Raw genomic sequence first — 110,436 nt, 5'->3', positions numbered from 1 at the left:
GCCTCGGACGCGGCCACGGCGTCATCGAAGAACATCTCGTAGAAATCGCCCATCCGGTAGAACAGCAGCGCGCCGGGATTCTGGGCCTTGATCTCAAGGTATTGCGCCATCATCGGCGTCACGGCGTCTTCGGTCATGCGTCCCCCCTTGGGTCTGTCGAACCTACAAAAGCGGGGCTGCGGCGAAAAGGCTTCATTCGCACCTTTTCAGGTTGATCCGCCGGGTCTATGACCCACGAATTCGCACACAGGATGGCCCCCTGATGACCCGTTCCAAGACCACGCCCGAAGAGGCGCTGCTGTATCATTTCGAACCGACCCCCGGAAAATACGAAATCGTCGCGTCAAAGCCGATGGCAACGCAGCGCGACCTGAGCCTGGCCTACAGCCCGGGCGTGGCGGTGCCGGTGCTGGCCATCGCCGAGCGGCCCGAGACGGCCTATGACTATACGGTCAAGGGCAACATGGTGGCGGTGGTGTCGAACGGAACCGCCATTCTGGGGCTGGGCAATCTGGGCGCGCTGGCAGGCAAGCCGGTGATGGAAGGCAAGGCGGTGCTGTTCAAGCGGTTCGCCGATGTGAACGCCATCGACATCGAGCTGAACACCGAAGACCCGGACGAAATCATCAAGGCCGTCCACCTGATGAGCTGCACCTTCGGCGGCATCAATCTTGAAGACATCAAGGCGCCCGAGTGCTTCATCATCGAAAGCCGGCTCAAGGAAATCTGCGACATTCCGGTGTTTCACGATGATCAGCACGGCACCGCGGTGATCTGCGCGGCCGGCATGATCAACGCGCTGGAGATCACCGGCAAGAAGATCGAGGATTGCCGGATCGTGCTGAACGGCGCGGGGGCGGCGGGCATTGCCTGCCTGGAACTTCTGAAATCCATGGGCGCGCGGCATGAAAACTGCATCATGTGCGATACCAAGGGCGTCATCTGGCAGGGCCGCACCGATGGCATGAACCAGTGGAAATCGGCCCATGCGGTGAAAACCGACCTGCGCACGCTGGAAGAGGCGATGGTTGGCGCCGATGTGTTCCTGGGCGTCAGCGCCAAGGGGGCCGTGACGCCCGAAATGGTGCGCAGCATGGCGGAAAACCCGGTGATCTTTGCCATGGCGAACCCCGACCCGGAAATCACCCCGGAAGAGGCTCATGCCGTGCGGGCCGATGCCATCGTGGCAACCGGGCGCAGCGATTACCCCAACCAGGTGAACAACGTTCTGGGCTTTCCCTACCTGTTCCGTGGGGCGCTGGACATTCACGCCCGTGCCATCAACGACGAGATGAAGATCGCCTGCGCCCGCGCGCTGGCCGCCCTGGCGCGGCAGGACGTGCCGGATGAGGTGGCCATGGCCTATGGCCGCAAGCTGAGCTTTGGCCGGGATTACATCATTCCCACGCCGTTCGATCCGCGGCTGATCTACACCATTCCGCCCGCCGTGGCGAAGGCGGGCATGGATACCGGCGTGGCCCGCCGCCCGATCATCGACATGAAGGCCTATGAAGCCGGGCTGAAGGCCCGGATGGACCCGACCGCGACGCTGTTGCAGGGCATCCATGCCCGCGCGCGGCAGGCGCAGGCCCGGATGATCTTTGCCGAAGGCGACGATCCGCGCGTGCTGCGGGCGGCCGTGGCCTGGCAGCGCAGCGGTCTGGGCAAGGCGCTGGTGGTGGGCCGCGATCAGGATGTGAAGGACAAACTTGAATCGGTCGGCCTGGGCGATGCCGTGCGCGAGCTTGAGATCGTCAACGCCGGCAATTCCCGCCACCTCGATGCCTACAAGGACTTTCTCTATCAGCGCCTGCAACGGCAGGGCCATGACCGGGAAGACATTCACCGGCTGGCGGCGCGTGACCGGCATGTCTTCGCCTCGCTCATGCTGGCGCATGGGCACGGGGACGGGCTGGTGACGGGCGCCACGCGCAAGTCGGCCCATGTGCTGAACCTGATCAACACCGTTTTCGACGCGTCGGCCACGGCCGGGGCGGTGGGGGTGACGGCCTTGCTGCACAAGGGGCGGATCGTGCTGATCGCCGACACGCTGGTGCATGAATGGCCGGATGAGGAAGATCTGGCGACCATCGCCACCAAGGCCGCCGGCGTGGCCCAGAACCTTGGGCTGGAACCGCGGGTGGCCTTTGTCAGCTTCTCGACCTTCGGCTATCCGGTCAGCGAACGCGCCACCAAGATGCACCGCGCCTGTTCCGTGCTGGAAAAGCGCGGCGTCAGCTTTGAATTCGATGGCGAGATGACGGTGGACGTGGCGCTGAACATGCAGCGAATGGCGGCCTATCCGTTCTGCCGGCTGACGGGCCCCGCGAACATTCTTGTGGTACCGGCGCGGCACTCGGCCTCGATCTCGGTCAAGCTGATGCAGGAAATGGCGGGGGCCACCGTGATCGGGCCAATCCTTACCGGCGTGACCAAGCCGATCCAGATCTGTTCGACCGGGGCCACGGTGAACGACATCCTGAACATGGCCGTGATGGCCGCCTGCAAGGTGGGGTAGGCGGCCGTTTCGTCAGGCTAGAAGCGATAGTTCAGGCCAACCTTCACGCTGGTGTGGCTGGGGGTTGCCTCTGTGGTGACGGGGCCGAAGGTGCGGGTTTCCTTGCCCAGGCTGATGTATTCCAGCTCGCCCGTCAGCGACCAGTCGGTATTGATCGCCTTCTCGACGCCAAGCCCGGCGATATAGCCGGTCGTCTTGTAGTCGGCGGCCTGACCGTTCAGCCGGTAATCGATGCTGGCGCGTGCAACGCCAAGGGTTCCAAAGATCAGCAGGTCATTTTCGGTGACAAAGCCGGTCTTGAAGCGAAGGGCCAGAAGGTCCGTTACCGTGGATTCGCCGGTATAGGCCACCCCATCGACCACGCCGCTTGCGCTGTCGGAAATGTCTGCGGCGGTGAAGCCCAGTTCCGGGCCGAACACCAGCCCGCCGCGCTGCCAGCGATAGCCGATCCGAAGCCCGGCCTCTGCGCCCGAAACCGAGATGTCACCGGCATCTCCCAGCAGGGTGCCGCTGATCGCATCGCGGATGCCAAGCCGGTCATCGCCATTGAAGCCATAGCCAAGTGTGGCGCCGGCATAGAGCCCGGCCCAGTCTTCTGCGGGCGCGGCCACGGGGGCGGCGGGTTCGGGTGCGGTGGCAAGACCGCCTGCAAAGGCAGGCGTCAGACCGCAGGCGATCACGACAAGAGGCTGGGCAATCTGTTTCAGGAAAAGCATGGCCATGTCCTCTTCCGGTTGCATCGCGGAATGGTAACACGACTTTATCTTGTGGAGAACCAACAAAAAAGCGCGCACATCCCGCGATGTGCGCGCCTTGATTTCAGCCGCCGAAACGCGGCGCGGGCCGATCAGAACCGATAGTTCAGACCAACCTTGACGTTGGTGTAGGACGGAGTCGCCTGAGTCGAGATATCCTCGAAAATGCGCTCTTCCTTGCCAAGGCCGACATATTCCAGTTCGCCGGTCAGCGACCAGTCGGTGCTCAGCATCTTTTCAACGCCCAGACCCAGGATGTAGCCCGTGGTCTTGTAGTCGCCGACAAGGCCATTCAGCCGATAGTCAACATCCGCACGGCCGACGCCAAGGGTGCCGAAAACCATCAGGTCGGGCTGGGCGACATAGCCGGTCTTCAGGCGCAGGGCGAGCAGGCTGTTGACCTGGGATTCGCCGGTGTATTCGACATTCGCGACGGTCGCCGTCACGGTGTCCGAAATATCGCCGCCTTCGTAGCCCAGTTCCGGCCCGATTACCCAATTGCCGGTCTGCCAACGATAGCCGATCCGCAGGCCGGCATTCGCGCCGGAAACCTTCAGGTTGTCGGCATCGCCAAGGAATTCGCCGCTGGCCACATCGCGGATGCCAAGACGGTCATCGCCGTTGAAGGCATAACCAAGCGTGGCACCGACGTAGAGGCCCGACCAGGCTTCAACTTCGGCGGGGGTTTCCGGCACCGGGGTGATCACCGGCTCCATCACAGGCTCAGCCATACCGCCGGCCATCACAGGGGCAGCGGCCGAGACCAGAAGAGCAGCGGTGAGGGGGAGGAGGGAGATGGAACGTTTCATCTTGTCGCACTCACTAAACAGAAATTCATACGCGCTGAGGTAGAGGGTCATCCCCAAGAAAACAAGACCGCAGGCCAACGCCTGCGGATTCCGGCCCATCAAAGGTGACACATATGCAACGGTTGCCGGGCCACCAAGCGGGGCCCGGCTGCAAGCGCAAGGTTCAGCCGAACCGTGCGTTGCGCGTTGCGATCAGCTTCAGACGCAGGGCGTTCAGGCGGATGAACCCTTCGGCATCCTTCTGGTCATAGGCGCCGGCGTCTTCTTCAAACGTGACGTGCTTTTCGCTGTAAAGCGAATGGTCCGACCAGCGGGCCACGGTGCGGGCGCTGCCCTTGTACAGCTTCACCCGGACCGTGCCGGTCACATGTTCCTGCGTCTTGTCGATCAGGGCTTGCAGCGCCTCACGCTCGGGGCTGAACCAGAAGCCGTTGTAGATCAGCTCGGCATAGCGCGGCATGATACTGTCTTTCAGGTGGCCCGCGCCGCTGTCCAGCGTGATCTGTTCAATCCCGCGATGCGCCTCAAGAAGGATGGTGCCGCCGGGGGTTTCGTAAACGCCGCGCGACTTCATCCCGACGAAGCGGTTTTCCACCAGGTCCAGAATCCCCACGCCATGCTTGCCGCCCAGTTCGTTCAGCCGGGTCAGAATGGTGGCGGGCGACAAGCGTTCGCCGTTGATCGCCACGGCATCGCCCTTTTCGAAGGTGATTTCCACCATCTCGGCCTGATCGGGGGCCTGTTCCGGCGGCACCACGCGCTGCAGAACGTAATCGGGGAATTCCTCGGCCGGATTCTCCAGCACGCGCCCTTCCGACGAGGTGTGCAGCAGGTTCGCATCCACGCTGAACGGCGCTTCGCCGCGCTTGTCCTTGGCGATCGGAATCTGGTTCGCCTCGGCAAATTCCAGCAGCCGGGTGCGGCTGGTCAGATCCCACAGCCGCCAGGGCGCGATGACCTTGATCGCGGGGTCCAGCGCGGCGGCGGACAGTTCGAAGCGAACCTGATCGTTGCCCTTGCCGGTGGCGCCATGGGCCACGGCATCGGCGCCGGTTTCATGGGCAATGCGCACCAGATGCTGGCTGATCAGCGGGCGCGCGATCGAGGTGCCCAGCAGATACAGCCCTTCATACAGCGCATTGGCGCGGAACATCGGGAACACGAAGTCGCGGACAAATTCTTCGCGCACATCGACGATGTGAATGTTCTCGGGCTTGATGCCCATAAGCTCGGCCTTCTTGCGGGCTGGCTCCAGCTCTTCGCCCTGGCCCAGATCGGCGGTGAAGGTCACCACTTCACAGCCATATTCGGTCTGCAGCCATTTCAGGATGATCGAGGTATCGAGGCCGCCCGAATAGGCGAGGACGACTTTCTTCGGCTTCAGCATCTGCCGCTCCTGCACTGAATTCTTGCCTGCGCGTCTATTGGGTTTCGGCCCGGCAAACAAGACCAGTTGGCCCCGCCGGCGGGGCGCTGTAGGGTCGCCCGCATGACCGATTTTCCCAGCCTTGCCCGCGCCGCCACCGAAGCCATCCGTGACCTGTTCCCGGAAACCCCGTTGCAACGCAACGAACACCTGTCCGCGCGCTATCAGGCCGATATCTGGCTGAAGCGCGAGGATCTGACGCCGGTGCGCAGCTACAAGCTGCGTGGTGCCTTCAACGCCATGCGCAAGGTGCGGGCGAAAAACCCGGGGCAGGGGCAGTTCGTTTGCGCCAGTGCGGGCAACCACGCGCAGGGCGTGGCCTTTGCCTGCCGGCATTTCGGCGTGCAGGGCACGATCTTCATGCCGGTGACAACCCCGCAGCAGAAAATCGACAAGACCCGTATCTTCGGCGGGCCGAATGTCACGGTGGAACTGACAGGCGACTATTTCGACCAGACGCTGGCCGCCGCGCAAAGCTGGTGCCATGAGCGGGGCGCGCATTTCCTGGCCCCGTTCGACGACCCCGACGTGATCGAAGGGCAGGCCAGCGTGGCGGTGGAAATGCTGCAACAGCTTGGCCGCGCCCCCGATGTGGTGGTGCTGCCGGTGGGCGGTGGCGGTCTGGCCTCGGGCGTGACGGGATACTTGCGCGATGTGGCGCCCGACACGCGGTTCCAGTTCGTCGAACCGCTGGGCGGGGCCAGCCTGATGGCGGCGCTGGAACACGGCGGCCCGGTCAAGCTGCCACGTGTGAACAGCTTTGTCGATGGCGCGGCCGTGGCCCGGCTGGGCGATCTGACCTGGCGCCGGCTGGATTGGGTGCGTCCCGAACAGGTGCATCTGGCGCCGGAAGACCGGGTCTGTGTGACCATGCTTGAAATGCTGAACGTCGAAGGCATCGTGCTGGAACCGGCAGGTGCGCTGTCGGTGAACATCTTGCCCGAGATTGCGTCGCAGATCCGGGGCAAGACGGTGGTCTGCGTCACCTCGGGCGGCAACTTCGATTTTGAGCGGTTGCCGGAAGTGAAGGAACGCGCACAGCGCTACGCCGGGCTGAAGAAATACTTCATCCTGCGAATGCCGCAGCGGCCGGGCGCATTGCGCGAATTCCTGTCGATGCTGGGCCCGGAAGACGACATCGCCCGCTTTGAATACCTGAAGAAATCGGCGCGGAACTTCGGCTCGGTCCTGATCGGGATCGAAACCAAGAGGGCCGAGAACTTTGCCCATTTCACCGGCCGGATGGACGCCGCAGATTTCAGCTATCGCGACATCACCAATGACGAAGCGCTGGCCGAATTCCTGATCTAGGCGGCACTGCCCTGGGCCAGTGCGCCCAGAAAGCGGCGTTTCGAAGCCTCATACAGGCTGGCGACGCGGGGCAGGTTGACCTGATTTCCCCGGCCCGCAGCGGCCAGCTTTTCGCCCGACTGGCACAGCATGGCCAGATCGGAAAGGCCAAGGTTCAGCGCGCTGCCCTTCAGGAAATGCAGATCAGCCTCAAGCCCGGCGGATTGGCCGGCGGCAATGCGGCGGACAACATCATCCGCCTCTTCCAGAAACACGGTGACAACCTCGGCCAGATCGTCATCGCCGATCTCGCCGCGCAATTCGTTCAGTCTGTCCCAGTCGATCATGGCATCCCCTGCCCGCACACCCCGCGCCAAGGCTTCCATCTGTCGATTAACAAGCGGTAAGCCCGCGCAGGCCGGACGCGGGCAATTTTACGCTTCACCGCCGCTTAACCTGCCGCCGCCACTGTCGGCCGTGAAACAGCAGCGGACAGCAGATGGCGCAGGATCAGAACCCAAGGCGGCAGGGCCACCTGGCCAGCGAAACCCCCGGTCTGCCGGCGCGGGTGCTGGTGGTGGATGACAGCCGCGCGCAGCGGCAGCTTCTGGCCATGTACCTGCGCCGCTGGGGGTATGAGGTGATGCAATCCGCCTCGGCCGAAGAGGCGCTGGCGCTGTGTTCAGCGGTTGCCGTTGATGTTGTGATCAGCGACTGGATGATGCCCGGCATGACCGGCGTGGAGTTCTGCAAACGATTCCGGGCGCTTCCGCGCGACGGATACGGGTATTTCATCCTGCTCACCTCAAAATCCGAAACATCGGAAATCGCCGATGGTCTGGAAGCCGGGGCCGATGATTTCGTTCCCAAGCCCGTGAGCAGCGAGGAGTTGCGGGCCCGGCTGCGGGCCGGGATGCGGATCATCTCGATGCAGGCGGAACTGGTGGAAAAGAACCGTGTGGTCGCCCAGACCCTGGAAGAATTGCAGCGGCTGTATGATTCGCTGGACCGTGATCTGATCGAGGCGCGGAAGCTGCAACAGACGCTGGTGCGCGACAGGTTCCGCGATTTCGGCCGGGCCACGGTCAGCCTGATGATCCGGTCCGCGGGCCGGGTGGGGGGTGATCTGGTCGGCTGCTTCGCGCTGGATGATCGGCGGATCGCCGTCTATTCGGTTGATGTCTCGGGGCATGGCGTGGCCTCGGCCATGATGACGGCGCGGCTGGCGGGCTATCTGTCCGGCGCGTCGCCCGACCAGAACCTTGCCTTTCAGGCGCTGCCAGATGGCGGGCGGGCGGTGCGGTCGCCGGCGCGGCTGATGGCTGAATTCAACCGCCTGATGCTGGAAGAGCTGCAGGTCGAACAGTACTTCACCATGGCCTATGCCGAGCTGGATCTGGAAACCGGGGTGGCGCGGCTGGCGCAGGCGGGGCATCCGCATCCGGTGCTGTTGCGCGCCGATGGCGGGGTTGAGCGTGTCGGTGCCGGCGGCCTGCCGGTGGGGCTGATTTCCGGCGCGGGGTATGAGGATACCCAAGTGACCCTGCGGCCGGGCGACCGGCTGTTCCTGATGTCGGACGGCATCACCGAATGTCCCGGCAAGGGCGGTGCCGAACTGGGGGAAGACGGGCTTGCACAGATGCTGGCGCGTCTGGCCGATCTGGACGGTCCGGCGCTGCTGGAATCGCTGGTCTGGGATCTGGCCCGCCACGCGGGCACCGACCGGCTGCCGGATGATGTGTCAGGCCTGATCCTGCTGTTTCGCGATCAGCCCAGCAGTCCCGCCAGCATGGCCCGATCACCGGGGGTGGACAGCACGCCCACCGCCTGATGCGCCGGCAGCCAGACGGCGGTATGCCCGGCCTCGGTCGGCGGGCCCCGGCGCAGCACGGGATGCGCCAGGTAGATCGTGCATACCTTTTCTGCCCACAGGTCATACTCTGGCATGTACGTAAAGCGTCGGTAGGTGCCCAGGCGGCGATCAATGCGGATCGACCAGCCGGTTTCCTCAAACACCTCGCGGTGCAGGGCGGCGATGGGGTGTTCGCCCTTGTCGATGCCGCCGCCGGGAAGCTGGTATTCTGGAATCGGCTCTGCCTGATGGGTGGCCAGCAACTGATCGCCGTCCAGCAGGATGGCATAGACACCGGGGCGGCGGCGGTATCTTTGCCCCGGACGAACCGGCTCACCATAACGACGGATCATAGGGGGCCTCTTGGTGCGGAAGGTCGGTGCCTCTATATAGCCACGGATTGCCAGACATGGCCGTGCAAGGAAACCCCCCGATGACGCTTGGCGCACAACTCGCCTGGGACGATACCGTCCTGCCGTTCCAGCTTGACCAGTCCGGTATTCGCGGACGGGTGGCCCGCCTTGACGGGGTGCTGGAGCAGGTTCTGAAACAGCATGACTACCCGCCGCTGATCGAGGCGCTGGTGGCCGAGGCGGCGCTGCTGACCGCGCTGATCGGTCAGGCGATCAAGCTGCGCTGGAAACTGAGCCTGCAGATTCGCGGTAACGGCCCGGCCCGGCTGATTGCGACCGATTACTATGGCCCGCAGGCCGATGGTGAACCGGCCCGCATCCGCGCCTATGCCAGCTATGACGCCGAGGCGCTGGATCTGACCGCCCAGCCGTTCAGCCAGATCGGGGCCGGCTATCTGGCGGTGATGCTGGATCAGGGCGAAGGCATGGTGCCCTATCAGGGCTTTACCCCCATTGCCGGGGGCAGCCTTTCTGCCTGTGCAGAGACGTATTTTGCCCAGTCCGAGCAGATTCCGACCCGGTTTTCGCTGAGCTTCGGCCAAAGCACCGAACCCGGCCGCGTCTCGCACTGGCGGGGCGGTGGGGTGATGCTGCAGCACATGCCGCAGACGGGGGGCGTTGCCGCGGAAGGCGGTTCGGGCGAGGGCGGGCTGCTGACACATGCCGACATCCTGTCGGGCGCGGCGTCGGAAGACTGGAACCGCGCCAACCTGCTGCTGGATACGGTTGAAGAGATGGAGCTGATCGGCCCGACGGTGGCGCCGACCGAACTGCTGGTGCGGCTGTTCCATGAAGAAGGGCCGCGCGTGTTCGATGCGCAGCCGGTCCGGTTTGGCTGTTCCTGTTCGGAAGACAAGGTGCGTAACACCATGTCGATCTACAGCCAGAAGGACATTGCCAAGATGACGGCGGCGCATGGCATGGTGACGGCCGATTGCCAGTTCTGCGGCGCGCATTACGAGCTGGACCCCAAGACGCTGGGCTTTGAGGGCAAGAATGGATGACGAAGCCCGCCTGCGCCGTGCCTTGGCACGCCCCGCGGGCGAATCGTCCGACTTTGACCTGAACCCCGCCATCCGCCTGCCTGAAGGCCGCAAGTTGCGGCCCGCGGCGGTGCTGGTGGCGGTGCAGCCCGTTCCGCAGGGCGCGCGGCTGATCCTGACCAAGCGCGCGTCGCATCTGAAGCACCACCCGGGGCAGATTTCCCTGCCCGGCGGCAAGCAGGACCAGACCGACGCCAGCCTTGAAGCCACTGCCCTGCGGGAAGCCCGGGAAGAGGTGGCGCTGCCCCCCGACGCGGTTGAAATCCTTGGCGCCCTGCCGGCGCATGAAACGGTGACCGGCTTCAGGGTAACGCCGATCCTTGCGCTGGTGCGGCAGCCCTTCACCCCGGCGCCTGAGCCGGGTGAAGTTGAAGAGGTGTTCTCGGTTCCGCTGGCGCATGTGCTGGACCGCAGCCGCTATGCCATCGAAGGGCGGCGTTGGCAGGGGCAGGTGCGGCGCTACTATGCGGTGCCCTGGGGGCCGTATTACATCTGGGGCGCCACGGCGCGCATCCTGCGCGGGCTGGCAGAGCGGGCGGCGGAATGAAGGTAGCGGGCGACTGGCTGGCGCATGAGGGGACGCAGGCGCTGTGCACGGCGCTGGAAACCGTTGGTCACCGGGCGCTGTTCGTTGGCGGCTGCGTGCGCAATGCGCTGCTGGGCGTGCCGGTGGCCGATGTGGACATTGCCACCGATGCGCGGCCTGAAACAGTGTCTGTTATTGCGGAAAAGGCCGGATTTCGGGTTGTGCCGACCGGCATTGACCACGGCACGGTGACGATCATCGCCAAGGGCGTGCCGCATGAGGTAACGACCTTCCGCCGCGATGTGGAAACCGACGGGCGGCGCGCGGTGGTGGCCTTTTCGACCCGGATCGAGGAAGACGCCGCCCGGCGCGATTTCACCATGAACGCGCTTTATGCTGATCGCAGCGGGGCGGTGATTGATCCGCTTGGTGGCTTGCCTGACCTGCGGGCGCGGCTGGTCCGGTTTGTCGGCGACGCCGAAGCGCGGATCAGGGAAGACTATCTGCGCATCCTGCGGTTCTTCCGGTTTCACGCGCAATATGGCGACCCCGATCAGGGCCTGGATGCCGAGGGGCTGGCGGCCTGTGCGGCCCTTTCCGCAGGAATAGAGACGCTTTCGCGCGAACGGATCGGGGCAGAGATGCGCAAGCTGCTGGCCGCGCCCGACCCGGCGCCTTCGGTTGCGGCGATGGCGGCGGCGGGCGTGCTGGCGCAGGTTCTGCCGGGGGCCGACCCGCGGATGCTGGCGCCGCTGGTGCATCTGGAGGGGTCAGAGCCGATCCGCTGGCTGCGGCGGCTGGCGGTGCTGGGGGGCGAGGATGTGACCGAGGCGCTGCGTCTGTCGCGGGCCGAGGCGCGCGATCTGGCGGCCTTGCGCGCGGCGCTTAGCGGCACGGACGGACCGGCGGCGCTGGGCTGGCGTCTGGGGGCGGATGGCGGGGCCGATGCCGTGCTGGCGCGGGCGGCAAGCCTTGGGGTGCCGCCGCCGGACGGATGGCAGGCCGAGGTGGCGCGCGGGGCAATCGCGCGGTTTCCGGTCAGCGCCGCCGATCTGGCACCACTGGCGGGCGCGGCTTTGGGGCGCCGGCTGAAAGAGCTGGAAAGCCAATGGCTTGCGGGTGGTCTGCGCGCTGGAAAGAACGATCTGCTGCGCTGACCCTGCCGGTGCGCGCCGCTTTCGGCGTGACAAGCCGGAAAATCCGCGCTACGACTTCAGCGAGCAAACAGAAGGAAAGCGACATGGAGAACGGGAATAACCGAAACCTGACCTGACAGGTTCGAAACCCGTTCGGGCGGCCTGTCTTTCGCCGCCAAGCCATTCCATGTTTGCTGAAGTTCTGGAGCTTCCCCCATGTTTTCCTTCTTTGAAAACCTCGTGGACCCTTATGGTCCTTACGAGCAGACCGATACCCCGCCACGCAAGCTGTGGCCCTTTCTGGCCGAATACATGCGCCCGTTCCGCAAGGTTTTTGCGGTTACGGCTGTGCTGTCGGTTGTGGCGGCCTTCGCCGATGTGGCGCTGCTGTGGTATCTGGGCCGGCTGATCGACCTGATGGCGGCCACCGGGCCGGCGGCGTTTCTGGCCGACCACGGGGTCGAGGTGGGGCTGGTCGCGCTGGCGGTGCTGGTGCTGCGGCCGATGATCCTGGTTGGCAACGTGGCGCTGCTGCACAACACCATTCTGCCGAACTTCGGCACGATGATCCGCTGGCGGTCGCACCGCCATGTGATCCGTCAGCCCGTTGGCTGGTTCGAGGGTGATTTCGCCGGGCGGATTGCCAACCGGATCATGCAGACGCCGCCCGCGGCGGGCGATGCGGTGTTCCAGACCTTTGATGCCATGGCCTTTGCAAGCGTCACGGTGATTGGCGCCGGCATCATGCTTGCCGATGCCGACCCCCGGCTTCTGCTGCCGCTGGTGATCTGGTTCCTGCTCTATGGCGCATTGGTGCGCTGGACGGTGCGGCGCGCCGGTCCGGCGTCGAAGGCCAGCTCGGATGCGCGGTCGGCGGTGACGGGGCGGGTGGTGGATGCCTATTCCAACATCCATTCGGTCAAGCTCTTCGCGCATCACGATCAGGAACTGGCCTATGCGAAAGAGGCCATCGAACATGCCCGCAGCACCTTTGCGCAGGAAATGCGGATCGTCACCAAGATGGATCTGGCGCTGACGCTGCTGAACGGCTTTCTGATCGTTTCGGTCACCGGCTGGGCGGTGGCGCTTTGGGTGCAGGGATCGGCCACGGCGGGCACGGTGGCGGCGGCGACGGCGCTGGTGCTGCGGCTGAACAACATGACCTACTGGATCATGTGGGCGTTTACCTCGCTGGTGCAGGCGCTGGGTGTTGTGCAGGAAGGGATGGAAACCATCGCCCAGCCGGTGACGCTGGTCGATGCCCCGCAGGCGAAACGGCTGGATTTCCAGAAGGGCAAGGTCGAGATTCAGGGCGTCAGCCACCATTATGGCCGTGGGTCCGGCGGGTTGCAGGACGTGTCGCTGACCGTGCGGCCGGGCGAGAAGATCGGGCTGATCGGCCGGTCGGGGGCGGGCAAGTCGACCTTGGTCAAGCTGATGCTGCGGTTCTACGACTGCGAAAGCGGCCGCATCCTGATTGACGGGCAGGACATCGCGCACGTCACGCAGGAAAGCCTGCGCTTGCAGATCGGCATGGTGCAGCAGGATTCGTCGCTGATGCACCGTTCCGTGCGCGAGAACATCCTGTATGGCCGCCCCGATGCCGGCGAAGAGGCGATGATTGCGGCGGCGAAGCAGGCCGAAGCGCATGATTTCATTCTGACGCTGGAAGATCCCGAAGGACGCAAGGGCTATGACGCGCATGTGGGCGAACGCGGGGTCAAGCTGTCTGGCGGGCAGCGGCAGCGGGTGGCACTGGCGCGGGTAATCCTGAAGGACGCACCGATCCTGATTCTGGACGAGGCGACTTCGGCCCTGGACAGCGAAGCCGAGGCGGCCATCCAGGAGGCGCTTTACGGCGTGATGGAGGGCAAGACGGTGATCGCGATCGCGCACCGGCTTTCGACCATCGCGGCGATGGACCGGATTGTCGTGCTGGATGGCGGCCATATTGCCGAGGAAGGCAAGCACGCCGAGCTTCTGGCGAAGAACGGGCTTTACGCGCGGTTCTGGGCGCGGCAGTCGGGTGGTTTCCTGGGCGAAGACGCCGAAGAGGCCGCGGAGTGAGACGGACAGAATGAGATTGGGACCAAGCATCGCCCCCTTTGCCCGGGCCACGGAAAACCCGCCCGGGCAGATGGGGCCCTTCTTCCGTTGGGCCCTGCGCGGGGCCTGGCCCGGCATCCTGTGGGCGACGTTCTGGTCGGCAATGGCCGGGTCGCTGGAGGCGGTGTCGGCCACGCTGCTGGGCATGGTGATCGACGCGGCGAATTCCGCTGAACCCGCGCAGGTGTTCGGCCTGCATGGCACGCTGTTCATCGGGTTTGCGCTGTTCTACCTGATCGCGCGGCCGCTGGTGTTCGGGCTGAACACCAGCGCCACCTCGATCACCATCGAGCCGAACCTGTTTCCGCTGATCCTGTCGCGGCTGCACCGCTGGACCATTGGGCAGGCGGTGACGTTCTTCGACAACGATTTTGCCGGCCGCATCGCGCAAAAGCAGATGCAGACGGCGCGGGCGGCGACCGACGTGGTTTCGGGCTGCGTGGAAACGGTGGCCTTCGGCCTGGCCTCGGTGCTGGGATCGGTGGCGCTGATGGCGGCGATTTCGGGCTGGGCCACGGCGGGGCTGGTGATCTGGGTGATCGCCTATATCGCCTTCATCCGCGGCTTTCTGCGCAAGGTGCGCAAGGCCAGCGGGGCGCGGGCGGCGGCGCGGGCCATGGTGGCGGGGCAGATCGTGGATACCGTCACCAACATGAAGACGGTGAAGCTGTTTGCCTCATCCGGGCATGAGGACCGGGTGGCGCTGGAGGCGATGGAGGGCTTTCGCGACAGCGCGATCAGCTATGGCATCGTGTCTTCATGGTTCCGGTTCTGGCTGATGCTGCTGGCGGGCACGCTGCCAGTGGCGCTGGTGGGCACCACGGTCTGGCTGTATTCGCATGGCCAGGCCAGCGCGGGCGGAATTGCCGCGGCGGGGGCAATCTCGTTCCGGCTGGCGCAGATGACCGGCTGGGTGTCGTTCAGCCTGATGTCGATCTTCGGCAATCTGGGCGAGGTCGAGGATGGCATCCGCACACTGACCGCGCCCTATACGCTGGCCGATGCGCCGGATGCGACCGAGTTGCCGCGCGTGCGGGGCGAAATCCGCATGGAAGGCGTCAGTTTTGCCTATGGCCGCAAGACCGGCGACGGGCATGGCGGCGTGGACGGCCTGACGCTGACCGTTCAGCCGGGCGAAAAGATCGGCATCGTCGGTGCTTCGGGGGCGGGGAAATCGACGCTCGTCTCGCTGTTGCTGCGGCTTTACGATCCTGAAAAGGGCCGGGTGCTGATTGATGGCATTGATGTGCGCGGCGTCACGCAGGAAAGCCTGCGGCGGCAGATCGGGATGGTCACGCAGGAAACCGCGATGTTCAACCGATCAGCCCGCGAGAACATTCTTTATGGCCGCCCCGATGCCACCGAGGCCGAGCTGTTTGCCGCCGCCGAAGCGGCCGAGGCGCATGAATTCATCTTGCGGATGCGCGATCATCAGGGGCGCAGCGGATATGAGGCGCATCTGGGCGAGCGCGGGGTGAAACTGTCTGGCGGGCAACGGCAGCGCATCGCGCTGGCGCGGGCCTTCCTGAAGGATGCGCCGATTCTGGTGCTGGATGAGGCGACATCGGCCCTGGACAGCGAGGTTGAGGCCAGCATCCAGACCGCCTTGCAGCGGGTGATGCAGGGCAAGACGGTGCTGGCGATTGCGCACCGGCTGTCGACCATTGCGGAGATGGACCGGATCGTCGTGCTGGATGCGGGCCGGATCGTGGAACAGGGCAGCCATGCCGAATTGCTGGCGCAGGGCGGGCTTTATGCGCGCTACTGGCAGCGGCAGTCGGGGGGCTTCATCGGCACCGATGACGAGGCGGAGGCGGCTGAGTGAGGATTACCGTCGAACGGTTGGGCCATCTGGGCGATGGGGTTGCGCCGGGGCCTGATGGCCCGATCTTCGCGGCGGGCCTGTTGCCCGGCGAGGTGGCCGAAGGCGAATTGCGCGGTGACCGGCTTGAGGAGGTGCGGATCGTCACCCCCAGTCCCGACCGCGTGCGCCCGCCCTGCGCTCATGCCCGCAGTTGCGGTGGCTGCCAGTTGCAGCATGTCTCGGACAGTTTTCTGGCCGGGTGGAAACAGGGCGTTGTGGCGCAGGCGCTGGCCCAGCAGGGGCTGGCGGCGCCGTTTCGCGGGCCGGTGCTGACATCGCCCCCGGCGTCGCGGCGGCGGGCCACGCTGTCGGGGCGGCGCACCAAGGGCGGCGTGTTGATGGGGTTCCATGCCCGGGGTCGCGATCTGGTGATTCCGGTGCCGCAGTGCCGGTTGCTGCACCCTGACCTGATGGCCGGTCTTCCCGCGCTTGAGGCGCTGGTGTCCCTTGGCGGATCGCGCAGCGCCGAGGTGCAACTGACGGTGACGCGCAGCCTGGGCGGGCTGGATGTGGCCGTCAGCGGCGGCAAGCCGGCCGATGCCGCGCTGCGGATGGACCTTGCGCGGCTGGCCGAACAATTCGCGCTGGCCCGGCTGACCTGGGAAGGCGAGACGGTTGCCCTGCGGGCCGAGCCGATGGTGCAGGTGGGGGCCGCGCGGGTTGCGCTGCCGCCGGGCGCGTTCCTGCAGGCGACCGAGGCCGGGGAATCGGCGCTGGTCGCCGCGGTGCAAGAGGCGGTGGGTCCGGCCCGGCGGGTGGCCGATCTGTTCTGCGGCCTGGGCACCTTTTCCCTGCCGCTGGCCGCCCGGGCCGAGGTTCACGCGGTGGAAGGCGACGCTGGCCTGACGGCCGCGCTGGACCGCGCCGCCCGCCTGACGCCGGGGCTGAAACGGATCACCGTCGAAACGCGCGACCTGTTCCGCCGCCCGCTGGAAGCGGATGAGATGAAGGGGCTGGACGCGGTGGTGATCGACCCGCCGCGGGCCGGGGCCGAGGCGCAGGCGGCGCGGCTGGCGGCCAGCACCGTGCCGGTGATTGCCATGGTGTCCTGCAACCCGGCCACCTTTGCCCGCGATGCGCGAACGCTGACCGAAGCCGGCTACCGTCTGGACTGGGTGCAGGTGGTGGACCAGTTCCGCTGGTCGGTGCATGTCGAGCTGGCCGCACGCTTTTCCCGCCAATAACACATCCGTGAGTCGCCCTTGTTTCTGATCGCTGGATCGGACCCGGGTTTTCGGTTAAGACCGGAAAAAAGAGCAGGCGGAAACGAGTATGCGGGCGTTCAAGATCATTGTGGTCCTGCTGGTCCTTGTCGGACTGGCGGGCTGTGGAAGTTCGAAGTTCAAGCGGTACAACGGCCCCGAGGTGACCTCGGTCCAAGTGCACAAGGGAGAGCGCAAGATGTATCTCCTGCACAATGACAAGGTGCTGAAAAGCTATGACATCGGGCTGGGTTTTGCGCCGGTCGGGCACAAGCAGTTCGAAGGCGACGGCAAGACGCCGGAAGGCACCTATTACATCAGCCACAAGAACCCGAACTCGGAATATCACCTGTCGCTGCGGGTATCATATCCGAACGAGGCCGACCGGGCCTATGCCAAGAGCATGAACAAGTTGCCGGGCGGCGACATCTTCATTCATGGCGGGCCGAAACGGAAAGTTGACCGGCGCGACTGGACGGCGGGCTGTGTGGCCGTGACCGACAAGCAGATCGAGGTCATCTATTCGATGATCAAGCCGGGAACGCCGATCCACATCCTGCCCTGATCGCGGGCGCAGGCCCTTGACGGCAGCCCCGCCGGCCATACGATCCGGCGGGAAATCCGGGTGTCGTGGAGCACGAGTTATGGATGACGAGACCCGGTTCCCCCGGGTGGACGGCCCCTCTTACCTGGCCTTTCTGGATGCCGTTCACCGGGTCATGGCCTTTGGCTGTTATCTGGAAATCGGATGCCGGACAGGGCGCACCATCGCGCCCGTCCGCGGCCCGACGATCGCTGTCGATCCGTTCTTCAAGGTTGAAAGCAATGTGATCGGCCCGAAGCCCAGCCTGTTGTTGTTCCAGCAGAAAAGCGATGATTTCTTCGCCTCGCGCGTGCTTGAGAAGCTGGGAATTCGCGTATCCTTCGCGTTCCTCGACGGGCTGCACCTGTTCGAATACCTGCTGCGCGATTTCATCAATACCGAGGCGCACAGCCGCCCCGAAGGCGTGATCGCCCTGCATGACTGCGTGCCCTTCGGCGAAGGGATGCTGACCCGCGATCTGGAAAACCTGCCGCGCGGCGCCTGGACGGGGGATGTCTGGAAGCTGATCCCGATCCTGCAACACTACCGGCCCGATCTGAAGATCACGGTGCTGAACTGCCAGCCCACCGGGCTTGTGCTGATTTCCGGGCTGGACCCGGTGAACACGGTGCTGCGGCAGGCCTATGACCGCATCATTGCCGACTGGACGGATGTGGATCTTGTGCCCTACGGGCTTGACCGGTTCTTCGGCAGCTTCGCCCTGACCGACGCCCGGTCTTATGCCAAGGCGGGCTTTCCCGATTTCAGGCGCGTTGCACGGCGACCGGACACGTTGAAAACCCCCGTGCCGGTCAGCCCCTGATCTTGCGGCGGCGGATCAGCCGCCGGTGACCATCGTCCACCAGATCTTGCCGTTGCTTTCCTGGAACCAGGCAAAGCCCAGATCGCGGGCGGCGGGGTCCAGAATCACGGCGCGGGTGTCGGCCTGGGCCATCCAGGCGGACAGGGTTTCCAGTTCGGTCTGGTAGGTTTCCGAAATCAGCTCGCCCATCAGGCGGCCGGTGTAGCCCACCCGCTGCACCCGCACGAGCGGCGAAGAGCCATCGGAACCGAAGTGCCAGGGGCGGTTCTGCACCGACATGTCGCGCGAATGGGTTTCGGCGGCGGCGTTGAGCTGGGGGTTCAGCGCCATCGCCTGCAGGCCCTTGGCCGACCGCAGCGCGTTCACGCCATCCAGCAGGCGATAGGGGATTTCGGCCGCGACCGCGGGGGTGATCTGATAGACGCGGGGCAGCGGCTTGCCGTCCGCGCCCAGTTGCGCGCCGCCTCCGCCCGACACACAGCCGGCAACCAGCAGGGCGGGAGCCATCAGGACAAGGGCGCGTCTGTTCATGTCATTTCACCAGCTATTGGGGGCCCCGGACGGGCAAATTGCGCCCTCCCTTTAGCGAAAGCCCCGGCAACAGGCAAACCCAAGTCTGCGTGAACTTGCGGGTTGACGGGTCTTTGATTTGCGACTTTCTGCCGGAAGGAGTAACTTCCCGCCAAATCCGATGTGTCAGGAGTGTATGATGACTGCCGAAAGGCTTCCGCGCAGAGCGTTTCTTGGGGCCGCCGCTGCCCTTGGGACTGGTCTGCTGACCGTTCCGGCCCGCGCCCAGGACGGCACCACCGAATTCGCGCCGCCCGCGTCCAGCACGATCCGCAACAATATCTCAAGTTTCCGGATGCTGGACTGGAAGCAGTACTTCGACAACACCAAGAAGGGCGCGATTCTGGTGGATATCACCTCGCGCGCGCTGCATTTCTGGTCGGAAGATCAGTCGGTTTACCGGCTGTATCCCACCTCGGTGCCGCTGTCGGAAGACCTGACGCGCCGTGGCCGGACCGAGGTGGTGCAGAAGGTGGTGAACCCGCCGTGGCGCCCGACGCCTTCGATGAAGGAACGCAATCCCGAATGGCCCGATGTGGTTGAAGGCGGTGCGCCGGATAACCCGCTTGGCACTCGCGCGATGTATCTGAGCTGGACCTATTACCGAATCCACGGAACGCACGATACCCGCAAGATCGGCCGGAAATCATCGAACGGTTGTATCGGCCTGTACAATGAACACGTCGAAGAACTGTACGACATGGTGAAGATCGGGACGCAAGTGTTGCTAATTTGACAATACCTTCGCCGGCGAAGCTGCAACGAAACAAGCCGGATTGCAAAATTTCGTTGCGGCTGCTTAGAGGGCGTTACGAGGAAAAAATTGGGTGCATACCGTCGCCTCTGCAATCTCGATGGTGTGCCGTAACTGGAGGCTAACATGAAGAAACTCGCGCTCGCCGCTGTGCTCTCGGCCGCTGCTACGTCGTCGTTCGCTGGCGGCATGGTTGAGCCGGTGATGGAACCGGAAGTCGTCAAGGCTCAGACCTCGTCGTCGGCCGGCGGCATCATCATCCCGCTGCTGCTGCTCGTTCTGGTGGCTGCTGCTGCTTCGAACTGATTTCGGTCTGACCGAAGAAAAGGCGGCAGCCTAGCTGCCGCCTTTGTCATTTCTGCAGGGTCGATTCAGCGTCGGTTCTGACCTGGGCCGCGCGGGGCCTGCTTCAGCGGCGCAGCCAGCCGGACAGGTTGTCCTCGATCACGGCGACCAGGGCCGAGATATGGGCGGCATCGTCGTTCAGGCAGGGAATGTATGTGAATTCCTTGCCGCCCGCGTGTTCAAAACTTTCGCGGATCTCGCCGTTGATCTCTTCCAGCGTTTCGATGCAGTCGGCCGAGAAGGCCGGTGCGATCACGGCAATGTGCTGTTTGCCCTGACGGGCCAGCTCGGCCACATGATCCACCGTATAGGGTTTCAGCCATTCTTCCGGGCCGAACACCGACTGGAAGGTGGTGTTGATCATTTCGGGCGCCCAACCCAGCCGTTCGCGCAACAGCCGCGTGGTCTTGGCGCATTGGCAATGGTAGGGGTCACCCTCCATCAGATAGCGCTTCGGCATCCCGTGGTAGCTGGCCACCAGAACATCGGGCTTGCGTTCAAGGCTGTTCCAAGCGCGTTCAACCGACTGGGCCAGCGCGTCGATGTAAAGCGGATGGTCGAAGTATTCCGGCACGGTCCGCACCGCCGGCTGCCGTTTTTCCTGCATCAGCGCACGGAAGAACTGGTCATTCGCGGTGGCCGAGGTCGCGCCGGCGTAATGCGGATACAGCGGGAAGAACACGATCTTCTCGCAGCCCGCATCAACCATCGCGCGCACCTTTGATTCGGTGGACGGGTTGCCGTAGCGCATACAGAAATCGACCATCACATCGGCCCCGTGCCGCGCGGCCATCGCTTCGGCAATCCGGGCGGTCTGCGCCTTGGTGATGGTCATCAACGGGCTTTCGTTCAGCTCGTGATTCCAGATTTCCTGGTAGTTGTGCCCCGAGGAGAACGGCCGCTTGGACAGGATCACCAGTTGCAGCAGCGGCTGCCACTTCCAGCTTGGGTAGTCGATGACCCGCTTGTCCGAGAGAAACTCGTTCAGGTAGCGCCGCATCGACCAGTAGTCATAGCCATCGGGCGTGCCCAGGTTGGCCAGCAAGACCCCGATCCGTGGCCGCCGCACCGGCGGGTGGTCTGCGGGGGCGTGGGCCAGCCGCCCCTGACCCGCCGCGAGGAAGCCGTCGCCGTTCCCGTTCGGGGGCAGGGCGTCCTTGGCTTCGCGGGAATCCGGCATGATGTCGCTTTCTTAGGGGGCGCAGTCCTAGCGGAGATAAAGGGTTATGCGCCGGGGTCAACCGTCCTGAGACGATGTGGGCAACGGACGCTCGGTCACATTCAGGGCATCGGCCAAGCGTTGGGCAGCCGATCCGGGGCGCAAGGGTTGTTGCTGGCTTTCGTGCGGGGCCCACCCGGTAAGGCAGACGATTTCGAAGGTGGCGGTAATGCGGCCACCTTCGGCCGGGAAGCTGCGCGCCAGGATTTCCGCCGCCCGAAGAAAGACGGCGCGGCGTGTCGGGCGGCGCAGGCGGGCGGCAAGGGCGTTGGTTTCCCCCATGGCGCGCAGGTCGGCGGCCAGATGGAACAGGTCACGATACTGCACGATGCGGGTAAAGCTGTCGGCCACCGGCAGGGCCAGACCTGCCCGCTGCACCAGCGCCCCCAGATCGCGGATGTCGCCCATGGGCACCACGCGCGGCGATAGGCCGCCCGACACCTCGGCCTCGGCCTCGGCCAGCGCGCTGCGCAGTTCGTGCAGGGTGCGGCCGCCGAACATCAGCCCGATGAACAGGCCATCGGGGCGCAGGGCGCGGCGGCACTGGATGATCTGGCCCAGCGGATCATCCGCCCAGTGCAGCGCCAGCGCATGAACCACCAGATCTTGCGTCGCGGGGGCCAGATCCAGCACCTCGGCATCTTCGACCACGCGCGCCTGCGGCAGGGCCGTCTGCCACAGGGCCGGAAAACCCGTCACCACGCTGGCGGACGTAAAGGTCCTGTTAACCAGTTCCAGCCTTTCCTGAACCTCGGCAACCGCCTCGTCCTGCAGGAACAGGGCCGGTTCAGGCGACCGCAGCGCACGGGTGCGGGCGCGCAGCAGGGCCGGTCGGTCGGTCAGCGGGGGGTGGGCCATGGGTGTGATCTTTGGGGGCAGACCGGCATGATGCAAGCCTTGATCCATGCGCTTTACCCGCCGCAGTGCATGACCTGCAAGGCGCTGGTGGCCACAGACTTCGGCCTTTGCGGCGATTGCTGGCGCACAACGCCCTTCATCACCGGGCTTGCCTGCCGGAAATGCGGCGCGCCCCTGCCCGGCGACCCGGAGGACACCGCGCTTTGCGACGATTGTCTGCAGATCGCCCGCCCGTGGGAGGCAGGGCGCGCCGCCATGCTGTATCAGGACAATGCGCGCAAGATTGTGCTGGCCTTGAAACATGGCGACCAGATGGAAATGGCGCGTCCCGCCGGCGATTGGCTGGCGCGGGCGGCGCAACCCTTGCTGCGGCCCGGGATGGTGCCGGTGCCGCTGCACTGGCTGCGGATGCTGCGGCGCAAATACAACCAGTCGGCCCTGTTGTCGGCGGCGCTGGCCCGTGCAACCGGGCTCGAGCATTGCCCGGACGCTCTGATCCGACAGCGCAACACCGGCAGTCAGGAAGGCCGCAGCCGGGATGCCCGCTTTGCCAGCCTGCAAGGCGCCTTTGCCGTTCACCCGCGCCGGGCGGCCCGGATTGCCGGGCACCCTGTCCTGCTGGTCGATGATGTGATGACCTCGGGCGCGACTTTCGCCGCTGCGACCGAAGGGTTGATGGCCGGCGGCGCGGCCTCTGTTTCGGTTGTGTCACTGGCACGCGTTGCGAAGCAGGCCTAAATCCCTATAGTCCGTGCCGGACAAGGGATTAGGCCATGAAACCCGTCGAGATCTATACAACCCCGACCTGCCCCTATTGCCTGGCGGCCAAGCGGCTGCTGAACCGCAAGGGCGTGCCCTTCGTCGAAACGGATGTCAGCCGCGATCCGGCGCAGCGCCGGGTGATGATGGACAGGTCTGGTGGCTATACCGTGCCGCAGATCTTCATTGGCGGACAGCCCGTCGGTGGTAGCGATGACCTGCACGCGCTGGAGCACAGGGGGCAGCTTGACGCGCTGCTGGCTGACTGATGCGCGCCGCCCTGATCCAGTTGAATGTCAGCGACGACCCGCAGGCGAACCTTGTGCAGACGCTGGACTGGTGCCGTCAGGCGGTGGCCGGCGGGGCCGGCTTCCTGCTGACGCCCGAAATGACGAACGGGCTGTCGTCAAGCCGTGACCATCAGCGCAGCGTCTTCCGGCATGAAGAGGACGATGAGACGCTGGCCGCGCTGCGGGCGTTCGCGGCGCAGGCCGGGGTCTGGCTGCTGATCGGGTCGCTGGGTCTGCTGACCCATGATGCGGACGGGCGGTTTGCCAACCGTTCCTTCCTGATCGGGCCAGAGGGCGACATCCGGGCCCGGTATGACAAGATTCACATGTTCGACGTGAACGTGTCGGAAACCGAGGTTTACCGCGAAAGCGCCAGTTATCGCCCCGGGGGCCGGGCGGTGGTGACCGAGGTGCCCTTTGGCCCTGTGGGCATGGCGGTCTGTTATGACCTGCGTTTCCCGCACCTGTTCCGCCGGCTGGCGCAGGGCGGCGCGCGGGTGCTGACCATTCCGGCGGCCTTCAACCACATCACGGGCGCGGCGCATTGGGAAACGCTGGTCCGGGCGCGGGCGATCGAGACCGGGTGCTTTGTTCTGGCGCCAGCGCAAACCGGGTTTCATGCCGAATCGCAGGGCAAGGGCCGCCGCACCCATGGCCATTCGCTGGCCGTCGCCCCCTGGGGCGAGGTTCTGGCCGATGCCGGCACCGAACCGGGCGTGACTTTTGTCGATCTTGATCTCTCACAGGTCGATCAGGCGCGGGGTCGCGTGCCCTCGCTGCACCATGACCGCGGGTTCGACGGGCCATGAGCACCGAGCGCAACGACGACATCGCGGTGGCGCTGTTTGGTGAGCTGTTCATGGCTGACCAACTGGCGCGCAACCGCGTGTCGAAGGCGCTGCCGCGCGGAATGGAACTGTCGCATTTTTCGGTTCTGAACCATCTGGCGCGGGTGGGCGATGAACGCACCCCGGCCCAACTGGCGCGGGCGTTTCATGTGACGCGCGGCGCGATGACCAATACGCTGACCCGGCTGGAATGGGCCGGGCATGTTCATATTCGCCCCGACTGGGATGATGCCCGGCAGAAGTTCGTGTCGATCAGCCCCTCGGGCCGGGCTGCGCGCGATGCTGCGGTGCAGGCGGTGGCACCGATGATTGCCGATGTGGTGGCGGCGCTGGGCGCGGACCGGGTGCGCGCCGTCCTGCCCGTGCTGCGCGAGATGCGGGCACGGCTGGAACAGGACAACTGACCGGAAAGCCGGAAACCGGATCGTAACGACTTGACCCCGATAGTCGGGCTGCGTGGTTCCGTGGCCGCGCGGAATCGGGGGTGGTCCATGCCGGCACAGACAGACAGGCTGACCGTGGTCATCACCGGCGCCAACGGGCGCGTGGCCGGGCTGTTGCGGCAGGCTTGGTCAGATCGCCCGCCGCGCCGCCTGTCGGTTCTGTGGTCGGCCCGGTGCCCGGGGCATGGCCTTCACTGGGATCTGCTGTCCGCCCCGGCCCCGGCCCTGCCACGGGGTTCGGTGATCCTGCATCTGGCCGGCGTGGTGCGGGGCGCTGATATGGCCGCCAATCCCCGCATGATCCCGGCCCTGATGTCCGCCGCCCATGCCAGCGGTGCGGCGGCGGTGGTTCTGGCTTCAACCGTGGCTGTCTATGCCCCGGGGCCATTGCCTGCGGCAGAAGACCAGACACCCGCCCCGGTTTCCGCCTATGGAGTATCAAAACTTGAGGCCGAGGAAGCGGCCTTTGCTGCCTCTGGCGGTTTGCCGGTCACGGCGTTGCGAATCGGCAATGTTCTGGGGGCGGATGCGCTGTTCGGGCTGGGTGGAACGGCCCCCCTGCGCCTTGACCCGGTGCCGGGGCAGGTCGATGGACCGCTGCGGTCCTGGATCGGGCCGCAGACGCTGGCGCTTTGCCTGCCGGCCTTGCTGCGGTTGGCGGCGGCGGGGCAGTTGCCGCCCCTGCTGAACCTTGCGCAACACCCGCCCTTGCCGATGGCCGCGCTGCTGCGCGCCTCCGGGCGTGTCTGGGATTGGGGCGCGCCCAACCCGGCCGTCGTGGCGGCGCATGTGCTGAACACCGAACGGCTGGCGCGATGGGTCAGGTTGCCACCGGCCACGCCCGCAGGGCTGCTGGCCGAACTGTCCGGGCAGGAGGTTGCCGCATGACCCCGGCAAAGCGGGCCTTCGACCTGTCGCTTGCCGTGGTGCTGGCGGTGCTGCTGGCCGTGCCCGGCCTGCTGATCGCGGCCTGGCTGTGGGCGCGCGGGGGCGGGCCGGTGTTCCATGTTGCCGAGCGTATGGCGGCCCCCGACCGCCCCTTCCGGCTGTGGAAGTTCCGCACGATGATGCCCGCCGGCGTTGCCGATCAGGGGGTTTCGGGCGGTGACAAGGCGGCCCGCATCACGCCGGAAGGGCGGTTCCTGCGCCGCGCCCGGCTGGATGAACTGCCGCAACTCTGGAACATCCTGCGCGGCGACATGAGCTTTGTGGGGCCGCGCCCGCCCCTGCGCGCCTATGTCGAGCGGTTCCCCGATCTTTACGCGGCAGTCTTGCGCAGCCGCCCGGGCCTGACCGGGCTGGCAACGCTGGTCTTTCACCGGCACGAAGGGCGGATTCTGGCCCGCTGCCGCACCGCGGCCGAGACCGATGCCGTTTATGCCCGTCGCTGCGTTCCCCGAAAGGCGCGGCTGGATCTGCTTTACCAGCGCAGGGCCTCGGTCTGGCTGGATGTCTATATCCTGGTGCAAACGGGGCTGCGGGTGATGGGCCTTGCAAGGGGTGGCGTTCGCCGGCAAGGCGCCAGGATCGGGCGGATGCCGCGGCATCTGATGCTTGTCCTGTCGCGCCGGATGTCACGCCGGGCCAAGCAACTGGTGCTGTGGGGCATCGACATCATTTCGGCACCCGTCGCGCTGTATCTGGCGGGCGCGGTTGTGCACGCGGCGCCCTGGCCTGACCCGGCCTTGTTGCGCCATGGCGAAATCTTCGGGCTGATCGCGCTGGTTACCGCCGGCATCTCGCTGGCGCTTGGCCTGCCACGGATCAAGCTGCAAACCTATGAAAGCCTTGGCACCACAGGGCTGCTGCCCATGGCTGCGCTGGTCACATTGGCGCTGGCCATCATGACCCGCGGGCTGGATTTGCAGTTTCCGCTGGCCGGGCTGGTGGCATTTTCGCTGATCCTGCATCTGGGGGCGCTGGCTGCCCGGTTGTCGCTGCTGCGGCTGCTGCGCTGGGCGCTGCGGTCGGGGCAGCCGCAGACGCGGGTTCTGATCTATGGCGCAGGGCCAACCGGGCAACAACTGGCCTCGGCCCTGCGATCCCATGCCGGGATTGCCGTCTATGGTTTCGTCGATGATGATCCTTCGCTGGCGCGGCAGCGGCTGGGCGGGTTGCCGATCCACGCGCCGGACCGGCTTGCCCATGTGGTGCGCAGCTATGACATCGCGCGGGTGATCCTGGCGATGCCGGATCTTTCGGCACCGAAACGGGCGCAACTGGGCCGCCGCCTGCGGACCCTGGGCCTTGAGGTGCAGGTTCTGCCCTCATTCGCGCAACTGGTGGGAACCGAGCGGCTGGTTGACACGCTGACGGCACTGCAGCCGGATCGTTTTCTTGGCCGCGACCCCGTGGTGAAAGGTTTGCCCGACCCGGGCGAAAGCTATGGCTGGCGCAATGTGCTTGTCACCGGGGCGGGCGGGTCGATCGGGGCGGAACTGTGCCGGCAGGTGCTGGCCTGCCGCCCGCGGCGACTGGTGCTGTTCGATCTGTCCGAAGCCGCGCTGTATCAGATCGACCGCGAACTTTCGGATCTGAACGCCGACGGCTGGACCGAGGTGGTGCTGGTTCTGGGCTCGGTCACGGATGCGATCACGGTAGAGCGGATATTGCGTCAGCATGAGGTTGAGATCGTTCTGCACGCGGCGGCCTACAAGCATGTTCCGCTGGTTGAGGCGAACCCGCTGCCAGGGCTGGTGAACAACGTCACCGGCACCCGCGTTCTGGCCACGGCCTGCCGACAGGCGGGCGTGGGCCGCTTCATCCTGATTTCCACCGACAAGGCCGTGCGACCGGCGAATGTCATGGGGGCGTCGAAGCGGCTGGCGGAAATGGTGGTTCAGGATCTGGCCCGCCGCAGCCAGACCACCCGCTTTGCCATCGTGCGTTTTGGCAATGTTCTGGGGTCATCCGGGTCGGTCATTCCGCTGTTCAAGGACCAGATCGCCCGGGGCGGCCCAGTGACCCTGACGGATGAGGCTGTCACCCGCTATTTCATGACGATCGAGGAAGCCTGCCGTCTGGTCCTGCTGGCCGGTGCGCTGGATGCCGCTGCGGAGACGGCGGATGCCGATGTCTTCGTGCTGGACATGGGGCGCCCTGTCCGCATCCGCGACCTGGCCGAACATCTGATCCAGGCGGCCGGCTATACCCTGCGCGACGCCGTGAACCCGGGTGGCGATATCGAGATTCGCGTGATCGGCCTGCGCCCGGGCGAAAAGCTGCATGAAGAGCTGCTGATCGGCGACGGGCTGCTGCCCACCCCCCACCCGCGCATCCTTCGGGCGCGGGAGGCTGCGCCTGAACCTGTGGCTGTGGCCGCGATGCTGCAGGAAATCGGGCGTTGTGCCGCGACCGGCAGTCCCGAGGCTGCACGGCGGCTTGCGCTTGGGGTCGTCCATGCCCATGATGCCGGAAAAGGCCGGGTGAACGCGGCCGGCGGCATATGAACGCATAACGGGTTTCGGGCCATGAATTGCCCTGTCCGTTGCATGAGGGGGGTGACGTTTGGCGCGACTGACCCAGCGGCAATGGCGGATGGCGGCCTGCCTTTCGGGGCTGGCCTTGGCAACCGCTTTTCCGGCGCAGGCCGAGATGAAGCCAACGCTCAGTTTCCGCGGCGTTCCCGGTGTGATCGACATGCCGTCCGGCGAAAGCCAGCCCGACGGCACCTTTTCGATGAGCGCCTCGCATTTCGGCGGAATTCGCCGGGGCGCCCTCAGCTTTCAGATCTCATCCCGCGTTGCCGCCACCTATCGGTTCGAAAGGGTGGGCGACTGGAACGCGCTGTTTCCTGGCGATTCCTCGACCTACGAAGGCAAGAGCTTTGACCTGCGGTTCACCCTGCTTGAGGAAACCGACAGCCTGCCGTCTGTGACGGTTGGCCTGCAAGACGTGTTCAACACCGGCAAGGACGGTGCGGAATATATCGCGGCAACCAAGACCTTTGGCGACCGGCTGAAGGTGACCGCCGGCGTGGGCTGGGGGCGGCTGGGGTCATACGGGTCGATGGGGTCACCCTTCGGCGCGCGCCCGGTCAGCGATTTCGGTCTGGGCGGCAAGCCCGAACCCGAAAACTGGTTCGCCGGCCCGGCTGCGGCCTTTGCTGGCGTGGAATGGAAGATCAACGACGCCTGGACGGTCAAGGCCGAGTATTCGTCGGATGCCTATGCCGAATACGCCGGAACCCGGGATGTGTTCGAACGGGACAGCCCACTGAACTTTGGGGTCGAATACAGCCGTGGCCGGTTCTTCAAGGCCGGTCTATATTCGCTGTACGGGTCCGAGATCGGGCTTTCCTTCCAGCTTGTGCTGGACCCCAAGACCGCCATCGCCCCCGGCGGCCGGGCCCCGGTGGCGATTGGCAAGCGCCCGTCCCGCTCCGCTGACCCCGAGGCCTATGACGGTGGCTGGGTTACCCAGCCCGACGCCGGAACCGTGTTACAGGCCAACCTGGCAAAACGGCTGGCGGTTGATGGCATCCGGGTCGAGGGGTTGGCCTATAGCCCCGGCAAGGCGCAGTTGCGCATCCGGTCAACCCGGGCCGAACCCGAAGCGCAGGTCATCGGCCGGGTCGCCCGCGCGATGAGCCATGTGATGCCGGCCTCGGTCGAGGTGTTCGAGATCGTTCCGGTGGCGCAAGGTATTGGTGTGTCAAAGATCACCGTGCGCCGGTCTGATCTTGAGGCGCTTGAACATACCGCCGGCAACCATGCCGCGATCCGCGACCGCGTGGTGATCAGTGACGCCGGACCCCTTCCCGACGGCCTGGTCTTCCCCGAGGATCGCTATCCCAAGTTCACCTGGAGCCTGAAGCCCGCATTGCGGCTGAGTTCCTCGCTCAAGGGCGATGCGGGTCTGCGGTTGCGCGGCACCTATGAGATTCAGCCGGGCCTGATCCTTGGCGGATCGGTTTATCAGACGTTGACTGGCCGGCCTGCGGCTGACCCGGCAACGCCGGGCCCGCTGCCGCCCGTGCGCAGCCGCAGCGCCGAATACCTGGAGAACGGCGAACCCGCGCTCGAATCGCTGACGCTGGCCTGGTATGCCCGGCCGGCCGAAAATTTCTATTCGCGCGTCACCGTTGGCTATCTTGAAACCATGCACGCCGGCATTTCTGCCGAACTGCTGTGGAAGCCGGTCGATAGCCGGCTGGCGCTGGGCGTCGAGGTGAACCACACCAAGCAGCGGGATACCGATGGCGGGTTCGGCTTTGGCGAGTTCGACTATGAGGTCACCACCGGCCATGTGTCGGCCTATTACGATTTCGGGCGCGGCTATTCCGGCCAGCTTGACGTGGGCAAATACCTGGCCGGCGATGTGGGCGCGACCCTGTCGCTGGACCGTGAATTTGCCAACGGCTGGCGGTTTGGCGCCTTTGCCACGCTGACCGACGCCTCGGATGAGGAATTCGGTCCGGGCTCGTTCGACAAGGGAATCCGCGTCACCATCCCGCTTGACTGGCTGATGGGCCGCAAGGCCGGAAACAGCGTCAGCCGCACCTTCCGGCCCTATTCCAGCGATGGCGGCGCGCGGCTGAACGTCTCGGGGCGGCTGTATGAAACGATTCGCGACTATCAGGGCAATGAGCTGGACGACCAATGGGGAAGCTTCTGGCGATGAGGCGCGCATTTCCCCTTGCCGTTATGCTGGCGACCGGCCTTGTTCTTGCCGGCTGCGGGGGCAAGTCGCCGCTGACCGCCGTGATGGGCAGCGCGCAGAAGATGATCGGCGGCAAGAAGCAGGCCGCGCCGGGGCGCAGCACGCTGACCGCTGCCGAGATTGCTGCCTATGACAAGCCGCTGATGCGGGTGCAGATCGCCGCGCTGGGGCTGGACAGCTATCTGACGCTGCGCGACCGGAACGGCGATGTGGCAACCTGGCAGGCGCCCAGCGGGGCCACCTTCAGCTTCCGCGACGGGGTGCTGATCGAAACGCGCGGTCTCAGCCTTGATCTGATGTCGTCAACGGCCCCTTCCCCGGCGCAACTGGCCCGGACGGGTGCGCCCTACAGCCGGATCTTTTTCGTCAGCAGCTTTGAAAACGATGTAGATCAGCGGTCTTACACATGCAGCACAGAGGCTGTGCCGGAGGAGGCGCCCGCCAGGCGGCACCTTCGCCATCTGCGCGAAACCTGCCAGAGATCCGGCGGAAAGCTGACATCGGATTACTGGATTGATGGCCGAACTGTCTGGACGTCGCGGCAATGGGCCGGGCCGGGCGCCGGCTTTGCGGTGTTTGAAATGATCAAGGAGTAGTATTCTGCAAGTAGAATATGTTGGGAACTGTGTGGAATTGAGCACAGGCCCCCGCATAAAAACGCCCCGGCTTTTTTGACCGTCTACACGATGCTATCAAAAGATATAACTTTTCTATGAACACATCACTTTTGAGGAGACCAGAATGAACAAGCTTGTCGCGTCCATTGCAGCCCTCTCGCTGAGCGCATCCGTCGCCTTTGCCGGTGGCCCGGTTGTCGTGGTCGAAGAACCCCCGCCCGAGGTCGTTCAACAACAGTCCTCGTCCAGCGTCGGAGCCCTGCCGATCCTGATCGGCCTTGTCCTGCTGTGCGCCGTCGCCTGCGGTGGTGGCAGTGACGACCCGGAGCCGCAGCTCGAGGAACAATAACATTTCTGCAGATTGGCGGATCGGTCGTGAGACAAAACTGACCGCCAATCTGGTTCAGAACGGTTTCGACAAGAGTGCCCTTACTTCCAACCGGAGAAATGCCATGAAGAAGCTTGTTGCTGCCATCACTGCGCTTTCCCTTGGCGCCTCGGCCGCCTTTGCGGGTGGTCCTGTCGTTGTCGTCGAAGAACCCGCGCCCGAGGTCGTTCAACAACAGTCCTCATCCAGCGTCGGTGCTCTGCCGATCCTGATCGGCCTTGTCCTGCTGTGCGCCGTCGCCTGCGGTGGTGGCAGTGACGACCCGGAACCGGAGCCGCAGCCCGCGGGCTAAGACGATTTTGCAGGGGATGAGCGGCAGTTCGATTTGCCGCCCAACCTGATGCGCCCTGAATTCCATACGGAGAAATGTCATGAAGAAGATTGTCGCCACTTTTGCGGCCTTGTCCCTCAGCGCTTCGGTTGCCTTTGCCGGCGGCCCTGTTGTGGTGGTTGAGGAAGGCCAGCCCGAGGTCGTTCAACAACAATCCTCGTCCAGCGTTGGCGCCCTGCCGATTCTGATCGGTCTTGTCCTGCTCTGCGCCGTTGCCTGTGGCGGCGGCAGCGACGATCCGCAGCGGGAGGAAGAACCCGCGCTGGAGTGACAGCACCTCCCAGGAAAACACGCTCAGCCGTGATGGCCGGGTCCGCGTTGGCGGGCCCGGCATATTTTTTCGGAACGTCCCGCGCTGATCGCCGGCCGTCAGTAGTCCTTCTCGAAATACACCCCGACACCGCTGTCCCCGTCGGAATCGACGCGGCCCTTGATGGTGACACCGGGTTTGACATCAAGGTTCAGGTTGATGCGGCTGTTGCCGTCCTGGCCCAGATCAATTTCCGTGTAGACGTTCTTGGAAATGTACTTGCCAGCCTTGACCGAGACGCTGCCGCTGTCATCGGTGCCGACATCCAGATCGTCGAAGCCGAAACTCTTGCGCAGTTTCCCGACCAGCCCTTCACCGCCCCGCCCGGCCAGAACGGCCACCGCATTGGCAAGCTGTGCCGCCTGGAAGGCTGACAGCGTATCAAGCCCGCGCCCGAACAACAGCCAGGACAACACCTCTTCCTGCGGCAGTTCGGGGCTTGAGGAGAAGGTGACCACAGGTTCATTCGCCGGCCCTTCGATCGAGACGGTGCTGGTGACACCATCGGTTTCGTTCGAGGCGGAAACTTTCAGGAAGGGAATGAAGTCGCCCTCCATCGCAAGCGAGGCTTCGGTCAGCACCAGCCGTTTGCCCAGAATATCAAGCCGGCCACGGATCAGGTCCAGCCCGCCCGAAGGGACAATGGCGCGCAGGCTGCCGCCAAGCCGCAGGCTGCCGCCAAGTTCGGCATCAATACCGCGGCCGCGCAGGAAGATGCGGCTGGGGGCGGAAATGATCAGGTCCAGCGCCCAGTCGGGCATCCCGCCACCCGAGGCGCTGCTTCCCCCACCCGACCCTGCGGCGCCAACACCCGCGCGGCTGCGGGTTGCACGCACGGGCGCCGGGTCGTTCACATGGCGCACCGCCTCAAGCTCGGCCGCGGTGGCAAAGCCGGTCGAGGGCACGCGCAACTCGGTCTCGCCGACGTTCACTTCGCCCGCCAGCCGGGCACGGCCCATCAGCGGGCCGTTCAGCGTCAGCCCGCCGGAAACGATGGTCTCGTAAAGCTCGGGGTCGCGCAGGCGCAGGCCGTCGATCTGCACCGTCAGGTCGCCCGGATAGGGCGAGGTCAGCCCGACGGGACCATCGACGCGCAGCCGCCCACCGCGCGGGCCTTCGCCGGTGGCGGTCAGCCGCACCCGGCCATTGCCCAGATCGGCGGCCACCGCCAGACGGTTCAGCGACAGGCCGCGCGCCGGAATGGCAAGTTTGCCGCCCGACAGCGTGGCCCGGCCTGACAGCGCCGACAGGCCCCAGGCCCCGTTCAGCCGCAGGTCATAGGACAGCGCGCCGTCTACGCTGACCGGGTCGATGAAGCCATTGGCCACGCCGGCCTGCGCCGTGCCCTGAAGTGTCAGGTCTGCCCTTGCGCCTGCGGTTCCGGCCACACGGGTATTGATGCCGCCGGGGCCGGTGACGCGAAGGTCCACCACCTGATCGGTGCCGCGCGGTTCAAGGCTGCCGGTTACCGAGACGGGGCCGGGGAACTGCGCCACAAGCAGGGCAAGATCGCGCAGGCGACCATCCACCCGCAGACGCGGACCGTTGCCTTCGGATCTGGCGGTCAGGGTCAGGCTTTGGCCGGCCAGATCAAGGTTGTCCAGGCGCGGGGCACCATCGACTAGCCGCGCCGCAGCGGTCAGCCGCGTTTCGCCCGCCAGCACCCGGTCAACCTCGGGCTGGCCGATGCGCAGGCCGCGCGCATCGCCGGTCAGTGTCAGCGCGGCATTGCTGGCATCGCCGGCAAAGGTGCCTTCGGCCGACAGGCTGCCCCCCAGACTGGGGCGAATGTCGGCCAGAGAGCCAATATCGACCCGGCCTTTCAGCGTGCTTGTCTGCGACGACAATTCGCCCGAGGCCGAGGCCTTGACCGAGGCGGCACCGAAATCCATCGCCCGCAGATGGGTGCCGGTTTCATCGCGCAGGATGGATGCGGTCAGCGTGGCATCGCCCGCCATGAGGCGGTCAGCCTCGGGCTGGCCAACCTTCAGCCCGCGCGTCGTGGCCGCGATCACCGCATCGAAGGCGCCACTCAGGGCGCTGGCTTGCCCCTCAAGCTGCAGCGTGCCAGACCCGCCCAACGGCCGCCCGGCCAGGCCCGAGAGCCGTCCGAAATCGGCCAGCGTCGCCTTGACCGTGCCGCTGGTCCGCAGGCCTTCGGACAGGCCTTCCATCTGCAAGGCGCCGGTCAGGTCATAGCCTTCGCCGGTAACCGAAAGCTGCGGCAGCGACAGGGCATCCGCGCCCTCGACCCAGGAAAACGCCAGCTTGCCGCCCAGGTTGGCGCCCATGGCCTGCGCCACCGCCGGATCGCGCGGGGCGGCGCCGGTCAGCCGGAAATCCAGCGTGCCGTCAACGCCGCCCTTGCCGGCGGTCCGCTCGATCCGGCCTTCGCCTGAAAGCGTGGCCTGGGTGGCGGAAAAGTCGGGCTGATCCAGCCCGTCCACGGTGATCTGCGCTGTCCAGAGGTTGCCGGTGGCGGCATCGAACTTCAGCGCAAGATCCGCCGCGGCCACGCGGGTGACCCCCTCACCCGGCAGCGGCAGGGCAATGGGGCTGCGGTCTGGCAAGCCCAGTTGGCCGGTCAGGTCAAAGGCCTGCGGCAAGCCGTCATCGGCCAGCGCAAGGCTGCCGCGCAGGTCCAGCGCCCGCGCTGTCAGGTGCAACTGGTCCAGCAGCAGGCGGCCGGTCGGGAAGGTGGTGCCCGAAACGTCCAGCGCCACGCGGTCGCCCAGAAACTCGGCATATTCCGGAACGAACAGCGGCGCGGGGTTGCCCTGAAGCTGCGCCGCGAAATCGCGCGCCCCGTCTTCGGTGGCCTTGATCGTGATCGGCCCCGACAGGCGTGGAGCCCCGTCACTTTCCAGCCGGAAACTGGCGTTGAAATCGTCCAGCGTGCCGGTGCCATCCAGCGTCAGCCCGACGGCAGGTTCCCCCGGCAACCCCAGCAGTTTCGCGGCGATGCCGCCCTTGTCCTCAACCGCGGCCAGCGCCACGTCCAGTTGCCCGGTTGCGTTGGCATAGCCTGCGGTCAGCGTCACCTTGCCGTCGGGGCCGTCATCGGTGCGCTCGATGGTAACCGAGATGTCGCCTTCGCCCCCGGCCAGTTCGACCGAGGCGCTGACCACGCCCTCGACCGGCTCGCCCAGAATATCGGGGCCCAGCACCAGTTCACGCGCGGCGATTTCGCCCACCTTCAACGAAACCGGCAATTCGGGCAAGCTGAACCCCTTGGCTTCCGGCGACGGCAGGCTTTCCTCGTCAGACGCGGGCCAGCGTTGCAGCACGATCTTCTCGGCGGTCAGCGCGTTCACCTCGACCCGGCCCGCCAGCAGCGAAGACCGGCTCCAGTCCAGCACCACGCCGTCAAGCGTGATCCAGATGCCCTTGTCATCTGAAATCTCGATCCGCTGCACGGTGGCCTGCGACGACAACGCCCCCGCAAAGCCGGTGATTGTCACCTTGCGGCCGGCAGAGGACAGGTTGTCCTCAAGAAAGGCGGTCAGATAGCCGCGATCATCCTCTTGCGCGGCGGCGATGCCGGCCGAGGTGATCAGGATGCAGGAAAGGAATACGCCGCGCATCAGAACGATTGCCCCAGACCGATATAGACCTGCACCCCGTCGCCCGTGTCACCCCCCACCGGGGCGGCCACGTCCAGCCGGATCGGGCCGAAGCCGGTTTCATAGCGCAGGCCCAGGCCCGCGCCGGCGTGCCAGTCGCTTAGCACGCCATCGAACCCGTCCACCCCGATCTGCCCGGCATCGACAAAGCCGACGATGCCGATCTTTTCGGTGATCCGTGTCCGAACTTCGGCAGAGCCGGCCAGCATGTGCGTGCCGCCAATCATGAAGGCCGGGCCGAAGCCGCGAGTGACGGATACGCCCAGCGACCTGTAGGGTTGCCCCCGCACCGTGCCGCCGCCGCCCGAGAAGAACAGATCGTCGCGCGGGGTTTCCAGCAGATCGCTGCCAAGGATCGCACCGCCCTGGAAGCGCACTGCCAGCGTCACCCCGTCCTTGGCGCCAAAGCTGCGGTAGCCGCGGGCGTCGAAGGTCAGCCGCACGCCAGAGCCGGTGGTGCCAAGGCCCAGGAACGGTTTGACGGTGGCATCAAGGTAAAATCCCTTGTGCGCGTCGGTCGTGTTGTCGCGCCGGTCCCATGTGGCGCCAAGCGGCAGCGAAAGGTTGCGGAAGCGGAAATCGCCGCCCGGGTCGCTGCCATCAATGTATTCATAGGCGACGCCGGCGCGGATCGTCAGGCTGTCCGACAAGTAATGCGTCAGCGACAGCCCCGCCTTTGCGAAATCGGCGGCATAGTCCACCTCGTCCAGATGGCCGATCTTGGCCGACAGGCTGGCGGTCGTATCGGGTGAAAAGGTGGCGGGCCGGTCCAGCGTGAAGCCCAGGGCGTAATCGACACCGCTGACACCGGACCCGATGTTGGTGATTTCGGCGTCGATCTTCAGCCGTTCGCCACCGCCCAGAAGATTGCGGTGCAGCCAGTAGCCGGTCAGCGACAGCCCGTCGATGGTGGCCGCTTCGGCCCCGATGGAATAACGCCGGGGTTTCTGTTCGGCCACCGCGACATTGATCGGCAACAGCCCGTCAGCCGTCAGCCTTTCGCCCTCGGTCAGCGTGACCGAGGAGAACACGCCCGACCGCCGCAGCCGTTGCGCGGCGCGGTCCATCTCGGACTGGCTGAACCTTTCGCCCTGGCGCAGACCGGCGATCTTGATGATCCGCTGCACCTCCATCCGCTTGGCGCCGGTCACGATGGTGGGGCCAAAGCGCAGTTCGGGGCCGGGGTCCAGGGCGATGTCGGCCGAAAGGCGGGCATTGGCATGATTGGCCAGAATGTCCTGCCGTGTGGTCTTGGCACGGGCGTGGCCGGCTTCGCGCCAGGCCAGGATTGCAGCCCCCGCCGCATCTTCCACCACCCCGGCACGGGCCGGCTGGCCGGGGGCAAAACCTTCGGGCAGCTTGGTTCCGCCAGCAAGCGGGGCAATGCGGGTTGTGCTGAAGGCGAATTGCGGGCCCGGGTCCACCCGCACCGTGATGGTGCCGATCCGCGACGGAGCGTCCAGCGGGGCGATCCCCGCCGCCTCGCGCCCGTCAATCAGGATGTGGATGACGGCCGAATAATGCCCTTCGGCATACAGCGCGCCCAGGATGCGGGCATAATCCGACCGGGCCGCCGCGAACATGTCCTGCGCATCGGTGGCACCGTCGGTCTGTTGTGCCAGCAGAAGCGAAGCGCCGCGCACCGCCTTTTCAACCGCGTCGCCGCCCGAGGAAACGGTGAAGTCCAGCCGGTCCAGGGCAAGGGAGGGCAGGGCGGATGCCAAGGCAAATGCCATGGCAACACCCGAGACCCGACAACGAAAAGACCTGGCACGCGACACGACAACCCCCGGTAGCTTGGGTACCAACTATGGCAATTGGCCGGGAAAGGGCAACAAGTCTTGGTGCCTCAGGCTGGCGCGAGCGCGATGCGCCGCCGTCATGCCGCTGTCACCCCGGTATGGTCTGGTGGTCGCCACACCGAACCACGGGGGAAACCATGTCGCTGGACGGATACGATCTGGAAGAAGCCTATGAGATTCATGGGCCCCAAGAGGCGCGCGAGATGTATGGCGCCTGGGCCGAAACCTATGATGAAAGCTTCGGTCGCGCCTGGGGCTATATCGCCCCGCGCGAGATTGCGGCGATCCTGCGAGCAGAGATCGACCCGCGGGCGGCGATCCTGGACATCGGCGCCGGCACCGGCCTTGTCGCCGAACACCTGCGCGGTCTGACGGTTGATGCCATCGACATCACGCCCGAAATGCTTGATGTCGCGCGGCCCAAGGGCCTGTATCGCAGCCTGCGTCTGGGGGATCTGACGCAGCCGCTGGATATTCCTGACAGTTCCTATGACGCCATCGTATCCTGCGGCACCTTCACCCATGGCCATGTCGGCCCGGAATGTCTGCCCGAATTGCTGCGCATCACCCGCCCCGGCGCGGTGTTTGCCTGCGGCACCATCGGCCCGGTACTGGACGGCGCCGGTTTCGGCAGCGCCCTGGCACGGCTGGTGGCCGCCGGTCGGATCACCCCCGTCGCCTGGCGCGACATTCCCATCTACGAAGGGGCCGAACACCCGCACAAGGATGACCGCGGGCTGGTGATGGTGTTCCGCAAGCTGTGACAGTTGCCGGTGCAGGGGCTGCGCACGCAGCCCTTGCGCCAAGGGGTCACAAGGCGTATATGGCCTTCAACAGCGGTTTCGGGGTCCAAACTCGAAGCTACCGGCAGACACGGGCGGGCCGCTGGGTCCGCTTTTTTGTTTTGACAGGGTTCGGATGAACGATCTTATCGCCAAGACCTCCATCGACCGCCGCCTGGCCGACATTGTCGGCCCGGTGATCGAAGGGCTGGGCTTCGAACTGATCCGGCTGCGCCTGATGGGCGGGCTGGGCAAGGTGACGCGCACGCTGCAGATCATGGCCGACAGGCCCGATGGCGGCATCGGTGTCGAAGACTGCGGCGCGATTTCCACCGCGGTTTCGGCCGTGCTGGACGTGGAAGACCCGATCGAAGACCAGTATGTGCTGGAAGTCAGCAGCCCCGGCATCGACCGTCCGCTGACCCGGCTCAAGGACTTCGAGGTCTGGAAGGGCTGGGAAGCCCGGATCGAAACGACCGAACTGATCGACGGCCGCCGCCGCTTCAAGGGCGGGCTGATGGGCGTCGAGGGCGACGAGGTGCTGATCGAGATCGAGGAAGGTGGTCAGGATGTGACCATCGGCCTGAAGTTCGAGTGGCTGTCCGACGCCAAGCTGATTCTGACCGACGAGCTGATCGCCGAAATGCTGCGCCAGAAGAAGGTGGCGCTGCCCGAGGATGGCGGCTTTGACGAAATCGAAGAAACCGACGGGGAAGATGATGAAACCATCGCCCCCGAAACGAAACACTGACGGGGGCACGACCCATGGCAATCACTTCGGCCAACCAGCTCGAACTTCTGCAGACCGCCGAGGCGGTTGCGCGGGAAAAGATGATCGACCCGGAACTGGTGATCCAGGCGATGGAAGACAGCCTCGCCCGTGCCGCCAAGTCGCGGTACGGCGCCGAGATGGACATCCGCGTCAAGATTGACCGCAAGACCGGCCGCGCGTCCTTCAGCCGTATTCGCACCGTGGTCGAGGATGATCTGCTGGAGAATCACCACGCCCAGTTGACCGTCAAGCAAGCCAAGACCTATCTGGCCGACCCGCAGATCGGTGACGAGATCGTTGATGAGGTGCCGCCGGTCGATCTGGGCCGCATCGCCGCGCAAAGCGCCAAGCAGGTGATCCTGCAAAAGGTGCGCGAGGCCGAGCGGGACCGCCAGTTCGAGGAATTCCGCGACCGCAAGGGCAGCATCATCAACGGTGTCGTCAAGCGCGAGGAATACGGCAACGTCATCGTGGACATCGGCCGCGGTGAAGGCATTTTGCGCCGGAACGAGAAGATCGGCCGCGAAGCCTATCGCATCGGCGACCGCATCCGCTGCTACATCAAGGACGTGCGCCGCGAAGTGCGCGGCCCGCAGGTCTTCCTGTCGCGCACCGATCCGCAGTTCATGGCCGAGCTGTTCAAGATGGAAGTGCCGGAAATCTATGACGGCATCATCGAGATCAAGGCCGTCGCCCGCGACCCGGGTTCGCGTGCCAAGATCGCCGTCATTTCCTATGACAACGGCATTGACCCGGTCGGCGCCTGCGTCGGTATGCGCGGCAGCCGCGTGCAGGCCGTGGTGAACGAACTGCAGGGCGAAAAGATCGACATCATTCCGTGGAACCAGGATCAGGCGACGTTCCTGGTGAACGCGCTGCAACCGGCGCAGGTGTCCAAGGTCGTGGTGGACGAAGACGCCGGCAAGATCGAGGTCGTGGTGCCGGACGAGCAGCTTTCGCTGGCCATCGGCCGCCGGGGCCAGAACGTGCGCCTTGCCTCGCAACTGACGGGTCTCGACATCGACATCCTGACCGAGGCCGAGGAATCGCAGCGCCGTCAGGCCGAATTCGCCGAACGCACCAAGCTGTTCATGGATACGCTGGACGTTGACGAGATGATGGCCCAGCTTCTGGTGGCGGAAGGCTTCACCAACCTGGAAGAAGTGGCCTATGTCGATCAGGACGAACTGCTGTCGATCGACGGTTTCGACGAAGGCACCGCAGACGAGCTGCAAGCCCGCGCCCGCGACTATCTGGAAGAACAGGCCCGCAAGGCACTGGAATCGGCCCGCGCCATGGGCGTGGACGACAGCCTGATCGGCTTTGAAGGGCTGACCCCCCAGATGCTGGAGGCGCTGGGCAAGGACGGCATCAAGACCCTGGAAGACTTTGCCACCTGCGCCGACTGGGAACTGGCGGGCGGCTGGACCACCGAGAATGGCCAGCGCAAGAAGGACGAAGGCATTCTTGAGAAGTTCGACATGAGCCTGGAAGAGGCGCAGAATCTGGTGATGACCGCGCGCGTCATGCTGGGCTGGGTCGACCCGACCGAGATGGCCGCCGCCGAAGAGCCGGCCGAAGTTGAAGAGGAGGCCGGGGCCTGATCTCAGGCCCTGGGGAACCCCGCCCATGACACGCGGCGGCCGGGAAAAAGACCAGGACGGACCGGAGCGGAAGTGTATCGTCTCCGGTGCGGTGGGCCCCAAGCCGGGGCTCATCCGCTTTGTCGTGGGACCAGAAGATACGGTGGTGCCCGATCTGGCGGGCCGCCTGCCGGGGCGGGGCATCTATGTTTCCGCCGACCGCGCGATGATCGCCAAGGCGGCGACCAAGGGCCTGTTCAGCCGGGCCGCGAAGATGCCGGTCAAGGCGCCGGCCGATCTGGCCGATCTGGTTGAAACGCTGATGACGCGGCGGGTGATTGATCTGTTGTCGCTGGCCCGCAAGGCAGGCGATGCGGTGACAGGTTATGAGAAGGTAAAAGACTGGCTTGTCTCGGGGCGCGCAAGGGTTCTGATTCAGGCCGAAGACGGGTCGGAGCGCGGCAAGACCAAGCTTCGGGCGCCAGATGGTGAAAACAGCCTGATTTCTTGCCTTTCGGCAGGGGAAATCGGTTTGGCTTTCGGACGCGAACGTGCCATACACGCGGCGCTTGCGGCTGGTGGACTCACAACCCGTGTTGTAGAGGAAGCGGCAAGGCTTGCCGGGCTTCGGGATGAAGCGGGCAGGCAGGACGGCGGAAAGACCGCCGGGAAGGATACGAAGGACGCATGAGCGATACTGACGGCAAGAAACCCCTGGGCTTGGGTGGCGCCCCCCGTTCCGGTCAGGTGAAGCAAAGCTTCTCCCATGGCCGCACCCATGCGGTGGTCGTCGAGACCAAGCGCAAGCGCGTGGTTGTGCCCGCGCCGGCGAAGCCCGGCGTTTCGGGCACCGCTGGCGGCGCCGCCGCTTCGGCGCCCGTCGGGGATCCGTCGCGGCGCCCCGCAGGCATCTCGGAAGCCGAGATGCAGCGGCGTCTGGACGCGCTGCGCAGCGCCAAGGCGCGCGAGCAGGAAGAAGCTGCCAAGCGCGCCGCCGATGAAAAGGCGCGTGAGGAAGATCGCCAGCGCCGCCGCGAAGAGATTGAAGCCAAGGAACGCGAAGACCGGCAGCGTGAAGCTGCCCTGCGCGCCAAGGCCGAAGAAGAAGAACGCGCCCGCCGCGAGGCCGAGGCCGAGGCCGCTGCCAAGGCGGCCGCCCGCAAGGCCGACATCCTCGGTACGCAGCGCCGTCAGCCGGCCAAGCCGGAAGAGCCTGCCGCCCCGGCAGCGGCCGCGGCAACCCCGACGGACCGTTCGACCGGCCAAAGCCGTCCGAAGCCGGGGGCCACTCCGGCTGCCGGCGACGACAGCCATGGCGCCAAGCCCGGCCTTGCCCCGCGCAAGACCGACCGCGAACGCGATGACCGCGCCACCGACCGTGGCGCCAAGCGCGGTGACGAAGGCCGCAAGTCGGGCAAGCTGACGCTGTCCGACGCGATTTCGGACGAAGGCGGCCGTCAGCGCAGCCTTGCCGCGATCAAGCGCAAGCAGGAAAAGGCCCGTGCCAAGGCGCTTGGCCTGGGCATGAAGGCCGAAAAGCAGGTGCGCGATGTGCAACTGCCGGAAACCATTGTTGTCAGCGAACTTGCCAACCGGATGGCCGAACGGGCCGCCGATGTTGTGAAATCGCTGATGAAGATGGGCATGATGGTCACCATGAACCAGACCATCGACGCCGACACCGCTGAACTGGTGATCGAGGAATTCGGTCACAAGGCGGTTCGCGTTTCGGATGCCGACGTTGAACAGGTGATCGACACGGTCGAGGATACGGCAGAGAACCTGCAGACCCGTCCGCCGATCGTCACGATCATGGGCCACGTTGACCACGGCAAGACCAGCCTTCTGGATGCAATCCGCAAGACCAACGTGGTCTCGGGCGAAGCCGGCGGCATTACCCAGCATATCGGGGCCTATCAGGTGCGGGCCGCCAATGGCGCGCTGATCACCTTCCTTGATACGCCCGGCCACGCGGCCTTTACCAGTATGCGCGCCCGTGGCGCACAGGTCACCGACATTGTCATTCTGGTGGTGGCGGCGGATGACGCCGTGATGCCGCAGACGATTGAGGCGATCAACCACGCCAAGGCCGCCAAGGTGCCGATGATTGTCGCCATCAACAAATGCGACAAGCCTTCCGCGAACCCGCAGAAGGTGCGCACCGATCTGCTGCAGCACGAAGTCGTGGTCGAGGCCATGTCGGGCGATGTGCAGGATGTCGAGGTTTCGGCCCTGACCGGCAAGGGCCTTGATGCCCTGCTGGAAGCGGTCGCCTTGCAGGCCGAGATCCTGGAACTCAAGGCGAACCCGAACCGGGCCGCCTCGGGTGCCGTGATCGAAGCCAAACTTGACGTGGGCCGCGGCCCGGTGGCGACGGTTCTGGTGCAGAACGGCACGCTCAAGAAGGGCGACATCTTCGTCGTCGGCGAAAAGTGGGGCAAGGTCCGCGCTCTGGTCAACGACAAGGGCGAGACCGTCACCGAAGCCGGCCCCGCCGTTCCGGTGGAAGTGCTGGGTCTGAACGGCACGCCCGAAGCCGGTGACGTGCTGAACGTGGTGGATACCGAAGCCCAGGCGCGTGAGATCGCGGATTACCGCGAGAAGGCCGCCAAGGACAAACGGGCCGCCGCAGGTGCTGCCACCACGCTGGAACAGCTTATGGCCAAGGCCAAGGCCGACCAGTCGGTGTCGGAGCTGCCGGTTCTGGTCAAGGCCGACGTGCAGGGTTCTGCCGAAGCCATTGTTCAGGCGCTGGAAAAGGTTGGCAACGAAGAGGTTCGCGTTCGCGTGCTGCACTATGGCGTCGGCGCCATTACCGACAGCGATGTCGGCCTTGCCGAAGCCTCGGGCGCGCCGATCATCGGCTTCAACGTCCGGGCCAATGCCACGGCTCGCGCCTCGGCCCAGCAAAAGGGTGTCGAGATCCGCTATTACTCGATCATCTACGACCTGATCGACGACATCAAGAAAGCCGCCTCGGGTCTGCTCAAGGCCGAAGTGCGCGAAAACTTCATCGGTTATGCGCGGATTCAGGAAGTCTTCCGCATCACCGGCGCTGGCAATGTTGCGGGCTGCCTGATCACCGAAGGCGTGGCACGGCGTTCCGCGGGCGTGCGGCTTCTGCGCGACAACGTGGTTATCCACGAAGGAACGCTCAAGACGCTCAAGCGCTTCAAGGACGAGGTCAAGGAAGTGCATTCGGGCCAGGAATGTGGCATGGCCTTCGAACGCTACGAGGACATCCGCGCTGGCGATGTCATCGAAATCTTCGAGCGCGAGGAAGTTCAGCGTTCGCTGAGCTGACCTCTTGCACCAGACATGGAAAAAGCCGGGCAAACGCCCGGCTTTTTCTTTTCAGGATCAGTGTCGGAATGGCGGGCCCGTTCAGACCACCGAGGTTCCGACGAAATCCTTTTCGTCAACGCGGACAATGGTCTTTCCGTCTGGCGTCTGGCCGACGAAAATCCCCTGCACGAAGATGCTGCTTCCAATCAATATGGTCCGAAGCATTCGAGTCCCCCCTCAAGGTCGATGCTGATCGTCAGCGTAATACCTGTTGGGGTAAAATCGCAAAGAAATAATGAAGCACGGCCCAAACAACCGCAGCGCGTCTAGAGCCAGTCGCGCAGGATGGGGATCAGCGGCAGGTCGGCCGGGGGCATCGGGTAATCGCGCAGCCGGGCGGGCGGCACCCAGGCCAGGGTCTGGCCTTCCTGCGCCAGCGGAATCCCCTCCCAGCGACGGCAGGCGAACAGCGGCATCAGCAGGTGGAAATCCTCATAGGAATGGCTGGCAAAGGTCAGCGGTGCCAGACAGGATTTCCAGGTGTCGATGCCCAGTTCTTCCTTCAGCTCGCGGATCAGGCAGGCTTCGGGGGTTTCGCCCGGCTCTACCTTGCCGCCGGGAAATTCCCACAGCCCCGCCAGGGATTTGCCCGGCGGGCGCTGTGCCAGAAGAACCCGGCCGTCGGCGTCGATCAACGCTACGGCCGAGACAAGCAGCGTTCTCAAGATCTGTAATCCGCGTTGATCTCGACATAACGGTTGGTCAGGTCGCAGGTCCAGACCGTGCGCTTGGCCTTGCCCAAGCCAAGATCGACCGCGATCAGCAGTTCGGATTGCTTCATGTAATCCGCCCCCGCCTCTTCGGTATAGCTTTCCGCGCGCCAGCCCTTCTCGGCCACCACGATGTCTCCGAAGCGGATGGTCAGCTTGTCACGCTCGGCGGCGGCACCGGACTTGCCGACTGCCATCACGATACGGCCCCAGTTCGGGTCTTCGCCGGCGACGGCGGTCTTGACCAGCGGCGAATTCGCAATGCTGAAGGCCACCTTAGCGGCGTCTTCATCGCTGGCGGCACCAGTCACCCGCACTTCGATCAACTTGGTCGCGCCTTCACCATCGCGCACCACCTGAAGCGCCAGATCGTGCATCACGCCGGCAAGGGCGGCCTCGAACGCCCTGGCAACCGTGCCCTTCACCTCGGCCGCGGCCGATTGTCCCGTGGCCGCAACCAGCAGCGTGTCCGAGGTTGAGGTATCGCTGTCCACAGTGATCGAGTTGAAGGTCGCGCCGACATTCCGGTCGATCATCTTTTGCAGATTGGCCTGGCTGATCTTCGCATCGGTGAAGATGTAGACCAGCATCGTTGCCATATCGGGCGCGATCATGCCCGAACCCTTGGCGATGCCGGCAATCTGGATCAGGCCCCCGTCGCCCTGCACCGTGGCAGCGGCACCCTTGGGGAAGGTGTCGGTCGTCATGATCGCTTCGGCCGCCATGCGGATGCCGGTTTCCGACAGCGCACTTGCCAGGGCAGAGATCACCGCGGTGATCTTGCCATGCGGCAGCGGTTCCCCGATCACCCCGGTCGAGGATGAGAAGACCCGCCCCGCCGGAACGCCCAGCACCTCGGCCACGCCGCCGGTGACGGCAGCCACCGCATCGTCGCCCAGCTTGCCGGTAAAGGCGTTCGAGTTGCCCGAGTTCACAAGGATCGCCGCGCCCACGCCGGCCGGAGCCTTGGCCGCCAGCTTGGCCTGTCCGTCACGCACGCAGGCGGAACGGGTGGAAGATCTGGTGAACGCCCCCGCAAGAGTGGTGCCCGGCGCCAGCCGGACCAGCATCACATCCTTGCGGTCGCGATACTTGATCCCCGCGCCAATGGCGGCGAACTCGGCCCCCGCGATCACCGGCAGTTCGGGAAAAACTGCCGGTGCCAGCGGCGAAACCGGCTTCATCGCCTTTTTCGCTGCGGCGACCACATCGCCCACCGCATCCGAAACCGCCTCGGCCATCGGGCCGGCGGCGGCAGAGAGCGTGGACTTCAGCGCTTTCACCTTCTTCTTCAGCGCCTTCGCTTCGGCCTTCCAATCGGTTTTCGCCATGTCCATGCCCCCCTGATCAGTCGATCAACGCGCCATTCTTCAGGATCGCCGGGTCGATCGCCTCACCCGGCTTTTCAACCTTCGCGGCCTCGGTCAGCGCCTTCAGCTTGTCCTCGATCGCCTTGTTCTCGATCTCGGAGGCCAGCTCATCGCGCATGTCGTCCAGCGACGGCTTTTCGGCGATCCGGGTTTCCTTGACCAGGATCAGATGCCAGCCGAAATCGGTCTTGACCGGGTCAGACACCTTGCCCACCTGGGCCGCCACCACGGCATCCTCGAACGGCTTGACCATCATGCCCAGGCCGAACCAGCCCAGATCGCCACCGGCAGCGCCCGATCCGGTGTCGATCGAATTGGCCTTCGCCAGTTCGGCGAAATCGGCGCCACCATCCAGTTGCGCCTTCAGATCCTTGGCCTTTTCCTCGCTGTCCACAAGGATATGGGCGGCGTTGTATTCGGTCTGCGGCGCGGCATCCTTGAACTTGTCGTCATAGGCCTTTTGCAGCGCTTCGTCGGTGACAGCGGCCTTGGCGATGCCGTCAATCACCTTGCCGGACAGGTAGCCGCGCTTGGCATTCTCAAGATTTGCCTTGTCGCGCGCCGTCAGCTCGGGGGCCGTTTGCGTCAGCACTTCCTGTTGCACAAGCTGCTCAAGAATACCCTTGAACAGAACGTCATCGGGCAGGGCCGCGTATTGTTCGGGCAGGCTTTCGCGCAGCGCAATCATCTGCCCCAGCGTGATCTGGGTTCCGTTCACGGTGGCCACCACCGTATCGGCGGTCTCGCCCTCGGCCCAGGTCGGCCCTGCGGCGGCGATCATGGCCGCGAAAGCCAGTCCAAGGCGCATCTGTTTGGTCATATCACCCACTCCTGATGGGCCGCGCAGCCCGCGCGACGTTGACTAAGCCCGCCCCAACCCTTACATCGCGGCAGTCGCGTGAGACGGGGCCGTCCGGGTCCTTCTTGGCCCTTCTATGGAAGGCGGTGAGGGCGGGCAAGGCCACGCCTCACACGATCTCGTAAATGACGCCTCACGGAGAGATCATGCTGGGTCTGGGTTCACTCGCGCGGAAAGTTTTCGGCACGCCGAACGACCGCAAGATCAAGGCCGCGCGCCCGCTGGTCGCCAAGGTCAATGCGCTTGAAGCGGAGTTTTCCGCCCTGACAGACGAGGGCATCGTCGCCAAGACGCGCGAGCTGCAGAAGCGCGTTCAGGAAGGCGGCGAAACGCTGGATGCCATTCTGCCGGAAGCCTTTGCCAACTGCCGCGAAGCCGCGAAACGCGCGCTTGGCCTGCGGGCCTTCGACGTGCAGTTGATGGGCGGCATCTTCCTGCATCAGGGCAACATCGCCGAAATGCGCACCGGCGAAGGCAAGACACTGGTCGCCACCTTCCCGGCCTATCTGAACGCGCTGACCGGCAAGGGCGTGCATGTCGTCACGGTGAACGACTATCTTGCCAAGCGTGACTCGGAATGGATGGGCAAAGTCTATGGTCAGCTTGGCCTGACGACCGGCGTCGTCTATCCCTACCAGCCCGATGCCGAAAAGCGCGCCGCCTACCGCGCCGACATCACCTATGCCACGAACAACGAGCTGGGCTTCGACTATCTGCGCGACAACATGAAGTCGACCATCGACGAGATGATGCAGCGCGGCCACCACTTTGCGATCGTCGACGAGGTCGACTCGATCCTGGTGGACGAAGCCCGCACCCCGCTGATCATTTCCGGCCCCGCGCAGGACCGCAGCGAACTGTACACCCAGATCGACAAGCTGATCCCGCAGTTGCAGCCCGAGCATTACAAGCTGGACGAAAAGGCGCGCAACGTCACCTACACCGACGAAGGCAACGATGCCGTCGAGGTGTTGCTGCGTGCCGCCGGCATCCTGCCCGAGGGGCAGCACATGTTCGACCCGGAAAGCACCACGATCGTTCACCACCTGAACCAGGCGCTGCGGGCCCATACGATGTTCTTCCGCGACCAGCATTACATCGTCCGCGATGGCGAGGTGATCCTGATCGACGAATTCACCGGCCGCATGATGAAGGGCCGCCGCCTGTCGGATGGTCTGCATCAGGCCATCGAGGCCAAGGAAGGCGTCAAGATCCAGGCCGAGAACGTCACGCTGGCCAGCGTGACCTTCCAGAACTACTTCCGGCTTTATGAAAAGCTGGCCGGCATGACCGGCACCGCGGCCACCGAGGCCGAGGAATTCATGCAGATCTACGGTCTTGGCGTGGTCGAGGTTCCGACGAACCGCCCGGTGGCGCGCAAGGACGACCATGATCAGGTCTACCGCACCGCGCGCGAAAAGTTTGACGGGATCATCGTCTGCATCAAGGAAGCACACGAGAAGGGCCAGCCGATCCTGGTTGGCACCACCTCGATCGAGAAATCCGAACTTCTGTCCGAGCTGCTCAAGAAGGAAGGCATCCCGCACAACGTGCTGAATGCCCGCCAGCATGAGCAAGAGGCACACATCGTTGCCGAAGCCGGCCGGTTCGGCGCCGTGACCATCGCCACCAACATGGCGGGCCGCGGCACCGACATCCAGCTTGGCGGCAATGTGGAAATGAAGGTTCTGGCGGCCATCACCGCCGACCCGCACCTGCACCCCGACGAAGTGCGCGCCCGCATCGAGGCCGAGCACGCCGAAGAAAAGGCCCGCGTGATTGCCGCCGGCGGTCTGTTCGTTCTGGGCACCGAGCGCCACGAAAGCCGCCGGATCGACAACCAGTTGCGCGGCCGGTCCGGCCGTCAGGGCGACCCGGGCCGTTCGGCCTTCTTCCTGTCGCTGGACGATGACCTGATGCGCATCTTCGGAAGCGAGCGGCTGGACAAGATCCTGTCCTCGCTGGGCATGAAGGAAGGCGAAGCCATCGTTCACCCTTGGGTGAACAAGTCGCTGGAAAAGGCGCAGGCCAAGGTTGAAGGCCGCAACTTCGACATCCGCAAGCAACTGCTCAAGTTCGACGACGTGATGAACGACCAGCGCAAGGCGATCTTTGGCCAGCGTCTGGAAATCATGCAGGCCGAGGATGTTTCGGAAATTGCCGCCGACATGCGTTGGCAGGTGATCGACGACCTGATTGATCAGTTCCTGCCGCCGAAATCCTACCCCGACGCCTGGAATACCGAAGGGCTGCGTGCCGCCCTTGTTGAAAAGCTGAACGTCGACCTGCCGGTTCAGGAATGGGCCGCGGAAGAGGGTGTCGATCAGGCCGCGCTGTCGGAGCGCATCATCGAGGCCACCGACAAGTTCATGGCCGACAAGGCCGAGTCTTTCGGCAAGGCCACGATGGAAGGCATCGAGAAGCAGGTTCTGCTGCAGGCGATTGACGGCAAGTGGCGCGAACACCTGCTGCGGCTGGAACATCTGCGGTCGGTCATCGGCTTCCGGGCCTATGCCCAGCGTGACCCGCTGAACGAATACAAGACCGAAGCCTTCCAGCTTTTCGATTCGATGCTGAATTCGCTGCGCGAACAGGTGACCGAACAGCTTGGCCGCATCCGCCCGCTGACCCGCGAAGAGCAGGATCAGATGATGGCGCAGATGGTTGCCGCCCAGCAGCAGGCTGCTGCCGCCGCGGCGCCGATTTCCGCCGAACATGCCCCGGCGGAACCGGCCATCGACCCGGCACCCGTGCAGGCCCCGGCGTCCCCTGCATTGCAGGCCAGCGCGCGGCTTGCGGGCTTTGACGAGACGGACCCCGCCACATGGGGCAACCCGGGCCGCAATGACCCTTGCCCCTGCGGATCGGGCGAGAAGTTCAAGCACTGCCACGGCCGTCTGGCCTGAACCACGTCGGGATTGCGGCGGGAAAACGGCACCCGTCGCGATTCCCCTTGGCCTGACTTCATGGCGCGCGGGAAACATTCCCCGTTTCAGCCGCGGCATTGCCACCATTGGCAAACATAGTCCCTTGGTCTGGGATCAGACCGGGGGGCCATGATGACCAACAAGCGCAGTTTGATTCGTGCCGCATCGGTGCTGGCCGTGGCGCTTGCCGCCGGGCACCTTGTCCAGACCATGACCGCCGGCAGCCCGTCCAGGGCGGAACCGACGCCGGCGATCGCGGTGCTGCCCACCGCCGTGACGCCCGTTCAGGCCAGCATTGACGCCGCCGCCCCGATACCGCAGAAGCCTGATCCTCTGTCGCAGGCCGCGCCCGCCTGCGCCGACCGGCTGACCCTTGCCGCCACGCCCGGCGCGATGATCACCGTGATGATCCATTCCCCCTGTCGTGGGGGTGAACGGGTGGTGCTTCGCCATGCCGGCCTTGCCGTGGCCGAGGCGCTGGATGCCGATGGCCGTCTTGCCGTTCCGCTGCCGGCCTTCGATGCGGGGGGCAAGGTGTCCGTGCTTCTGTCCGATGGCACTGTGCTGCGCGATGCCGTGCCGGTACCCGATCTTGGCGGGCTGCGCCGCTTTGCCGTGCAATGGGTGGCCGGGGATGCCTTTCAACTGCATGTCGGGCCGGGCGTGGCTGCCAACCTGCCCGCCCTGGCCAGCCTTGGCGACCCCTCGCTTGATCTGCCGATGCAGGCGCAGGTCTATACCTGGCCCGCGTCCCAACGGATCAGCCCTGTGGTCGAGGCGGCCATCACCCCGGCCACCTGCGGCCGCGATCTGCTGGGCGAAACCCTGCTGCTGACCGAAGGCACCACCACCCTGACCGACCTGACCCTGTCGATGCCACCCTGCGACGCGGTGGGCGATATTCTGGTCTTGAACAATCTTGTCCCCGACGTGACACTCGCCGCCGTCAACTAGGGCGCGCAGGCAGGGGCCAGATGCAGTTCATCGCAGGACGCGCGGCGATTTTCGCCGCGCTTCTCTTTTCCGGCACGGGGGCGGCGCTGGCGCAAGACGTCACGCTGGTCTCACGCGAAGGGAACATCGTCCTGACCGGCAGCCTGCAGGGCTTTGACGGTGAATTCTACCGGCTTGATACGACCTATGGCCCGCTGACCGTTGATTCGCAGGGTGTCATTTGCGAAGGCCCCGCCTGCCCCGACCTGACCGCGCCCAAGGCGGTGATCCGGCTGGTCGGCGCGCCGGATGCCGGCGCGCGGCTGCTGCCCGGCCTGTTCCGCGCCTTTGCCGAAGGCCGTGGTCTGGTCTATGCGCCCACCGAAACCTCGGCCGGCTGGGCCGCCACAATCCTTGATCCGGCAACGGGCAAGATTCTGGCGGAACTGTCCTTTGCTGCGCTGCCCCCGGATGAAGCGGCGGCAGCCGTCGAATCGGGGGCGGCCGAGCTGAAGGTTTCCGCCCTGTCGGATGATGATTTCGGCGCGCGCCCCCTGGCGCTGGATGCGCTGGTGCCCATCGCCGCGCCGGGCAACCCGACACCCGAGATTTCGACCGTGGATCTGGCCCGCGCCCTGACCGGCGAGGCCAAGAACTGGGCCGATCTGGGCGGCCCCGACATGCCCATCGTGCTGCACGCCCTGGACGCCGGCACCGATTTCCAGCGCGCCCTGGCCAACCGGCTGGGCCAGCCGCTGGCCGAGGCCATCGCACATCCCGACATGGCCAGCCTTGCCGCCGCCGTGGCCCGCGACCCCTGGGCGCTGGCCATCACCGGCCGGTCCGAGGCGGGCGCGGCGCGGATCATGCCGCTGACCGACAGTTGTGGGTTCCCGCTGCTGCCCACGCCCATCTCGGTCAAGGCCGAGGACTATCCGCTGGCGCTGCCGTTGTTCCTGCTGACACCGCCGCGCCGCCTGCCGCTTCTGGCGCGCGAGTTTCTGGAGTTTCTGGCCACCCCCGCCGCGGAAACGGCGGTGGCGCGGGCCGGCTATATCGACCGTTCCGTTGAACGCGCCCCGATGACGCAGGACGGCCTGCGCCTGCTGAACGCCATTCAGGGCGCGGGCGAGGATGTGACGCTGGCCGATCTCAAGCGTCTGGCCGATGTGATGGACGGGGCCGACCGGCTGTCGCTGACCTTCCGGTTCGAAGAGGGCACCTCGATCCTTGATGCCAGTTCGCAGGAAAACCTTGCGCAACTGGGCCGCCTGATCGCCGCCGGCCGTTTCCCGGCGCAGGCGCTGATCCTGGCCGGGTTCTCTGATGGCAAGGGCGATGCCAAGGCGAACCGTGCGCTGTCAGCCGAACGGGCGCAGCGTGTGGCCGCCGACCTTGCCGCCGTGGCCCCTGACCTGCGCCCCGAAGACCTGCCCCGCACCGAGGGGTTTGGCGAGGCGCTGCCGATGGCCTGCGATGAAACCGCCATTGGCCGCCGCCTGAACCGCCGGGTCGAACTGTGGGTGGTGCCCGACTTCACGCCACCCCAGCCGGCAACCCCCTGACGGGAGGGCTGCTCGGTCAGCGCACCGCCTCAAGAACCGCATCCGACAGGCGGCAATCGCGAATGGAATCGGCCCCGCAACGGCGCGGCTCAAGATCGGGGGTCAGGCACAGCCTGACTTCCTGAATCAGCCCGTCCTTGCAGGTGATGGTGATCTGGTCGGCCGTCAGGCCGGGGTTGGCCTCAAGAAAGGCGCCTTCGATCACCTCTGCCGGCACCTTCAGCGTTTTCGACATGCGGGCAAAGACCGGGGGAATCGTCACGCTGTCAAAGGCGCGGCGGGCCGTGGCGAAATAGTCGCGCGGCGACAGGCCCGAGCAGCGCCCGTGCTTCTTCCATTGATAGAAGGCAAGGCCGGCGCCACCCATGATGTCGGCCATGGCGGCGGTCTCGGTGCGGGTCGGATCGCGCTGCCCGGTGCGGCAATAGGACGGCCAGCCGCTTTCGTTCTGCGGCCAAAGGCCGTGCAGCACAAACGTCAGTCCGCGCCCCGCGTCGCATTGCGCATCGCGGCGGGCGTCGCCTTCCAGTGCGCACCAGGCCGACGACCAGGAGAGCGACATCACATAATAGTCGAAATCGCCGGCGCGTTCGCCTTCGGCGCGGGCGGGAAGGCTGGTCAGCGCCAGCAACAGGGCCAGCAGCACGGGTTTCATTTCCACTTCCCCTTGGCCTGGAAAGGCACTATACGAACGCCCAACTCCCCGACATCGAGGAACCGCGGGCCAAGCCCGCAGCCGTTTTCTCGGCACGGGAGAGAATTGTAAAGGGCCGGCCCCTTCGGGCGTGCCCAAGCCAAGAGGACGTTCGATGACCAAGCCCCTGATGGCGCGCGCCACGGCCGTGTGGCTGGTGGAAAACACCACCCTGACCTTCAAGCAGATCGCCGATTTCTGCGGTATGCACGAACTTGAGGTGCAAGGCATCGCCGATGGCGACGTGGCCGGCGGCGTCAAGGGATTCGATCCGATCGCGTCGAACCAGTTGGATCAGGGCGAGATCGACCGTGGTCAGGCCGACCCGCTGTATCGGATGAAGCTGAAGTTCAACGCCGCCGCCGTGGGCGAGGAAAAGCGCCGCGGTCCGCGCTATACGCCCTTGTCCAAGCGGCAGGACCGGCCGGCGGCGATTCTGTGGCTGGTCAAGTTCCACCCCGAGCTTTCGGATGGCGCCATCGGCAAGCTGGTGGGCACCACCAAGCCGACGATCCAGTCGATCCGCGAACGGTCGCACTGGAACATCCAGAACATCACGCCGATCGACCCGGTGGCGCTGGGGCTGTGCCGCCAGTCCGAACTGGATACCGCCGTGCAGGCGGCCGCGCGCAAGAAAGCGGCCGAAGGCGCGGTCATGACCGATGACGAACGGCGCAAGCTGTTCCCGACGGACCGTTCGCTGTCGATGGCCCCGGATGAGCCGAAGATCGGCGCCGATCTGACCGGGCTTGAAGTCTTCGGCGACGAGGACAAGGACGAAACGCCGAAGGGCGACTATTCCGATGCCGACAGCTTCTTCAACCTGCCCGATTCTTCGGACGATGATGAGGAAGAGGACGACCGTCGCCGCTAAGGCCGCAGGTCTGACGACACGAACAAACCCCGGGCCGCGTGTCCGGGGTTTTCCTTTGCGCAGATCAGCGCCGCATCATCGCGATGCGGATCAGAGCGCGCTCCATCAGCGCCATGCCGGGCGCCCGGCTGGCTGACCGCAGGGTCAGGTCCGTGTCCAGCAGCAGGGCGACGGCGCCTTCCAGCGCGCGCGTGCCCAGCGTCTGCGCCTGCCGCTGCATCCTGTCGCGCCGCGGGCCGAACACGCGCGCACGCGCCAGCCCCGAAGCAACGCCGCCGGGGTCTGATGCCGCCATGTGCAGCGCCCGGAAATGCCGCAGCGCCTGGATGCACAGTGTCACGGGCAGCACGCCCTGCCCCTCAAGCCGGCGCATCAGCAGGCCAACGGCACGGCTTTCCCCCTCGGCCACCGCATGAAGAAGATCATCCACCTCGGCCTCAAGGGTGGCGGGGGCCAGCGCGGCCACTTCGGCCGGGGTCAGGGGCGTGGTGTCGCCCCATTTGTAAAGGCCGATCTTTTCCAGCGTCTGGCGGAAATCGCCCGGGTCCAGCGCCCGCGCCAGAACGCCCAGGTCCGCCATGGCGGCAGGGTCGATCTGCGCCAGACCTGCACGCGACAATTCGGCCTCGATTTCCTCGCGCGTGGGCGGGTCGTCATAAAACCCGATGGACACCGCATTGGGGGCCTTCTCGAACAGCGTCTTCAGGGTGGATTTCCCGGTCAACCCGCCTGCCGTGACCACAATTACCGCATCGCCGGGGCGCCAGTCCTTCAGCGCGGCGCCAACGGTTTCGGTCAGCCCGTCGGTGGCGTCTTCCAGAAAAACCACGCGCGGCCCCGGAAAGAAGCCGGTCTCGCGCATGGCATCGCCCAGACGCGCGCCGTCCTTGCGCAACTCGCCGGCCGGAATCCGGGTTAGGCGCATTTCCGCCTCGCCTTGCGGGCCAACCAGCGCGGCAATCGCCTCTTGCCGCTTCATCGCCACGCGCATCGCATCGGCGCCAAAGAGCAGCAGGCCGGCACGGCCCGGGTCGGGCCTGGCGCAATAGCGCGCGGCCTCGGCCCCCTTGAGAATCATCGCGCGTCCAGCTCGGCGATCAGGCGCGTCACGATCTGATCGGCCAGAATCCGCATCAGTCGCAGCGCCGCGTCTTCCTCGGCCGCAAGGCCGGCCACGGTTGACCCCGTGGCGGCAAAGGCGGTGAAACTTTGCACCCGGCCGCCGGTGACCCGCTGGCCGCTGGCCGCATCGGTCAGCGTATAGTTGACCGAGCCCGTCAGGTTGTAGCGGGTGATCTGGTTGTCGGTGGTGACGCCAACCCCGGCCACCCCGGTCGAGATGGAATAGGCCAGATTGTAACGAACGTCCTGTGGCCGGCCCAGCCGCTCTTCGATCCGTTCGACGAAATCAAAGGTGTTGCGATCATACGGGTCGGCGGCGCGGACGGTGCCGAACAGCGCCGTGGCCGCCCCGCCGGGCGCATAGGCCGGGGTAAAGCCGCAGGCGGCCAGCGCCAGCGGCGAAAGCAGAAGGAAGCGGCGGTTATACGACGACATTGATGATGCGCCCCGGCACGACGATGAACTTCTTCACCGGCTGGCCGGCAAGGAACTTGATCACATCCTCGTTCGCCAGCGCGATCTTTTCAATCTCGGCCGCGGCCATATCCTTCGGCACGCTGATTTCCGCCCGCCGCTTGCCGTTGATCTGGATCGGCAGCGTCACCGTGTCATCGACCAGCAGCGCCGGGTCGGCCTTGGGCCAGGGCGCCAGCGCGCACAGGCCCGTGCCGCCCTGATGGGCCCAGATGTCCTCGGCCAGGTGCGGGGTCATGGGAGACATCAGCTTGGCCAGCGTGCGGATCGCCTCTTTCATCACCGGGGTCGAGGCGTTGGCCTTCGACAGGGTGTTGGTAAAGGCATAAAGCGCGGCAATCGCCTTGTTGAAGGCGAATCCCTCGATGCTGCGCGTCACCTCGTCAATGGCGCGGGCGGTGGCGCGGGCCAGGGCATCGTCCCCCTCGCCCTTGTGGTCGGCGGGCATCTGGCCGATGCGGTCGCACAGCGACCAGACGCGCGACAGGTGCTTGAACGTCGCCTCCGCGCCGCTGGCCGTCCATTCCACATCGCGTTCGGGCGGGCTGTCCGACATCACGAACCAGCGCGCGGTATCGGCGCCGAACTGGGCGATGATGTTCATCGGGTCGACGACATTCTTTTTCGACTTCGACATCTTGGCCGAGGGGATGACCTCGACCGCCGTCCCGTCCTGCAGCGTGGCCCCGCTTTCGCTGCGGATCACGTCTTCCGGCAGGTGATAGACCGGGCGGCCCTGCCCGTCGGTTGTCTTGTAGATCTCGTGCGTCACCATGCCTTGCGTGAACAACGCGCTGAACGGTTCCACCGCGCGGGCCGGCAGGTGGCCGGTCTTGTGCATGGCGCGGGCAAAGAAGCGGGAATACAGCAGGTGCAGGATCGCGTGCTCGATGCCGCCGATATACTGGTCGACAGTCATCCAGTAATCGACTTCCGCCGCGTCGGTCGGCGTCTTCGACCGGGGCGCGGTGAAGCGGGCATAGTACCAGGACGAATCGACGAAGGTGTCCATCGTGTCCGTCTCGCGCCGCGCCTTCGCCCCGCATTTCGGGCAGGCGCAGTCGCGCCAGGTGGGGTGGCGGTCCAGCGGGTTGCCCGGCACGTCGAACGAAACGTCATAGGGCAGCTCGATCGGCAGGTTTTCCTTGCGCTCGGGCACCACGCCGCAGGTGGCGCAATGCACCACCGGAATCGGGCAACCCCAGTAGCGTTGCCGCGAAATGCCCCAGTCCCGCAGGCGGAACTTGGTGACGCCGCGCCCCCAGCCCTGCGATTCGGCGGCGGCAATGGCCGAGGCGATGGCCTCGTCGCCGGTTTGCACGTCGGCCCCGGCGAAGCCGCGAACGAAGCGCACCTTTTCCGATTTCATCGGCACGAAGGCTTCGGTCAGGGCGGCGTCTTCCGCGCCTTCGGCCACGAACACCGCCTTGATCGGCAGCCCGTATTTGGTGGCAAAGTCGAAGTCGCGCTGGTCATGCGCCGGGCAGCCGAAGATGGCGCCGGTGCCGTAATCCATCAGGATGAAGTTGGCGATCCAGACCGGCAGTTCCCAATCGGGGTTCAGCGGGTGCTTCACCCGGATGCCGGTGTCATAGCCAATCTTTTCGGCCGTCTCGATTTCCTCGGCCGAGGTGCCGCCCTTGCGACATTCGGCCACGAAAGCCGCCACCTTCGGATCGGCCTCCAGCACCTTTGCCAGCGGATGATCGGGGCTGATCGCGGCGAAGCTGGCGCCCATCAGCGTATCGGGGCGGGTGGTATAGACTTCCAGCGTTTCAAAGCCGTCCGGGGCGCCGACCGTCTGGAACGCGAATTGCAGCCCGCGCGATTTGCCGATCCAGTTCGCCTGCATCAGGCGCACCTTTTCGGGCCAGTCCTTCAGACCATCCAGCGCCGACAGCAGTTCCTCGGAATAGTCCGAGATCTTGAAGAACCACTGCACCAGCTCACGCCGCTCCACCGCCGCGCCCGAACGCCAGCCCTTGCCGTCGATCACCTGCTCGTTGGCCAGCACGGTCATGTCGACCGGGTCCCAGTTCACCACGGCGGCCTTGCGGTAAACAAGGCCCGCCTCCAGCATGTCCAGGAACATGGCCTGCTGCTGGCCGTAATATTCGGGATCGCAGGTCGCCAGCTCGCGGCTCCAGTCGATCGACAGGCCCAGCGGCTTCATCTGCGCCTTCATGTCGGCGATATTGCCGTAGGTCCAGTCCTTCGGGTGGCCGCCGCGCTCCATCGCGGCATTTTCGGCCGGCATACCGAAGGCATCCCAGCCCATCGGGTGCAGCACCGCATGGCCCTGCGCCAGCTTGGTGCGCGCCACCACGTCGCCCATTGTATAGTTGCGCACATGCCCCATGTGGATGCGCCCCGAAGGATAGGGGAACATCTCAAGCACATAATACTTGGGCTTGGCCGGATCGTGCCGCGCGGTAAAGGCCTGGGCCTTTTCCCACTCCTGTTGCCATCTGGGTTCGATCAGCGAAGGATCATAGCGCGACATCACGGCCCTCATGCAGGATACCGGGCGGGATTACACCGCCCGGACCGGCAAGGTCCACCCCCTGCTCACCTTGGAGAAATACCCTGCGGGGGTGCGGGGGTGCAAAACCCCCGCGGCGCGGGTCAAAGGTTGCTGTCGCGAACGCGAAGCTGCCGGGCGCGGGTCAGGATGGCATCTTCCACCGCGCGCTGCGTTTCGGCCGAAACCGCCCCGCCGCCGCGCGATTGCAGCGCCACCTTCAGGCTGCGCGCATCCAGCGCCGGATCCTGCACATAGACCGTGGCCCGATAGGCACGGCCGCCGCCAGGAGGGGCGCCATAGCCGGTGACGATCACGCCGGTGAACGGATCGACCGATTCAATCGGCAGGAAGTTCAGCACCTCAAGGCTGGCTTGCCAGAGATACTTGTTCACCTCGACCGTGGTGTTCGGGTTGGCCTGGTTCGAGAACAGGCCCAGAATCGAACCGCCCGACTTGGCCTTGCGGTCCTGCGCCGTCATCGGCGCGGCATCAAGGCCGGTCGGGGTGGTTCTGGCGGCATCCGCGCCGCCCCGCCCGCCACAGGCTGCCAGAAGAACCAAAGCTCCGCCGCACAGCACAGGAACGGCATGCTTCCACAATGTCATTCGGCTCTCCGTGTCCATCACCCGAACATTTAGCCCAGCCCCGGAAACCCGACAAGCGGTTTCCACCCCGACAGCGCCAACACCCGCGCCGGGTGGCCGGGAAGCGGGGGCCCGTCCGGGGCGCGCGGCATTTCGGCCTGCACCCCGGTATCTGACGTGATTCCCATCGCCCGCGCGCGATGCCCGCGTAAGGCGGCCTGTTCCGGCGGGGCGCGGGGCGGGGCAAGTTCCGGGCGCCGCACGGGGGGCACTGTGTCTTTGGTGCACCATCAATTCTGCGAATGCCGGCAGGGGGGCAAGAGACGATTGCAATCACCGCCTCGGGAAACGAAATAGGGTGAGTAGCTGATCTGGACTAGGCCAGGTTTGGCTGTCCGTTGAAAAACGAGGGAAAAAATGAAAAAGCTTCTCCTTGCATCCACGATGCTCGTCGCCGGCGCCGGCATGGCTGCCGCTGACATCAGCCTGAACGGCTATGGCCGCTTCGGTCTGCAGTATGTCGAAGACCGCGGCGTCGGCCTGGAAGACACCATCATCTCCAGCCGTCTGCGCATCAACATCGTCGGCACCACCGAAACCGACCAAGGCGTGACCTTCGGCGCCAAGATGCGTATGCAGTGGGACGATGGCAATACCTCGACCGCTGGCAACGCTGCCCAGTTCTGGACCAGCTACAACGGCGTGACCGTTTCGGTTGGCAACGTCGACACCGCGTTCGACTCGGTCGCTCTGACCTATGACTCGGAAATGGGCTACGAAGCTTCGTCCTTCGGTGATGCGGTCGCTTCGAACGTTGGCACCTTCTATGCCTACAACTCGAAGTCGCAAGACCCGGGCTACAACGGTATCGCGGTCACCTATTCGATCAGCGACATCAACCTGTATGCGTCGTATGTCGACCCGAACCAGTACGTCACCGACCTCGGCGTTGGCGTTGAAGAAGAGTTCGGCATCGCTGCCGACTGGTCGAACGGCATGATCACCGTCGCTGCTTCGTACGTTGAAAACGCTGGCGGCTACAAGGACAACGACCTTGGCTTCGTCGGTGCTGCCTACAAGTTCAACGATGCTGGCACCGTCGGTATCAACTGGTACGACAACGGCCTGCTCGATGCGGACCAAGTCACCCTGTACGGCAACTACACCTTCGGCGCGACCACCGTCCGCGCTTACCTGTCGGACATCGACGTTTCGGGTGCTGACGTTGCTTACGGTATCGGCGCTGACTACGCCTTCGCCGAAGGCGTGAAGATCTCGGGCTCGATCCAGCAAGGCTTCGCTGACACCAACCCGGGTGCTGGCATCTACTCGAACGAGCTGATCGGCATGCGCGCCGACGTGGGCGTGCGCTTCGACTTCTGATCTTACGATCACAGTCTGAGTTGAGGGAGAGCGGGCTTCGGCCCGCTCTTTCCTTTTTGTGCCGGGCGTTTTCGGCCTGTATCCCGGCCATGCCGGGTTTTCTTTCGCGCCGCGATGCGCAAACTGCGCCCCGGCGGAACAGACCGAGCGGAACAGACAAACGGGGGCCGGCATGGCATTGGCAGAAATCGTGGCACGCATCCGCAAGGCCGAGGCTGCGGCAGGCCGCGCGCCGGGCAGCGTGACGCTGATCGCGGTGTCCAAGGTGCAACCGGCAGACCGGGTTGCCGCGGTGCTGGGCGCTGGGCAGCGGGTGTTCGGGGAAAACTATGTGCAGGAAGCGGCGGGCAAATGGCCGGCCTGGCGCGACCAGTTTCCCGGCGTGAAGCTGCACATGATCGGGCCGCTGCAAACCAACAAGGCCAAGGTCGCGGTCGATCTGTTCGATGCGATTCACACGGTTGACCGGCCCAGCCTGGCGGAAAAGCTGGCCCGTCTGGCCGAATCGCGCGGCACCAGCCCCGAGCTGTTCGTGCAGGTCAACACCGGGGCCGAACCGCAGAAGGCCGGCATCCTGCCCGATGAGGCCGACGCCTTCATCGCCACGCTGCGCGGTCTGGGTCTGCCGCTGGCGGGCCTGATGTGTATTCCGCCCGAGGATCAGGACAGCACCCCGCATTTCGCCCTGCTGGCCGCCATGGCCGAACGCAACGGCCTGACCGGCCTGTCCATGGGTATGAGCGCGGATTTCGAAGCCGCCATCGCGCAGGGCGCCACCCATGTGCGGGTGGGCAGCGCCATCTTTGGCGACCGGGTGCCGCAGCCGCGCTGACCGGACGGGGCCGATGCTTGACAAGGCAGGGGTGTCTTTCTAAAGACATTCCCGACAGATACAGTCAGAATCCTCTGCCGCCAGCCTCGCGCGCCAACCGGCCCGGCCAGCCCCCTTGCAGACAAGACCCAAGGGACTGCCCCGCCGATGCGCCGCCCGGCCACCCCCCGCACGACTCTTCGCCTTGCCGTCGCTGTGCTTGGCTGCCTGCTGGCCGCGCCTGCCGGGGCGCAAACCCCCGACACGCCGCCCGTGGTGGGGTCCGCGCCGCCCGCGCTGGCGCTGACGCCGGAAACCGCCCTGACCCCGCCGCCCCTTTCGGGCGTGCCGGTAACAGGTGCCGTTGCGCATGGGTCGAAGGCCACCGATCTTGCCCCGCTGGTGCTTGAGGCGCATCCGGTGGTGCAGGCGGTGATGGCGCTGCTGGCGGCTGCCGTTTTCGCGGTGCTGACCGTGTTCCTGTACAAGCTGGTGGAATACCGGATCGCGTTTTCCCGGTTGGCCCGGTCAGCCCGCGCGCTGGGGCAGGACAAGGCCGCCCCCGGCCTGCCGTCCTGTCCGCTCATGGCCAGCGATCAGGCAGCGCGGCAGGAAATCGCAGATCTGCCGGCCCGGCTGACCCCCGACCTGCGCGCCTCGGCGCGTGAGCGGCTGGACCTGTCGCTGGCGCGAATCGAGGCGGCGGCGGTGCAGCGGCTGCGCAGCGGCACCGGGCTTCTGGCCTCGATCGGGGCGGTGGGGCCGTTCGTGGGGCTGTTCGGCACCGTCTTCGGCATCATGAACAGCTTCATGGCGATAGCCGAAACCAAGACGACCAATCTGTCGGTGGTGGCCCCCGGCATTGCCGAGGCGCTGCTGGCCACCGGGCTGGGGCTGGTTGCGGCGATTCCGGCGGTGCTTCTGTACAACCATCTGACACGCCGTATCGCGGCCTATCGCCACCATCTGGCGGATGGCACGGCCGAGGTGCTGCGCCGTTTCAGCCGCGCGCTGGATGCCCGCATGGCGGCAGGGGGCTGACCCATGGCGCTGCGGCTGGACGAGGGCGACACCGAACTGAGCGAGATCAACGTCACGCCTTTCATCGACGTGATTCTGGTGCTGCTGATCGTGTTCATGGTGGCGGCGCCGCTGTCCACCGTGGATGTGCAGGTGAACCTGCCCGCATCGTCCGCCCCGCCCGCCGACCGGCCGGCAGACCCGCTTTGGCTGACCTTCACCGAAACCCGCGCCCTGTTGCTGGACGAAACCGAAATCGACCGCAACGCCCTGGCGGCCGTGCTGGACGCGCGCACCGGCGGCCAGCGCGACACGCCGGTCTTCCTGCGGGCCGACCGCAGCATCGACTATGGCGCGCTGATGGGCGTCCTCGATTCGCTGCGCCGGGCCGGCTATCTGAAAGTGGCCCTCGTCGGGCTTGAGGGGGCGCCATGATGCTGCCGCAGACCCAAACCGCCCCCGGCTGGATCGCCGCCGCCACTGTTGCCGCCGCCTTGCTGTCCGGCGCCGCCGTCGCGCTGACCTTGCAGGACCGGGCCGCTCCGGTGGCGCTGATGATCGACCTGGCGCCGGTGCCGGCCGTGGCGTCGGCGATGTCGGCCGTGGCCGACCCCGCGCCGCAGGTCATGGACGAGATGCCGGATCTGGCCGATCCGATGGACCCGGCCGAAGCGGAACCGCCGGTGCCCAAGGCCGAAACCGCCCCGGACCTGCCGCACCCCCGGCCCGCGATGGCGATGCCCCAGCCTGACGTGCCGGCGCAGGCAGATGTGGCCCTGCCGCCACCGCAAAAGGAACCCCCGGCAAAGAATGTGGCCAAGGCCGACCCGAAGCCCGAGGCACCGAAGGCCAAGAAGAAGAAAGACAAGCCCGCGAAAGAGGCCAAGGTTTCCAAGGCCACGTCCGCCGGTGCCACCGCGCCCACGGCGGGCGCCAAGGCCAAAAGCGGCGGCTCTGCCTCTCCGGCGGCCTATGCCAAGGCGGTGATGAAGAAGGTGCGCGCCACCCGCAAACAGGCCGGCGCGGGCCGGGGAACGGTGCAGGTCGGCTTCAGCATCGCGGCGGACGGCAGCCTTGCCGGGGTGCGGGTGCTGCAAAGTTCAGGCAATGCCGCGCTGGACGAAGTGGCCGTCAGCCACATCCGCCGGTCTGCCCCGTTCCCCGCCCCGCCCGAAGGCGCCGGCCGCAGCTATTCGTTCGAATTCGTCGGCAAATAGGGCCGCGCCAGCGCCGAAAGATACTGGTCCACCGCCCGCGCCCGCTGCCGGGCGATCTGCACAGCCTCCTCCGGGGTGATCAGCCGGAACCGTAGCGGATCGCCGGGGCGGCATTGCACCAGACCGTCCACGTCATCGGCCAGAAGCGTGGCGATCTTGGGGTAGCCGCCGGTTGTCTGGTGGTCAGACAGCAGGATCATCGGGCGGCCATCGCCCGCCACCTGTACCGACCCGCGCAAGATCGGCTCGGATGGAATCCCCAGCGATTCTTCCGGCGGCAGCGACGGGCCGTCCAGACGCAGACCCATGCGGTCAATGGCGCTGCTGACAAGGAAGGTGCCGGTGGCAAGGCGGGCCCGCACCTCGGGCGGGAAAAAGCGTTCCTGGGGGCCCCAGACCGCATGAAGCAGATGGCGCGGCCGGGCCCAGACCGGGCAGGGGATGCTGCGTTCGACGGTTTCGCACTGGCTGGAGCCGGTCACCCGCAACACCCGGCCGGCCACCAGCCGCCCGCCGCCAAGGCCCGAAAGCCCGTGGGTGGCGCTGCTGCCCAGCCAGGTTTCGCTGATCAGGTGGCCTGCCACAGCCAGACAGGCCCAGCTACCCCAGGGGCCAAGCCGCACGGTCAGCCGCTGGCCCGCGCGCAGGGTGAAAACCGACCATGACCCCAGCTTGCGGCCGTCGATATGCAGGATGAAGCCGCCACCCACCATGGCCAGCGTCACCGCACCGCTCAGGCAATCCAGCACCAGCCCGCCGGGCGAAACCTCGATCCCGGTGGCCTCGGGCGGGTTGCCAAGGGCGGTGTTGGCGATCCGCAGCGCCTTGCGGTCCATCGGGCCCGAGGCGGGAACGCCAAAGCGCATCTGGCCCGGGCGGCCGCCATCCTGAAGGGTGACATGCGGCCCGGCAAAGACCACGCGAAGCAGCGCCTCAGTCATCGGCACCCTCCTTGCGGGCCAGTTCAAAGGCGGCGCGGCTGATGCGGCGGAAGATCACCCTGTCCCCGACATCGAACAGGAAGGGGCGGGCGGGATCGTCCAGCAGGATGGGTGTGGGAGAGCGGCCGATGATCCACCAGCCGGTCGGCATGGTCAGGGTCGAGACCAGGCATTGCGGACCGGCGATCAGCACCGACCCCGCCGCCACCCCGCGCACCGGCGCAGGCTTGCGGTTCAGCCGCAAGGCGGGCGGCACCCCGGCCAGATAGGCATAGCCCGGCGCGAAACCGTACATGTAGACGTGATAGCGCCCCGCCAGATGCGCGGCGATCACCGCCTCACGGTCCAGCCCGGTGCGTTGTGCCACGGCGTCAAGATCGGGGGCCAGCGGGGCATCATAGCAAACCTCGACCACCCGTTCCGCAGGTTGCCGGTTCACTGTCGCGCCGGCCTGAATCAGCCTGCGCAGAGACGATTCCACGGCGCGATGATCGGTTTCCAGCGGGTCGAAATCGACCAGCAGGCTGACATAGGCCGGCACCGCTTCACGCATCCCGCGCGGCGGGTCTGACGCCAGCGCAAGATCAAGCGCCAGAACGGCGGCATGGGCATCGTCTGACAGGGTTTCGGCGAATTCGACCTGCACCGCATGGTCGGCCACGGCGCGGAACCGCGGGCTGGTGGGGGTTGGGGTCATGCGGGCACCAGAAAGGGCGCGACGGTCACGCCTTCGGCCAGAAGGCGGGCGCGCAGGCGTTGTGCCAGTTGCAGCGCACCCGGCGAATCGCCATGGACGCAGATCGACTGCGCGTTCAGCGGAATGGACCCGCCGCCCTGCACCGGCATCCGGCCGGATCGCAGCAGGGCAATCAGCCGGTCCGCCGCCTCATCCGCATCATGGATCAGCGCGCCGGGCTGGCCGCGCGGAACCAGCCGCCCGTTCGGCAGATACCCCCGGTCGGCAAAGATTTCCGAGATGGCGGTCAGCCCGGCGGCCCGGGCGGCGATTTCCAGCTCCGTGCCCGAAATGGCCAGAACCGCCAGATCGCCCGGCAGGGCCGCGATGGCGGCCACGATGGCCGCCGCCACGGCGGCATCATCGGCGGCCAGATTGGCCAATGCGCCATGCGGCTTCACATAGCGCACCCGCGTTCCGGCAACCGCCGCCACCGCTTGCAGGCAGCCCACCTGCGCGGCCACCATGCGGCCAATCGCGGCCGGGGTCATGGGAATGATGCGCCGCCCGAACCCTTCACGGTCGGCATAGCCGGGGTGCGCGCCGACGATCACGCCATGATCGGCGGCCAGCCGCAGGGTGGCGAACATCGTTTCCGGGTCACCGGCATGGCCGCCGCAGGCAATGTTGGCGCTGGTGACAACCGTCAGCAGCGCCGCGTCATCGCCCATGGCCCAGGGGCCATAGCCTTCCCCCAGATCAGAGTTCAGGTCGATCCGCATTGTCCCCCACCTTATGGTTCGGGGCCAGTGAAGACCGAAGCCGCGCCGGTGGCAAGGCGCGGCTTCGTCGCGGGTCAGACGTCGAAACGCACACCCTGCGCCAGCGGCAGCTTGGCGGAATAGTTCACCGTGCTGGTCTGCCGGCGCATATAGCCCTTCCACGCGTCAGAGCCGCTTTCGCGCCCGCCGCCGGTTTCCTTTTCGCCACCAAAGGCGCCGCCGATTTCGGCACCCGAGGGGCCGATGTTGACATTGGCGATGCCGCAGTCGGACCCGGCGGCCGAAAGGAAGGTTTCCGCTTCGCGCAGGTTCAGTGTGAAGATGCAGGACGACAGGCCCTGCGGCACGCCGTTTTGCAGGGCAATCGCCTCGTCCAGGGTTTCATAACCCAGGACATACAGGATCGGGGCGAAGGTTTCCTCGCGCACGGTTTCAGTCTGCGCCGGCATTTCCACCAGCGCCGGTTCCACATAGGCGCCGCCCTGCGGCACGCCCTCGGCCACGGCGCGGCCGCCATGCACGGTGCCGCCTTCCGTCTTGGCCTTCGCCAGTTGCGCCAGCATCCGGTCGCGCGAGGCCTGGTCGATCAGCGGGCCGATCAGCGTGGTGGGCTTGCGCGGGTCGCCGATGGGCAGGCTGGCATAGGCCTTGGTCAGCCGCGCCACCAGTTCCGCACGGATCGAATGATGCGCGATCAGCCGCCGCAGCGAGGTGCAGCGTTGGCCCGCGGTGCCGACGGCGCCGAAGACGATGGCGCGCACCGCCATGTCAAGATCGGCCGAAGGCGCAACGATCATCGCGTTGTTGCCGCCAAGTTCCAGGATCGACCGGCCCCAGCGGGCCGCGACCTTAGGCCCCACGATGGCCCCCATCCGGGTAGAGCCGGTGGCCGACAGGACCGGCACGTCCGGCGACACGACCAGCGCCTCGCCGATGGCGGGACCGCCGATCACCAGTTGCGACAGGCCCTCGGGCGCATCATCGCCAAAGCGGACCAGCGCGCGTTCAAGACAGCGATGTGCGGCAATGGCGGTCAGCGGGGTTTTCTCGGACGGCTTCCAGATCACCGGGTTGCCGCAGACCAGCGCCAGGGCGGCGTTCCACGACCAGACGGCCACCGGGAAGTTGAAGGCGCTGATCACGCCCACCGGCCCGATCGGGTGCCAGGTTTCCGCCATGCGGTGCCCGGGGCGTTCGCTGGCGATGGTCAAGCCGTAAAGCTGCCGCGACAGGCCAACGGCGAAATCGCAGATGTCGATCATTTCCTGCACTTCGCCCAGGCCTTCGCTGGTGATCTTGCCCACTTCCAGCGTGACCAGCGCGCCCAGCTCCGCCTTGGCGCTGCGCAGTTCCTCGCCCAGCAGGCGCACCAGTTCGCCCCGGCGCGGGGCCGGCACGTCCCGCCAGGCGCGGAAGGCGGCCTGCGCGCGGGCGATCACCGCCGGCATCGCCGCCGGATCGGTTTCGTGAACCTTCGCCACCTCGGCGCCGTCGATGGGCGAACGCACGGCCAGCGTGCCGCCGGTCAGATCGGCGGCGGTCAGGCCGGCTGCGGCAAGAATGGGGGAATGGGTCATCATCTGGCTCCGTTGGTGACACGGCCGCGCTGATCCTCAAGCCCCATGGACACAAGGATCGGGTCGGTCGTCTGTTGTTTCTGGAAATCGGTCTTGCTGCCCATCCCGCGCCAGTTGGCCAGGATCAGCGATTGTGCCACCGCGCCGCCAAGGGTGTTCCCCGGCCCGGTGACGATGAACAGGTCCGGCGCGAATTCGCGGGCGGCGCTGCGCAGGGCAGCGGTCAGGTCATAGGTCTCGGTCACCTGATGGCCCAGGGTATAATCCCGCAGGGCCGCCGTGGTGTGTGCGCCCGGCCACCAGACATGGCCGCGCCCGTCGATCAGCGGCAGCGCCGGCTGGCGGAACAGCGCCTGCGGAAGCGCGGCCTGACCCTGCGCCGCCACCGGGGCCTGCAGGGCGGTGTGGAAAGCCGCGTGATTGCCCAGCCGCATGGGAAAGCGGCCCTGAACCGGCGGAACGGCGGCTTCAAACGCCTTGAGCCCCGTCTCGTTCCCGGCCAGCACCAGCAGGCCGCCAAGGTCGATCGACAGCGCCAGCGCATGGTCGGGCCGGGTGGCGATCTCGGTCATCAGCGCCAGCAGCCCGGCCTTGCGTGCCGGATCGGGCACCCAGTCATCGCCCATCCAGGGATAGACAAGCTGGCCGCCGATCAGCGCCTTCTGCATCAGCGTGCCCATGGTGTTGGCGATGCGGAACCCGTCGTCCGGCGTGGTGGCGCCGGCGCAGGCCAGGGCCGAATACCAGCCCATCGAATTGCCGGTCACGCCCACAACCCGGACAGTTTCCCCGTTTAGCGACAGGAAATCGCCCAGCGTCGCGGCAAAGATCAGCGCGCTGGCATTGTCCCCCCGGCTGTGCGTGGACAGCGAGAATTTCGCCGCGCCGTCCAGCGCCGTCAGGGTTTCCTGCCCGGCCTGCGTCCGCAGGGCATCAAACCGTGCCAGCAGACCGGCATCGGGGAAGAAACGGCGCAGATAGCCCAGCTCCGGCGCGTTGTAGGTGCCCCGTCCGGGGCAGATCACGACAGCCGTCTTCATTTGCACAGCTCCGTTGCGGCCGCGGTGATTCCGTCTTTGGACGGCATGGTTACCGCATAAGCCGGGCCGGTGGCGATGAAACTGTCCTCGGCGGTGATCCGGGCCAGCCTGGCGTCCGGTGCGGCTTCATGGAAATGCGCCATCAGCGCCTCGGCAACGCCCCCGGAATGGCGGGTCTCATCCACCACAAGAATATGCTTGCAGCCCGAAACCGCCTGCGTCAGCGCCTCTTTCGGCAACGGCGACAGCCAGCGCGTATCCACGATGCGGGTCTTGATCCCCGCCGCCTCGATCGCGGGCAGCGCCTGGTTCGACAGATAGACCCCGTTGCCGAAGGTCACGATGGCCAGGTCGGTTCCCGTGCCCTGAACCCCGACGTCGCCGAAGCCGATCACCTCATCCGGGGCGGGGTAAAGCCGCATCCAGCCGCCGTCCTTGTCGGTATGCAGGTCGCGCATCGGATACAGCGCGATGGGTTCCAGGAACACCACCACGCGCTGTTCTTCCCGCGCAAGCCGCACAGATTCGCGCAGCATCCGGGCCGCGTCGGCCCCGTTCGACGGCACCGCCAGGATCACGCCCGGAATGTCGCGCAGCACGGCAACCGAGTTGTCGTTGTGGAAATGCCCGCCAAAACCCTTCTGATACCCCAGCCCGGCAATGCGCAGCACCATCGGGTTGGTGAACTGCCCGTTCGAGAAGAAGGGCAGCGTTGCCGCTTCGCCACGGATCTGGTCCTCGGCATTGTGCAGATAGGCCAGGAACTGGATTTCCGGCATCGGCACAAAGCCGTTCTGTGCCATGCCGATGGCCAGGCCCAGGATGGATTGTTCATCCAGCAGCGTGTCGATCATCCGGTCCGGGCCAAAGCGCGCCGTCAGCTTCTGCGTCACACCATAGACGCCACCCTTGCGGCCGACATCTTCGCCCATCATCACGATTTCGGGGTGCGCCAGCATCAGGTCGGTCAGCGCCCAGTTGATCAGCCGCGACATGATCTGCGGCTCTTCCATTGCCTTCAGGTCGCCGCCGAAAACCGCCGCCCGCGCTTCGGGTGTGGGGCCGTTGGTGGGCCGGCAGTCGCGTTTCGGCGGGATCAGGCTGGCCATGACGCCGTTGGCCGACTTCAGCCGCGGGCGGGTTACCGCCTCGGCGGCGACGCGGGCCACGCGATCCACCGTTTCCTTGTAGATCTCCAGCGCCTCGGCGGGCTGCATCACCCCGGCCTGATCCAGCAGCCGCACCGAATGCAGCAGCGGATCTTGCGCCTCTTCTGCCTCCACCTCTTCGCGGCTCAGATAGGTTGTGGGCACATCCGCCCCGGCATGGCCATACAGCCGGATGGTGCGCAGGTGCAGGAAGGCCGGCTTCTTGCGGCTGCGCACATAGTCTGCCGCCTCGGACGCGACGCGGTAGGTGTCATACAGGTCCAGACCATCGGCCTTGAAATACTTCAACCCCGGGCGGGCGCTGAAACCGGCCTCGATCCAGCCCTTCGGCGTCTTGGTGGAAATGCCAATGCCGTTGTCCTCGCAGACAAACAGCAGCGGCAGCGGCACCGATTGATAGCTGGTCCAGCCTGCGGTGTTGAACGCGCCTTGCGCGGAGGAATGGTTCGCGCTGGCATCGCCAAAGCTGCACATCACCACCGCATCTTCGGCCAGAAGCGCATGTTCCGGGCGGCGGCGGCGGGCGGCGCCCACCGAGTAGGCCGCCCCCACCGCCTTGGGCAGGTGGCTGGCAATGGTCGATGTCTGCGGCGGGATCATCAGCGCCTTCGATCCCAGAACCTTGTGCCGCCCGCCCGAGATCGGGTCTTCGCTGGACGAGGCAAAGGACAACAGCATGTCCCAGGTGGGGTTCTGGCCGGGTACCTGGCCTGCGCGGGCAATCTGGAAGGCGGCATCCCGGTAATGCAGGAAGGCCATGTCGCCCGTGCGCAGGGCCAGCGCCACCGCCGCCATGCCTTCATGCCCCGAAGAGCCGATGGTATAGAATCCTTGCCCCGCCCGCTGCATGGCCCGGCTTTGCCGGTCCAGCGCCCGGGTCAGGCAAGCGGCGCGAAAGGCCGCGACAGCCTGGTCCGACGTCAGCGGCCCTGCTGGCGCGCGGCCTGCGGGCAGATCGCCGGCGGCAACGCGGCGCAGGAAGTTCTCATGGACAATCTCGCAACGCGCCATGGCTCAGGCCCCCAATGCGGCGGCGATGCGGCCAAGACCGGCGTCAAGATCGGCATCGGAATAGGCGAAGGACAGCCGGGCATGGCCGGGCAGGCCAAAGGCGCGGCCCGGCACGATGGCAACGCCATGATCTTCCAGCAGCCAGGTGCACAGCGCGGCGTCGCTGTCGAACCCCTTGGCCGCCATGGCCCCGGTGATGCGGGGGAAGACATAGAACGCCCCGTCGGGTGACGGACAGTCGATCCCCGGCACCGCGTTCAGCGCGGCGACCACCCGGTCGCGCCGTGCCCGCAGCGCCTGCCGCCGCATGTCGATCAGGCTGTTGTCGCCGGTCAGCGCGGCCACGGCGGCGGCCTGCGCAATCGAACAGGCGCCCGAGGTGACCTGCCCCTGCACCGCGCCCATGGCCTTGACCAGCGGCGCCGGCGCGATGCCCCAGCCGATGCGCCAGCCGGTCATCGACCAGGCCTTGGATGCCCCGTTCACCGTCAGCAGCCGGTCCCTGAGCTGCGGCGCCGCCACGGCAAGCCGGGTGAAGGGAATGAAGTTCAGGTGTTCATAGATTTCGTCGGCCATCACCCAGACCTGCGGGTGACGGTCCAGCACCGCCGCCAGCGCCTGCAACTCGGCCGGGGAATAGATCGCGCCGGACGGGTTCGACGGCGCGTTCAGCATCAGCCAGCGGGTTTGCGGCGTGATCGCGGCCTCCAGCGCGGCGGGCGACAGCTTGAAGCCGTCTTCCATGGCGCAGGGCACCACAACCGGCACACCGCCGGCCATGGCCACGATGTCGGAATAGCTGGTCCAATAGGGGGCGGGCATCACCACCTGGTCCCCCGGCTCCAGCGTGGCCAGCATGGCGTTGGCGATCACCTGCTTGGCCCCGGTCGAGATGATGACCTCAGCCACCGTCACCCCGGCATCGGCCGCCACGGCGCCGCGCAGTTCGGCGGTGCCGGCGGTGGCGGTGTATTTCGTCTTGCCCGCCAGCGCGGCGGCATGGGCCGCTTCCACCACATGCGCGGGGGTGGGGAAGTCCGGCTCGCCGGTTGACAGCGACACCACATCCTTTCCAGCGGCCTTCAGCGCGGCGGCGCGTTCGCTGATCTGCACGATTTCCGAGATTTCCAGCCCGGCAATCCGGCTGGCACGGCGAAATCCGGCGGCTGTGGTCATTCTGCTTGCTCGCTGCTCTTTGTCGTTTCGCGCCAGACATAGCTGGAAGTTTCCGAACATATGAGCGAGATTTTGGTCATCACGTTGGAGAAAAAGTCACATGATCGCCCCGCGCCGCTTTCTGCCGTCAATCTCGTCCCTGCAGGCGCTTGAGGCGGTGGATCGGCTGGGCACCGCCACGGCGGCCGCGCAGGAACTGTCGCTGACCCATTCCGCGGTCAGCCGGCAGTTGAAGGCGCTGGAAGACCAGATCGGCGTCGCGCTGTTCCGGCGCGAAGGCAAGGGGCTGGCGCTGACGCAATCGGGCATGGCCTATGCCCAGTCGGTGCGCGGGTTCCTGAACGATCTGGCGCGGGCCAGCCTGAAGGTGCGCGCCTCGGGCGAACGCAGCAGCCTGAACCTTGGCATCCTGCCGGCGTTCGGAACGCACTGGCTGACGCCACGGTTGCGCGCCTTTGCCGAGGCGCATCCCGAAATCACGGTGAACCTGTCCACCCGGCTGTCGCCCTTTGATTTCAGCCGGGACAAGCTGGATGCCGCCATCCATTTCGGCGCCCGCAACTGGCAAGGCGTCGAATACCTGGAACTGTCCAGTGAACGGGTGATTCCGGCTTGCGCGCCGCAACTGGTGCCGCAGGGCCCCGTTTCGCAACAGGAGCTGCTGGCCTTGCCCCTTCTGCATCTGGAAAGCCGCCCCGGCGCCTGGGAGGAATGGTTCACCCGCAATGGCTGCCCCGGCGCGCGGCTGCGCGGGATGCTGTTCGACCAGTTCGCCCAGATGGCCGAGGCTGCGGCGCTGGGTTTTGGCGTGGCGCTGCTGCCTGATTTTCTGGCCGAGGCCGAATTCCGGCGTGGCCGGCTGGTGCCGGCCTTTGCCCGTTATGCCGCGGCCGAGGGCACCTATTTTCTGGTCTGGCCCCGGCTGCGCGACCCCGGCCGTCCCTTGCAGGCGCTGATCCGCTGGTTGCAGGCGCAGGGTTAGGGGCGCAGCTCCAGACCGCCCATCCCCACCAGATGGGCAATGATCTGGTCAACACCCTGGCCGCGCCGCAGGTTGGCCAGCACATAGGGCCGCGCGCCGCGCGCCCTGCGGGTGTCGCTTTCCAGAAGCGCCAGATCCACGCCCACATGCGGGGCAAGGTCGGTCTTGTTCACCACCAGCAGGTCGGACTTCACCAGTCCCGGCCCCTTCTTGCGCGGGATGTCCTGCCCGGCGGCGGTGTCGATCACATAGATCGTCAGGTCGGCCAGTTCAGGGCTGAAGGTGGCCGCCAGATTGTCGCCGCCGCTTTCGATCAGGATCAGATCAAGGTCAGGATGCGCGCGGCTCAGGTCGGCCACGGCGGCCAGGTTGATGCTGGCATCCTCGCGAATGGCGGTATGCGGGCAGCCGCCGGTTTCCACGCCCCTGATGCGGTCCTGCGGCAGAACCTGCGCCCGCATCAGATATTCGGCATCCTCGCGGGTGTAGATGTCATTGGTGATGACGGCCATCGACAGACGCGATGCCAGCGTGCGCGCCAGTTGTTCGGTCAGCGTGGTCTTGCCCGCACCCACCGGGCCGCCGATGCCCACGCGAAGCGGGCCGTTTGGGGAAGCGGTCATGTGCGGAAAATCCTTGTCTCCAGCGTTTCATGCGCCATCGCGGCCAGATCGGCGCCGGGGGTAAAGGACCAAAGGTCGGCTTCCCCCGCTGCGGCCGCGGCCTGCGCGGTTGCGGCGATCACCGGCGCCAGCTCGGCCAGCACCCGCTGGCCTTCGGTCTGGCCAAGGGGCAGGAATCGCACGGCCACCGAAACCAGTTGCGCGGCCACGCCTTGCAGGAACAGGGCCAGCACCTCGTCTTCGGGCAGATCCATGTCTTGCGTCGCCACGCCGACGGCCAGCGGATAGGGCAAGGCCGGCTCTTTTGGCTTTATCAGAGACTGAAACGCCCGCCCAAGCTCGGCCATTTCGATGGCGCGTTCGGCAGAAGGAAGCCAGGCGTCGAACAGATCCGCCAGCGCAGCAAGGTCGGCCCCGGGGCGGCGCGCCATCGACAGGAAGATGGCATCCGACCGTGCCGAACCATGGGTCAGAACAGCGGCGATCCAGTCCTGCAAATCCCCGGCATCGGCCACGCGGCCATCGGCAATGGCGGTTTCCAGTCCCTGCGAATGGGCGAAGGCGCCAATGGGAAAGGCGGGTGACAGGATCTGCGCCAGCCGCAGCCGGGCGGCAATTTCGTCTCTAACCATGCGGAAACCCGTGCGGTCCGTGGTCATGCCCCAGCGTGCGACCATGGCCATAGGCCCCGCCTTCCGGGTGGAAGGGCGCAATGACATGGGCCAGCCTTGCCCCCAGTTGCGCCAGCATCGCCTCAAGCACATGGTCCTGCCGGATCACCAGATGATCCTTGGCCACCTGACAGGGCGTGTGCCGGTTGCCAATGTGCCAGGCCAGCCGCGCCAGATTTTCCCCGCGCACCTGCACCACCGGCTCATCCGCCGCGACAACCCTGATCCGCTGGCCATCGTCGGTTTCCAGCGCATCGCCGGCTTCAAGGCTGGTGGTGGCGGCCAGATCGACCATCACGCCCGCGCCCCCTTCGCACAGCAGGCGCTTGCGGCGCAAAAAGCGTTCATCATAGCTCAGCCGCACCGTATCGGCGGCGGGGCCAGACCATGTGCCGGCGCGCAGCACGGTGCGGGCGGGAAGCGGGAAAGCCATCGCCCCCTCAGAACAGGAAATAGCGCTGCGCCAGCGGCAGCTCGGTTGCCGGGGCGCAGGTCAGCAATTCGCCATCGGCGCGCACCTCGTAGGTTTCGGGATGCACCTCGATCTGCGGCATCGCTGCGTTCAGCACCATGTCGGCCTTGCCGATGTTGCGCGTGCCCTGCACCGCGACGGTTTCCTTGGCCAGCCCCAACTGCCCGCGCAAGCCGTCTGCCTGTGCCGCGGCCGAAACGAACAGCACCGCCCCCCGCTCTACAGCCCGGCCAAAGGCCCCGAACATCGGCCGCGAATACACCGGCTGCGGCGTGGGGATGCTGGCATTGGTGTCGCCCATCTGCGCCATGGCGATGCTGCCCCCCACCAGCACCATTTCCGGCTTGGCCCCGAATAAGGCCGGCGACCACAGCACCAGATCCGCCCGCTTGCCCACTTCGATTGACCCGATCTCGCGGCTCATCCCTTGCGCGATCGCCGGGTTGATGGTGTATTTCGCCACATAGCGCCGGGCGCGCAGGTTGTCGTTGTCGCCCGTCTCCTCGGCCAGCCGCCCGCGTTGCTGCTTCATCTTGTGGGCGGTCTGCCAGGTGCGGGTGACCACCTCACCCACCCGGCCCATGGCCTGGCTGTCCGAGGAAATGATCGAGAACGCCCCCATGTCGTGCAGGATGTCCTCCGCCGCGATGGTCTCGCGCCGGATGCGGCTTTCGGCAAAGGACACGTCTTCCGGCACCCGCCGGTCCAGGTGGTGGCAGACCATCAGCATGTCCAGATGCTCTTCGATGGTGTTCACCGTGTAGGGCATCGTCGGGTTGGTCGAACTGGGAATGACGTTCGGCGCCGAGACCACCTTGATGATGTCCGGCGCATGGCCGCCGCCCGCGCCTTCGGTGTGGAAGGCGTGGATGGTGCGGCCCCGAATGGCAGCCAGGGTGTTTTCGACAAAGCCGGATTCATTCAGCGTGTCGGTGTGGATCATCACCTGCACGTCCATGTCGTCGGCCACCGACAGGCAGCAGTCGATGGCGGCGGGCGTGGTGCCCCAGTCTTCATGCAGCTTCAGCGCACAGGCGCCGCCCTTCACCATTTCCACCAGCGCCTCGGGCTGGCTGGCATTGCCCTTGCCCGAAAGGCCGAAGTTGATGGGGAAGGCATCCAGCGCCTGCAACATGCGCCCCAGATGCCACGGTCCCGGCGTGCAGGTGGTGGCCAGCGTGCCATGCGCCGGGCCGGTGCCGCCGCCCAGCATGGTGGTGATGCCGGAATGCAGCGCATCCTCGATCTGCCCCGGCGCGATGAAGTGGATATGGGCGTCCATCCCCCCGGCGGTCAGGATCCGCCCCTCGCCGGCAATGATCTCGGTCCCCGGCCCGATGATGATGCTCACCCCCGGCTGGGTGTCCGGGTTCCCCGCCTTGCCAATCCCGGCGATGCGGCCGTCCCGCAGCCCGATGTCGGCCTTGAACACCCCGGAATGGTCCAGCACCAGCGCATTGGTAATGACGGTATCCACCGCCCCCCCGGCGCGGCTGATCTGGCTTTGTCCCATCCCGTCACGAATGACCTTGCCACCGCCGAACTTCACCTCCTCGCCATAGGTGGTGAAATCGCGCTCCACCTCGATGATCAGGTCTGTGTCGCCAAGGCGAACCCTGTCGCCGGTGGTGGGGCCGAACATCAGGGCATAATCGGCACGGGCAATCCGGGCGGGCATGGTCAGAGATCCCCCATCACCTGGGCATTGAAGCCGAACACGCGGCGGGCGCCGCCAAGCGGCACCAGCCGCACCTCGCGGGTCTGGCCCGGCTCGAACCGGACGGCGGTTCCGGCCGGGATGTCCAGCCGCTGGCCGCGCGCCGCCGCCCGGTCGAAGGACAGCCCCGGGTTGGTTTCGGCAAAGTGGTAATGGCTGCCCACCTGCACCGGCCGGTCGCCGGTGTTTGCCACCCGCAGCACGGTGACCGGGGCGCCGGCGTTCAATTCGATGTCGCCGGGCGCGGTCAGGAATTCTCCGGGAATCATGGCAACCTCTCAGCGGATGGGGTGGTGGACGGTGACCAGCTTGGTCCCGTCGGGGAACGTCGCCTCGACCTGCACCGAATGAATCATCTCGGGCACGCCCTGCATACACTGGCTGGCGGTGATGACATGGGCGCCGGCCTCCATCAGATCGGCCACGCTGCGGCCGTCGCGCGCGCCTTCCACGACGAAATCGGTGATCAGGGCAATCGCCTCGGGGTGGTTCAGCTTCACGCCACGGGCCAGCCGGTTGCGCGCCACCATGGCGGCCAGGCTGACCAGCAGCTTTTCCTTTTCGCGCGGGGTCAGGTTCATGGGGTCAGTCCTTGCATCTGCCATGTCCTTGGCAGGGGGGCTCCGGTCAGCCGGGCGGCAATGCGGCCCAGCCATTGCTTCAGCGGCCAGCCATCCGGGGCCAGCGCCCGGGCGATGCAGCGGCCGTTCCAGCCGGTGACGGCGGCCTGCACCCCCGGCGGCACGGGCAGGGCACGCAGGGCCTCCACCGCCGCCTCGGCCCCCGCACCGCAGAAGGCCACCACGGCAAAGGCAACATTGCCCGCCAGCAGCGCGGGCCTGTCACCCATGGCCAGAACGCCGGCGTCCAGCCGCTGCGCTTCAATCCACAGCGGGCGGCCGGCCAGCGTGACATGGCGGCGGTCGAACAGGCGGGCGCGGCGCGGCGCCTCGCCCATGGCGCGGCGGCCCAGCACCACGCTTTCGGCCAGCACCACGCTGGCGCCGGGGGCAAGGGCAATCTCGGTCTGCCGGTCCAGATGGCTGTCTTCGAACAGGATGGTTTCCTGTGGCAGCCACACCAGCCGCCCGCCCGCGCCGACCTGCGCTACCACCTCAACCCGGGCGGCCCCGTCGCGCGCCAGATAGGCCCGTTCGGCGGTTTGCGTGGTGGCCGTGGCCGTCACACCGTCGCCCAGCCGCACCGCATAACCCAGCCGATCGCCCGAAGTCAGCCCGCCCGAGGTGTTGAGGAACACCGCCTCGGGTGCCCCGGCCACATGGGGCAACAGCACCTTGGCTGACCCCGCCTGCGCCAGATCGGTCAGAACCGCCCGCCCGTCCCGCAGGGCGAAACCCACACGCGCAAGGCCGCGCGACCGTTCAAGGGCGAGGACGGGTTCCTGAATCATCCGTCCAGCCTGCCGTGGTCTGCCCGGCAGGGCATCCTGCGCCGGATGCGCAGGGGCGCACGGCGATGGTCAGACGGGTCCGCCGCACAAGCTGTGGGCGGTTTGCCTGAAAAGCAGGCATGACGAAAAGATCAGAAGGTGATGTCCGGCAGGCTGTCGAAGGCCCCCTTCAAGGCATCGCCCCAGCCCTTCGAAATGGTCTGGAAATAGGGGTCTTCGGCCCTGATCCGCCGCTCCATCCCGCGTCTCAGACTGTCGCGTTCATAGATGTGCAGATCCAGCGGCAGCCCGACCGAGAGGTTGGCCTTGATGGTGGAATCGAAGCTGACCAGCAGCAGCTTCACTGCGGCCTCGAAGCTCATGCCCGGATCGAAGGCGCGAACCAGGATCGGGCGGCCATACTTGGTTTCGCCGATCTGCAGGAAGGGCGTGTCATCGCTGGCCTCGATGAAGTTGCCTTCCGGGTAGATCAGGAACAGACGCGGTTCGCTGCCCTTGACCTGTCCGCCCAGAATGATGGTGGCGTTGAAGGCGGAATCCGCCCGCATCCCGCCGCCGGCGCGTTCCGCGATGATGTCAACCAGCAGTTGCCCGACATGCCGCGCGATCTGGTACATGGACGGCAGGCCCAGGATTGACGGCGTGCGGTCCCCCGGTGCCTTCATCCGTTCGTCGATGGTGGACACCACCGCCTGCGTGGTGGCCAGATTTCCGGCCGTCATCAGGGTAACAACCGTATCGCCGCCATCGGTCCAGGTGAACATCTTGCGGAAGGTCGAGATATTGTCGACGCCCGCGTTGGTGCGGGTGTCCGACATGAACACCAGCCCCCGGTTCATCTTGAGGCCAACGCAATAGGTCATCGCACGCTCTTACTGCTGCATCTGTTCCACTTCGAGCGCGACCGACAACCGTTCGTCGGCGCGACCGAAGCGGGTGCCAGTTACAGGCGCGGCCTCGGCATAGTCCAGCCCCGTCGCGATGCGGACATAGGCGGCATCGGGGCATTTGTTATGGGTCGGATCAAAGCCGACCCAGCCCAGATCAGGCAGGTGAACTTCGGCCCAGGCATGGGTTGCTTCCTGAACCACCCGGTCGGGCATCATCAGATAGCCCGAGACATAGCGCGACGGCAGGCCCATCAGCCGGGCCGCCGTCACGAAGACATGCGCCAGATCCTGACAGACGCCATGACCGGCGGCCAGCGTATCCTCGGCCGTCCAGCCCACATGGCTGATGCCGGTTTCATAGCGCACCGCTTCATGGATCGCGGCCATAAGGGCGTGCGACCGCTCCAGCGCCGTGCCCGGTGTGATCTGGCCAACCAGCTTGCGGCTGGCGGTGCCGGGGCGGGTCAGCGCGGTCTGGCGCAGGAACATCCACAACGGCATGAAACCGCCCTGCACCCCCACGACGCCGGCCGTATCGCTCACCTCGACCTCGCCCTCGCTGACCACGGCGATCTGCCGGGTGCCGGGTTCGAAACTGACCAGATCCACCCGGTTGCGGTGGGCGTCATCGAAGGACAGTTCCTTTTTCCCGCCCGTGATCGTGGTCTGCCAGGCCAGCACCGTCTGGGTGGCGCCGTTCTTGGGTGTCAGCCGCAACTGTTGCAGCGCATAGGGCACCGGCTCGTCATAGTCATAGGTCGTGGTATGGGTGATCCGCAGGCGCATGGGCATCACTCGTAAAACCGGAAGTCAATTTCACACTGGCGGCCGATCATGCCCAGCTCATACAGGAATTCCTGAATGAACTCGTGCAGGCCGGTGTCGAAGATCGCCTCGATCGGCTGCGACAGCCGGTTTTCGATCAGCGTCTGGGCCAGCGCCAGCGTGGCAGAGCGGGCGCCGTAATCGGCCGCCAGATAGCGCAGGTTGTCGGCGATCTTGTCCACGCAGAAGGCAAGGCTGCGCGGCATCCGCCGGTCAAGGATCAGGAACTGCGCAATTTCCAGCGGTCGCACCGTCTGGCCATGGGTCATGCGGAACCCGCCCTCGGCGCTGACAGACCGCAGCAGCGATTCCCACTGCACATTGTCCAGCGACGACCCCACCGACAGGGCCGAGGGCAGCAGGACATAGTATTTCACATCCAGCAGCCGCGCCGTGTTGTCGGCGCGTTCGATGAAGCTGCCGATGCGGGCGAAGTTGTAGATCTCGTTGCGCAGCATGGTGCCGGCCATGGCGCCCCGGACATGGGCGCTGCGATGGCGGATGCGGGTCAGCACTTCCGGCAGGTCGCGTTCGGGCACCCGGCGGGCCAGCGCCTCTTTCAGAAGCATCCAGCTTTCGTTGACGCTTTCCCAGACCTCGCGCGTCAGGGCGGTGCGCACCAGACGGGCGTTGTTGCGCGCCGATTCCACCACCGACAGCACCGACGAAGGGTTGTCCCGGTCGCGCAGCAGCCAGTCGATGGCGTTTTCCTTGGTCACCGCCGGGTATTTGGCCAGATAGCTGTCAAGGCTTGAGGCCGTCATCAGCACGCTTTGCCATTCGTCGTCCGACCGGCTGCGCGTCAACGCGATGCGCTGCCCGGCTTCAACCAGCCGCGCGGTGTTCTCGCTCCGCTCAAGATAGCGGAACATCCAGTACAGCCCGCCTGCCGTCTTGCCCAACATCGTCATTCGTCCAGCACCCAGGTGTCCTTGGTGCCCCCGCCTTGCGACGAATTCACCACCAGAGACCCTTTCTTCAACGCCACCCGCGTCAGCCCGCCGGGCGTGATCGTCACCCCCTCGGGCGAGACCAGAACATAAGGCCGCAAATCCACATGGCGTGGCGACAGGCCCGAATTGGTAAAGATCGGCACGGTGGACAGCGCCAGCGTCGGCTGGGCTATATAGTTGCCGGGCTTCGCCTCAAGTTTGGCACGGAATTCCGCGATCTCGCGCTTGCTGGCGGTGGGGCCAACCAGCATTCCATAGCCGCCAGACCCGTGCACTTCCTTGACCACCAGTTCCGGCAGATGGGCCAGAACGTATTTCAGTGCCTCGGCGTCGTTGCAGCGCCAGGTGGGCACGTTCTGCAGCAGCGCCTTTTCGCCGGTGTAGAACTCCACGATCTCGGGCATGTAGCTGTAGATCGCCTTGTCGTCGGCAATGCCGGTGCCCGGCGCATTGGCAATGGTGATGCCGCCGGCGCGATAGACATCGAAGATGCCCGGAATACCCAGCGTGCTGTCGGCGCGAAAGTTCAGCGGGTCCAGGAAATCGTCGTCGACCCGGCGATACAGCACGTCGATCGGCTTGTAGCCCTGCGTCGTGCGCATCGCCACCTTGCCATCGACAACCCGCAGGTCATGCCCCTCGACCAGCTCGACCCCCATCTTGTCGGCCAGGAAGCTGTGTTCGTAATAGGCGCTGTTATAGAGGCCGGGCGTCAGCACCGCGACAACAGGCTCCTCCGCCGAATTGGCCGGTGCGCAGGCCGAAAGGCTGCGCCGCAACGCTTGCGGATAGTTCGACACCGGCTGCACGCGGTTCTTGGCGAACAGCTCGGGGAACATCTGCAGCATGGTCTCGCGGTTTTCCAGCATGTAGCTGACACCGCTGGGCGTGCGGGCATTGTCTTCCAGCACGAAGAATTCGTTTTCGGCCGTCCGCACGATGTCGATGCCGACGATATGGGTATAAACCCCGCCCGGCGGCGTGACCCCCACCATCTGGGGCAGGAAGGCCGCGTTCTTCTCGATCATCTCGACCGGAATCCGCCCGGCGCGCAGGATTTCCTGCCGGTGGTAGATGTCGTAAAGGAAGGCGTTGATCGCCCGCACCCGCTGTTCGATGCCGCGGCTCAGCCGGCTCCATTCGCGGCCGCTGATGATGCGGGGAATGATGTCGAAGGGGATCAGCCGCTCGGCCGCCTCGGCCCGGCCATAGACGTTGAAGGTGATGCCGGTCAGCCGGAAGATTTCCTCGGCTTCGCGCTGCTTTCGTCGCAGGCGCGCGGCGTCCTCTTCCTTCATCCAGCCATCGAAGGCGGCGTAGGGCGACCGCAGCACCCCATCCCGCCCATGCATCTCGTCAAAGATCACCGTGTCACTCATGTTCGCAAGTCTGTGATGCCATCGGCCGATTTGGCAAGCACCTGCTTGCGCCGGACGGCATTTCCCTGTGCATCTGCCCTTGAAACAGGCAGGCTTGGGGTCCTTGCGGTTGTTCCTGCGGGTGCATCATCACCCCAGACCGGAATGATGCCGTCTGCACGGCCCTCGGGCCCCTTTGGCCGCGCGGGGCCACGGGCCGTTTCACAAAGAGTTCAGCGCCATTTTCCCGCAGTCTGGCGGGCCGCATTGCCTGCGGGCGCGGTGACAGATACCTTGACGGGCAGGCCGATCCAAGGAGACGACTGCCGATGCCCCGCCGCTTGACCCTGACCGCCGCTTTGGCCGCCGGTCTTCTGGCTGTAACGGTTCCGCCCGGCCTTGCGCAGGATCAGGTGCAGGATGGCGATCCTGGCGCCTATCTGGCCGCCCGCAACGCCGAGGCGAACGGAGATTTCCGCGCAGCGGCCGCCTGGTATGCCCGCGCGGCCCTGTCCGACCCCGACAATCCGGCCGTGCTGGATGGCGCGATGTTCGCCAATCTCAGCCTTGGCAAGATTGATCTTGCGGCGCAGGTCGCGGCCAAGCTGCGCGAAGCCGGCATCGAAAGCCCGGTCGCCGACATGGCGCTTCTGGCGGATGAGGCGATGCGCGAGGATTACACCGCCATCACCAAGGCCGCAGAGGCGGGCCGCAGTGTCGGCCCGCTGCTGGATGAACTGGTGCTGGCCTGGGCCAAGCTGGGCGAAGGCCGCATGGCCGATGCGCTGGCCGATTTCGACAAGGTGGCCGCCGACAAGCGGTTTCAGGCTTTCGGCCTGTATCACAAGGCGCTTGCTCTTGCGCAGGCCGGCGATTTCGAAGGGGCCGATGCCATTCTGTCGGGCCAGACCGCCGGGCCGCTGAACCTGAACCGGCGCGGGGTGCTGGCGCGGGTGCAGATCCTCAGCCAGCTTGAGCGCAACCCCGATGCCCTGGCTCTGCTGGAACGCGCCTTCGGCACCGAGCCAGAGCCCTTTCTTGACAGCCTGCGCGCGCGGCTGAAGGCGGGTGAACCGATCCCGTTCGACATTGCCCGTACCGCCCGCGACGGCATTGCCGAAGTGTTCTTCTCGGTCGCAACCGTGCTGAACGCCGAATCCGACCCGATCTACACCCTGCTGCACAGCCGTATTGCCAGCGTCCTGCGCCCCGATCATGCCGAAGCCCTGCTTCTGACGGCGGCCATGCTGGAAAACGTCGATCAGTTCGATCTGGCGGTCGATGTCTATGCCAGCTTCGCGCCCGATGATCCCAATTACTACAGCGCCGAAATCGGCCGCGCCGATGCGCTGTATTCGGCCGGCAAGAAGGATGCCGCAATCGAGGCGTTGCAGGTTCTGGCCCGCAGCCATGGCAAGATCATTCTGGTGCAAAGCGCCCTGGCCGATCTGCTGCGCCGCGAAGAGCGCTGGGCCGAGGCGATCCCCGTCTATGATGCCGCCATCGCCCTGATCCCCGAGGTCAAGCCCGGCCACTGGCCGCTGTTCTTCAGCCGGGGTGTCTGTGAGGAAAGCCTGAAAAACTATGACAAGGCCGAGGCCGATTTCCGCAAGGCGCTGGAACTGAACCCGAACCAGCCGCAGGTGCTGAATTATCTGGGTTACAGCTTCGTGGACCGGGGCAAGAACCTGGATGAAGCGCTGTCGATGATCGAACGCGCGGTGAAGGCGCAGCCCGACCAAGGCTATATCATCGACAGTCTGGCCTGGGCCTATTTCCGGCTTGGCCGCTATCAGGATGCGCTGGAGCCAATGGAAAAGGCATCGCTTCTGGAACCCGTCGATCCGGTGGTGACCGATCACCTGGGAGATGTCTACTGGGCCGTCGGCCGCAAGCGTGAAGCCGAATTCCAGTGGCACCGCGCGCTGTCCTTCGGCCCGACCGAAAAGGATGCCGACCGCATCCGCCGCAAGATCGACAAGGGGCTGGATGCCGTGCTTGCCGAAGAAGGCGCCCCCCCGCTGTCCGAGGTCAAAGCCGCGAAGAATGGCAACTGAGACCGAATTCGCGCCGGCCAAGGTGAACCTGACGCTGCATGTCACCGGGCGGCGGCAGGATGGTTATCACCTGCTCGACAGTCTGGTGGTGTTTGCCGGCGTGGGCGACCGTGTTTCCGTCACCGCGGGCGAAGGCTTTTCGGTCACCGGGCCGCAGGCCGCGCTTCTGCCCCCCAGCGATGACAACCTCTGCCTGCGTGCCGCCCGTGCCATGGGCGGCGGCGTGGCGATCACGCTGGACAAGGTGCTGCCCGTGGCGTCGGGCATTGGTGGTGGCTCGGCGGATGCGGCGGCCACCCTGCGCGCGCTGGCCCGGATGGGGCGGGCGCTGCCCGATGCCGAAACCGTGCTGAAGCTGGGGGCCGATGTGCCGGTCTGCCTGTCCGGCCATGCGGTGCGGATGACCGGCGTGGGCGAGGGGCTGGCCCCTGTTTCCGTGCCGTCCGGCTGGATGGTGCTGGTGAACCCCGGCGTCGCGGTTTCAACCCCGTCCGTGTTCCGGGCGCTTGACCGGCGGGAAAACCCGCCCATGCCCACCCCTCTGCCACCCTTGCCGGATATGGCCGCGCTGGTGGCCTTTGTCGCCAGCCAGCGCAACGATCTTGAGGCTCCGGCCATCGTGCTGGCCCCGGTGATCGCCGATGTGAAGGCGGCTCTTGCGGCGCAGGACGGGTGTCTGCTGGCCCGCATGTCGGGTTCGGGTGCCACCTGTTTTGGTCTGTTCGCCGGTCAGGCGTCTGCCGAAGCCGCCGCTGGCGCCATCAGGGCCGCGCAGCCCGGCTGGTGGGCCGCCGCCGCGCCGATGCAGGGCTGACCCCGCGCTCAGGCGATCCGCGCCACCACATATTGCGCCAGATCGGCCAGAATATCGCGCAGCGGGTTTTCCGGCAGAACCTTCAGCGCGTCCTGCGCCCGGCGCGACCAGTCCAGCGCGGCCGTGCGCGCGGCGTCCATCGCGCCGTGGCGGGCCATGATCGCCATCGCCCGCTCAAGATCGCCCTCGTTCTGCTGGCCCTTCTCGATCACGCGAACCCAGAACGCCCGTTCTTCCGCATCGGCCTTGGCCACGGCCTTGATCACCGGCAGCGTCAGCTTGCGTTCGCGGAAATCGTCGCCGGTGTTCTTGCCGATCACCGCCGAAGACCCGCCGTAATCCAGCAGGTCATCGGCAATCTGGAAGGCAATTCCCAGCGCATCGCCATAGGTGAACAGCGCCTGCACCTGATCTTCCGGCGCGCCCGCCAGCACCGCGCCAGACTCGGTCGCCGCGCTGAACAGTGCGGCGGTCTTGCCGCGAATGACCTTCAGGTAGATGTCCTCGGTCGTTGCCAGATCCTGCGCGGCGGTCAGTTGCAGCACCTCGCCCTCGGCGATCACCGCGCTGGCATTGGCCAGAATGTCCAGCACCCGCAGGCTGCCCGGTTCCACCATCAACTGGAAGGCGCGGGCGAACAGGTAGTCGCCCACCAGAACGCTGGACTTGTTGTCCCACAGCAGGTTTGCGGTCGGCCGGCCACGGCGGCGCTGGCTTTCGTCCACCACATCGTCATGCAGCAAGGTTGCGGTGTGGATGAATTCCACCGTTGCCGCCAGCTTGCGGTGATCGGTGCCCGCATAGCCGCAGATCCGGGCCGCGGCCAGCGTCAGCATCGGCCGCAACCGCTTGCCGCCCGCCTCGATCAGATGCGCCGTGACCTCGGGAATACGGGGGGCGTGCTCGCTCGACATTCGCTCGCGGATCAGCAGGTTCACCGCGGCCATATCCTCGGCCAGCGCCAGCGCCAGCCGGTCCTGCGGGCCATCCTTCGGCTTGTCGACCGCCCCGTCCATGTTCATCCCTGCCCCCGCCGCCCTTGCCCGGCCGGGCCGGCGCGATTAACCCTTGGTCATGAAGGAACTGTTGCGCACGACCGACCCGACCGTGATTGCCTTTGCCCAGGCCCTTCTTCAGGGCGAGGGTATAGCGGCCTTCGCCATGGACGTCCACATGAGCATCCTTGACGGCAGCTTGGGCATCCTGCCGCAGCGCCTGATGGTGGCGGATCGTGATCTGTTCCTGGCCCGCGCCATCTGCCGCGACAACGGATTGACGCCAAGCCCATGATCTTCGACGACGCCGATCTGACCGACGACAAGTTTCTTTGCGGGCGTCTGCGCCTGCTGCAACCGGCGCGCGGCTACCGGGCCGCCACCGATGCCGTGCTGCTGGCCGCCGCCTGTCCGGCCGAACCCGGCGACACGGTGCTGGATCTGGGCTGCGGGGCGGGGGCCGCGTCGCTGTGTCTGGCTGCGCGGGTGCCGGACCTCGTGCTGACCGGGCTTGAGATGCAGACCGACTATGCCGATCTTGCCCGCCGCAACGCGGCCCGCAACGGCATGGCGATGGAGGTGGTCGAAGGGGATGTGGCGCAGATGCCCCGACCGCTGCGGCGGCCGTTTTCGCAGGTGATCGCCAACCCGCCCTGGTATCCGCCCGGGGGCACGCCGTCGCCCCGGCCGGGCCGGGCCACCGCCTTGCAGGTCACGCTGCCGCTCTCGGTCTGGGTGCAGGCCGCGGCGCAGCGCCTGCATCCCGGCGGCTGGCTGACCCTGATCGCGGGCGCCGACAGCCTGCCCGATCTGCTGGCCGCGCTTGCGCCGAAGCTCGGCTCGGCGGCGGTGCTGCCGCTGCAACCCCGCGAAGGCCGGGCCGCCCCCCGCATCCTGTTGCGGGCCCGCAAGGGCGGCAAAGCCCCCTTCCGCCTGCTGCCCCCGCTGATTCTGCACGCCGGCCCCGCCCATGACGGCGACCGGGAGAGCTATACCCCGCAAGCCAACGCCATCCTGCGCGATGGCGCCCCTTTGCTGACTGCGTTCCATTGAACTTGGCGTGAAATGCTGACGCAGGCTGTCGCAATTTGGGTGACAAGGCCGGGCTTTGGTGGTGGACTGGTGTCATCAGGGTGACATCAAAAGGAGGATGAACATGACGATCGCTTCGCATCTGGCGGAACTCCGCAAGAAGCACGAATCGCTTTCGGACATGGTTGCCGCAGCCCAGCGCAGCCCCGCATCGGATGACCTCCAGATTGCCGAATGGAAGAAACAGAAGCTGAAGCTGAAGGAAGAAATTGCCCGGCTGACCGAACAGGAACAGCAGCACTGATCCGCGTCAGGGCGCGCGGCGCGCGGCCAGGGCTGCCCCCCCGGCAATAAGGATCGCGGCCAGACCGATGGTCCATGTCGCGGGGGTGATCCCGGCCACCACCAGCGCCAGCGTCGACAAAAGCGGAGCAGCATAGGAGGCGACACCCAGCAACTGGATGTCGCCTTTTTTCATGCCCACATCCCAGGTGAAGAAAGCCGCCCCCACCGGACCGATGCCTAGAGCCAGAACCGAAACCCAGCCCACGGCGCCCACCGGCCAGACCGTCTGTTCCAGCAACAGATGCGCCGGAACAGACAGGGCCGCAGTCGCCAGGCAGAACACCGTCACGCTTTCGGTCGGCACCTCGCCCAGACGCCGCGACAGCACCGAATAGGCAGCCCAGGTCAGCGCGCAGCCAAAGGCCAGTATCAGGCCAGGAACCGAAGCGGCGCTTTCACCGCCCCGTGCCAGCACGATCAGCGCCGCGCCAGCAAAGGCGACCAGCGCCCCCAGCACATGCCAGGCTGTCAGCCGTTCCCCCGGCAACAGGCCCGAAAGCAGCACGATGAACAGCGGCCAGAGATAGGCGATCAGCCCGGTTTCGGCACTGGGGGCAAGGCGGAAGGCCGTGAAATACAGGAAGTGATAGCCGAACAGCCCCGCCGTTCCGAAGGCATAAACCTTCCACGATACCGTGCGCAGCACTCCCAGGCCCTTGCGCGCCGTCCAGATCAGGCCGATCACGCCGCCAATGCCAAAGCACAGCGCGTTCAGCAGGAACGGCGGCACCGGCGCAGACCAGATGGTCAGCAGCGCCAGCAGCGCCCACATCAGGATTGCCGTGAAACCGATTGCCGTGGCGCGCTGGCGTGTCATGCAGACAAATTCCTTCGAAGGAATTTGCAAAAATCTTCGAAGATTTTTGCTTCCGCGCTGTCCTTAGCGGCTCACCCGCAAAAGCGAAAGGCCCGGCGGGTGATGCCGGGCCTTCCCATCCGTCGTCCGCTCTCAGACGAAGAACTGACCGCCGTTCGCGGAAATCGTCGATCCGGTGATGAAGCCGGCGTCGTCGCTGGCCAGGAACACCACGCAGCGCGCAATCTCTTCCGGTTCGCCCAGACGGCCGACCGGGATCTGCGGGATGATCCGCTCGGCCAGCACCTTTTCGTCAATGGCCTTCACCATTTCGGTGCCAATATAGCCAGGGCAGATCGCGTTCACGGTAATGCCGGCGCGGGCGCCTTCCTGGGCCAGCGCCTTGGTAAAGCCCAGGTCGCCCGATTTGGCGGCGGAATAGTTGGCCTGTCCTGCCTGCCCCTTCTGGCCGTTGATCGAGCTGATGTTGATCACCCGGCCGAACTTGCGGTCGCGCATCCCCGACCACAGCGGATGGGTCATGTTGAACAGGCCGGTCAGGTTGGTGTCGATCACCTCTTTCCACTGGCCGGGCGTCATCTTGTGGAACATCGCATCGCGGGTGATGCCGGCATTGTTGACCAGCACATCCACCGGGCCAAGGTCGGCTTCGACCTGCGCGATGCCCGCGGCGCAGGCGTCATAATCGGCGACCGACCACTTGTAAGTCGGAATTCCGGTCTCGGCGGTAAAGGCCTTCGCGGCCTCATCATTGCCCGCGTAGTTGGCGGCCACCTTGTAGCCCGCCGCCTTCAGCGCGACCGAAATCGCCGCCCCGATGCCACGCGACCCCCCCGTGACCAGTGCAACCTTTGCCATGATTCCTCCTCCAAGGACACTTACCGGAAATCCTGTTACCGAAACTGATATGGATACGCAACTTTATTGCGCATCCATTTTCTGCTTTGCAGCGTCAGGCGACGGTCAACCCCGTTCCAGGCACATGGCCACGCCCATGCCGCCGCCGATGCACAGCGTTGCCAGGCCCTTCTTCGCCCCGCGGCGGCCCATTTCATGGATCAGCGTGTTCAGGATGCGCGCCCCGCTGGCGCCGATCGGGTGGCCGATGGCAATGGCGCCGCCGTTCACGTTCACGATGGACGGGTCCCAGCCCATGTCCTTGTTCACCGCGCAGGCCTGGGCGGCAAAGGCTTCGTTCGCCTCGACCAGATCAAGGTCGGCCACCTTCCAGCCCGCCTTGTCCAGCGCCTTGCGGCTGGCATAGATCGGGCCGACGCCCATGATCGACGGGTCAAGTCCGGCGGTGGCATAACTGGCGATGCGGGCCAGCACCTTCAGCCCACGTTTTGATGCCTCTTCTTCCGACATCAGCAGCACGGCCGCTGCACCATCATTGATGCCGCTGGCGTTCGCCGCGGTGACGGTGCCTTCCTTGGTAAAGGCCGGGCGCAGCTTCTGCATACTGTCCAGCGTGGCGCCGTGGCGGATGTATTCATCCGCGTCCACCACGATGTCACCCTTGCGGGTCTTTACCGTGAAGGGAAGGATCTCATCCTTGAATTTGCCAGCCTTTTGCGCAGCTTCGGCCTTGTTCTGGCTGGCCAGTGCGAATTCGTCCTGCATCTCGCGGCTGATCTGCCACTGGCTGGCCACGTTCTCGGCCGTGATGCCCATGTGATAGCCGTTGAAGGCATCCCACAGACCATCCTTGATCATCGAGTCGATGAAGTTGAGATCGCCCATCTTCTGCCCGGCCCGCAGATGCGCGACATGGGGCGACAGGCTCATGCTTTCCTGCCCGCCGGCGACCACGATCCGCGCGTCGCCCAGTTGCACATGCTGCGCCCCCAGCGCCACCGCCCGCAGGCCGGAGCCGCAGACCTGGTTCAGCGACCAGGCGCTGGCTTCCTTGGCCAGACCCGCCTTGATTGCCGCCTGACGCGCCGGGTTCTGGCCCTGACCTGCGGTCAGCACCTGGCCCAGGATGGTTTCCTCGACTTCGGCTTTCTCGATCCCCGCGCGGGCCACCACGCCTTCAATCACGGCGGCGCCCAGGTCATGCGCGGGCGTATTGGCGAAAGCGCCGTTGAAGCTGCCAACGGCGGTACGGCCCGCCGAAACGATTACGACATTGGTCATGTGATCCCTCTCCCGAAGACCGGCGCGGTGCGCGTCACCTTCGCCTCTGGAGGCAAAGATCACAGCCGCAACAAACTTGCGCAAGCAGAATGCGCAGCCTGCGGGAACCTTCGCCGTCACCCGGCGCTGCGGCCATGGCGAAACCGGCTGAAGTCGGGGTTCACCTCGGGGGGACCGAACAGATAGCCTTGCAGACAGCCCACGCACAGATCGCGCAGCCACCCCGCCTCGGCCGGGGTTTCCACGGATTCGGCAACCAGGAACATGCCAAACTCCCGCGCCAGCGCCGCGGCCGCGCGCACGATTCTCTGGCTGGTTTCGGAACGGTCAATCCCGCGGATGAACTGGCCGTCGATCTTGGCAATCTCGAAACCGAAGGCTTGCAGCAACGGCAACGAGGTGGCGCCGGCGCCAAAATCATCCAGCGTGAAGGCAATGCCCTCGGCCCGCAGATCGGCCATGAAGGGGATCAGCACATCCGGCATCTGCATGGCGCTGGCTTCGCCAATCTCAAGGATCAGCCCGCGCCCCAGGCCTGGCGATTGCCCCAGTGCGCGGCGCAGCATCTGTGTCCAGGGTTTGTATCCCACCGACCGCGCCGACATGTTCACCGCGATGCGGATGCCGGGGTTGCGCTGCAACACCTGCAAGCCCAGTTGCAGCGCCGCCACGTCGATTTCACGGCCCAGTTCCTGCGTTTCCGCCACCGCCATGAAATCGCGGGCCGGGATCACCCGATCTTTTGGGTCCAGCAGGCGGATGTAACCTTCATAAAACCCGATGATCGACGGATCGGCGGCATAGACGGCGGGCTGGAACGCCAGCCGCATCCGCCGCAGCATCAGGGCGTTGCGCACCATGGACAGCGTTTCACGTTCCACGGCCGAAACGGCCACAGCCAGAGGTGAGGCCAGTTCGGCATCCACATCTGCAGCAGGGCGTTTCGACCCACGCCCCGCATTACGCTGAAAGCTCATCCCCTGATCCTGTGCCGTGCTTATCCTGGCTGACAGGCTGCGCGGCCAAGGGTAAACACCCTGCAAAGCTTCGGCATTTGACTTGAAGTAGAACGATTTTCCGAAAGGCCCCAGATGACCGAAACCCGCTGCCCCTGGTGTGGCACCGACCCGCTTTATGTCTCGTACCACGATACCGACTGGGGCCGCCCCGAGCGCGACCCGCGGGCGCTGTGGGAAAAGCTGATCCTTGACGGATTCCAGGCCGGGCTGAGCTGGATCACCATCCTGCGTAAGCGCGAGAATTTCCGCGCCGCCTTCCACGGATTCCGCCCCGAGGTCATTGCCACCTGGGGCGAGGACGAGGTTGCCCGCTTGCTGGCAGACCCGGGCATTGTCCGCCATCGCGGCAAGATCGAAGGCACGCTCCGCAGCGCCCGCGCCTATCTTGAGATCGAGGCGAAGGAGGGGTTTTCGCTCTTCCTGTGGTCTTTCGTGGGCGGTGCACCCATTCAGTCGAACCTTGCCTCAATGTCGGATGCGTTGACCGAATCGCCTGAAAGCCGCGCCATGTCGCGGGCGCTGAAGGCGCGTGGTTTCACGTTCTGCGGACCGACCATCACCTATGCCTTCATGCAGGCGGTTGGCATGGTGAACGATCATCTGGTCACCTGTCCGGCCCATGCCGAATGTGCCGCGATGGCCTGAGAGCTGCCCCTTGGCGTTTTGGCACCGAAGGATCATATAGACCGCAAACCGGGAACATGAGGACGACATGCTTGGACTTGGCGACAAACCCGCCGCGCCTGCCGCGACCGGCCTGATCAAGGACGGAACCGAGGCCACGTTCATGGCCGATGTCATCGACGCCTCGCGCGAGGTGCCGGTGATCGTTGATTTCTGGGCCACCTGGTGCGGCCCGTGCAAGACGCTTGGCCCCGCGCTTGAGGCAGCGGTGACCGCCGCCAAGGGCAAGGTGCGCATGGTCAAGATCGACGTTGACCAGAATCAGGCCATTGCCGCGCAGATGCGCATCCAGTCCATCCCCACCGTCTATGCCTTCTTCCAGGGTCAGCCGGTTGACGGGTTTCAGGGGGCGCTGCCGCCTTCGGAAGTGAAGAAATTCGTCGACAAGCTGGCGTCCATGGCGGGCGACGGCGGTCTGGCGGATGCGCTGGCCGCGGCCGAGGAAATGCTGGAGCAAGGCGCCCTGGCCGATGCGATGGAAACCTTCGCCGCGATCCTGGGCGAAGAGCCGGAAAATGCTGCCGCCTATGCCGGCATTGCCCGTGCGCATCTGGCGGCCGGCAATCTTGATCAGGCCGAAGCCTTCCTGTCTGCCGCCCCCGCCGCATTGGCAAAGGCCAAGGAGGTTGAGGCGGCGAAGGCCCAGTTGGAACTGGCGAAGCAGGCTGCCAATGCCGGCCCCGAGGCCGATCTGCGCGCCGCCGTTGAGGCCGACCCGAACAACCATCAGGCCCGCTTTGACCTGGCCGTCGCGCTGAACGCCGCCGGCAAGGTTGAAGAGGCGGTGGATGAACTGCTGGAGTTGTTCCGCCGCGACCGTGAATGGAACGACGGCGCCGCCCGCGCGCAGCTTTTCACCATCTTCGACGCGCTCAAGCCGCAAGACCCGATCGTGCTGAAGGGTCGCAGGCGGTTGTCATCAATGATCTTTGCCTGATCGCGGGGGCGGCCTATGTCTAAGCCGATGATCCAGGCCGCCGATCTTCCCGAGACGATCCCCGTCTTTCCGCTGCCCGGGGCGCTGCTGTTGCCCCGGGCGCGGCTTCCCCTGCACATTTTCGAGCCGCGCTATCTGGCGATGGTCGAGGACGCGCTGAAATCGCGCACCCGGCTGATCGGAATGATCTGCCCGCGCGAAACCCCGAATGGGGAAAAGCGCCTGAACGCCATTGGATGCGCCGGCCGGATCACCGGCTTTTCCGAAACCGAGGATGGCCGCTACATGATCACCCTTTCGGGGATCTCGCGGTTTCGCGTGAAGGAAGAGGTGCAGGGCTTTACCCCCTATCGCCGCTGCGCGGTGGACTGGGCACCCTTCTCCCGCGACCTTGGCCTTGCCGAGACCGACCAGGGGTTCGACAGGTCTGAATTCCTGCAGATCCTTGGCCGCTACTTCGCTTCGCAGAAGCTGTCCTCCGATTGGGACAGCCTCAAGGAGGCCGAGCCCGAGCTGCTGGTGAACGCCATCTCGATGCTTTGCCCCTTTTCGCCCGAAGACAAACAGGCCCTGCTTGAAGCCCCCAGCCTGACAACCCGGCGTGAGACGCTTGTCACCCTGATCGAATTCGCGCTGCGCGGCGGTTCGGCCGAGGATCTGATCCAGTAACCCTGCGCCAACGCCGCCGACCCTGAAAGGACCACCCCATGACTGACACCGTGACCGCTGACCGCCGGATGCTGGAATCGCTTGTCTGCCCGCTGACCCATGCCGTGCTGACCTACGATGCCGAACGCCAGGAACTGGTCTCGAAAGCCGCACATCTGGCCTTTCCGATCCGCGACGGTATTCCGGTGATGCTGGTCAGCGAGGCGCGTCAGATCGGCTGATCGGCGCGCATTGCGGCGGCCTGTTCACGGCGTCTGCTATTGGGGAAGCCTTGGGAAGAATGGTGCCGCTGAAGGGACTCGAACCCCCGACCCCATCATTACGAATGACGTGCTCTACCAGCTGAGCTACAGCGGCATTCTTCCCTGTGAACCGGCGGAGGGCGCCGGTTCGGGCTGGCTCTTAGCACCCGTTGCGGGGCGTGTGTAGCCCTAATTTGAACGACGAACGATGTCTTCAGGCGGCAGGATCACCGCATCGTCGCTGGCATCGGGGATCAGGGCGGCTTCGGGCGGCAGGCCCACCAGCAGCGGCGACAGGTCAGCCGAGGCGGCGGTCTGGGATTGCCGCGTGGCAACGGGTTCGCGCCAGGTCAGCGTATCGAACCCGCCGCAGGAACTGCAGACCGGATTCCATTCCGATTGCACGCCCTGACAGGTGTCACAGCACCATTGCGGCCCGCGCGATGCGGTCAGCGCCCGCGCCAGGATGCTGCGCACGGTCAGGTCATCGGCGCCGGTTCCGCGTTCCACGGCGGCCAGAATCGCCAGTGTCCGCTGCGTGGGGTGCGTCTCGGCCAGATCGCCCAGAACCTTGCGCGCGGCCTTGAAATCTTCGGCCAGCAGCAGAAGCTCGGCATTGGTCAGCCGGGTTTCCTCATTCTCGGGGCGTGAGGACAGCAGCGGCTTGAAGCGGCGCATCCGGGCGCCGGGGGATTCATCGGGTTCGATGGCGGCAAAGGCGGCGGCCAGATCGGGGTGCGGCTGGGCGTCCCAGGCCTTGCGCAGCACACGGGCGGCGCCCTTCTTGTCGCCCTTTTCAACCAGCGCCCGCGACGCGATGACGGCGGCGGGAATCAGGTCGGGCGACATCTTGTTCGCCTCGATCGCGGCTTCGCGGGCCTCGATCGTGCTGCCTTCGTCCAGCACCACCTTGGCTTCTTGCAGTGCCAGAAGGGCATCGCGGCGGCGATAGACACTGCGGGGCAGTTCCCCCGTCTTCAGCTTTTCGGACAACGTGGCGCGGGCGCCTTTCCAATCGGCCTTTTCGGTTTGCAGCTTCAGCAGCACGTCCTGCGTTTCGGCATGACGTGGCCGCAGCGCCAGCGCCTTCTCTGCCAGCTTCAGCGCCGTGTCGGTATCGCCCGACACCAGCTTCTGCTTCATCAGGCCGCGCACGGCGACGAAGCGGGTCTTTTCCGATGACAGAAGCGCCCGATAGGCGGCCATCGCGGTCTTGCCGTCCCCCGCCGCCTCGGCCGCCTGCGCGGTGAGGAGGGTGGTCAGTTCGGGCTTCTTCAGCAGTTTCTCGGCGGTCTTGGCCCGGCTTAGCGCCAGCGACGGTTCGCCCGAGGCCAGCGCGACCATTCCTTCGGTCAGCGCGGTGAAGCCGCGGCGTTCGCGGCTGCGGTCGAAATAGCGCGAGATGGCGGTTTCATCGCCGTTCAGGAAGCGGAACACCGCCCCCAGGAAGGCTGCCACCTTGAGCAGCACCCAAACCGCCACCACCAGCAGCACGGCGGCAATCGCGGCTTGCAATGGGCCGAAGGTGAATTCCTGCCCGAAGACCCAAAGGCGAACCTCGCCCCCGGTGTCCGAAAGCGTTCCGGCCAGAAAGGCCAGCCCCGCGATGGCCGCGAGGAAGATGACAACCTTGGCAAGAGACCAGAGCATCTGTTTCTCCTCAGGGCAATTTCAGGGTTGTCAGGGCATCGGTCGCGGCCAGATGGTCGCGGGCCAGTGCCACCCAATCAGCCATGGCGGCCTGGCCTTCGGGCGGCAGCGCGGCAAGTTCGGTCAGCGCATCTGCAACCTTGCCTTGCCGCAGCGCGCCTTCGGCCCGTGACAGCACGGCGTCGGGATCGTTGCCTTCGCGCGGGCTCAGAGACCGGGCGCCGGTCTGCACCCGGAGGAAGGACCAGAGCCGATCACCCAGCCCCTCACCCGCCTGTGCCCGCAGCGAAGCCTCCAGCGCCGCGCGGGCCGGGTCTGCGAACCCTTCGGTCAGGGATGCAATCGTCGGAAGCCCGGTTTCCGCATATTTAGAGACGATTTCCGACACCTGAACCTGTTCAAGCGCGGCCAGTTCACGCGCATAGGGCACGCCACTTTCTGCCGCCTGCCGCAGCGAGGACAGTGCGGTAGCCTGTGCTGCGGCCTGTTCCGCCGCGGCCTGTTCGGCGCGGATGCGTTCAGAGTTCGCCGCCTCCCAGGCGGCAAGTTCTTCCTTGGCAACCTGACGCAGGGCTTCGGGGTCGGCAGTTTCGGCCGGCTTGGCCTTCAGCGCCGCCACCTCGGCCTTCATGGTTTCCAATGCCGCGGTCAGGCTGGCAATCGAGGCTTGCGAAACGCTTCCGTCTGATGCCTGTCCTGCCGCCGCAAGCGCGGTTTCCAGCGCGCCAACGCGCTTGGTCAGCACGGCAAGCTGATCGGGCAAGGCGGTTGCCGTTTCGGCGGTGGCGGAGACCCGGCCGTCAAGCGCGGCGGTGGCGGTTGAGGCTTCGGTGCGCGCCGCCGCAATCGCGCTGTCCAGCGCTCCGGTCCGGTCGGTCAGATCGGTTCGCAGCGCGCCGATATCGGCGGCCAGTTTATCGAGTTGCGCCCTGACCGCGCCATCGTCGGCCGAGGGCCGCAGTTTCAGCACATCAAAATGCGACAGGCCGAAGCCGATGCCTGCGGCAAGTGCGCCCCCCAAAAGCGGCGCGATGAATCCAGCTTTTCGGGCTGGTGGCGCTGCTTTCTCCTTGGGGGGAGGGGGCGGTTCCGGCTTCTGCTCGGGCTCGGGCGAAACTTCCGGGCCGGCTTCCGGGATCGTAAGATCGTCATTGGGCATAGGACTGTATCCCCGGACTGGGCTGGTCACAGACTAACCGCTTGCCGTTGCAACCTTCAAGGCACCCGTGGCGAGATCACGCGGGAGATCGCCGCAATCATTGCGTGTGAATCGGGGCGATCCGCAACCGCTGCCGCGCTGGCCAGGTTGCCGGTCAGCGCCTGCGCGACATTGCTGCTCATCGCCACCGGCACCAGCCTGGCGCCAGTGTTTTCAGGCAATGCCTGCTGGAACAAGCGTGCTGTCCGGGGTGAAAACAGCGGCACGATCACCTGGCCGGGTGCCCCGATCACGGCCAGCGCTTCGGCCGAAAGGGCCAGTGCCCGCTGGGCATAGACCACCGCTTCGGTCACAGGGCGGCCCTGCAGCAGCGACAACAAGTCGCCGGCCCGATCCTGCCCGTGCAGATAAAGAAGCGGCCCTTTGTCGGGCTGCGAGAGAATCAGCGACGCCAGATCCTGCACGGCGCCGGCCGCCGATTCTGCCACGAAGCCCGCCGCGGTTGCGGCGGCGGCGGTCCGGTCGCCCACGCAGTAGGCCAGCGAAGGCAGGGCCCAGCCCTGGCCGCGCAACCGGACGGCGGCCCGCACGCCCGGCTCGGACGTGAGCACAACGGCCGCAAAATGGCCGGGGGGCCGGTCGGGTGTCAGCGCGACTTCTTCCATCAGCGGGCAGCACAATGGTGCTACCGCCCCGCCCAGAGCAGCCGTAAGTTCGGCGGCAAACCGTGTGGCTTGCGGCTCGGGTCGGGTGATCAACACCGGGATTGCGGATTGTCTGGCCATGCACCCGATGTTACCTGCGGGGAACAGGGGGCCACAAGCGCGACACATGGACCACGGGCTGACTTTCCTTGGCATCGAGACAAGCTGCGACGATACCGCCGCCGCGGTGGTGCGGCGGCTGCCCGATGGCGGGGCGCTGATCCTGTCCTCGGTCGTGGAGGGCCAGACCGAACTGCACGCGGCCTTTGGTGGCGTGGTGCCGGAAATCGCCGCACGCGCCCACGCGGAAAAGATCGACCACGCGGTTGAGGCCGCGCTTTCTGCCGCTTCGGTCTCGCTGGCCGATCTGGACGGCATTGCCGTGACCGCGGGGCCGGGGCTGATTGGCGGGCTGCTGTCCGGGCTGATGCTGGCCAAGGGGTTGGCCGCGGCCACGGGCCTGCCCATGGTCGGGGTGAACCATCTGGCAGGCCATGCGCTGACCCCCCGGCTGACCGATGCGGTTGCCTATCCCTATCTGATGCTGCTGGTTTCGGGCGGGCATTGCCAGTTTCTTGCGGTTGAGGGGCCTGAGACATTTCATCGCCTTGGCAGCACCATCGACGATGCGCCGGGCGAGGCGTTTGACAAGATCGCCAAACTTCTGGCCCTGCAGCAGCCCGGCGGGCCGCATGTCGAACGCGAAGCGGCGCTGGGTGACGTGGCCCGCTTCCGCTTTCCCCGCCCGCTGCTGGACCGGCCGGGGTGCGACCTGTCTTTCAGCGGGCTGAAGACCGCCGTCCTGCGCGCGCGGGATGAGATCATCGCGCACAAGGGCGGGCTGACCGTGCAGGACCGCCGCGATCTGTGCGCCGGGTTCCAGGCGGCGGTGGCGGATGTTCTGGCCGAAAAGACCCGCCGCGCGCTGGCGGCCTTTCCGGCGCCGGTCATTGCCGTGGCGGGCGGTGTCGCCGCAAACGGGGCGATCCGTGCCCGGTTGCAGGCGGTGGCCGATCAGGCCGGGGCGCGGTTTCTGGCGCCGCCCCTGAAACTGTGTACCGACAATGCCGCCATGATCGCCTGGGCCGGGATCGAGCGGCACCTGGCCGGCGGGGTGGACGATGCAACGCTGTCCGTGCGGTCGCGCTGGCCGCTGGATGCGGCGGCGGCACCGCTGATCGGTTCGGGCAAGCGGGGGGCCAAGGCATGATCGGGGTGGCCGGCGCAGGCGCGTTCGGAACGGCGCTGGCCGTGGCCTTTGCCCGCGAGGGGTTGCCGGTTCGGCTGTGGGGCCGCGATCCCGGCCTTGCGACGCGCCGCGAAAGCCCGCGCCTGCCGGGTGTGACCCTGCCGCCGAGGATTGAGGTGGTCGAAACCGTCTCTGATCTTGCCAAAAACGGCCCTGTCCTGCTGGCCATGCCGATGCAGGCGCTGCGTGAATTTCTGGCGGCCGAGGGGCAGCCGCTGTTGGCCTCGGATCTGGTGGCCTGCTGCAAGGGCATTGACCTGACCACCCTGCAAGGCCCGGCCGAGGTGATCGAGGCTGCGGGCGCGCGCGGCGCACGGGCGGTGCTGACCGGCCCCAGCTTTGCCGCCGACATTGCCCGCGGCCTGCCCACCGCCCTGACGCTGGCCTGCGCCGGCCCGCAGGCGCAGGCGATTCAAGAGGCGCTGTCGACCGCCACGCTGCGCATCTACCGCACCGAAGATGTGGTTGGGGCCGAACTGGGGGGCGCGTTGAAGAACGTGATCGCCATCGCCGCCGGTGTGGTGATCGGCGCCGGCCTGGGCGACAGCGCCCGCGCCGCGCTGGTGACCCGTGGCTATGCCGAGATGGGGCGCTTTGCCCTGGCGCTTGGCGCGCGGGCGGAAACGCTGGCCGGGCTGTCGGGGCTGGGCGATCTGCTGCTGACCTGCACCTCGGCCCAGTCGCGGAACTTTGCCCATGGCGTGGCGCTTGGCGCGGGCCGGGTGCCGCCGCAGGCCACGGTCGAGGGCGTGGCCACGGCGCGGGCCGCTGTCCGGCTGGCCGGGGCGCGGGGAATCGACATGCCGGTCGCGGCCATGGTGGCGCGGCTGGTGGCAGGCGAAATCGGGGTGGCAGAGGCGGTCAAGGCGCTGATGTCCCGCCCGCTGAAACAGGAGTGAACCCATGCGCGTGGCATTGATCTGCATCGACAAGCCGGGGCACCTTGAGGTGCGCAAGGCCAACCGTGACGCCCATCTGGCCTATATCGAGGCCAGCGGCGTGGTTGAAATGGCCGGCCCGTTCCTTTCGCCGACAGGCGAGATGGTCGGGTCTTTGGTCATTCTCGACGTTGGCCGGCTGAGCGACGGCGAGGATTGGGCGGCGGCAGATCCCTATGCGATGGCCGGCCTGTTCCAAAGCGTGGAAATCCGGGAATGGAAGAAGGTGATCGGGTGAACCGCTGGCTGTTCAAATCCGAGCCCGACACCTGGAGCTGGGACCAGCAGGTCGCCAAAGGTGCCGAGGGCGAGGAATGGCACGGCGTTCGCAACTATCAGGCCCGCAACAACATGCGGGCCATGAAGGTGGGCGACCTGGGGTTCTTCTACCACTCGAACATTGGGAAAGAGATCGTCGGCATTGTCGAGGTCTGTCGCGAAAGCCAACCCGACAGCACCACAGATGATCCCCGGTGGGATTGTGTGATGATCCGCGCCGTCCGGCCGTTACTGCGCCCGGTCACGCTGGAAGACTGCAAGGTTGCGCCGGGGCTTGAGGCGATGGTGCTGGTCAACAGCAGCCGTCTGTCGGTGCAGCCAGTCAGCCCCCGGGAATGGGAGATTGTCTGCCGGATGGGCGGGGTTGACCCCTGACGCGGCGACAGGCGGAAGCGGAGGGTCCGCACCCCTGCGGAACCCTCCATCCACCCCACATGTGCCCCGAACGTCGCATGTGATCTGACAAGGTTTCGGACGGTTCTGCCCAAGGCCTGAACCTTGCCGCAGGGCAAGCCTGCACCGCAACCGAAAAGCCGCGGGCATTTTAGGCGATGCCGGTCAGTGGCGGGTGTCGGGCAGGAAGAACGCGGCCAGCCCCAGAAGGGGCAGGAAGGCGCAGATGCGGTAGACGGCGACGATGCCCCAATGATCGGCCAGAACGCCCAGCAGGGCGGCCCCGATGGCGGCGATGCCGAAGGCCACGCCAAACATCATTCCGGCCACCATGCCGGTCCGCAGGGGCATCAGATCCTGCGCATAGACAACCATTGCCGGGAAGGCCGAGGCCAGCACAAGCCCCGCCAGTGCCGCGCACAGGATCGAGGGAACCAGCGGCAGCCAGGGCAGGGCCAGCGCCAGCGGCAGGATGCCAAGGATGGACCACAGGATCACCCGGCGGCGACCGATGCGGTCTCCGATCGGGCCACCGATGATGGTGCCGGCTGCCACCGCGGCCAGGAAAACGAAAAGGCAAAGGTTGGCCTGCGCCTTGGTCAAGGCGAAGTGCTCGATCAGATAGAAGGTGTAGTAGCTGGAGAAGCTGACCGAATAGACGAACTTCGAGACCATCAGCACGACCAGCAATGTCATGCCCCGGCGGACGGTGCCAGGGTCTGGGGCCGTTGCGGCAGCGCGGGCCTTGCGATGGGCGGCGCGGCTGGCCCCGACCGACTGATACCAGCGGCCGATGGCATAAAGCACCAGCATCCCCGCCAGGGCCACGGCGGCGAACCATTCAATCGAAAGCTGGCCACGCTCCAGCACGATGAAGGCGGCGGCAAGCGGGCCAAGGGCCGAACCGGCATTGCCGCCAACCTGAAACACCGATTGCGCGAAGCCGGGGCGCATACCGGCCGCCAGCCGGGCAATGCGAGAGGCTTCGGGATGGAAGATCGCCGAGCCCAGCCCGATCAGCGCAACGGAACACAACACCATGGCGAAACTGGCGGCATGGGCCAGCAGGACAAGGCCCGCGCCGGTTGAGGCCATACCGGCCGACAGCGCATAGGGCAGCGGACGGCGGTCGGTGTATAGCCCGACCAGCGGTTGCAGGATCGAGGCCGTGCCCTGAAAGACCAGCGTGATCAGCCCGATCTGCGTGAAGCTGAGCGCGAGGTTGTCCTTGAGCAGCGGATAGGCTGCCGGGATCAGCGACTGCATCAGGTCATTCAGGAAATGCCCCAGCGACACGCCCAGAATGACCGGAACGACGGTGGTCTCGTGCGGGGCGGTCCGGGATTGCAGGGTCATGGCGGGCCTTCAGACAGGAAACGGGCGGCACCTTGGCCGCCCGTTCCGCGATTGGCAATCGCTGCTGCGTGAATACAGCTTATTTGTAAATGGCTTCCTTGCCGAAATGCTTGACCAGCATGTAGTAGAACGGCGCGCGATACTTGTTGCGCTCGGACTTGCCGTAGGTTTCCACCACGGCCTTGATGCCTTCCATCAGCGCCGGGCTGTCGGACAGGCCAAGTTTCTTGATCAGGAAGTTGTTCTTGATCCGCTCCAGCTCTTCGGGGTCGGAGGCGGCAACAGTCTGGGCGTCGTTGTCATAGATCGACGGGCCGCAGCCGATTGTAACCTTGGTGAGAAGGTCCATATCCGGCGTCATCTTGCACTTGTTCTTCAGATCGTCTGCGTATTTCGCAATAAGTTCGTCTCTTTTACCCATCTTACACTCTCCCATGGCGCGTTCGCGCGCCAGTTTGTCACCAACAAATCGGATAGCAAGGCCATACCGTCCGGCGATAGGGGAAAATTCCGGGGGCCGTGTCAACACCGGCCCCCGGAAATGCGGCACAACCGGGCGTCAGAACCGGATTTCACCGCCGATATAGGCCGACCGGCCGGGGCCGGAACTGTCGGTCGCCGCCCAGGGGGTGTAAAGTTCGTCGGTGAGGTTCGACACCTTGGCGTTGACCGAGAAATTCTCGGCCACGTCATAGCTGGCGAAGATGTCGATGGTCTTGTACGAGCCGCGGTTCGTATCGGTTTCAAAGGCAATCGCGGCCGGGCCGTTGCTGTTGTAGACCAGCGTGGTCCCCACCGTCAGCGCGCCATCCAGGAAGTGGCCGGCCAGCGTGGCGCTGATTGCGTTCTCGGGTTGCAGGCGGCCGCCCCCGTAAGACCCCTTGCTGTGTGCCCAGGCCAGGATGGCCGAGAAGCGGTCGGATTCGTAACCCAGCTCCAGCTCAAGCCCGCGGGTGCGGACGGTTTCGTCGATGTTGACAAACTGCATACCGGCGCCACCGGCGGTGGTCTGGGCGATGATGAAGTTGTCGACATCAAGGTCGAAATAATTGATCCGGGCCTTGAGCGCGTCATCGGCACGGAAGATGCCGTCGCGGGTGATGTTCACGCCAACCTCGTAGCCTTCCGAAACCTCGGGTTCGAGGGCAAGGTTGCCGATATAGCCGAAGCCGTGAATCGACGGATCGCCGCCGCCAAGGAAGGTTTCCTGCGCCGTGGGCGCGCGGGTGCTGCGATAGACCGAAACATAGGGCTGGAAGGTGTCGTTGATGCTGTAGGCCAGTGACAGCTTGGGGTCGAACGAGCTGTGCGAGACCTTGAAATACTCGCTGCCGACGGTGGTATCGAGATCATAGTCGGAATAGCGGAACCCCAGCATCACCTCGAACGGGCCGTTGGTGAAGGTGTTTTCCGAAAAGACTGCGGCGCGGTCGGTGTTTCCTCGCACCGGGTTCACCCCGGTCAGAGATCCCGAGCCGTTCTGCTGGCCACCCAGCTTGTCGCGCGAGATCTCGAAGCCGTTGGTCGAGGTCAGGGTCCAGTCACCCAGGGCCGCGGTCGAGACGTTCTTGACATCAAGCCCAAGCGTCTCGGTCTCCATCACCCGGCCAAGGGCCGAGCCGAAGCCGGAAACGTGCCGGTGGGTGGTGGTGCCGGAATAGAGGTTGCCGGTCAGGTTGATCAGGTCGCCGGTCGAATAGGTGAAGCCCAGGCTGTAGATGTCATTGCTGACTTCATGATTGTAGGCCGCAAGTGTGACGGGCGGCATACCGGGGGCAAAGCTCATCCGATAGGCCGAGGCATAGTCGGTGTCGTAGGACATGGCCAGGAAGTTCACCTTCAGCGCATCCGACACCTGATAGGCGCCGCGCAGCATCAGCGAGCCGCCCTTTTGCGCCGTATCGTCCACCTTGTTGCCCGCCCCGTTCACATAGGCGTCAAGGTCGCGGCTGGAGGCGGCAAAGGCCAGTTCCAGCGGGCCGCGGACCATGCCCACGGCGGCCATGCCGGCAAAGCCTTCGCCGTTGTCGCCATAGCGTAGCCGGACCATGCCGCCGGTGCCTTCGCCATCGCGCACCAGATCGGTGGCGGTGATCATGCGGAAGTTGACGCTGCCGGTCAGGCCGCCCCCCGTCAGCGAAGCGCCCCGGGTGATGTCGATGGCCGACAGCAGCAGCGGATCGACATAGGCAAAACCGTCTGCGGTGTTGTGCGCCGTGAAGCGGAAGTTCTGCGGGACGCCTTCGATGGTGGTGCTCACGCGTGATCCGCCAAGACCGCGGATTGCCACCGCCACGCCTGCCTGGCCTGCGTTCATCAGGGTGCTGGCACCGGGTGTCTGGCGGACAACTTCATCCAGAGTGACGATGCCGCCGTGGCCGGTGATCGCATCGCCTTCCAGGGTTGAGCTGTTTTCACCGGCATAGACCGGGGTTCCGTCGGCGCTGTAGCCGATGATGATGCGGCCAAGGTGAAGCGGGGTTTCGGTCTCCTGCGCCAAAGCCGGCGCGGCAAACAGCACAAGGCCGGCAAGCGCGGCTGAAGCACGGTCGAGGGGGGATGTCATGGCTCCCAGTTCCTTCTGCGGGGCGCGCGTCATGCGCGCCGGTCCTGTCGGACGGGCCTGGCTGGAACAGGGCGCAAGATGCGTGGGCCAGCGGCAGCCGATCCGGGTTGATCCGGCTGCTGGCTGTCTTGGGGCGCGCGCGGGGCGCCCTGAACGCTGGCATGGGTGGGGGTTCCCTGCCGCAGCGGATGGGATGAGTCAACTATTTTTGTCGGGAATTATTTCGCCCTGTCTGCCGCTGTTGCGCAGAGGTGACAAAACGCACAAAGGGCGCCCGTGGGGGCGCCCTTTGCCTTGGCCGTTTTGGGCAAGGTATCAGTAGCGGTAATGGTCGGCCTTGAACGGGCCTTCGACATTCACGCCGATATAGGCGGCCTGATCGGGCTTCAGCTCGGTCAGCTTCACACCGATCTTCTTGAGATGCAGGCGCGCCACCTTTTCATCCAGCGCCTTGGGCAGGATATAGACGCCGGGGGCATAGTCCTTGCCTTTGGTGAACAGCTCGATCTGCGCCAGCACCTGGTTGGTGAAGCTGGCCGACATCACGAAGGACGGGTGGCCGGTGGCGTTGCCAAGGTTCAGCAGGCGGCCTTCGGACAGAAGGATGATGCGGCTGCCCGAGGGCATCTCGATCATGTCCACCTGGTCCTTGATGTTGGTCCACTTGTGGTTCTTCAGCGCGGCGACCTGAATTTCGTTGTCGAAGTGGCCGATGTTGCCGACGATGGCCATGTCCTTCATCGCGCGCATGTGCTCGATGCGGATCACGTCCTTGTTGCCGGTGGTGGTGATGAAGATGTCGGCGGTGGCGACTTCATCTTCCAGCAGGGTCACTTCATAGCCGTCCATCGCGGCCTGCAATGCGCAGATCGGATCGACTTCGGTCACCTTTACCCGGGCGCCCGCGCCGCGAAGCGAGGCGGCCGAGCCCTTGCCCACGTCGCCATAGCCGCAGACCACGGCGACCTTGCCAGCCATCATGGTGTCGGTGGCGCGGCGGATGCCGTCGACCAGCGATTCCTTGCAGCCGTACTTGTTGTCGAACTTGGACTTGGTGACCGAGTCGTTGACGTTGATCGCCGGGAAGGGCAGCAGGCCGCGCTTGTGCAGGTCGTACAGGCGATGGACACCGGTGGTGGTTTCCTCGCTGACGCCCTTGATCTCGGCGCGCTGCTTGGTGAACCAGCCGGGGCTGGCGGCCAGGCGTTTCCTGATCTGGTTGAACAGGCACACCTCTTCGTCCGAGGTGGGCACGGCGATCAGGTCGGTCTCGCCCGCTTCGACGCGGGCGCCCAGCAGGATGTACAGGGTCGCGTCCCCGCCGTCGTCGAGGATCATGTTGCACATGCCACCCTCACCGCCGAACTGGAAGATGCGGTCGGTGTAGTCCCAGTACTGCTCCAGCGTCTCGCCCTTGACGGCAAAGACGGGGGTGCCGCCCGCGGCGATGGCGGCGGCGGCGTGGTCCTGGGTCGAGAAGATGTTGCACGAGGCCCAGCGCACATCGGCGCCCAGCGCCTTGAGCGTTTCGATCAGCACGGCGGTCTGCACGGTCATGTGCAGCGACCCGGCGATGCGGGCGCCCTTCAACGGTTGCGACGGACCGAATTCCTCGCGGCAGGCCATCAGGCCCGGCATCTCGGTTTCGGCGATGGTCAGTTCCTTGCGGCCGAAGTCCGCAAGCGCGATGTCCTTGACGATGTAATCGGCCATGCCTGGTGCCGCTCCTGTAAAGTTCGATTTCGGTCCGCCCTTTATCATTCCCGACGGAAGTCGGCAATTGCCGGGCGGGTGCCGTATCGGCGCCATCCTCCACTTTGGGGCATTCTGGAGCATACCCCTGCCTTGTGCCGGGCCATGTTGCTGCGTTAGCTCTTGTCGAAACTCCCGCAGGGCGGGCCGGGTGCGGTGGCGCGGCAACCAGGAGGTGGCGGCATGTCGGCTGGACAGAAACTGCGCAAGGCGCTGGTGCTGTGTGTGGATCAGGCCTATGCGCCTTTCGCGTTGTTTCTTGTCAGCCAGATTGACCGGCTGAGCCCCGGACGGGATTTCGACATCTGCCTTGTCAGCGATGCCCGGCTGAATCTGCCCCCGGCCTTTGATGATCTGCGGTTGCGCCTGATCGGGCCGGTCGATGACCCGACCTATCTGGCACTGGAAAACAGCAATCTGCCACGATCTACCTACCTGCGCCTCTGGATGCCGTATCTGTTGGCGCAGGACTATGACCGGCTGGTCTATCTGGATGCCGACATGTTCGCCGAAGGCGGCGATTGGTCGGCCTTGTTCGAGGTGGATCTGCGGGGACAGGCGCTGGCAGCGGTGCGCGATGTGCAGCAGTGGCGCAAGCCGGATCGCAAGGTGTTTGAATTCGAGGCGGCGGGGCGCGATAGCAAACGCTATTTCAACGCCGGGCTGATGGTGATCAACCCGGCAGCCTTTGTCGGGCAAGATCTGCGCGACCGCTGCCTTGCGCTGGGGCAGGCACAGCCCGAACTTGCGCTGCATCATGACCAGTCGCTGCTGAATCTTGTGCTGGACGGCGCCTGGGCCGAGCTTTCTCCGGTGTGGAACTGGCAATGGCCGCTGAAGCAACCGCTGTTCACGGACTGGGCGGCGCCAAATCTGGTGCACTTCATCGGTCATCTGAAGCCCTGGAATGACGGGCGCGGTTTGTATCCGGCCCGTTTTCAGAAGGCCTATGCCTGCTTCATGGGGCGGCACTTCCCGGACGGGCCCCAGATCGTGACGCCAGAATCGTCGCTGCTGCGGTCGGGGCCGCGGACCCTGCGGATGGTGTTGCAGTGCCTGGCCTTCCGGCCTGCGCTGCTGCGCTACCTGGACCGCTTTTCCGATCCGCTGGCCACAGTCTGACACTGGCCATGTGGCGCGGGCGTGAGTATGACCAAGGGCAGAGCCCGCCCTGATCAACCGAAACGCCCCGGACCTGCCCGATGAAGAAACCCGCGCGTGCCTGGCAACGCATGCTGTCCGGCCGCAGGCTGGATCTGCTGGACCCGACCCCGGTGGACATCGAGGTTGAGGACATTGCGCATGGGCTGGCCTTTGTCGCGCGCTGGAACGGCCAGACGCGGGGCGATTGGGCCTATTCGGTGGCCGAACATTCGTTGCTGGTGGAAGAGCTGTTCACACGCGCAAATCCCGGGGTTGCGGCGCGCTGGCGATTGGCGGCGCTGCTGCACGATGCCCCGGAATATGTGATCGGCGACATGATCAGCCCGGTGAAGGCGGCAATCGGGCCCGACTATGGGGCATTGGATGAACGGCTGACGGCTGCGGTACACCTTCGGTTCGGACTGCCCGCTGCCTTGCCGGTGCCCATCAAGAAACAGATCAAGGCAGCCGACAAGGTTTCGGCCTGGCTTGAGGCGGTTCAGATCGCGGGCTTCACCATGGCCGAGGCCGACCGTTTCTTCGGCAAGCCCGATGCGGCGCTGGTGCGCGGCCTGACGATCCGGCTGCGTCCGCCCGCAGAGGTGCGGGCGGAATATGTGCAGCGTCATGCGGATTTGCTTTCTGCCTGCGGCTGACGGTCAGTCGCGGCCCCCGGTGGTGGCCATCCACCGGCGCAGCTTTTCGCGCTCCCGCTCGGGGTCCGTTCGCCGTGTCTGTTCATCGGGCCGCAGCAGATCGCCGCGCGTGGCGATGAGCAGGGCATCTGCGAAGAGTGATAACATGTCCTTCTCCTTTCACGCTTGTCTCTAGGGCCTTTTGTAAGCAACTCTGGGTCAACGTCCCACTCAGCAATTTTTCCATATTGTTAGGTTAGCTAACAGATGCCAGTCGCCTGGTCCCGCTTGCCCCCGCTGTCTGCGCTGCGTGCCTTTCATGCCGTGGCCGAAGGCGGCGGCTATTCGCAGGCAGCGCGGGCGCTGAACGTGACCCATGCCGCCGTAGCCCAGCAGGTGCGAACGCTTGAGGGATTGATGGGCGTGGCGCTGGTGATGCGGCACGGGCGCGGCATGGCCCTGACGGCCGAGGGCGCCGATCTGGCGCGGGCATTGTCTGATGGCTTTGGCACCATCCAGACCGGGGTTGAGGCGCTGAAAGCCGCAGGCGCGGCCCGCCCGGTGCGGATCACCCTGACGCCCAGCTTTGCATCACAATGGCTGATGCCCCGGCTCAAGGAATTCTGGAAGCTGCATCCCGACATTGCGCTGTCGCTGCACCCCGACGCCCGCGTTCTGGATCTGCGGCGTGACGGAATGGATATTGGCCTGCGCTATGGCAATGGCGATTGGCCCGGGGTGGAGGCCAGGTTTCTTGCTCCGGCGCGAATGGCCGTGGCCTGCGCGCCGGATTTGCTGTCGGGTCGAAAGACGCTGACGGTCGATGAAATGCAGCGCATGGACTGGCTGCTGACGCAGGATTGGCCAGAGCAGGAGAATTACCTGAAAAGTCTGGGCCTTGATCCGGCGCGCCTGAGCCGCACCGAATTTCCCGGTGAGGAATTGTCGCTTGCAGCGGCCCGGCAAGGATTGGGGCCGATTGTGGAAAGTCTGGCGCTTATGGAGGAAGATATCAGCACGGGAAGGCTTGTGCTGGTTCACGACAGCCGCACACAGTTGCCGGCCTATTTCGTGGTCACTCCGCCCGGGCCGCAACGATCTGCGGCGCGGGCGTTTCTCAAGTGGCTGTTTGCGGCAGCCTGACGATCAGATCGCCATGTCTTCGGGGCGCTTGCCCTTGGCCAAAGCCTCGGCGAACCAGCGCGGCTTGCGGCCGCGGCCCGTCCAGGTATCGGTCGGGTTGGCCGGATTGGCGTATTTTGCCGATGAAGGGGTGCGTTTGCGGGCGACCGGCGTTCCGGTCAGCTCTTCCAGGGAAAAGCCAAGTTCGCGGGCTTTTTCATGAAGTTCCGCAAGGGCCTTCTTCTTGACCCGATCTTCAAAGGACGCAATCGCCTTTGCGACCTGCGATTGAATGTCTTTCAGCTCTTTAAGCGAGAGCGAGTGAAAGTCAATACTCATACAAAAACCTCCCATGACGGCATCCCAGATGCGATATGACAGACAGAAAGCTGCTGCAATGGCAATAGTCTTATTTCGGGCTGCGCTTTGCCAGAATACGCTGCAGAGTTCTGCGGTGCATGTTCAGCCGGCGTGCCGTTTCGGAAACATTGCGATCGCACATTTCATAAACGCGCTGAATGTGTTCCCAGCGAACGCGGTCCGCCGACATCGGGTTTTCCGGCGGGGCGGGCAGGGTTTCGCCGCGGGCCAGAAGCGCGTTCATCACATCATTGGCATCGGCGGGCTTCGACAGGTAATCAATGGCGCCGATCTTGACGGCGGCCACCGCCGTGGCGATCGCGCCATAGCCCGTCAGCACCACGATGCGGCAGTCGGGCCGCCTTTCGCGCAGGAGTTCGACCACGTCCAGACCATTGCCGTCCTCAAGCCTAAGGTCGACAACCGCATAGGCCGGCGGGCGGTTTTGCGCGATCAGCTTTCCCGCGGCAACGCTTTCGGCGGTTTCGGGAAGAAAGCCCCGCTTCTCCATGGCCTTGGCCAGGCGCTTGACGAAAGGCTCGTCATCATCAACCAGAAGGAGCGACCGGTCCGCACCCAGTTCGGCTTGCATGTCTTCCGCCATTGACGAACATCCTCTCTAACGTGTGCGGACAAGCGTAAAGATAAAGCTCACAAGCGTCAATTTGACTGAGCGGCTGCCTCCAGGAAGCAGCGAACGCCTTGGGCCCGCTGTTCAGCAGGGGTGTCATGCTTGAAAAAATCCATAAAGCCAAGCCCCGGCAGGACGAGATAGGTGAAAGCCGAATGATCCACGAGATAAAATTCGGGATCGCCATCCTGCTTCTTGAAATAGGCGCGGTACGCCTTGGCGGCCGCCGCAACCTGTTCATCCGAGCCGGTCAGGCCGACCGCGCGTGGGTGGATGTTGCTTGCGAAGTCGCCAACCACCTTGGGCGTATCGCGGCCCGGGTCGACCGAGATGAACACGAGGTTCACCAATTGCCCCTCTTCTTCCAGAATATCGGCAGCTTCCGCGTTCAGCGACATGTCCAGCGGGCAGACATCCGGGCAGAAGGTATAGCCGAAATAAACCAGCGTCGGCGCCGTGATCACATCGGCATCGGTGACGGTCTTGCCGTCCTTGTCAACCAGGGTGAACGGCCCGCCGATATCGGCGGCGGACTGGCCCGCGCGGCATTGGGCGAAGGCATCCGTCGGCCTTGGCCAGAACGCGTAACCGGCCATCGCCCCAAGGGCGGCCACCGTCACGACCGCAGCCATACCCGCAAATACCTTTGACATTTCACGCTACTCCGATCGGACTTGCCATTGATCGCGCCACGGCGCGCCCTTAACAAGGGCAAAATCAGTCATACCGGTTGGGCGGACATGCAACAAGACGGCAGTCTGGGCTTTCACTCCGAGGAGGACCGCAGCAACTGGGTGCGCCTGCGCACGCTGATCCTGTTGCGCTGGATGGCGATTGCCGGCCAGTTGGCCGCCATCACCGTTGCGGACAGGTTCTTCGAACTGCAGTTGCCGCTGGGCCTGTGCTACCTTGCGGTTGGGACCTCGGTCATTGCGAACACGGTCTCGTCTTTCGTCTTTCCCGAAAGCAAGCGCCTGACCGAGTTCGAGGCGCTGCTGATGCTGCTGTTCGATCTGACGCAGTTGTCTTTCCTGATCCTGGTGACCGGCGGTCTGACAAACCCTTTCGCGCTGCTTATTCTGGCGCCCGTCACCATTTCCGCCAGCGCGCTGGGGTTGCGCACCACTCTCTTTTTGGGTGCAATGGCGGTGCTTTACATCTCGGTCACCGCCTTCGTGAATGTTCCGCTGCGAATGGCGGACGGCACGGAATTGACGGTGCCGCCAATTTTCGAATTCGGGTATTGGCTGGCAATCGTTGTCGGTATTGTCTTTCTGGGGCATTACTCGCGTCGTGTAGCCACCGAAATGCGCGCCATGGCAGATGCCCTGCTGGCAACGCAGATGGCCCTGTCACGCGAACAGAAGCTGACGGATCTGGGGGGGGTGGTGGCCGCCGCCGCGCATGAGCTTGGCACGCCTCTGGCGACGATCAAGCTGGTCAGCAGCGAGCTGATGCAGGATCTGGACCAGTCTTCCGAACAATATGAAGACGTACGGCTGATCCGTGAACAGGCCGACCGCTGCCGCGACATCCTGCGCAGCATGGGCCGGGCCGGAAAGGACGATCTGCAACTGCGCCAGGCCCCCCTGGGCGCCGTTCTGCGCGAGGCGGCGGAACCACATGCAGAACGCGGCAAGGAACTGATCTTCAACTTTCAGCCCGGGCCGGGCGGGGCAGACCGGCAGCCTACGGTGCTGCGCCGGCCGGAAATCATTCACGGGCTGCGCAACCTGATTCAGAACGCGGTGGATTTCGCGCG

General features: G+C 65.7%; 110 protein-coding genes, 1 tRNA gene and 1 pseudogene (2 of these 112 cut by a window edge). 57 read left to right on the top strand and 55 right to left on the bottom strand.

Annotation, left to right across the window (positions count from 1 at the left end):
- Positions 1-137 carry the start of a DNA mismatch repair protein MutS gene (gene mutS, locus B6K69_RS10870; RefSeq protein WP_108643795.1) on the bottom strand. The gene continues 2,491 nt to the left of window position 1, outside the view, so the window shows 137 of its 2,628 coding nt (coding positions 1-137); its start codon is at positions 135-137; the stop codon falls past the left edge of the window.
- Positions 138-262: 125 nt separating this feature from the next.
- On the opposite strand from mutS, the gene B6K69_RS10865 reads away from it, so the two are divergent.
- The gene (locus tag B6K69_RS10865) at positions 263-2,518 is read left to right on the top strand and encodes an NADP-dependent malic enzyme (RefSeq protein WP_108643794.1); all 2,256 of its coding nucleotides are present in this window, start codon (positions 263-265) and stop codon (positions 2,516-2,518) included.
- Between the two features lie 17 nt (positions 2,519-2,535).
- Here B6K69_RS10865 and B6K69_RS10860 read toward each other — a convergent pair whose 3' ends face one another.
- The 3 genes from B6K69_RS10860 to B6K69_RS10850 form a co-directional block, all read right to left on the bottom strand.
- Positions 2,536-3,240, bottom strand: a complete 705-nt coding sequence (locus tag B6K69_RS10860; RefSeq protein ID WP_108644897.1) for an outer membrane protein — start codon at positions 3,238-3,240, stop codon at positions 2,536-2,538.
- A gap of 125 nt (positions 3,241-3,365) precedes the next feature.
- A complete protein-coding gene (locus tag B6K69_RS10855) occupies positions 3,366-4,004 on the bottom strand; it encodes an outer membrane protein (RefSeq protein WP_228156714.1) in 639 nt (212 codons plus the stop codon).
- Between the two features lie 241 nt (positions 4,005-4,245).
- Positions 4,246-5,469 carry an argininosuccinate synthase gene (locus B6K69_RS10850; RefSeq protein WP_108643792.1) on the bottom strand — a complete coding sequence of 408 codons (1,224 nt, stop codon included), beginning with the start codon at positions 5,467-5,469 and terminating at the stop codon, positions 4,246-4,248.
- Positions 5,470-5,571: 102 nt separating this feature from the next.
- Between B6K69_RS10850 and ilvA the strand changes: the two genes are divergently transcribed.
- On the top strand, positions 5,572-6,819 hold the full coding sequence (gene ilvA / locus B6K69_RS10845; protein ID WP_108643791.1) for a threonine ammonia-lyase IlvA: 1,248 nt from the start codon (positions 5,572-5,574) through the stop codon (positions 6,817-6,819).
- Here ilvA and B6K69_RS10840 read toward each other — a convergent pair.
- Positions 6,816-7,145, bottom strand: coding sequence for an Hpt domain-containing protein (locus tag B6K69_RS10840; RefSeq protein WP_107671663.1), 330 nt, complete (start codon positions 7,143-7,145; stop codon positions 6,816-6,818). The two genes, ilvA and B6K69_RS10840, sit on opposite strands and share 4 nt — an antisense overlap.
- 152 nt (positions 7,146-7,297) lie before the next feature.
- Here B6K69_RS10840 and B6K69_RS10835 point away from each other — a divergent pair, with 152 nt between their 5' ends.
- Entirely contained in the window at positions 7,298-8,629 is a 1,332-nt protein-coding gene (locus tag B6K69_RS10835; protein WP_108643790.1) for a PP2C family protein-serine/threonine phosphatase, read from the top strand.
- Here B6K69_RS10835 and B6K69_RS10830 read toward each other — a convergent pair.
- Entirely contained in the window at positions 8,566-9,003 is a 438-nt protein-coding gene (locus tag B6K69_RS10830) for an NUDIX hydrolase (RefSeq protein WP_108643789.1), read from the bottom strand. The genes B6K69_RS10835 and B6K69_RS10830 overlap by 64 nt on opposite strands.
- An 80-nt stretch (positions 9,004-9,083) precedes the next feature.
- Between B6K69_RS10830 and hslO the strand changes: the two genes are divergently transcribed.
- From hslO to B6K69_RS10790, 8 genes are all read left to right on the top strand, one after another.
- Entirely contained in the window at positions 9,084-10,067 is a 984-nt protein-coding gene (gene hslO / locus B6K69_RS10825; RefSeq protein WP_108643788.1) for an Hsp33 family molecular chaperone HslO, read from the top strand.
- On the top strand, positions 10,060-10,653 hold the full coding sequence (locus B6K69_RS10820; protein WP_108643787.1) for a CoA pyrophosphatase: 594 nt from the start codon (positions 10,060-10,062) through the stop codon (positions 10,651-10,653). The genes hslO and B6K69_RS10820 overlap by 8 nt, the downstream gene beginning before the upstream one ends.
- On the top strand, positions 10,650-11,789 hold the full coding sequence (locus tag B6K69_RS10815; protein WP_108643786.1) for a CCA tRNA nucleotidyltransferase: 1,140 nt from the start codon (positions 10,650-10,652) through the stop codon (positions 11,787-11,789). The genes B6K69_RS10820 and B6K69_RS10815 overlap by 4 nt, the downstream gene beginning before the upstream one ends.
- Positions 11,790-11,984: 195 nt before the next feature.
- A complete protein-coding gene (locus tag B6K69_RS10810; protein ID WP_108643785.1) occupies positions 11,985-13,835 on the top strand; it encodes an ABC transporter ATP-binding protein in 1,851 nt (616 codons plus the stop codon).
- Positions 13,836-13,845: 10 nt separating this feature from the next.
- Positions 13,846-15,699, top strand: a complete 1,854-nt coding sequence (locus B6K69_RS10805; RefSeq protein WP_108643784.1) for an ABC transporter ATP-binding protein — start codon at positions 13,846-13,848, stop codon at positions 15,697-15,699.
- Positions 15,696-16,922 carry a class I SAM-dependent RNA methyltransferase gene (locus tag B6K69_RS10800; protein WP_108643783.1) on the top strand — a complete coding sequence of 409 codons (1,227 nt, stop codon included), beginning with the start codon at positions 15,696-15,698 and terminating at the stop codon, positions 16,920-16,922. The genes B6K69_RS10805 and B6K69_RS10800 overlap by 4 nt, the downstream gene beginning before the upstream one ends.
- Before the next feature lie 88 nt (positions 16,923-17,010).
- Positions 17,011-17,505: a L,D-transpeptidase family protein gene (locus B6K69_RS10795; protein WP_107671672.1), complete on the top strand. Its 495-nt coding sequence runs from the start codon at positions 17,011-17,013 to the stop codon at positions 17,503-17,505.
- A gap of 79 nt (positions 17,506-17,584) precedes the next feature.
- Complete coding sequence (locus B6K69_RS10790; RefSeq protein WP_108643782.1) at positions 17,585-18,346, top strand: class I SAM-dependent methyltransferase; 762 nt, start codon at positions 17,585-17,587, stop codon at positions 18,344-18,346.
- Between the two features lie 15 nt (positions 18,347-18,361).
- Here B6K69_RS10790 and dalA read toward each other — a convergent pair whose 3' ends face one another.
- Positions 18,362-18,853, bottom strand: coding sequence for a divisome-associated lipoprotein DalA (gene dalA / locus B6K69_RS10785; protein WP_235822473.1), 492 nt, complete (start codon positions 18,851-18,853; stop codon positions 18,362-18,364).
- A gap of 202 nt (positions 18,854-19,055) precedes the next feature.
- On the opposite strand from dalA, the gene B6K69_RS10780 reads away from it, so the two are divergent.
- Both B6K69_RS10780 and B6K69_RS10775 read left to right on the top strand, forming a co-directional pair.
- Entirely contained in the window at positions 19,056-19,652 is a 597-nt protein-coding gene (locus tag B6K69_RS10780) for a L,D-transpeptidase (RefSeq protein WP_164681940.1), read from the top strand.
- A gap of 144 nt (positions 19,653-19,796) precedes the next feature.
- Positions 19,797-19,976 (top strand): hypothetical protein, encoded by a 180-nt coding sequence (locus B6K69_RS10775; protein WP_107671675.1) that lies wholly within the window; start codon positions 19,797-19,799, stop codon positions 19,974-19,976.
- A 103-nt stretch (positions 19,977-20,079) separates the two neighbouring features.
- Here B6K69_RS10775 and hemH read toward each other — a convergent pair whose 3' ends face one another.
- Together hemH and B6K69_RS10765 are read right to left on the bottom strand one after the other, a co-directional pair.
- Entirely contained in the window at positions 20,080-21,195 is a 1,116-nt protein-coding gene (hemH, locus tag B6K69_RS10770; protein WP_108643781.1) for a ferrochelatase, read from the bottom strand.
- Positions 21,196-21,252: 57 nt separating this feature from the next.
- Positions 21,253-22,092, bottom strand: a complete 840-nt coding sequence (locus tag B6K69_RS10765; protein ID WP_108643780.1) for a methyltransferase domain-containing protein — start codon at positions 22,090-22,092, stop codon at positions 21,253-21,255.
- A 30-nt stretch (positions 22,093-22,122) separates the two neighbouring features.
- Between B6K69_RS10765 and B6K69_RS10760 the strand changes: the two genes are divergently transcribed.
- The 12 genes and pseudogenes from B6K69_RS10760 (at position 22,123) to B6K69_RS10705 (ending at position 31,700) form a co-directional block, all read left to right on the top strand.
- Positions 22,123-22,830, top strand: coding sequence for a ComF family protein (locus B6K69_RS10760; RefSeq protein WP_108644896.1), 708 nt, complete (start codon positions 22,123-22,125; stop codon positions 22,828-22,830).
- Between the two features lie 35 nt (positions 22,831-22,865).
- Positions 22,866-23,120, top strand: a complete 255-nt coding sequence (gene grxC / locus B6K69_RS10755) for a glutaredoxin 3 (protein ID WP_108643779.1) — start codon at positions 22,866-22,868, stop codon at positions 23,118-23,120.
- Complete coding sequence (locus tag B6K69_RS10750) at positions 23,120-23,950, top strand: carbon-nitrogen hydrolase family protein (protein ID WP_108643778.1); 831 nt, start codon at positions 23,120-23,122, stop codon at positions 23,948-23,950. Before grxC ends, B6K69_RS10750 begins: the two co-directional genes overlap by 1 nt.
- Positions 23,947-24,393 (top strand): MarR family winged helix-turn-helix transcriptional regulator, encoded by a 447-nt coding sequence (locus B6K69_RS10745; RefSeq protein ID WP_107671680.1) that lies wholly within the window; start codon positions 23,947-23,949, stop codon positions 24,391-24,393. Before B6K69_RS10750 ends, B6K69_RS10745 begins: the two co-directional genes overlap by 4 nt.
- Positions 24,394-24,480: 87 nt before the next feature.
- Complete coding sequence (locus tag B6K69_RS10740; RefSeq protein ID WP_108643777.1) at positions 24,481-25,320, top strand: NAD-dependent epimerase/dehydratase family protein; 840 nt, start codon at positions 24,481-24,483, stop codon at positions 25,318-25,320.
- Positions 25,317-25,919: pseudogene (locus B6K69_RS18690) on the top strand (sugar transferase); the annotation flags it as partial. The gene B6K69_RS10740 and the pseudogene B6K69_RS18690, both read left to right, overlap by 4 nt.
- On the top strand, positions 25,917-27,881 hold the full coding sequence (locus tag B6K69_RS10730) for a nucleoside-diphosphate sugar epimerase/dehydratase (RefSeq protein ID WP_335602835.1): 1,965 nt from the start codon (positions 25,917-25,919) through the stop codon (positions 27,879-27,881). The pseudogene B6K69_RS18690 and the gene B6K69_RS10730, both read left to right, overlap by 3 nt.
- A gap of 58 nt (positions 27,882-27,939) precedes the next feature.
- Positions 27,940-30,054 (top strand): YjbH domain-containing protein, encoded by a 2,115-nt coding sequence (locus tag B6K69_RS10725; RefSeq protein ID WP_228156713.1) that lies wholly within the window; start codon positions 27,940-27,942, stop codon positions 30,052-30,054.
- The gene (locus B6K69_RS10720; protein WP_164681938.1) at positions 30,051-30,689 is read left to right on the top strand and encodes a YjbF family lipoprotein; all 639 of its coding nucleotides are present in this window, start codon (positions 30,051-30,053) and stop codon (positions 30,687-30,689) included. The genes B6K69_RS10725 and B6K69_RS10720 overlap by 4 nt, the downstream gene beginning before the upstream one ends.
- Before the next feature lie 145 nt (positions 30,690-30,834).
- Entirely contained in the window at positions 30,835-31,059 is a 225-nt protein-coding gene (locus B6K69_RS10715; protein WP_108643774.1) for a hypothetical protein, read from the top strand.
- Between the two features lie 103 nt (positions 31,060-31,162).
- Entirely contained in the window at positions 31,163-31,390 is a 228-nt protein-coding gene (locus B6K69_RS10710) for a hypothetical protein (RefSeq protein WP_108643773.1), read from the top strand.
- A gap of 79 nt (positions 31,391-31,469) precedes the next feature.
- Positions 31,470-31,700 (top strand): hypothetical protein, encoded by a 231-nt coding sequence (locus tag B6K69_RS10705; RefSeq protein ID WP_108643772.1) that lies wholly within the window; start codon positions 31,470-31,472, stop codon positions 31,698-31,700.
- Between the two features lie 98 nt (positions 31,701-31,798).
- Here the strand turns inward: B6K69_RS10705 and B6K69_RS10700 are convergent, their stop codons facing one another.
- Both B6K69_RS10700 and B6K69_RS10695 read right to left on the bottom strand, forming a co-directional pair.
- Complete coding sequence (locus tag B6K69_RS10700; protein ID WP_108643771.1) at positions 31,799-35,323, bottom strand: translocation/assembly module TamB domain-containing protein; 3,525 nt, start codon at positions 35,321-35,323, stop codon at positions 31,799-31,801.
- Positions 35,323-37,098 carry an autotransporter assembly complex protein TamA gene (locus B6K69_RS10695; RefSeq protein WP_108643770.1) on the bottom strand — a complete coding sequence of 592 codons (1,776 nt, stop codon included), beginning with the start codon at positions 37,096-37,098 and terminating at the stop codon, positions 35,323-35,325. The genes B6K69_RS10700 and B6K69_RS10695 overlap by 1 nt, the downstream gene beginning before the upstream one ends.
- Positions 37,099-37,301: 203 nt before the next feature.
- Here B6K69_RS10695 and B6K69_RS10690 point away from each other — a divergent pair, with 203 nt between their 5' ends.
- The 5 genes from B6K69_RS10690 (at position 37,302) to infB (ending at position 43,604) form a co-directional block, all read left to right on the top strand.
- On the top strand, positions 37,302-37,928 hold the full coding sequence (locus B6K69_RS10690) for a class I SAM-dependent DNA methyltransferase (RefSeq protein ID WP_164681937.1): 627 nt from the start codon (positions 37,302-37,304) through the stop codon (positions 37,926-37,928).
- A 154-nt stretch (positions 37,929-38,082) separates the two neighbouring features.
- Positions 38,083-38,697, top strand: coding sequence for a ribosome maturation factor RimP (gene rimP, locus B6K69_RS10685; protein ID WP_107671690.1), 615 nt, complete (start codon positions 38,083-38,085; stop codon positions 38,695-38,697).
- 14 nt (positions 38,698-38,711) lie between these two features.
- Positions 38,712-40,322 (top strand): transcription termination factor NusA, encoded by a 1,611-nt coding sequence (nusA, locus tag B6K69_RS10680; protein WP_108643769.1) that lies wholly within the window; start codon positions 38,712-38,714, stop codon positions 40,320-40,322.
- A 25-nt stretch (positions 40,323-40,347) separates the two neighbouring features.
- Positions 40,348-40,992 (top strand): RNA-binding protein, encoded by a 645-nt coding sequence (locus B6K69_RS10675; protein ID WP_108643768.1) that lies wholly within the window; start codon positions 40,348-40,350, stop codon positions 40,990-40,992.
- Positions 40,989-43,604, top strand: a complete 2,616-nt coding sequence (infB, locus tag B6K69_RS10670) for a translation initiation factor IF-2 (RefSeq protein WP_108643767.1) — start codon at positions 40,989-40,991, stop codon at positions 43,602-43,604. Before B6K69_RS10675 ends, infB begins: the two co-directional genes overlap by 4 nt.
- Before the next feature lie 81 nt (positions 43,605-43,685).
- On the opposite strand, the gene B6K69_RS18545 is transcribed toward infB, so the two are convergent.
- The 4 genes from B6K69_RS18545 to B6K69_RS10655 form a co-directional block, all read right to left on the bottom strand.
- Complete coding sequence (locus B6K69_RS18545; RefSeq protein WP_257791662.1) at positions 43,686-43,811, bottom strand: hypothetical protein; 126 nt, start codon at positions 43,809-43,811, stop codon at positions 43,686-43,688.
- A gap of 101 nt (positions 43,812-43,912) precedes the next feature.
- Entirely contained in the window at positions 43,913-44,311 is a 399-nt protein-coding gene (locus B6K69_RS10665; RefSeq protein WP_107671694.1) for a (deoxy)nucleoside triphosphate pyrophosphohydrolase, read from the bottom strand.
- Positions 44,308-45,540 carry a bifunctional glutamate N-acetyltransferase/amino-acid acetyltransferase ArgJ gene (gene argJ / locus B6K69_RS10660; RefSeq protein ID WP_418260545.1) on the bottom strand — a complete coding sequence of 411 codons (1,233 nt, stop codon included), beginning with the start codon at positions 45,538-45,540 and terminating at the stop codon, positions 44,308-44,310. Before argJ ends, B6K69_RS10665 begins: the two co-directional genes overlap by 4 nt.
- Positions 45,541-45,703: 163 nt before the next feature.
- Positions 45,704-46,546 (bottom strand): peptidylprolyl isomerase, encoded by an 843-nt coding sequence (locus tag B6K69_RS10655; protein ID WP_107671696.1) that lies wholly within the window; start codon positions 46,544-46,546, stop codon positions 45,704-45,706.
- Positions 46,547-46,731: 185 nt separating this feature from the next.
- On the opposite strand from B6K69_RS10655, the gene secA reads away from it, so the two are divergent.
- The 3 genes from secA (at position 46,732) to B6K69_RS10640 (ending at position 52,010) form a co-directional block, all read left to right on the top strand.
- Complete coding sequence (gene secA / locus B6K69_RS10650) at positions 46,732-49,491, top strand: preprotein translocase subunit SecA (RefSeq protein ID WP_108643766.1); 2,760 nt, start codon at positions 46,732-46,734, stop codon at positions 49,489-49,491.
- Positions 49,492-49,644: 153 nt separating this feature from the next.
- On the top strand, positions 49,645-50,466 hold the full coding sequence (locus B6K69_RS10645; RefSeq protein ID WP_123876556.1) for a hypothetical protein: 822 nt from the start codon (positions 49,645-49,647) through the stop codon (positions 50,464-50,466).
- 20 nt (positions 50,467-50,486) lie between these two features.
- Positions 50,487-52,010, top strand: coding sequence for a phosphate ABC transporter substrate-binding/OmpA family protein (locus B6K69_RS10640; protein WP_108643764.1), 1,524 nt, complete (start codon positions 50,487-50,489; stop codon positions 52,008-52,010).
- Between the two features lie 16 nt (positions 52,011-52,026).
- Here B6K69_RS10640 and B6K69_RS10635 read toward each other — a convergent pair whose 3' ends face one another.
- On the bottom strand, positions 52,027-52,665 hold the full coding sequence (locus B6K69_RS10635) for a ribonuclease T2 family protein (RefSeq protein ID WP_108643763.1): 639 nt from the start codon (positions 52,663-52,665) through the stop codon (positions 52,027-52,029).
- Positions 52,666-52,819: 154 nt separating this feature from the next.
- On the opposite strand from B6K69_RS10635, the gene B6K69_RS10630 reads away from it, so the two are divergent.
- Positions 52,820-53,578, top strand: coding sequence for a DUF1013 domain-containing protein (locus tag B6K69_RS10630; RefSeq protein ID WP_108643762.1), 759 nt, complete (start codon positions 52,820-52,822; stop codon positions 53,576-53,578).
- Between the two features lie 64 nt (positions 53,579-53,642).
- Here B6K69_RS10630 and holA read toward each other — a convergent pair whose 3' ends face one another.
- The 4 genes from holA to B6K69_RS10610 form a co-directional block, all read right to left on the bottom strand.
- Positions 53,643-54,656 carry a DNA polymerase III subunit delta gene (gene holA / locus B6K69_RS10625; protein ID WP_108643761.1) on the bottom strand — a complete coding sequence of 338 codons (1,014 nt, stop codon included), beginning with the start codon at positions 54,654-54,656 and terminating at the stop codon, positions 53,643-53,645.
- Complete coding sequence (gene lptE / locus B6K69_RS10620; RefSeq protein ID WP_108643760.1) at positions 54,653-55,135, bottom strand: LPS assembly lipoprotein LptE; 483 nt, start codon at positions 55,133-55,135, stop codon at positions 54,653-54,655. The genes holA and lptE overlap by 4 nt, the downstream gene beginning before the upstream one ends.
- Positions 55,122-57,677 (bottom strand): leucine--tRNA ligase, encoded by a 2,556-nt coding sequence (leuS, locus tag B6K69_RS10615; protein ID WP_108643759.1) that lies wholly within the window; start codon positions 57,675-57,677, stop codon positions 55,122-55,124. Before leuS ends, lptE begins: the two co-directional genes overlap by 14 nt.
- Before the next feature lie 122 nt (positions 57,678-57,799).
- Entirely contained in the window at positions 57,800-58,303 is a 504-nt protein-coding gene (locus B6K69_RS10610; protein ID WP_108644892.1) for a DUF3576 domain-containing protein, read from the bottom strand.
- Positions 58,304-58,699: 396 nt separating this feature from the next.
- Between B6K69_RS10610 and B6K69_RS10605 the strand changes: the two genes are divergently transcribed.
- The 5 genes from B6K69_RS10605 to B6K69_RS10585 all read left to right on the top strand — a co-directional run bounded on the left by B6K69_RS10605 (position 58,700) and on the right by B6K69_RS10585 (position 62,713).
- On the top strand, positions 58,700-59,665 hold the full coding sequence (locus B6K69_RS10605; RefSeq protein WP_108643758.1) for a porin: 966 nt from the start codon (positions 58,700-58,702) through the stop codon (positions 59,663-59,665).
- A gap of 172 nt (positions 59,666-59,837) precedes the next feature.
- Positions 59,838-60,497 (top strand): YggS family pyridoxal phosphate-dependent enzyme, encoded by a 660-nt coding sequence (locus B6K69_RS10600; protein ID WP_108644891.1) that lies wholly within the window; start codon positions 59,838-59,840, stop codon positions 60,495-60,497.
- 147 nt (positions 60,498-60,644) lie between these two features.
- The gene (locus tag B6K69_RS10595) at positions 60,645-61,517 is read left to right on the top strand and encodes a MotA/TolQ/ExbB proton channel family protein (protein WP_108643757.1); all 873 of its coding nucleotides are present in this window, start codon (positions 60,645-60,647) and stop codon (positions 61,515-61,517) included.
- Positions 61,518-61,520: 3 nt separating this feature from the next.
- Positions 61,521-61,931 carry a TonB system transport protein ExbD gene (gene exbD, locus B6K69_RS10590; protein ID WP_108643756.1) on the top strand — a complete coding sequence of 137 codons (411 nt, stop codon included), beginning with the start codon at positions 61,521-61,523 and terminating at the stop codon, positions 61,929-61,931.
- Positions 61,928-62,713, top strand: coding sequence for an energy transducer TonB (locus B6K69_RS10585; protein ID WP_206340512.1), 786 nt, complete (start codon positions 61,928-61,930; stop codon positions 62,711-62,713). The genes exbD and B6K69_RS10585 overlap by 4 nt, the downstream gene beginning before the upstream one ends.
- Here the strand turns inward: B6K69_RS10585 and B6K69_RS10580 are convergent.
- The 7 genes from B6K69_RS10580 to B6K69_RS10550 form a co-directional block, all read right to left on the bottom strand.
- On the bottom strand, positions 62,686-63,654 hold the full coding sequence (locus B6K69_RS10580) for a 5-oxoprolinase subunit C family protein (RefSeq protein ID WP_206340511.1): 969 nt from the start codon (positions 63,652-63,654) through the stop codon (positions 62,686-62,688). The genes B6K69_RS10585 and B6K69_RS10580 overlap by 28 nt on opposite strands.
- The gene (locus B6K69_RS10575) at positions 63,647-64,351 is read right to left on the bottom strand and encodes a 5-oxoprolinase subunit B family protein (protein WP_108643754.1); all 705 of its coding nucleotides are present in this window, start codon (positions 64,349-64,351) and stop codon (positions 63,647-63,649) included. Before B6K69_RS10575 ends, B6K69_RS10580 begins: the two co-directional genes overlap by 8 nt.
- Positions 64,348-65,112 carry a LamB/YcsF family protein gene (locus B6K69_RS10570; protein WP_108643753.1) on the bottom strand — a complete coding sequence of 255 codons (765 nt, stop codon included), beginning with the start codon at positions 65,110-65,112 and terminating at the stop codon, positions 64,348-64,350. The genes B6K69_RS10575 and B6K69_RS10570 overlap by 4 nt, the downstream gene beginning before the upstream one ends.
- Positions 65,113-65,186: 74 nt before the next feature.
- Positions 65,187-66,689 (bottom strand): L-piperidine-6-carboxylate dehydrogenase, encoded by a 1,503-nt coding sequence (gene amaB, locus B6K69_RS10565; protein WP_108644889.1) that lies wholly within the window; start codon positions 66,687-66,689, stop codon positions 65,187-65,189.
- Complete coding sequence (locus B6K69_RS10560; protein WP_108643752.1) at positions 66,689-67,729, bottom strand: acyl carrier protein; 1,041 nt, start codon at positions 67,727-67,729, stop codon at positions 66,689-66,691. The genes amaB and B6K69_RS10560 overlap by 1 nt, the downstream gene beginning before the upstream one ends.
- Positions 67,726-69,909: a dehydrogenase E1 component subunit alpha/beta gene (locus B6K69_RS10555; RefSeq protein WP_108643751.1), complete on the bottom strand. Its 2,184-nt coding sequence runs from the start codon at positions 69,907-69,909 to the stop codon at positions 67,726-67,728. Before B6K69_RS10555 ends, B6K69_RS10560 begins: the two co-directional genes overlap by 4 nt.
- 3 nt (positions 69,910-69,912) lie before the next feature.
- Positions 69,913-71,085 (bottom strand): pyridoxal phosphate-dependent aminotransferase, encoded by a 1,173-nt coding sequence (locus tag B6K69_RS10550; protein ID WP_108643750.1) that lies wholly within the window; start codon positions 71,083-71,085, stop codon positions 69,913-69,915.
- Positions 71,086-71,185: 100 nt separating this feature from the next.
- Here B6K69_RS10550 and B6K69_RS10545 point away from each other — a divergent pair, with 100 nt between their 5' ends.
- Complete coding sequence (locus B6K69_RS10545; RefSeq protein WP_108643749.1) at positions 71,186-72,067, top strand: LysR substrate-binding domain-containing protein; 882 nt, start codon at positions 71,186-71,188, stop codon at positions 72,065-72,067.
- On the opposite strand, the gene ureG is transcribed toward B6K69_RS10545, so the two are convergent.
- From ureG to B6K69_RS10490, 11 genes are all read right to left on the bottom strand, one after another.
- Positions 72,064-72,690, bottom strand: a complete 627-nt coding sequence (ureG, locus tag B6K69_RS10540; protein WP_108643748.1) for an urease accessory protein UreG — start codon at positions 72,688-72,690, stop codon at positions 72,064-72,066. The two genes, B6K69_RS10545 and ureG, sit on opposite strands and share 4 nt — an antisense overlap.
- On the bottom strand, positions 72,687-73,322 hold the full coding sequence (locus B6K69_RS10535) for an urease accessory protein UreF (RefSeq protein ID WP_335602832.1): 636 nt from the start codon (positions 73,320-73,322) through the stop codon (positions 72,687-72,689). The genes ureG and B6K69_RS10535 overlap by 4 nt, the downstream gene beginning before the upstream one ends.
- Complete coding sequence (locus B6K69_RS10530) at positions 73,315-73,794, bottom strand: urease accessory protein UreE (protein WP_108643746.1); 480 nt, start codon at positions 73,792-73,794, stop codon at positions 73,315-73,317. The genes B6K69_RS10535 and B6K69_RS10530 overlap by 8 nt, the downstream gene beginning before the upstream one ends.
- A 7-nt stretch (positions 73,795-73,801) precedes the next feature.
- Complete coding sequence (gene ureC, locus B6K69_RS10525; protein ID WP_108643745.1) at positions 73,802-75,511, bottom strand: urease subunit alpha; 1,710 nt, start codon at positions 75,509-75,511, stop codon at positions 73,802-73,804.
- 2 nt (positions 75,512-75,513) lie between these two features.
- A complete protein-coding gene (locus B6K69_RS10520; RefSeq protein ID WP_107671720.1) occupies positions 75,514-75,819 on the bottom strand; it encodes an urease subunit beta in 306 nt (101 codons plus the stop codon).
- A gap of 9 nt (positions 75,820-75,828) precedes the next feature.
- Positions 75,829-76,131, bottom strand: coding sequence for an urease subunit gamma (locus B6K69_RS10515; protein ID WP_107671721.1), 303 nt, complete (start codon positions 76,129-76,131; stop codon positions 75,829-75,831).
- Complete coding sequence (locus B6K69_RS10510; protein ID WP_108643744.1) at positions 76,128-76,961, bottom strand: urease accessory protein UreD; 834 nt, start codon at positions 76,959-76,961, stop codon at positions 76,128-76,130. The genes B6K69_RS10515 and B6K69_RS10510 overlap by 4 nt, the downstream gene beginning before the upstream one ends.
- 131 nt (positions 76,962-77,092) lie before the next feature.
- On the bottom strand, positions 77,093-77,824 hold the full coding sequence (locus B6K69_RS10505; RefSeq protein ID WP_108643743.1) for a proteasome-type protease: 732 nt from the start codon (positions 77,822-77,824) through the stop codon (positions 77,093-77,095).
- Positions 77,825-77,833: 9 nt separating this feature from the next.
- Positions 77,834-78,637: a transglutaminase family protein gene (locus B6K69_RS10500; protein WP_107671840.1), complete on the bottom strand. Its 804-nt coding sequence runs from the start codon at positions 78,635-78,637 to the stop codon at positions 77,834-77,836.
- Positions 78,638-78,642: 5 nt separating this feature from the next.
- Complete coding sequence (locus tag B6K69_RS10495) at positions 78,643-79,581, bottom strand: alpha-E domain-containing protein (protein WP_107671841.1); 939 nt, start codon at positions 79,579-79,581, stop codon at positions 78,643-78,645.
- A gap of 2 nt (positions 79,582-79,583) precedes the next feature.
- Positions 79,584-81,008, bottom strand: a complete 1,425-nt coding sequence (locus tag B6K69_RS10490; RefSeq protein WP_107671724.1) for a circularly permuted type 2 ATP-grasp protein — start codon at positions 81,006-81,008, stop codon at positions 79,584-79,586.
- A gap of 308 nt (positions 81,009-81,316) precedes the next feature.
- Here B6K69_RS10490 and B6K69_RS10485 point away from each other — a divergent pair, with 308 nt between their 5' ends.
- Together B6K69_RS10485 and B6K69_RS10480 are read left to right on the top strand one after the other, a co-directional pair.
- The gene (locus tag B6K69_RS10485; RefSeq protein ID WP_107671725.1) at positions 81,317-83,044 is read left to right on the top strand and encodes a tetratricopeptide repeat protein; all 1,728 of its coding nucleotides are present in this window, start codon (positions 81,317-81,319) and stop codon (positions 83,042-83,044) included.
- Entirely contained in the window at positions 83,034-83,858 is an 825-nt protein-coding gene (locus tag B6K69_RS10480) for a 4-(cytidine 5'-diphospho)-2-C-methyl-D-erythritol kinase (protein ID WP_108643742.1), read from the top strand. The genes B6K69_RS10485 and B6K69_RS10480 overlap by 11 nt, the downstream gene beginning before the upstream one ends.
- An 8-nt stretch (positions 83,859-83,866) precedes the next feature.
- Here the strand turns inward: B6K69_RS10480 and B6K69_RS10475 are convergent, their stop codons facing one another.
- On the bottom strand, positions 83,867-84,880 hold the full coding sequence (locus B6K69_RS10475) for a polyprenyl synthetase family protein (protein WP_412917515.1): 1,014 nt from the start codon (positions 84,878-84,880) through the stop codon (positions 83,867-83,869).
- 52 nt (positions 84,881-84,932) lie between these two features.
- Here B6K69_RS10475 and B6K69_RS10470 point away from each other — a divergent pair, with 52 nt between their 5' ends.
- The 3 genes from B6K69_RS10470 (at position 84,933) to B6K69_RS10460 (ending at position 86,189) form a co-directional block, all read left to right on the top strand.
- Complete coding sequence (locus B6K69_RS10470) at positions 84,933-85,148, top strand: putative signal transducing protein (protein ID WP_107671727.1); 216 nt, start codon at positions 84,933-84,935, stop codon at positions 85,146-85,148.
- The gene (locus B6K69_RS10465) at positions 85,148-85,906 is read left to right on the top strand and encodes a tRNA1(Val) (adenine(37)-N6)-methyltransferase (RefSeq protein ID WP_108644888.1); all 759 of its coding nucleotides are present in this window, start codon (positions 85,148-85,150) and stop codon (positions 85,904-85,906) included. The genes B6K69_RS10470 and B6K69_RS10465 overlap by 1 nt, the downstream gene beginning before the upstream one ends.
- Positions 85,907-86,009: 103 nt before the next feature.
- Positions 86,010-86,189 (top strand): YdcH family protein, encoded by a 180-nt coding sequence (locus tag B6K69_RS10460; RefSeq protein ID WP_108644887.1) that lies wholly within the window; start codon positions 86,010-86,012, stop codon positions 86,187-86,189.
- 6 nt (positions 86,190-86,195) lie between these two features.
- On the opposite strand, the gene yddG is transcribed toward B6K69_RS10460, so the two are convergent.
- From yddG to B6K69_RS10440, 4 genes are all read right to left on the bottom strand, one after another.
- On the bottom strand, positions 86,196-87,047 hold the full coding sequence (gene yddG, locus B6K69_RS10455; RefSeq protein ID WP_108643741.1) for an aromatic amino acid exporter YddG: 852 nt from the start codon (positions 87,045-87,047) through the stop codon (positions 86,196-86,198).
- 132 nt (positions 87,048-87,179) lie between these two features.
- Positions 87,180-87,905: a beta-ketoacyl-ACP reductase gene (phbB, locus tag B6K69_RS10450; RefSeq protein ID WP_108643740.1), complete on the bottom strand. Its 726-nt coding sequence runs from the start codon at positions 87,903-87,905 to the stop codon at positions 87,180-87,182.
- Positions 87,906-88,010: 105 nt separating this feature from the next.
- Positions 88,011-89,186: an acetyl-CoA C-acetyltransferase gene (locus tag B6K69_RS10445; RefSeq protein ID WP_108643739.1), complete on the bottom strand. Its 1,176-nt coding sequence runs from the start codon at positions 89,184-89,186 to the stop codon at positions 88,011-88,013.
- Between the two features lie 116 nt (positions 89,187-89,302).
- Positions 89,303-90,163: an EAL domain-containing protein gene (locus B6K69_RS10440; RefSeq protein ID WP_108643738.1), complete on the bottom strand. Its 861-nt coding sequence runs from the start codon at positions 90,161-90,163 to the stop codon at positions 89,303-89,305.
- A 114-nt stretch (positions 90,164-90,277) separates the two neighbouring features.
- On the opposite strand from B6K69_RS10440, the gene B6K69_RS10435 reads away from it, so the two are divergent.
- The 4 genes from B6K69_RS10435 to B6K69_RS10420 all read left to right on the top strand — a co-directional run bounded on the left by B6K69_RS10435 (position 90,278) and on the right by B6K69_RS10420 (position 92,716).
- Complete coding sequence (locus B6K69_RS10435; RefSeq protein ID WP_108643737.1) at positions 90,278-90,850, top strand: DNA-3-methyladenine glycosylase I; 573 nt, start codon at positions 90,278-90,280, stop codon at positions 90,848-90,850.
- A 67-nt stretch (positions 90,851-90,917) separates the two neighbouring features.
- Positions 90,918-91,826: a thioredoxin gene (gene trxA / locus B6K69_RS10430; protein ID WP_108643736.1), complete on the top strand. Its 909-nt coding sequence runs from the start codon at positions 90,918-90,920 to the stop codon at positions 91,824-91,826.
- 27 nt (positions 91,827-91,853) lie between these two features.
- Positions 91,854-92,495 carry an LON peptidase substrate-binding domain-containing protein gene (locus tag B6K69_RS10425; protein ID WP_108643735.1) on the top strand — a complete coding sequence of 214 codons (642 nt, stop codon included), beginning with the start codon at positions 91,854-91,856 and terminating at the stop codon, positions 92,493-92,495.
- Between the two features lie 38 nt (positions 92,496-92,533).
- Complete coding sequence (locus tag B6K69_RS10420) at positions 92,534-92,716, top strand: Trm112 family protein (protein WP_108643734.1); 183 nt, start codon at positions 92,534-92,536, stop codon at positions 92,714-92,716.
- Positions 92,717-92,776: 60 nt separating this feature from the next.
- Here the strand turns inward: B6K69_RS10420 and B6K69_RS10415 are convergent.
- From B6K69_RS10415 to B6K69_RS10400, 4 genes are all read right to left on the bottom strand, one after another.
- Positions 92,777-92,852, bottom strand: a tRNA-Thr gene (locus tag B6K69_RS10415).
- 74 nt (positions 92,853-92,926) lie between these two features.
- Positions 92,927-94,387, bottom strand: a complete 1,461-nt coding sequence (locus tag B6K69_RS10410) for a heme biosynthesis protein HemY (protein WP_108643733.1) — start codon at positions 94,385-94,387, stop codon at positions 92,927-92,929.
- A gap of 10 nt (positions 94,388-94,397) precedes the next feature.
- The gene (locus B6K69_RS10405; RefSeq protein WP_108643732.1) at positions 94,398-95,408 is read right to left on the bottom strand and encodes a COG4223 family protein; all 1,011 of its coding nucleotides are present in this window, start codon (positions 95,406-95,408) and stop codon (positions 94,398-94,400) included.
- Between the two features lie 194 nt (positions 95,409-95,602).
- The gene (locus tag B6K69_RS10400) at positions 95,603-96,331 is read right to left on the bottom strand and encodes a uroporphyrinogen-III synthase (protein WP_164681935.1); all 729 of its coding nucleotides are present in this window, start codon (positions 96,329-96,331) and stop codon (positions 95,603-95,605) included.
- A 46-nt stretch (positions 96,332-96,377) separates the two neighbouring features.
- On the opposite strand from B6K69_RS10400, the gene tsaD reads away from it, so the two are divergent.
- Genes tsaD through B6K69_RS10380 form a run of 4 tightly spaced genes read left to right on the top strand, consistent with a single transcriptional unit; the run spans position 96,378 to position 99,091 of the window.
- Positions 96,378-97,460: a tRNA (adenosine(37)-N6)-threonylcarbamoyltransferase complex transferase subunit TsaD gene (gene tsaD / locus B6K69_RS10395; RefSeq protein ID WP_108643730.1), complete on the top strand. Its 1,083-nt coding sequence runs from the start codon at positions 96,378-96,380 to the stop codon at positions 97,458-97,460.
- Positions 97,457-98,398, top strand: coding sequence for an NAD(P)H-dependent glycerol-3-phosphate dehydrogenase (locus tag B6K69_RS10390; RefSeq protein ID WP_108643729.1), 942 nt, complete (start codon positions 97,457-97,459; stop codon positions 98,396-98,398). Before tsaD ends, B6K69_RS10390 begins: the two co-directional genes overlap by 4 nt.
- A gap of 4 nt (positions 98,399-98,402) precedes the next feature.
- Positions 98,403-98,675 carry a YciI family protein gene (locus tag B6K69_RS10385; protein WP_108643728.1) on the top strand — a complete coding sequence of 91 codons (273 nt, stop codon included), beginning with the start codon at positions 98,403-98,405 and terminating at the stop codon, positions 98,673-98,675.
- Positions 98,654-99,091, top strand: a complete 438-nt coding sequence (locus B6K69_RS10380; RefSeq protein WP_418259791.1) for an EVE domain-containing protein — start codon at positions 98,654-98,656, stop codon at positions 99,089-99,091. Before B6K69_RS10385 ends, B6K69_RS10380 begins: the two co-directional genes overlap by 22 nt.
- Positions 99,092-99,274: 183 nt before the next feature.
- Here B6K69_RS10380 and B6K69_RS10375 read toward each other — a convergent pair whose 3' ends face one another.
- The 4 genes from B6K69_RS10375 to ahcY all read right to left on the bottom strand — a co-directional run bounded on the left by B6K69_RS10375 (position 99,275) and on the right by ahcY (position 104,744).
- Positions 99,275-100,465, bottom strand: coding sequence for an MFS transporter (locus B6K69_RS10375; protein ID WP_108643727.1), 1,191 nt, complete (start codon positions 100,463-100,465; stop codon positions 99,275-99,277).
- 79 nt (positions 100,466-100,544) lie between these two features.
- Positions 100,545-100,886, bottom strand: a complete 342-nt coding sequence (locus B6K69_RS10370; protein ID WP_108643726.1) for a DUF2853 family protein — start codon at positions 100,884-100,886, stop codon at positions 100,545-100,547.
- A 138-nt stretch (positions 100,887-101,024) separates the two neighbouring features.
- A complete protein-coding gene (locus B6K69_RS10365; RefSeq protein ID WP_164681934.1) occupies positions 101,025-103,031 on the bottom strand; it encodes a TonB-dependent receptor domain-containing protein in 2,007 nt (668 codons plus the stop codon).
- Positions 103,032-103,346: 315 nt separating this feature from the next.
- A complete protein-coding gene (ahcY, locus tag B6K69_RS10360) occupies positions 103,347-104,744 on the bottom strand; it encodes an adenosylhomocysteinase (protein WP_108643724.1) in 1,398 nt (465 codons plus the stop codon).
- Between the two features lie 222 nt (positions 104,745-104,966).
- On the opposite strand from ahcY, the gene B6K69_RS10355 reads away from it, so the two are divergent.
- Together B6K69_RS10355 and B6K69_RS10350 are read left to right on the top strand one after the other, a co-directional pair.
- The gene (locus B6K69_RS10355) at positions 104,967-105,905 is read left to right on the top strand and encodes a glycosyltransferase family 8 protein (RefSeq protein ID WP_108643723.1); all 939 of its coding nucleotides are present in this window, start codon (positions 104,967-104,969) and stop codon (positions 105,903-105,905) included.
- Positions 105,906-105,985: 80 nt separating this feature from the next.
- Positions 105,986-106,582 carry an HD domain-containing protein gene (locus B6K69_RS10350; RefSeq protein ID WP_108643722.1) on the top strand — a complete coding sequence of 199 codons (597 nt, stop codon included), beginning with the start codon at positions 105,986-105,988 and terminating at the stop codon, positions 106,580-106,582.
- Between the two features lie 3 nt (positions 106,583-106,585).
- On the opposite strand, the gene B6K69_RS18190 is transcribed toward B6K69_RS10350, so the two are convergent.
- The gene (locus B6K69_RS18190; protein ID WP_164681933.1) at positions 106,586-106,729 is read right to left on the bottom strand and encodes a hypothetical protein; all 144 of its coding nucleotides are present in this window, start codon (positions 106,727-106,729) and stop codon (positions 106,586-106,588) included.
- A 99-nt stretch (positions 106,730-106,828) separates the two neighbouring features.
- On the opposite strand from B6K69_RS18190, the gene B6K69_RS10345 reads away from it, so the two are divergent.
- A complete protein-coding gene (locus B6K69_RS10345; RefSeq protein ID WP_108643721.1) occupies positions 106,829-107,704 on the top strand; it encodes a LysR family transcriptional regulator in 876 nt (291 codons plus the stop codon).
- A gap of 3 nt (positions 107,705-107,707) precedes the next feature.
- On the opposite strand, the gene B6K69_RS10340 is transcribed toward B6K69_RS10345, so the two are convergent.
- The 3 genes from B6K69_RS10340 to B6K69_RS10330 all read right to left on the bottom strand — a co-directional run bounded on the left by B6K69_RS10340 (position 107,708) and on the right by B6K69_RS10330 (position 109,327).
- The gene (locus B6K69_RS10340) at positions 107,708-108,022 is read right to left on the bottom strand and encodes an H-NS histone family protein (RefSeq protein WP_108643720.1); all 315 of its coding nucleotides are present in this window, start codon (positions 108,020-108,022) and stop codon (positions 107,708-107,710) included.
- A 70-nt stretch (positions 108,023-108,092) separates the two neighbouring features.
- The gene (locus tag B6K69_RS10335) at positions 108,093-108,647 is read right to left on the bottom strand and encodes an ActR/PrrA/RegA family redox response regulator transcription factor (protein ID WP_107671749.1); all 555 of its coding nucleotides are present in this window, start codon (positions 108,645-108,647) and stop codon (positions 108,093-108,095) included.
- Between the two features lie 56 nt (positions 108,648-108,703).
- Complete coding sequence (locus B6K69_RS10330) at positions 108,704-109,327, bottom strand: SCO family protein (RefSeq protein ID WP_108643719.1); 624 nt, start codon at positions 109,325-109,327, stop codon at positions 108,704-108,706.
- Positions 109,328-109,414: 87 nt separating this feature from the next.
- Between B6K69_RS10330 and regB the strand changes: the two genes are divergently transcribed.
- Positions 109,415-110,436 carry the 5' portion of a sensor histidine kinase RegB gene (gene regB, locus B6K69_RS10325; RefSeq protein ID WP_107671751.1) on the top strand. 370 nt of this gene lie beyond the right edge of the window, so 1,022 of the gene's 1,392 nt are visible here — the first part of the coding sequence; it begins with the start codon at positions 109,415-109,417; the stop codon falls past the right edge of the window.

This window comes from Pseudogemmobacter blasticus, assembly GCF_003071405.1.
GTDB classification, from domain to species: domain Bacteria; phylum Pseudomonadota; class Alphaproteobacteria; order Rhodobacterales; family Rhodobacteraceae; genus Pseudogemmobacter; species Pseudogemmobacter blasticus.
Note: the sequence above shows the minus strand (reverse complement) of the source record. Positions and strands in the feature narration are given on the sequence as shown.

Bases quoted from the DNA above. Each gene is read 5' to 3' on its own strand.
- B6K69_RS10610 (WP_108644892.1), bottom strand. From the start codon at position 58,303: ATGACATTGTGGAAGCATGCCGTTCCTGTGCTGTGCGGCGGAGCTTTG.
- B6K69_RS10860 (WP_108644897.1), bottom strand. From the start codon at position 3,240: ATGGCCATGCTTTTCCTGAAACAGATTGCCCAGCCTCTTGTCGTGATC.
- yddG (WP_108643741.1), bottom strand. From the start codon at position 87,047: ATGACACGCCAGCGCGCCACGGCAATCGGTTTCACGGCAATCCTGATG.
- B6K69_RS10810 (WP_108643785.1), top strand. From the start codon at position 11,985: ATGTTTTCCTTCTTTGAAAACCTCGTGGACCCTTATGGTCCTTACGAG.
- B6K69_RS18545 (WP_257791662.1), bottom strand. From the start codon at position 43,811: ATGCTTCGGACCATATTGATTGGAAGCAGCATCTTCGTGCAGGGGATT.
- B6K69_RS10500 (WP_107671840.1), bottom strand. From the start codon at position 78,637: ATGCGCCTGCGGATCACCCATACCACGACCTATGACTATGACGAGCCG.
- B6K69_RS10505 (WP_108643743.1), bottom strand. From the start codon at position 77,824: ATGACCTATTGCGTTGGCCTCAAGATGAACCGGGGGCTGGTGTTCATG.
- B6K69_RS10350 (WP_108643722.1), top strand. From the start codon at position 105,986: ATGAAGAAACCCGCGCGTGCCTGGCAACGCATGCTGTCCGGCCGCAGG.
- B6K69_RS10855 (WP_228156714.1), bottom strand. From the start codon at position 4,004: ATGGCTGAGCCTGTGATGGAGCCGGTGATCACCCCGGTGCCGGAAACC.
- B6K69_RS10485 (WP_107671725.1), top strand. From the start codon at position 81,317: ATGCCCCGCCGCTTGACCCTGACCGCCGCTTTGGCCGCCGGTCTTCTG.
- amaB (WP_108644889.1), bottom strand. From the start codon at position 66,689: ATGACCCATTCCCCCATTCTTGCCGCAGCCGGCCTGACCGCCGCCGAT.
- B6K69_RS10595 (WP_108643757.1), top strand. From the start codon at position 60,645: ATGCGCCGCCCGGCCACCCCCCGCACGACTCTTCGCCTTGCCGTCGCT.
- B6K69_RS10490 (WP_107671724.1), bottom strand. From the start codon at position 81,008: ATGAGTGACACGGTGATCTTTGACGAGATGCATGGGCGGGATGGGGTG.
- B6K69_RS10550 (WP_108643750.1), bottom strand. From the start codon at position 71,085: ATGACCACAGCCGCCGGATTTCGCCGTGCCAGCCGGATTGCCGGGCTG.
- B6K69_RS10420 (WP_108643734.1), top strand. From the start codon at position 92,534: ATGACTGACACCGTGACCGCTGACCGCCGGATGCTGGAATCGCTTGTC.
- nusA (WP_108643769.1), top strand. From the start codon at position 38,712: ATGGCAATCACTTCGGCCAACCAGCTCGAACTTCTGCAGACCGCCGAG.
- B6K69_RS10410 (WP_108643733.1), bottom strand. From the start codon at position 94,387: ATGCTCTGGTCTCTTGCCAAGGTTGTCATCTTCCTCGCGGCCATCGCG.
- B6K69_RS10460 (WP_108644887.1), top strand. From the start codon at position 86,010: ATGACGATCGCTTCGCATCTGGCGGAACTCCGCAAGAAGCACGAATCG.
- tsaD (WP_108643730.1), top strand. From the start codon at position 96,378: ATGGACCACGGGCTGACTTTCCTTGGCATCGAGACAAGCTGCGACGAT.
- B6K69_RS10445 (WP_108643739.1), bottom strand. From the start codon at position 89,186: ATGACCAATGTCGTAATCGTTTCGGCGGGCCGTACCGCCGTTGGCAGC.
- B6K69_RS10715 (WP_108643774.1), top strand. From the start codon at position 30,835: ATGAACAAGCTTGTCGCGTCCATTGCAGCCCTCTCGCTGAGCGCATCC.
- hslO (WP_108643788.1), top strand. From the start codon at position 9,084: ATGACGCTTGGCGCACAACTCGCCTGGGACGATACCGTCCTGCCGTTC.
- B6K69_RS10345 (WP_108643721.1), top strand. From the start codon at position 106,829: ATGCCAGTCGCCTGGTCCCGCTTGCCCCCGCTGTCTGCGCTGCGTGCC.
- exbD (WP_108643756.1), top strand. From the start codon at position 61,521: ATGGCGCTGCGGCTGGACGAGGGCGACACCGAACTGAGCGAGATCAAC.
- B6K69_RS18190 (WP_164681933.1), bottom strand. From the start codon at position 106,729: ATGTTATCACTCTTCGCAGATGCCCTGCTCATCGCCACGCGCGGCGAT.
- B6K69_RS10375 (WP_108643727.1), bottom strand. From the start codon at position 100,465: ATGACCCTGCAATCCCGGACCGCCCCGCACGAGACCACCGTCGTTCCG.
- B6K69_RS10425 (WP_108643735.1), top strand. From the start codon at position 91,854: ATGATCCAGGCCGCCGATCTTCCCGAGACGATCCCCGTCTTTCCGCTG.
- grxC (WP_108643779.1), top strand. From the start codon at position 22,866: ATGAAACCCGTCGAGATCTATACAACCCCGACCTGCCCCTATTGCCTG.
- hemH (WP_108643781.1), bottom strand. From the start codon at position 21,195: ATGCCGGATTCCCGCGAAGCCAAGGACGCCCTGCCCCCGAACGGGAAC.
- B6K69_RS10555 (WP_108643751.1), bottom strand. From the start codon at position 69,909: ATGGCGCGTTGCGAGATTGTCCATGAGAACTTCCTGCGCCGCGTTGCC.
- B6K69_RS10570 (WP_108643753.1), bottom strand. From the start codon at position 65,112: ATGCGGATCGACCTGAACTCTGATCTGGGGGAAGGCTATGGCCCCTGG.
- secA (WP_108643766.1), top strand. From the start codon at position 46,732: ATGCTGGGTCTGGGTTCACTCGCGCGGAAAGTTTTCGGCACGCCGAAC.
- B6K69_RS10380 (WP_418259791.1), top strand. From the start codon at position 98,654: ATGGAAGAAGGTGATCGGGTGAACCGCTGGCTGTTCAAATCCGAGCCC.
- B6K69_RS10545 (WP_108643749.1), top strand. From the start codon at position 71,186: ATGATCGCCCCGCGCCGCTTTCTGCCGTCAATCTCGTCCCTGCAGGCG.
- B6K69_RS10575 (WP_108643754.1), bottom strand. From the start codon at position 64,351: ATGACCCCAACCCCCACCAGCCCGCGGTTCCGCGCCGTGGCCGACCAT.
- ureG (WP_108643748.1), bottom strand. From the start codon at position 72,690: ATGACCGCTTCCCCAAACGGCCCGCTTCGCGTGGGCATCGGCGGCCCG.
- argJ (WP_418260545.1), bottom strand. From the start codon at position 45,540: ATGAAGCCGGTTTCGCCGCTGGCACCGGCAGTTTTTCCCGAACTGCCG.
- B6K69_RS10580 (WP_206340511.1), bottom strand. From the start codon at position 63,654: ATGACTGAGGCGCTGCTTCGCGTGGTCTTTGCCGGGCCGCATGTCACC.
- B6K69_RS10475 (WP_412917515.1), bottom strand. From the start codon at position 84,880: ATGAACATGGACGGGGCGGTCGACAAGCCGAAGGATGGCCCGCAGGAC.
- leuS (WP_108643759.1), bottom strand. From the start codon at position 57,677: ATGTCGCGCTATGATCCTTCGCTGATCGAACCCAGATGGCAACAGGAG.
- B6K69_RS10820 (WP_108643787.1), top strand. From the start codon at position 10,060: ATGGATGACGAAGCCCGCCTGCGCCGTGCCTTGGCACGCCCCGCGGGC.
- B6K69_RS10835 (WP_108643790.1), top strand. From the start codon at position 7,298: ATGGCGCAGGATCAGAACCCAAGGCGGCAGGGCCACCTGGCCAGCGAA.
- B6K69_RS10815 (WP_108643786.1), top strand. From the start codon at position 10,650: ATGAAGGTAGCGGGCGACTGGCTGGCGCATGAGGGGACGCAGGCGCTG.
- B6K69_RS10740 (WP_108643777.1), top strand. From the start codon at position 24,481: ATGCCGGCACAGACAGACAGGCTGACCGTGGTCATCACCGGCGCCAAC.
- B6K69_RS10630 (WP_108643762.1), top strand. From the start codon at position 52,820: ATGACCAAGCCCCTGATGGCGCGCGCCACGGCCGTGTGGCTGGTGGAA.
- B6K69_RS10520 (WP_107671720.1), bottom strand. From the start codon at position 75,819: ATGATTCCCGGAGAATTCCTGACCGCGCCCGGCGACATCGAATTGAAC.
- B6K69_RS10600 (WP_108644891.1), top strand. From the start codon at position 59,838: ATGGCATTGGCAGAAATCGTGGCACGCATCCGCAAGGCCGAGGCTGCG.
- B6K69_RS10745 (WP_107671680.1), top strand. From the start codon at position 23,947: ATGAGCACCGAGCGCAACGACGACATCGCGGTGGCGCTGTTTGGTGAG.
- lptE (WP_108643760.1), bottom strand. From the start codon at position 55,135: ATGTCGTCGTATAACCGCCGCTTCCTTCTGCTTTCGCCGCTGGCGCTG.
- B6K69_RS10340 (WP_108643720.1), bottom strand. From the start codon at position 108,022: ATGAGTATTGACTTTCACTCGCTCTCGCTTAAAGAGCTGAAAGACATT.
- B6K69_RS10765 (WP_108643780.1), bottom strand. From the start codon at position 22,092: ATGGCCCACCCCCCGCTGACCGACCGACCGGCCCTGCTGCGCGCCCGC.
- B6K69_RS10720 (WP_164681938.1), top strand. From the start codon at position 30,051: ATGAGGCGCGCATTTCCCCTTGCCGTTATGCTGGCGACCGGCCTTGTT.
- B6K69_RS10495 (WP_107671841.1), bottom strand. From the start codon at position 79,581: ATGTTGGGCAAGACGGCAGGCGGGCTGTACTGGATGTTCCGCTATCTT.
- holA (WP_108643761.1), bottom strand. From the start codon at position 54,656: ATGATTCTCAAGGGGGCCGAGGCCGCGCGCTATTGCGCCAGGCCCGAC.
- trxA (WP_108643736.1), top strand. From the start codon at position 90,918: ATGCTTGGACTTGGCGACAAACCCGCCGCGCCTGCCGCGACCGGCCTG.
- B6K69_RS10675 (WP_108643768.1), top strand. From the start codon at position 40,348: ATGACACGCGGCGGCCGGGAAAAAGACCAGGACGGACCGGAGCGGAAG.
- B6K69_RS10865 (WP_108643794.1), top strand. From the start codon at position 263: ATGACCCGTTCCAAGACCACGCCCGAAGAGGCGCTGCTGTATCATTTC.
- rimP (WP_107671690.1), top strand. From the start codon at position 38,083: ATGAACGATCTTATCGCCAAGACCTCCATCGACCGCCGCCTGGCCGAC.
- B6K69_RS10655 (WP_107671696.1), bottom strand. From the start codon at position 46,546: ATGACCAAACAGATGCGCCTTGGACTGGCTTTCGCGGCCATGATCGCC.
- B6K69_RS10365 (WP_164681934.1), bottom strand. From the start codon at position 103,031: ATGACATCCCCCCTCGACCGTGCTTCAGCCGCGCTTGCCGGCCTTGTG.
- B6K69_RS10560 (WP_108643752.1), bottom strand. From the start codon at position 67,729: ATGAAGACGGCTGTCGTGATCTGCCCCGGACGGGGCACCTACAACGCG.
- B6K69_RS10750 (WP_108643778.1), top strand. From the start codon at position 23,120: ATGCGCGCCGCCCTGATCCAGTTGAATGTCAGCGACGACCCGCAGGCG.
- B6K69_RS10535 (WP_335602832.1), bottom strand. From the start codon at position 73,322: ATGGTTAGAGACGAAATTGCCGCCCGGCTGCGGCTGGCGCAGATCCTG.
- B6K69_RS10780 (WP_164681940.1), top strand. From the start codon at position 19,056: ATGACTGCCGAAAGGCTTCCGCGCAGAGCGTTTCTTGGGGCCGCCGCT.
- ureC (WP_108643745.1), bottom strand. From the start codon at position 75,511: ATGCCCGCCCGGATTGCCCGTGCCGATTATGCCCTGATGTTCGGCCCC.
- infB (WP_108643767.1), top strand. From the start codon at position 40,989: ATGAGCGATACTGACGGCAAGAAACCCCTGGGCTTGGGTGGCGCCCCC.
- B6K69_RS10710 (WP_108643773.1), top strand. From the start codon at position 31,163: ATGAAGAAGCTTGTTGCTGCCATCACTGCGCTTTCCCTTGGCGCCTCG.
- B6K69_RS10790 (WP_108643782.1), top strand. From the start codon at position 17,585: ATGGATGACGAGACCCGGTTCCCCCGGGTGGACGGCCCCTCTTACCTG.
- B6K69_RS10730 (WP_335602835.1), top strand. From the start codon at position 25,917: ATGGGCCTTGCAAGGGGTGGCGTTCGCCGGCAAGGCGCCAGGATCGGG.
- B6K69_RS10830 (WP_108643789.1), bottom strand. From the start codon at position 9,003: ATGATCCGTCGTTATGGTGAGCCGGTTCGTCCGGGGCAAAGATACCGC.
- B6K69_RS10530 (WP_108643746.1), bottom strand. From the start codon at position 73,794: ATGGCTTTCCCGCTTCCCGCCCGCACCGTGCTGCGCGCCGGCACATGG.
- B6K69_RS10585 (WP_206340512.1), top strand. From the start codon at position 61,928: ATGATGCTGCCGCAGACCCAAACCGCCCCCGGCTGGATCGCCGCCGCC.
- B6K69_RS10795 (WP_107671672.1), top strand. From the start codon at position 17,011: ATGCGGGCGTTCAAGATCATTGTGGTCCTGCTGGTCCTTGTCGGACTG.
- B6K69_RS10400 (WP_164681935.1), bottom strand. From the start codon at position 96,331: ATGGCCAGACAATCCGCAATCCCGGTGTTGATCACCCGACCCGAGCCG.
- B6K69_RS10440 (WP_108643738.1), bottom strand. From the start codon at position 90,163: ATGAGCTTTCAGCGTAATGCGGGGCGTGGGTCGAAACGCCCTGCTGCA.
- dalA (WP_235822473.1), bottom strand. From the start codon at position 18,853: ATGGCTCCCGCCCTGCTGGTTGCCGGCTGTGTGTCGGGCGGAGGCGGC.
- B6K69_RS10645 (WP_123876556.1), top strand. From the start codon at position 49,645: ATGACCAACAAGCGCAGTTTGATTCGTGCCGCATCGGTGCTGGCCGTG.
- B6K69_RS10635 (WP_108643763.1), bottom strand. From the start codon at position 52,665: ATGAAACCCGTGCTGCTGGCCCTGTTGCTGGCGCTGACCAGCCTTCCC.
- B6K69_RS10390 (WP_108643729.1), top strand. From the start codon at position 97,457: ATGATCGGGGTGGCCGGCGCAGGCGCGTTCGGAACGGCGCTGGCCGTG.
- B6K69_RS10515 (WP_107671721.1), bottom strand. From the start codon at position 76,131: ATGAACCTGACCCCGCGCGAAAAGGAAAAGCTGCTGGTCAGCCTGGCC.
- B6K69_RS10510 (WP_108643744.1), bottom strand. From the start codon at position 76,961: ATGATTCAGGAACCCGTCCTCGCCCTTGAACGGTCGCGCGGCCTTGCG.
- B6K69_RS10370 (WP_108643726.1), bottom strand. From the start codon at position 100,886: ATGGGTAAAAGAGACGAACTTATTGCGAAATACGCAGACGATCTGAAG.
- ahcY (WP_108643724.1), bottom strand. From the start codon at position 104,744: ATGGCCGATTACATCGTCAAGGACATCGCGCTTGCGGACTTCGGCCGC.
- B6K69_RS10850 (WP_108643792.1), bottom strand. From the start codon at position 5,469: ATGCTGAAGCCGAAGAAAGTCGTCCTCGCCTATTCGGGCGGCCTCGAT.
- B6K69_RS10470 (WP_107671727.1), top strand. From the start codon at position 84,933: ATGAAGGAACTGTTGCGCACGACCGACCCGACCGTGATTGCCTTTGCC.
- B6K69_RS10690 (WP_164681937.1), top strand. From the start codon at position 37,302: ATGTCGCTGGACGGATACGATCTGGAAGAAGCCTATGAGATTCATGGG.
- phbB (WP_108643740.1), bottom strand. From the start codon at position 87,905: ATGGCAAAGGTTGCACTGGTCACGGGGGGGTCGCGTGGCATCGGGGCG.
- B6K69_RS10760 (WP_108644896.1), top strand. From the start codon at position 22,123: ATGCAAGCCTTGATCCATGCGCTTTACCCGCCGCAGTGCATGACCTGC.
- B6K69_RS10330 (WP_108643719.1), bottom strand. From the start codon at position 109,327: ATGTCAAAGGTATTTGCGGGTATGGCTGCGGTCGTGACGGTGGCCGCC.
- ilvA (WP_108643791.1), top strand. From the start codon at position 5,572: ATGACCGATTTTCCCAGCCTTGCCCGCGCCGCCACCGAAGCCATCCGT.
- B6K69_RS10385 (WP_108643728.1), top strand. From the start codon at position 98,403: ATGCGCGTGGCATTGATCTGCATCGACAAGCCGGGGCACCTTGAGGTG.
- B6K69_RS10480 (WP_108643742.1), top strand. From the start codon at position 83,034: ATGGCAACTGAGACCGAATTCGCGCCGGCCAAGGTGAACCTGACGCTG.
- B6K69_RS10705 (WP_108643772.1), top strand. From the start codon at position 31,470: ATGAAGAAGATTGTCGCCACTTTTGCGGCCTTGTCCCTCAGCGCTTCG.
- B6K69_RS10640 (WP_108643764.1), top strand. From the start codon at position 50,487: ATGCAGTTCATCGCAGGACGCGCGGCGATTTTCGCCGCGCTTCTCTTT.
- B6K69_RS10695 (WP_108643770.1), bottom strand. From the start codon at position 37,098: ATGGCATTTGCCTTGGCATCCGCCCTGCCCTCCCTTGCCCTGGACCGG.
- B6K69_RS10805 (WP_108643784.1), top strand. From the start codon at position 13,846: ATGAGATTGGGACCAAGCATCGCCCCCTTTGCCCGGGCCACGGAAAAC.
- B6K69_RS10775 (WP_107671675.1), top strand. From the start codon at position 19,797: ATGAAGAAACTCGCGCTCGCCGCTGTGCTCTCGGCCGCTGCTACGTCG.
- B6K69_RS10700 (WP_108643771.1), bottom strand. From the start codon at position 35,323: ATGCGCGGCGTATTCCTTTCCTGCATCCTGATCACCTCGGCCGGCATC.
- B6K69_RS10840 (WP_107671663.1), bottom strand. From the start codon at position 7,145: ATGATCGACTGGGACAGACTGAACGAATTGCGCGGCGAGATCGGCGAT.
- B6K69_RS10605 (WP_108643758.1), top strand. From the start codon at position 58,700: ATGAAAAAGCTTCTCCTTGCATCCACGATGCTCGTCGCCGGCGCCGGC.
- B6K69_RS10355 (WP_108643723.1), top strand. From the start codon at position 104,967: ATGTCGGCTGGACAGAAACTGCGCAAGGCGCTGGTGCTGTGTGTGGAT.
- B6K69_RS10435 (WP_108643737.1), top strand. From the start codon at position 90,278: ATGACCGAAACCCGCTGCCCCTGGTGTGGCACCGACCCGCTTTATGTC.
- B6K69_RS10335 (WP_107671749.1), bottom strand. From the start codon at position 108,647: ATGGCGGAAGACATGCAAGCCGAACTGGGTGCGGACCGGTCGCTCCTT.